General features: G+C 66.7%; 104 protein-coding genes (1 of these 104 running past the window's edge). 22 read left to right on the forward strand and 82 right to left on the reverse strand.

Features of this window, described 5'->3' with window-relative positions; genetic code table 11:
- Positions 1-142: 142 nt before the first annotated feature.
- The gene (locus tag AZSP09_RS10220; protein WP_152089959.1) at positions 143-1,291 is read right to left on the reverse strand and encodes a trans-sulfuration enzyme family protein; all 1,149 of its coding nucleotides are present in this window, start codon (positions 1,289-1,291) and stop codon (positions 143-145) included.
- A 142-nt stretch (positions 1,292-1,433) separates the two neighbouring features.
- Between AZSP09_RS10220 and AZSP09_RS10225 the strand changes: the two genes are divergently transcribed.
- The gene (locus AZSP09_RS10225) at positions 1,434-2,546 is read left to right on the forward strand and encodes an ABC transporter substrate-binding protein (protein ID WP_014235545.1); all 1,113 of its coding nucleotides are present in this window, start codon (positions 1,434-1,436) and stop codon (positions 2,544-2,546) included.
- A gap of 12 nt (positions 2,547-2,558) precedes the next feature.
- Here the strand turns inward: AZSP09_RS10225 and AZSP09_RS10230 are convergent, their stop codons facing one another.
- The 3 genes from AZSP09_RS10230 to trhP form a co-directional block, all read right to left on the reverse strand.
- The gene (locus AZSP09_RS10230; RefSeq protein WP_152089960.1) at positions 2,559-3,395 is read right to left on the reverse strand and encodes a DMT family transporter; all 837 of its coding nucleotides are present in this window, start codon (positions 3,393-3,395) and stop codon (positions 2,559-2,561) included.
- Between the two features lie 57 nt (positions 3,396-3,452).
- Positions 3,453-4,529 (reverse strand): hypothetical protein, encoded by a 1,077-nt coding sequence (locus AZSP09_RS10235; protein WP_152089961.1) that lies wholly within the window; start codon positions 4,527-4,529, stop codon positions 3,453-3,455.
- A 93-nt stretch (positions 4,530-4,622) separates the two neighbouring features.
- Entirely contained in the window at positions 4,623-5,936 is a 1,314-nt protein-coding gene (gene trhP, locus AZSP09_RS10240) for a prephenate-dependent tRNA uridine(34) hydroxylase TrhP (protein WP_014235548.1), read from the reverse strand.
- Positions 5,937-5,987: 51 nt separating this feature from the next.
- Here trhP and rng point away from each other — a divergent pair, with 51 nt between their 5' ends.
- Positions 5,988-7,469 (forward strand): ribonuclease G, encoded by a 1,482-nt coding sequence (rng, locus tag AZSP09_RS10245; protein WP_014235549.1) that lies wholly within the window; start codon positions 5,988-5,990, stop codon positions 7,467-7,469.
- Positions 7,470-7,533: 64 nt separating this feature from the next.
- On the opposite strand, the gene AZSP09_RS10250 is transcribed toward rng, so the two are convergent.
- Positions 7,534-8,121: a tetratricopeptide repeat protein gene (locus AZSP09_RS10250; protein WP_152089962.1), complete on the reverse strand. Its 588-nt coding sequence runs from the start codon at positions 8,119-8,121 to the stop codon at positions 7,534-7,536.
- 227 nt (positions 8,122-8,348) lie between these two features.
- Here AZSP09_RS10250 and AZSP09_RS10255 point away from each other — a divergent pair, with 227 nt between their 5' ends.
- Positions 8,349-9,233 (forward strand): dienelactone hydrolase family protein, encoded by an 885-nt coding sequence (locus AZSP09_RS10255; protein ID WP_152089963.1) that lies wholly within the window; start codon positions 8,349-8,351, stop codon positions 9,231-9,233.
- 105 nt (positions 9,234-9,338) lie between these two features.
- Here the strand turns inward: AZSP09_RS10255 and gabD are convergent, their stop codons facing one another.
- On the reverse strand, positions 9,339-10,790 hold the full coding sequence (gene gabD / locus AZSP09_RS10260) for an NADP-dependent succinate-semialdehyde dehydrogenase (RefSeq protein ID WP_152089964.1): 1,452 nt from the start codon (positions 10,788-10,790) through the stop codon (positions 9,339-9,341).
- Between the two features lie 51 nt (positions 10,791-10,841).
- Between gabD and AZSP09_RS10265 the strand changes: the two genes are divergently transcribed.
- From AZSP09_RS10265 to AZSP09_RS10275, 3 genes are all read left to right on the forward strand, one after another.
- Positions 10,842-11,333, forward strand: coding sequence for a C40 family peptidase (locus AZSP09_RS10265; protein ID WP_152089965.1), 492 nt, complete (start codon positions 10,842-10,844; stop codon positions 11,331-11,333).
- Between the two features lie 45 nt (positions 11,334-11,378).
- Positions 11,379-12,326: an NAD(P)H-dependent flavin oxidoreductase gene (locus tag AZSP09_RS10270; RefSeq protein WP_152089966.1), complete on the forward strand. Its 948-nt coding sequence runs from the start codon at positions 11,379-11,381 to the stop codon at positions 12,324-12,326.
- 76 nt (positions 12,327-12,402) lie between these two features.
- On the forward strand, positions 12,403-13,260 hold the full coding sequence (locus tag AZSP09_RS10275) for an HDOD domain-containing protein (protein ID WP_152089967.1): 858 nt from the start codon (positions 12,403-12,405) through the stop codon (positions 13,258-13,260).
- Positions 13,261-13,342: 82 nt separating this feature from the next.
- On the opposite strand, the gene mgtE is transcribed toward AZSP09_RS10275, so the two are convergent.
- From mgtE to aroE, 3 genes are all read right to left on the reverse strand, one after another.
- The gene (gene mgtE, locus AZSP09_RS10280) at positions 13,343-14,785 is read right to left on the reverse strand and encodes a magnesium transporter (RefSeq protein ID WP_014235556.1); all 1,443 of its coding nucleotides are present in this window, start codon (positions 14,783-14,785) and stop codon (positions 13,343-13,345) included.
- Between the two features lie 159 nt (positions 14,786-14,944).
- Positions 14,945-15,637, reverse strand: a complete 693-nt coding sequence (gene mtgA, locus AZSP09_RS10285; protein ID WP_014235557.1) for a monofunctional biosynthetic peptidoglycan transglycosylase — start codon at positions 15,635-15,637, stop codon at positions 14,945-14,947.
- A gap of 6 nt (positions 15,638-15,643) precedes the next feature.
- Positions 15,644-16,459, reverse strand: coding sequence for a shikimate dehydrogenase (aroE, locus tag AZSP09_RS10290; RefSeq protein WP_152089968.1), 816 nt, complete (start codon positions 16,457-16,459; stop codon positions 15,644-15,646).
- A 176-nt stretch (positions 16,460-16,635) separates the two neighbouring features.
- On the opposite strand from aroE, the gene AZSP09_RS10295 reads away from it, so the two are divergent.
- Positions 16,636-17,094 carry a bacteriohemerythrin gene (locus tag AZSP09_RS10295; RefSeq protein WP_152089969.1) on the forward strand — a complete coding sequence of 153 codons (459 nt, stop codon included), beginning with the start codon at positions 16,636-16,638 and terminating at the stop codon, positions 17,092-17,094.
- Positions 17,095-17,118: 24 nt separating this feature from the next.
- Here AZSP09_RS10295 and AZSP09_RS10300 read toward each other — a convergent pair whose 3' ends face one another.
- From AZSP09_RS10300 to AZSP09_RS10365, 14 genes are all read right to left on the reverse strand, one after another.
- The gene (locus AZSP09_RS10300) at positions 17,119-17,988 is read right to left on the reverse strand and encodes an energy transducer TonB (RefSeq protein ID WP_232058782.1); all 870 of its coding nucleotides are present in this window, start codon (positions 17,986-17,988) and stop codon (positions 17,119-17,121) included.
- A 19-nt stretch (positions 17,989-18,007) separates the two neighbouring features.
- Positions 18,008-19,921 carry a ribonuclease catalytic domain-containing protein gene (locus AZSP09_RS10305; protein ID WP_014235561.1) on the reverse strand — a complete coding sequence of 638 codons (1,914 nt, stop codon included), beginning with the start codon at positions 19,919-19,921 and terminating at the stop codon, positions 18,008-18,010.
- 7 nt (positions 19,922-19,928) lie between these two features.
- Positions 19,929-20,492, reverse strand: a complete 564-nt coding sequence (locus AZSP09_RS10310; RefSeq protein WP_130459865.1) for a YqiA/YcfP family alpha/beta fold hydrolase — start codon at positions 20,490-20,492, stop codon at positions 19,929-19,931.
- 18 nt (positions 20,493-20,510) lie between these two features.
- Positions 20,511-21,416: an alpha/beta hydrolase family protein gene (locus AZSP09_RS20610; protein WP_130459864.1), complete on the reverse strand. Its 906-nt coding sequence runs from the start codon at positions 21,414-21,416 to the stop codon at positions 20,511-20,513.
- Positions 21,417-21,465: 49 nt separating this feature from the next.
- The gene (locus tag AZSP09_RS10320; RefSeq protein ID WP_152089971.1) at positions 21,466-22,290 is read right to left on the reverse strand and encodes an undecaprenyl-diphosphate phosphatase; all 825 of its coding nucleotides are present in this window, start codon (positions 22,288-22,290) and stop codon (positions 21,466-21,468) included.
- A 72-nt stretch (positions 22,291-22,362) separates the two neighbouring features.
- Positions 22,363-22,983, reverse strand: coding sequence for a Maf family protein (locus AZSP09_RS10325; protein WP_014235565.1), 621 nt, complete (start codon positions 22,981-22,983; stop codon positions 22,363-22,365).
- 15 nt (positions 22,984-22,998) lie between these two features.
- Positions 22,999-23,481, reverse strand: coding sequence for a 23S rRNA (pseudouridine(1915)-N(3))-methyltransferase RlmH (gene rlmH / locus AZSP09_RS10330; protein WP_014235566.1), 483 nt, complete (start codon positions 23,479-23,481; stop codon positions 22,999-23,001).
- Between the two features lie 8 nt (positions 23,482-23,489).
- Complete coding sequence (rsfS, locus tag AZSP09_RS10335; protein WP_014235567.1) at positions 23,490-23,861, reverse strand: ribosome silencing factor; 372 nt, start codon at positions 23,859-23,861, stop codon at positions 23,490-23,492.
- Positions 23,862-23,868: 7 nt separating this feature from the next.
- On the reverse strand, positions 23,869-24,543 hold the full coding sequence (nadD, locus tag AZSP09_RS10340; protein WP_152089972.1) for a nicotinate-nucleotide adenylyltransferase: 675 nt from the start codon (positions 24,541-24,543) through the stop codon (positions 23,869-23,871).
- Complete coding sequence (locus tag AZSP09_RS10345) at positions 24,527-25,357, reverse strand: BPSS1780 family membrane protein (RefSeq protein ID WP_014235569.1); 831 nt, start codon at positions 25,355-25,357, stop codon at positions 24,527-24,529. The genes nadD and AZSP09_RS10345 overlap by 17 nt, the downstream gene beginning before the upstream one ends.
- A gap of 3 nt (positions 25,358-25,360) precedes the next feature.
- Positions 25,361-26,119, reverse strand: coding sequence for a BPSS1780 family membrane protein (locus AZSP09_RS10350; RefSeq protein WP_014235570.1), 759 nt, complete (start codon positions 26,117-26,119; stop codon positions 25,361-25,363).
- Between the two features lie 90 nt (positions 26,120-26,209).
- Positions 26,210-27,151: a homoserine kinase gene (locus AZSP09_RS10355; RefSeq protein WP_152089973.1), complete on the reverse strand. Its 942-nt coding sequence runs from the start codon at positions 27,149-27,151 to the stop codon at positions 26,210-26,212.
- 7 nt (positions 27,152-27,158) lie between these two features.
- On the reverse strand, positions 27,159-27,509 hold the full coding sequence (locus AZSP09_RS10360) for a DUF2782 domain-containing protein (RefSeq protein WP_014235572.1): 351 nt from the start codon (positions 27,507-27,509) through the stop codon (positions 27,159-27,161).
- A 44-nt stretch (positions 27,510-27,553) separates the two neighbouring features.
- The gene (locus tag AZSP09_RS10365) at positions 27,554-28,282 is read right to left on the reverse strand and encodes a TIGR00730 family Rossman fold protein (protein WP_014235573.1); all 729 of its coding nucleotides are present in this window, start codon (positions 28,280-28,282) and stop codon (positions 27,554-27,556) included.
- Between the two features lie 26 nt (positions 28,283-28,308).
- Between AZSP09_RS10365 and polA the strand changes: the two genes are divergently transcribed.
- Positions 28,309-31,041: a DNA polymerase I gene (gene polA, locus AZSP09_RS10370; protein WP_152089974.1), complete on the forward strand. Its 2,733-nt coding sequence runs from the start codon at positions 28,309-28,311 to the stop codon at positions 31,039-31,041.
- Between the two features lie 19 nt (positions 31,042-31,060).
- Here polA and AZSP09_RS10375 read toward each other — a convergent pair whose 3' ends face one another.
- Complete coding sequence (locus AZSP09_RS10375) at positions 31,061-32,059, reverse strand: glycosyltransferase family 9 protein (protein ID WP_172974740.1); 999 nt, start codon at positions 32,057-32,059, stop codon at positions 31,061-31,063.
- Between the two features lie 264 nt (positions 32,060-32,323).
- Here AZSP09_RS10375 and AZSP09_RS10380 point away from each other — a divergent pair, with 264 nt between their 5' ends.
- Positions 32,324-33,358 (forward strand): glycosyltransferase family 9 protein, encoded by a 1,035-nt coding sequence (locus AZSP09_RS10380; protein WP_172974741.1) that lies wholly within the window; start codon positions 32,324-32,326, stop codon positions 33,356-33,358.
- On the opposite strand, the gene AZSP09_RS10385 is transcribed toward AZSP09_RS10380, so the two are convergent.
- The 13 genes from AZSP09_RS10385 to cobT form a co-directional block, all read right to left on the reverse strand.
- Positions 33,331-34,653, reverse strand: coding sequence for an O-antigen ligase family protein (locus tag AZSP09_RS10385; protein ID WP_152089977.1), 1,323 nt, complete (start codon positions 34,651-34,653; stop codon positions 33,331-33,333). The two genes, AZSP09_RS10380 and AZSP09_RS10385, sit on opposite strands and share 28 nt — an antisense overlap.
- Positions 34,632-35,699, reverse strand: a complete 1,068-nt coding sequence (locus AZSP09_RS10390) for a glycosyltransferase family 9 protein (RefSeq protein WP_152089978.1) — start codon at positions 35,697-35,699, stop codon at positions 34,632-34,634. The genes AZSP09_RS10385 and AZSP09_RS10390 overlap by 22 nt, the downstream gene beginning before the upstream one ends.
- Positions 35,700-35,761: 62 nt before the next feature.
- Complete coding sequence (locus tag AZSP09_RS10395) at positions 35,762-36,994, reverse strand: glycosyltransferase (RefSeq protein ID WP_152089979.1); 1,233 nt, start codon at positions 36,992-36,994, stop codon at positions 35,762-35,764.
- Positions 36,991-38,130: a glycosyltransferase family 9 protein gene (locus AZSP09_RS10400; protein WP_152089980.1), complete on the reverse strand. Its 1,140-nt coding sequence runs from the start codon at positions 38,128-38,130 to the stop codon at positions 36,991-36,993. Before AZSP09_RS10400 ends, AZSP09_RS10395 begins: the two co-directional genes overlap by 4 nt.
- 4 nt (positions 38,131-38,134) lie before the next feature.
- Positions 38,135-38,989: a class I SAM-dependent methyltransferase gene (locus tag AZSP09_RS10405; protein ID WP_152089981.1), complete on the reverse strand. Its 855-nt coding sequence runs from the start codon at positions 38,987-38,989 to the stop codon at positions 38,135-38,137.
- Positions 38,986-39,807 (reverse strand): polysaccharide deacetylase family protein, encoded by an 822-nt coding sequence (locus AZSP09_RS10410; protein ID WP_152089982.1) that lies wholly within the window; start codon positions 39,805-39,807, stop codon positions 38,986-38,988. The genes AZSP09_RS10405 and AZSP09_RS10410 overlap by 4 nt, the downstream gene beginning before the upstream one ends.
- Positions 39,807-40,910 (reverse strand): glycosyltransferase, encoded by a 1,104-nt coding sequence (locus AZSP09_RS10415; RefSeq protein WP_152089983.1) that lies wholly within the window; start codon positions 40,908-40,910, stop codon positions 39,807-39,809. Before AZSP09_RS10415 ends, AZSP09_RS10410 begins: the two co-directional genes overlap by 1 nt.
- Positions 40,911-42,668 carry a lipid A export permease/ATP-binding protein MsbA gene (gene msbA, locus AZSP09_RS10420; protein ID WP_152089984.1) on the reverse strand — a complete coding sequence of 586 codons (1,758 nt, stop codon included), beginning with the start codon at positions 42,666-42,668 and terminating at the stop codon, positions 40,911-40,913.
- 39 nt (positions 42,669-42,707) lie between these two features.
- On the reverse strand, positions 42,708-43,847 hold the full coding sequence (locus AZSP09_RS10425) for a glycosyltransferase family 4 protein (RefSeq protein ID WP_152089985.1): 1,140 nt from the start codon (positions 43,845-43,847) through the stop codon (positions 42,708-42,710).
- Positions 43,844-44,947: a putative lipopolysaccharide heptosyltransferase III gene (gene rfaQ, locus AZSP09_RS10430; RefSeq protein ID WP_152089986.1), complete on the reverse strand. Its 1,104-nt coding sequence runs from the start codon at positions 44,945-44,947 to the stop codon at positions 43,844-43,846. Before rfaQ ends, AZSP09_RS10425 begins: the two co-directional genes overlap by 4 nt.
- A gap of 31 nt (positions 44,948-44,978) precedes the next feature.
- Complete coding sequence (locus tag AZSP09_RS10435) at positions 44,979-45,548, reverse strand: histidine phosphatase family protein (protein ID WP_172974742.1); 570 nt, start codon at positions 45,546-45,548, stop codon at positions 44,979-44,981.
- Positions 45,533-46,309 (reverse strand): adenosylcobinamide-GDP ribazoletransferase, encoded by a 777-nt coding sequence (locus AZSP09_RS10440; RefSeq protein ID WP_152089988.1) that lies wholly within the window; start codon positions 46,307-46,309, stop codon positions 45,533-45,535. The genes AZSP09_RS10435 and AZSP09_RS10440 overlap by 16 nt, the downstream gene beginning before the upstream one ends.
- A 10-nt stretch (positions 46,310-46,319) precedes the next feature.
- Positions 46,320-47,375 (reverse strand): nicotinate-nucleotide--dimethylbenzimidazole phosphoribosyltransferase, encoded by a 1,056-nt coding sequence (cobT, locus tag AZSP09_RS10445; RefSeq protein WP_152089989.1) that lies wholly within the window; start codon positions 47,373-47,375, stop codon positions 46,320-46,322.
- An 83-nt stretch (positions 47,376-47,458) separates the two neighbouring features.
- Between cobT and cobU the strand changes: the two genes are divergently transcribed.
- Both cobU and AZSP09_RS10455 read left to right on the forward strand, forming a co-directional pair.
- Complete coding sequence (gene cobU, locus AZSP09_RS10450; RefSeq protein ID WP_152089990.1) at positions 47,459-48,037, forward strand: bifunctional adenosylcobinamide kinase/adenosylcobinamide-phosphate guanylyltransferase; 579 nt, start codon at positions 47,459-47,461, stop codon at positions 48,035-48,037.
- 83 nt (positions 48,038-48,120) lie between these two features.
- Positions 48,121-48,573 (forward strand): universal stress protein, encoded by a 453-nt coding sequence (locus tag AZSP09_RS10455; RefSeq protein WP_014235589.1) that lies wholly within the window; start codon positions 48,121-48,123, stop codon positions 48,571-48,573.
- Positions 48,574-48,680: 107 nt separating this feature from the next.
- Here AZSP09_RS10455 and AZSP09_RS10460 read toward each other — a convergent pair whose 3' ends face one another.
- The 12 genes from AZSP09_RS10460 to ruvC all read right to left on the reverse strand — a co-directional run bounded on the left by AZSP09_RS10460 (position 48,681) and on the right by ruvC (position 57,309).
- Complete coding sequence (locus tag AZSP09_RS10460) at positions 48,681-49,052, reverse strand: PilZ domain-containing protein (protein WP_130459843.1); 372 nt, start codon at positions 49,050-49,052, stop codon at positions 48,681-48,683.
- 45 nt (positions 49,053-49,097) lie between these two features.
- The gene (queE, locus tag AZSP09_RS10465) at positions 49,098-49,745 is read right to left on the reverse strand and encodes a 7-carboxy-7-deazaguanine synthase QueE (protein WP_152089991.1); all 648 of its coding nucleotides are present in this window, start codon (positions 49,743-49,745) and stop codon (positions 49,098-49,100) included.
- Between the two features lie 115 nt (positions 49,746-49,860).
- Positions 49,861-50,634: a tol-pal system protein YbgF gene (ybgF, locus tag AZSP09_RS10470; RefSeq protein WP_152089992.1), complete on the reverse strand. Its 774-nt coding sequence runs from the start codon at positions 50,632-50,634 to the stop codon at positions 49,861-49,863.
- Between the two features lie 2 nt (positions 50,635-50,636).
- Positions 50,637-51,152 carry a peptidoglycan-associated lipoprotein Pal gene (gene pal / locus AZSP09_RS10475; RefSeq protein ID WP_152089993.1) on the reverse strand — a complete coding sequence of 172 codons (516 nt, stop codon included), beginning with the start codon at positions 51,150-51,152 and terminating at the stop codon, positions 50,637-50,639.
- Positions 51,153-51,191: 39 nt separating this feature from the next.
- On the reverse strand, positions 51,192-52,475 hold the full coding sequence (gene tolB / locus AZSP09_RS10480) for a Tol-Pal system beta propeller repeat protein TolB (protein ID WP_172974743.1): 1,284 nt from the start codon (positions 52,473-52,475) through the stop codon (positions 51,192-51,194).
- A 94-nt stretch (positions 52,476-52,569) separates the two neighbouring features.
- Positions 52,570-53,370, reverse strand: coding sequence for an energy transducer TonB (locus AZSP09_RS10485; RefSeq protein WP_232058783.1), 801 nt, complete (start codon positions 53,368-53,370; stop codon positions 52,570-52,572).
- Between the two features lie 26 nt (positions 53,371-53,396).
- Positions 53,397-53,795 carry an ExbD/TolR family protein gene (locus tag AZSP09_RS10490; RefSeq protein WP_130459840.1) on the reverse strand — a complete coding sequence of 133 codons (399 nt, stop codon included), beginning with the start codon at positions 53,793-53,795 and terminating at the stop codon, positions 53,397-53,399.
- A gap of 12 nt (positions 53,796-53,807) precedes the next feature.
- Positions 53,808-54,485: a protein TolQ gene (gene tolQ, locus AZSP09_RS10495; RefSeq protein WP_014235597.1), complete on the reverse strand. Its 678-nt coding sequence runs from the start codon at positions 54,483-54,485 to the stop codon at positions 53,808-53,810.
- A complete protein-coding gene (gene ybgC / locus AZSP09_RS10500) occupies positions 54,482-54,907 on the reverse strand; it encodes a tol-pal system-associated acyl-CoA thioesterase (protein ID WP_152089995.1) in 426 nt (141 codons plus the stop codon). Before ybgC ends, tolQ begins: the two co-directional genes overlap by 4 nt.
- Positions 54,908-54,965: 58 nt before the next feature.
- Entirely contained in the window at positions 54,966-56,048 is a 1,083-nt protein-coding gene (gene ruvB, locus AZSP09_RS10505) for a Holliday junction branch migration DNA helicase RuvB (RefSeq protein WP_014235599.1), read from the reverse strand.
- Between the two features lie 74 nt (positions 56,049-56,122).
- The gene (ruvA, locus tag AZSP09_RS10510; protein ID WP_152089996.1) at positions 56,123-56,707 is read right to left on the reverse strand and encodes a Holliday junction branch migration protein RuvA; all 585 of its coding nucleotides are present in this window, start codon (positions 56,705-56,707) and stop codon (positions 56,123-56,125) included.
- Positions 56,704-57,309 carry a crossover junction endodeoxyribonuclease RuvC gene (ruvC, locus tag AZSP09_RS10515; RefSeq protein WP_172974744.1) on the reverse strand — a complete coding sequence of 202 codons (606 nt, stop codon included), beginning with the start codon at positions 57,307-57,309 and terminating at the stop codon, positions 56,704-56,706. Before ruvC ends, ruvA begins: the two co-directional genes overlap by 4 nt.
- A gap of 219 nt (positions 57,310-57,528) precedes the next feature.
- On the opposite strand from ruvC, the gene AZSP09_RS10520 reads away from it, so the two are divergent.
- The gene (locus AZSP09_RS10520; protein WP_172974745.1) at positions 57,529-57,999 is read left to right on the forward strand and encodes a hemerythrin domain-containing protein; all 471 of its coding nucleotides are present in this window, start codon (positions 57,529-57,531) and stop codon (positions 57,997-57,999) included.
- Here AZSP09_RS10520 and AZSP09_RS10525 read toward each other — a convergent pair.
- Entirely contained in the window at positions 57,996-58,853 is an 858-nt protein-coding gene (locus AZSP09_RS10525) for a DMT family transporter (protein ID WP_152089998.1), read from the reverse strand. The genes AZSP09_RS10520 and AZSP09_RS10525 overlap by 4 nt on opposite strands.
- 72 nt (positions 58,854-58,925) lie before the next feature.
- Complete coding sequence (locus tag AZSP09_RS10530; RefSeq protein WP_014235604.1) at positions 58,926-59,651, reverse strand: YebC/PmpR family DNA-binding transcriptional regulator; 726 nt, start codon at positions 59,649-59,651, stop codon at positions 58,926-58,928.
- Between the two features lie 68 nt (positions 59,652-59,719).
- On the opposite strand from AZSP09_RS10530, the gene AZSP09_RS10535 reads away from it, so the two are divergent.
- Complete coding sequence (locus AZSP09_RS10535) at positions 59,720-61,240, forward strand: helicase HerA-like domain-containing protein (protein ID WP_152089999.1); 1,521 nt, start codon at positions 59,720-59,722, stop codon at positions 61,238-61,240.
- 124 nt (positions 61,241-61,364) lie between these two features.
- Here AZSP09_RS10535 and AZSP09_RS10540 read toward each other — a convergent pair whose 3' ends face one another.
- The 4 genes from AZSP09_RS10540 to AZSP09_RS10555 all read right to left on the reverse strand — a co-directional run bounded on the left by AZSP09_RS10540 (position 61,365) and on the right by AZSP09_RS10555 (position 65,646).
- Positions 61,365-61,769 (reverse strand): hypothetical protein, encoded by a 405-nt coding sequence (locus AZSP09_RS10540; RefSeq protein WP_152090000.1) that lies wholly within the window; start codon positions 61,767-61,769, stop codon positions 61,365-61,367.
- 38 nt (positions 61,770-61,807) lie between these two features.
- Positions 61,808-63,136: a malonyl-CoA decarboxylase gene (locus tag AZSP09_RS10545; RefSeq protein ID WP_152090001.1), complete on the reverse strand. Its 1,329-nt coding sequence runs from the start codon at positions 63,134-63,136 to the stop codon at positions 61,808-61,810.
- A gap of 61 nt (positions 63,137-63,197) precedes the next feature.
- Complete coding sequence (gene lgt, locus AZSP09_RS10550) at positions 63,198-63,983, reverse strand: prolipoprotein diacylglyceryl transferase (protein WP_152090002.1); 786 nt, start codon at positions 63,981-63,983, stop codon at positions 63,198-63,200.
- A gap of 49 nt (positions 63,984-64,032) precedes the next feature.
- Positions 64,033-65,646, reverse strand: a complete 1,614-nt coding sequence (locus tag AZSP09_RS10555) for a methyl-accepting chemotaxis protein (RefSeq protein ID WP_014236226.1) — start codon at positions 65,644-65,646, stop codon at positions 64,033-64,035.
- A 150-nt stretch (positions 65,647-65,796) separates the two neighbouring features.
- Between AZSP09_RS10555 and ilvD the strand changes: the two genes are divergently transcribed.
- Together ilvD and rpoH are read left to right on the forward strand one after the other, a co-directional pair.
- Positions 65,797-67,656 carry a dihydroxy-acid dehydratase gene (gene ilvD, locus AZSP09_RS10560; protein ID WP_152090004.1) on the forward strand — a complete coding sequence of 620 codons (1,860 nt, stop codon included), beginning with the start codon at positions 65,797-65,799 and terminating at the stop codon, positions 67,654-67,656.
- 194 nt (positions 67,657-67,850) lie between these two features.
- Entirely contained in the window at positions 67,851-68,708 is an 858-nt protein-coding gene (rpoH, locus tag AZSP09_RS10565; RefSeq protein WP_014236224.1) for an RNA polymerase sigma factor RpoH, read from the forward strand.
- Positions 68,709-68,811: 103 nt separating this feature from the next.
- Here rpoH and AZSP09_RS10570 read toward each other — a convergent pair whose 3' ends face one another.
- From AZSP09_RS10570 to AZSP09_RS10580, 3 genes are read right to left on the reverse strand one after another with little or no spacing between them, the layout of a single operon-like run.
- Positions 68,812-69,396 (reverse strand): SCO family protein, encoded by a 585-nt coding sequence (locus AZSP09_RS10570; protein WP_152090005.1) that lies wholly within the window; start codon positions 69,394-69,396, stop codon positions 68,812-68,814.
- Positions 69,393-69,881 (reverse strand): glutathione peroxidase, encoded by a 489-nt coding sequence (locus AZSP09_RS10575; RefSeq protein ID WP_152090006.1) that lies wholly within the window; start codon positions 69,879-69,881, stop codon positions 69,393-69,395. Before AZSP09_RS10575 ends, AZSP09_RS10570 begins: the two co-directional genes overlap by 4 nt.
- 46 nt (positions 69,882-69,927) lie before the next feature.
- Positions 69,928-70,824, reverse strand: a complete 897-nt coding sequence (locus tag AZSP09_RS10580) for an AEC family transporter (protein ID WP_152090007.1) — start codon at positions 70,822-70,824, stop codon at positions 69,928-69,930.
- 123 nt (positions 70,825-70,947) lie between these two features.
- Here AZSP09_RS10580 and AZSP09_RS10585 point away from each other — a divergent pair, with 123 nt between their 5' ends.
- A complete protein-coding gene (locus AZSP09_RS10585; protein ID WP_014236220.1) occupies positions 70,948-71,364 on the forward strand; it encodes a bacteriohemerythrin in 417 nt (138 codons plus the stop codon).
- A gap of 78 nt (positions 71,365-71,442) precedes the next feature.
- On the opposite strand, the gene AZSP09_RS10590 is transcribed toward AZSP09_RS10585, so the two are convergent.
- The 9 genes from AZSP09_RS10590 to AZSP09_RS10630 all read right to left on the reverse strand — a co-directional run bounded on the left by AZSP09_RS10590 (position 71,443) and on the right by AZSP09_RS10630 (position 82,924).
- Entirely contained in the window at positions 71,443-73,050 is a 1,608-nt protein-coding gene (locus AZSP09_RS10590) for a methyl-accepting chemotaxis protein (RefSeq protein ID WP_152090009.1), read from the reverse strand.
- Positions 73,051-73,181: 131 nt separating this feature from the next.
- On the reverse strand, positions 73,182-74,348 hold the full coding sequence (locus AZSP09_RS10595; RefSeq protein WP_152090010.1) for a CaiB/BaiF CoA transferase family protein: 1,167 nt from the start codon (positions 74,346-74,348) through the stop codon (positions 73,182-73,184).
- 92 nt (positions 74,349-74,440) lie between these two features.
- Complete coding sequence (locus AZSP09_RS10600; protein WP_014236217.1) at positions 74,441-75,673, reverse strand: phenylacetate--CoA ligase family protein; 1,233 nt, start codon at positions 75,671-75,673, stop codon at positions 74,441-74,443.
- A gap of 162 nt (positions 75,674-75,835) precedes the next feature.
- Positions 75,836-76,672 carry an ABC transporter ATP-binding protein gene (locus AZSP09_RS10605; RefSeq protein WP_152090011.1) on the reverse strand — a complete coding sequence of 279 codons (837 nt, stop codon included), beginning with the start codon at positions 76,670-76,672 and terminating at the stop codon, positions 75,836-75,838.
- A gap of 77 nt (positions 76,673-76,749) precedes the next feature.
- Entirely contained in the window at positions 76,750-78,078 is a 1,329-nt protein-coding gene (locus tag AZSP09_RS10610) for an ABC transporter substrate-binding protein (protein WP_152090012.1), read from the reverse strand.
- Between the two features lie 55 nt (positions 78,079-78,133).
- Complete coding sequence (locus AZSP09_RS10615) at positions 78,134-79,201, reverse strand: branched-chain amino acid ABC transporter permease (protein WP_014236214.1); 1,068 nt, start codon at positions 79,199-79,201, stop codon at positions 78,134-78,136.
- Positions 79,202-79,216: 15 nt separating this feature from the next.
- Positions 79,217-80,110, reverse strand: coding sequence for a branched-chain amino acid ABC transporter permease (locus AZSP09_RS10620; RefSeq protein WP_014236213.1), 894 nt, complete (start codon positions 80,108-80,110; stop codon positions 79,217-79,219).
- A 15-nt stretch (positions 80,111-80,125) separates the two neighbouring features.
- A complete protein-coding gene (locus AZSP09_RS10625) occupies positions 80,126-80,926 on the reverse strand; it encodes an ABC transporter ATP-binding protein (protein ID WP_130459446.1) in 801 nt (266 codons plus the stop codon).
- 18 nt (positions 80,927-80,944) lie between these two features.
- A complete protein-coding gene (locus AZSP09_RS10630) occupies positions 80,945-82,924 on the reverse strand; it encodes an AMP-dependent synthetase/ligase (protein WP_152090013.1) in 1,980 nt (659 codons plus the stop codon).
- Between the two features lie 254 nt (positions 82,925-83,178).
- On the opposite strand from AZSP09_RS10630, the gene AZSP09_RS10635 reads away from it, so the two are divergent.
- Together AZSP09_RS10635 and AZSP09_RS10640 are read left to right on the forward strand one after the other, a co-directional pair.
- Positions 83,179-83,853 (forward strand): Crp/Fnr family transcriptional regulator, encoded by a 675-nt coding sequence (locus AZSP09_RS10635; RefSeq protein ID WP_152090014.1) that lies wholly within the window; start codon positions 83,179-83,181, stop codon positions 83,851-83,853.
- Positions 83,854-83,891: 38 nt separating this feature from the next.
- A complete protein-coding gene (locus AZSP09_RS10640) occupies positions 83,892-84,584 on the forward strand; it encodes a nitroreductase (protein WP_130459448.1) in 693 nt (230 codons plus the stop codon).
- A gap of 357 nt (positions 84,585-84,941) precedes the next feature.
- Here the strand turns inward: AZSP09_RS10640 and icmF are convergent, their stop codons facing one another.
- Positions 84,942-88,223, reverse strand: coding sequence for a fused isobutyryl-CoA mutase/GTPase IcmF (icmF, locus tag AZSP09_RS10645; RefSeq protein WP_152090015.1), 3,282 nt, complete (start codon positions 88,221-88,223; stop codon positions 84,942-84,944).
- A gap of 64 nt (positions 88,224-88,287) precedes the next feature.
- Positions 88,288-88,749 (reverse strand): PaaI family thioesterase, encoded by a 462-nt coding sequence (locus tag AZSP09_RS10650; RefSeq protein ID WP_014236207.1) that lies wholly within the window; start codon positions 88,747-88,749, stop codon positions 88,288-88,290.
- A 146-nt stretch (positions 88,750-88,895) separates the two neighbouring features.
- Between AZSP09_RS10650 and AZSP09_RS10655 the strand changes: the two genes are divergently transcribed.
- A complete protein-coding gene (locus AZSP09_RS10655; protein ID WP_152090016.1) occupies positions 88,896-89,981 on the forward strand; it encodes an AraC family transcriptional regulator in 1,086 nt (361 codons plus the stop codon).
- On the opposite strand, the gene AZSP09_RS10660 is transcribed toward AZSP09_RS10655, so the two are convergent.
- The 10 genes from AZSP09_RS10660 to AZSP09_RS10705 all read right to left on the reverse strand — a co-directional run bounded on the left by AZSP09_RS10660 (position 89,972) and on the right by AZSP09_RS10705 (position 103,877).
- Complete coding sequence (locus tag AZSP09_RS10660) at positions 89,972-90,979, reverse strand: hypothetical protein (protein WP_152090017.1); 1,008 nt, start codon at positions 90,977-90,979, stop codon at positions 89,972-89,974. The genes AZSP09_RS10655 and AZSP09_RS10660 overlap by 10 nt on opposite strands.
- 81 nt (positions 90,980-91,060) lie before the next feature.
- Positions 91,061-92,887, reverse strand: a complete 1,827-nt coding sequence (glmS, locus tag AZSP09_RS10665) for a glutamine--fructose-6-phosphate transaminase (isomerizing) (RefSeq protein ID WP_152090018.1) — start codon at positions 92,885-92,887, stop codon at positions 91,061-91,063.
- Positions 92,888-92,890: 3 nt separating this feature from the next.
- The gene (locus tag AZSP09_RS10670) at positions 92,891-93,199 is read right to left on the reverse strand and encodes a hypothetical protein (protein WP_014236203.1); all 309 of its coding nucleotides are present in this window, start codon (positions 93,197-93,199) and stop codon (positions 92,891-92,893) included.
- A gap of 9 nt (positions 93,200-93,208) precedes the next feature.
- Positions 93,209-94,567, reverse strand: coding sequence for a bifunctional UDP-N-acetylglucosamine diphosphorylase/glucosamine-1-phosphate N-acetyltransferase GlmU (gene glmU / locus AZSP09_RS10675; protein ID WP_152090019.1), 1,359 nt, complete (start codon positions 94,565-94,567; stop codon positions 93,209-93,211).
- 53 nt (positions 94,568-94,620) lie between these two features.
- Complete coding sequence (locus tag AZSP09_RS10680) at positions 94,621-95,310, reverse strand: YEATS-associated helix-containing protein (protein WP_232058784.1); 690 nt, start codon at positions 95,308-95,310, stop codon at positions 94,621-94,623.
- Between the two features lie 132 nt (positions 95,311-95,442).
- Entirely contained in the window at positions 95,443-96,909 is a 1,467-nt protein-coding gene (locus AZSP09_RS10685) for a glutamate synthase subunit beta (protein WP_014236200.1), read from the reverse strand.
- Entirely contained in the window at positions 96,910-101,607 is a 4,698-nt protein-coding gene (locus tag AZSP09_RS10690; protein ID WP_152090879.1) for a glutamate synthase-related protein, read from the reverse strand.
- Between the two features lie 265 nt (positions 101,608-101,872).
- Entirely contained in the window at positions 101,873-102,967 is a 1,095-nt protein-coding gene (gene aroB / locus AZSP09_RS10695; protein ID WP_152090021.1) for a 3-dehydroquinate synthase, read from the reverse strand.
- Positions 102,964-103,536: a shikimate kinase gene (locus AZSP09_RS10700; RefSeq protein ID WP_130459458.1), complete on the reverse strand. Its 573-nt coding sequence runs from the start codon at positions 103,534-103,536 to the stop codon at positions 102,964-102,966. The genes aroB and AZSP09_RS10700 overlap by 4 nt, the downstream gene beginning before the upstream one ends.
- A complete protein-coding gene (locus tag AZSP09_RS10705; protein WP_152090022.1) occupies positions 103,533-103,877 on the reverse strand; it encodes a hypothetical protein in 345 nt (114 codons plus the stop codon). The genes AZSP09_RS10700 and AZSP09_RS10705 overlap by 4 nt, the downstream gene beginning before the upstream one ends.
- Positions 103,878-103,992: 115 nt before the next feature.
- Between AZSP09_RS10705 and AZSP09_RS10710 the strand changes: the two genes are divergently transcribed.
- Together AZSP09_RS10710 and AZSP09_RS10715 are read left to right on the forward strand one after the other, a co-directional pair.
- Complete coding sequence (locus AZSP09_RS10710) at positions 103,993-105,150, forward strand: UbiH/UbiF family hydroxylase (RefSeq protein ID WP_152090023.1); 1,158 nt, start codon at positions 103,993-103,995, stop codon at positions 105,148-105,150.
- Positions 105,151-105,172: 22 nt separating this feature from the next.
- Positions 105,173-105,886 carry a DsbC family protein gene (locus AZSP09_RS10715; RefSeq protein ID WP_152090024.1) on the forward strand — a complete coding sequence of 238 codons (714 nt, stop codon included), beginning with the start codon at positions 105,173-105,175 and terminating at the stop codon, positions 105,884-105,886.
- A gap of 68 nt (positions 105,887-105,954) precedes the next feature.
- On the opposite strand, the gene AZSP09_RS10720 is transcribed toward AZSP09_RS10715, so the two are convergent.
- The 3 genes from AZSP09_RS10720 to AZSP09_RS10730 form a co-directional block, all read right to left on the reverse strand.
- A complete protein-coding gene (locus AZSP09_RS10720) occupies positions 105,955-108,096 on the reverse strand; it encodes a methyl-accepting chemotaxis protein (RefSeq protein WP_152090025.1) in 2,142 nt (713 codons plus the stop codon).
- Between the two features lie 172 nt (positions 108,097-108,268).
- Complete coding sequence (locus AZSP09_RS10725) at positions 108,269-109,474, reverse strand: ammonium transporter (RefSeq protein ID WP_152090026.1); 1,206 nt, start codon at positions 109,472-109,474, stop codon at positions 108,269-108,271.
- 182 nt (positions 109,475-109,656) lie between these two features.
- On the reverse strand, positions 109,657-110,895 hold the full coding sequence (locus AZSP09_RS10730; protein WP_152090880.1) for a murein transglycosylase A: 1,239 nt from the start codon (positions 110,893-110,895) through the stop codon (positions 109,657-109,659).
- 60 nt (positions 110,896-110,955) lie between these two features.
- On the opposite strand from AZSP09_RS10730, the gene AZSP09_RS10735 reads away from it, so the two are divergent.
- On the forward strand, positions 110,956-111,656 hold the 5' portion of the coding sequence (locus AZSP09_RS10735; RefSeq protein ID WP_232058785.1) for an ATP-binding protein. 223 nt of this gene lie beyond the right edge of the window; the window shows 701 of its 924 coding nt (coding positions 1-701); its start codon is at positions 110,956-110,958; the stop codon falls past the right edge of the window.

The raw sequence follows: 111,656 nt of genomic DNA on the forward strand, positions 1-111,656 counted from the left end.
CAGGCGGTGCCAGGAAGAAAAGGGAACGCCGCCCGGCGGCGTTTTTGGGGACATTTTGTCCGCCCGCCGGCATGCTTTGGGGGCCGGGGCGGACATTCTGTCCCGCCGCCGCCCTCGGGCGGCGCACGGGACAGGAGCGGACTCAGACCCCGGCCAGGGCCTGCTCCAGGTCGGCGATGAGGTCCGCCGTGCTTTCGATGCCGATGGACAGGCGCAGCAGGTCGTCGGGACAGAAGGTGCCCGGCCCCTCGACGCTGGCCCGGTGCTCCACCAGACTTTCCACCGAACCGAGGGAGGTGGCCCGCTGGAACACCTGCAGACGGGCCGCCACGGTCTTGGCCGCCGCCTCGCCGCCGGCGATGCGCAGGGAGAGCATGGCGCCGAAGCCGCCCTGCATCTGCCGCGCCGCCACCGCGTGGCCGGGATGGGAAGGCAGGCCCGGGTACAGCACCCGGGCCACCTTGGCGTTGCCGTGGAAATGGCTGGCGATGGCGGCGGCGGAAGCGGCGGCGGTGCGCACCCGGGGGAACAGGGTACGCATGCCCCGGGCCAGCAGCCAGGCCTCGAAGGGGCCGAGCACGGCGCCGCCGAGAGCGCGCACGGTCTTGATGCGCTGCCAGAAGTCGTCCACGGCCTTAGTCACCAGGGCCCCGGCCACCACGTCGGAATGGCCGTTGAGATATTTGGTGGCCGAGTGCATGACGAGGTCGGCGCCCAGTTCCAGGGGCCGGGTAAACACCGGCGTCGGCACCGTGGAATCCACCACCAGACGGGCGCCGGCAACGTGGGCCGCCTTGGCGGCAGCGGCGATGTCGGTGATTTCCCAGGTGGGATTGGCCGGCGTTTCCAGCCACACCAGGTCCGCCGGGCGCTGCAGCAGGGCCGCCAGTTCGGCGTCGTCGGCGAAGAAGTCCAGGGTCAGCTGCCAGTTGGCGGCAAACTGGATCATCCAGTTGCGCAGGGCCCAGTACATGGCCCGGGGCGCCACCACCCGGGCCCCGGGCTTGAGGGCCTGCAACACGGCGGAAGCGGCAGCCATGCCGGAAGCGAAGAGGGCTGCGGCGGCGCCGCCTTCCAGCTCCTTCAACAAGGCTTCGGGCCCGTCGTAGGCCGGGCTGCCGTCCCGGGAATAGACCCGGCCGCCGGGGTAGCTGCCGTCGCCGGCCCGCTCGAAGGTGGTGGCCAGATGCAGGGGCGGCACGATGTCTCGATAGGGCGAGTCCACCGGGACGGCGCCGCGGGCGGCCTGGGTTTCGGGAGCAAGGCTGGGGACGGCGGGCGACTGGGACATGGCGGCGGCTTCGGCAACGGGGGCCCACAGCTTAGCGCCAAAGCCCCTGGCGGGGCCACCGCCCTGACCGCGGAAATCCCGTATTTACAGGGCATAGCCCCCTGCCGAGAATCCGCCTCTTTGCCGCCCAGCCGTTCCGACCATGCGCCTTCTCCGCCTGCTGCCCCTGTTCGCCCTGCTGACCGCGCCCCTGGCCGCCCAGGCCAAGGACATCGTGATCGCCCAGATCGCCCCCCTGAGCGGCCCCCAGGCCGTCACCGGCAAGGCCATCGCCGCCGGCGCCCGGCTCTACATCAACCACATCAACGCCCAGGGCGGCATCAACGGCAGCCCCATCCGCCTGGTGCGCAAGGACGACGGCCAGAAGCCGGAGGAAACCCTGCGCCTGGTGAAGGAAAGCCTGAAGGAGGAGGAGCCGCCCGTGGCCTTCCTCGGCACCGTGGGCACCAACAACGTGGAAGCCCTGGTGAAGGACGGCATCCTGGCCCGCAGCAACGTGCCCCTGGTGGGGGCCGTGTCCGGCGCCTCCAGCGTGATCGGCGCCCCCGGCGTGTTCGTGGTCAAGGCCGGTTACCGGGACGAGGTGGAACGCCTCTTCGCCCATCTTTCCCAACTCGGCCAGAAGCAGGTGGGGCTGGTCTTCCAGGACGACGCCCTGGGCGCGGACGTGATCGCCGGGGCCGAGGTGGCCGCCGCCCGCAACGGCATCAGCCTGGTGGCCCAGGCCGGCTACGAGCGCAACACCACCAAGGTGGAAGCCGCCGTCAATGCGGTGCTCAAGGCCAATCCCCAGGCGGTGTTCCTCGGCGCCACCACCGCCGCCGCCATCGAGTTCGTGCGCCAGTACCGGCAGAAGGGCGGCCTGGCCACCCTCTACGGCCTTTCCATCATCGACACCCAGCAGCTGCTGGACAAGCTGGGCCCCGGCCTGGCCCGGGGCTACGCCTTCTCCGTGGTGGTGCCCCTGGAACAGCAGAACACCCTGTCCCTCAACCGGGAATACAGCCGCCTCAAGGCCGCCGCCAACGACCCGGAACTGTCGGCCCGCTCCATGGAAGGCTTCATCGCTGCCAAGGTGCTGGTGAGCGCCCTGCGCCAGGGCGGCGGCAACGGCCCGGCCGTGCTCAAGGCCCTCCAGGCCATGCGCAAGGTGGATCTGGGGGGCTATGCCATCGACTTCAGCCAGCGCAACCGCCCCGGCTCCACCCGGGTGGACTTCGCCATGATCGGCGAGGGCGGTCGGGTCTTCCAGTAAGCCCGGGGCAGCTCAGCCAGCCCGGGCCCGGATCACCAGGGCGATGCCGCCGAGGATGGCGACAGAAGCCAGGATCAGGCGCAGGCTGACAGCCTCGCCCAGAAACAGGGTGCCGCCGACGGCGGTCAGCAGGGGCACGCTCAACTGCACCGTGGCCGCCGTGGTGGCCTGCAGGCCCCGCAGGGCCGCATACCAGAGGGCGTAGCCGAGGCCGGAGGCAATGCCGCCGGAAAGCACTGCGTAGAGCACGCCCCCGGCATTGAAATTGACGCCCGGCAGGGCCAGGAGCCCCAGTCCCAGGGCCAGGGGCACCGCCCGCAGGAAGTTGCCCGCCGTCACCGCCGTGGCATCCCCCGCGCCCCGGCCGCGGATGGAATAGACGCCCCAGGCCACCCCGGCCCCCAGCATCAGCAGGGCCCCGGCCAGGGGCGGCGCCGACAGCCCCGGCAGCAGCAATCCCACCAGTCCTCCCAGGGCCAGGAGCAGCCCCAGGCGCTGGCGCGGCGAGAGCCGTTCCCCCCGCCACAGGCCGTAGCCGATCATGGTCACCTGCACCGCCCCGAACAGCAGCAGGGCGCCGGTACCGGCTGCCAGGGAAACGTAGGCAAAGGAAAAGCCCGCCGCATAGGCAAACAGGGCCAGGGCCGAGCCCCAGCTACCGGGCAGGCCGGAGAAGCCCCGCAGGCGGATGATGGTCCACAGCACCAGGGCGCCGCTGCCCAGGCGCACCAGGGTGAAGGAGGCGGGGTCCATGCCGCCCTGCTGGAGGGCCAGGCGGCAGAGCAGGGAATTGCCGGCAAAGGCCAGCATGGCCACCAGGGTCAGCAGCACCACCTGTTTGCGGGACATGGGCGGAAGCGGAAGTCGGAGAAGCCGGCAGCATAGCCCGGCCATCCTTACAGGAAGCTAACCGCCCAGGGCCTGATGCAGGCAGGCGGCCACCTGGAGGGCGCCCCGGGGCTGGGGCCGGGGCGGCACCGGCTGCTGCCACAGAGCCGCCAGGTCGGCTCCCAGGTCGCCGGCCTGCAAGGCCGACTCTTCCACCTCGCGGCAGACGGCGTGGGCCTGCAGCCAGGGAATCAGGGCCTCCTGCTCGGGCCAGTCGGGGCGGCGGGCGTAGAGCATGGGGGTGCCGTTGCAGGCGGCTTCGGCGAAAGTGCCGTAGCCGGGCTTGCCCACCACCGCATCCACGGAGGCCAAGAGGTCGGCAAAGTCCCAGCCCAGGGGCTCGAAGGCGCTCATGTCGGGACGGTCCACGCCCCAGGCGGCGGGCACCAGCCAGTGCAGGCCCGGCTCCGCCGGCCAGGTCTGGGCCGGCAGCCGGGTGGCGATGCCGCCCAGGGCCGCCAGCACCAGCCGGGTTCCCTGGCCGACGCCCAGTACCTGCCGCAGAAGCCCGTCCTGCCTGGTTCCCAGCCGGGCCACCGGGTCCACGGGACGGCCCTGCGGCAGGTCCGGCATGGCCATGGCCGGCGCCAGGCGGAAGAAGGTGCGGGCGCTGCGGTAGGCCGCCAGCATCTGGGCATGGAGGGACGGCGCCCAGGTTTCGCCGGCGAACTCGTGGGCGAAGAGATCCGCCCAGTTGAGGGAACTCATGGCGTAGGCCGGCAGGCCGAGTTGTGCAGCCGAGGCCAGGGGCAGGTAGGCCACGTTGCTGAGCAGCAGGTCGGCATCAAGGCCCTGGAGAAAATCGGCCTCGGCCGCCACCCGCTCTTCCCAGCCGGCGTGGAAGTCCCGGTAGGCGGCGGCGCTGGCGGCCCGGTCGATGCGGAAGGCATCGCTCATGACGAAGCCGAAATCCGCCGCCCGGGGCACCAGGACGAAGTCGCCACCGATGCGCTGGCGCAGCTTGAACTCGGGGGCGCCGCTCACCACCGTCAGGCGCAACGCCGGTTGCAGCTGCCGCAGGGCATCGAGCACCGGCCCGGTCTGGGCGATGTGGCCGAAACCATGGCCGGAGATATAGACGACGAGATGGGGCATGGAGCCGGCCCTAAAAGGCGTTAGCCATAGAGGGCACAGAGATCACCGAGAAGACTGGGTGGAAAATCATGGCGCCTTCCGCTGCCCCGAGGTCTAGAGCAGGCGGGCGATGTAGGCGCCCTGGCAGTCGGGCGGCAGGGGCAGCCACATGATGTGGCCGTTGCCCGGAGCCACGGCGACCGGCTCGCCGGCCTTGTTTTCCATGCGCTCCAGGGCCACCACCCGGTTGCCGGCGGGATGGATGATTTCCAGCCGGTCGCCGACGGCGAAGCGGTTCTTCACCTCCACCTGCATCAGGCCCCGTTCCGCATCGAAGGCGGTGGCGTCGCCCACGTAGAGGCTGCGTTCGGATTCGGAGTGGCCCTTGAGGTAGTTCTGGTACTCGGCGTCGTGGTGACGCTGGTAGAAGCCGTCGGTGTAGCCCCGGTTGGCCAGGCCTTCCAGATCGGAGAGCAGGGTGGCGTCGAAGGGCCGGCCGGCCACGGCATCGTCGATGGCCCGGCGGTAGGCCTGGCAGGCCCGGGCGGCGTAGTAGGGGGACTTGGTGCGGCCCTCGATCTTCAGGGAATCGACGCCGATCTCCACCAGCCGCTGCACGTGCTCGATGGCCCGCAGGTCCCGGGAGTTCATGATGTAGGTGCCGTGCTCGTCCTCCTCAATGGGCATCAGCTCGCCGGGGCGTTCCTTCTCCTCCAGCAGCCACACCTTGGATTCGGGCCGGCCGTCGGCGGATTCGTTCTCGGGATGGACCTTGTAGTCCCAGCGGCAGGAATTGGTGCAGGTGCCCTGGTTGGGATCGCGCCGGTTGAAGTAGCCGGAGAGCAGGCAGCGGCCTGAGTAGGCGATGCACAGGGCGCCGTGCACGAACACTTCCAGCTCCATGTCCGGACATTCCTGTCGGATCTCCGCCACCTCGTCCAGGGACAGCTCCCGGGAGAGGATGACCCGGGAAATGCCGACGCTCTTCCAGAACTTCACCGCGGCGTAGTTCACCGTGTTGGACTGGACGGAAAGGTGCACCGGCATCTGCGGCCACTTCTCCCGCACCATGGCGATGAGGCCCGGGTCGGCCATGATCAGGGCGTCCGGCGCCATGTCGATCACCGGCTCCATGTCCGCCAGGTAGGTCCGCACCTTGGCGTTGTGGGGAAAGATGTTGCTCACCAGGTAGAACTGCTTGCCCAGTTCCCGGGCGGCCTGGCGGGCCTCGGCCAGCACGCTCATGTTGCCGAAATCGTTATTGCGCACCCGCAGGCTGTAGCGGGGCTGGCCGGCGTAGACTGCGTCGGCACCAAAGGCGAAGGCGCTGTCCATCATGGCCCGGGTGCCGGCGGGGGCCAGCAGTTCGGGGCCGCGGCGAGCGGGCTGGGGGGCCGCGGGGGCGCCGGCGGAGGGGGTAGAAGGCATTGGGGTAGAATGGGCCAAAACCTGAATTTTACCTGTCTTCCCATCCTTCCCATGCCTGAAGAAATCCTCATCAATTTCACCCCCCAGGAAACCCGGGTGGCGGTGATGCACCAGGGCGTCGCCCAGGAACTGCACATCGAGCGCACCGCCTCCCTCGGCATCGTCGGCAACATCTACCTAGGCAAGGTGGTACGCATCCTGCCGGGCATGCAGTCGGCCTTCATCGACGTGGGCCTGGAACGCACCGCCTTCCTCCACGTGGCCGACATCTGGCTGCCGCGCCATAGCGAAAAGAACGGCGAGAAGGGCGACGGCGAAGGCGGCATGCGCCCCATCGAGCGCATCCTCACCGAGGGCCAGAGCCTGGTGGTGCAGGTGATCAAGGACCCCATCGGCACCAAGGGCGCCCGCCTGTCCACCCAGATTTCCATCGCCGGCCGCATGCTGGTCTATCTGCCCCAGGAGAAGCACATCGGCGTCTCCCAGCGCATCGAGGACGAGCAGGAACGGGAGCAGCTGCGGGAACGCCTGACCCGCCTGGTGCCGGAGGACGAGAAGGGCGGCTTCATCGTCCGCACCATGGCCGAGAACGCCTCCGACGAGGAACTGGCCAACGACATCGAATACCTGCGCAAGACCTGGCGCGGCATCAAGGAAAACTCCCTGCGGGTGGCTCCGCCCCACCTGCTGTACCAGGAGCTGTCCCTGTCCCAGCGGGTGCTGCGGGACTTCGTCAATCCGGAGACCTCGCGCATCGTCATCGACTCCCGGGAGAACTTCCAGAAGCTGAAGGAATTCGCCGCCCTGTACACCCCCAAGGTGCTGGAACTGCTCGACCACTACACGGGCGAGCGGCCCCTCTTTGACCTGCACGGGGTGGAGGATGAAATCCAGAAGGCCCTGGCCCGGCGCGTCGATCTGAAATCCGGTGGCTACCTGATCATCGATCAGACCGAAGCCATGACCACCATCGATGTGAACACCGGCGGCTTCGTCGGCGTACGCAACTTCGACGACACCATCTTCAAGACCAACCTGGAAGCGGCCCAGACCATCGCCCGCCAGCTGCGCCTGCGCAACCTGGGCGGCATCATCATCGTGGACTTCATCGACATGGAGAACCCGGAACACCGGGACGCGGTGCTGGCCGAGTTCAACAAGGCCCTGGCCCGGGACCACACCAAGATGACGGTGAACGGCTTCACCGCCCTGGGCCTGGTGGAGATGACGCGCAAGCGCACCCGGGAATCCCTGGCCCACGTGCTGTGCGAGACCTGCCCCACCTGCGGCGGCCGCGGCGAGGTGAAGACCGCCCGTACCGTGTGCTACGAGATCCTGCGGGAGCTGCTGCGGGAGGCGCGCCAGTTCAATGCCCGGGAATACCGCATCCTGGCGGCGCCGTCGGTGATCGACCTGTACCTGGACGAGGAATCCCAGTCCCTGGCCATGCTTTCCGACTTCATCGGCAAGGCCATCTCCCTCCAGGCCGAGGCCAGCTACAACCAGGAGCAGTACGACATCGTGCTGATGTAGGCCGGTCCTGCGTCAACGACGAAGGGGCGCCCGCGGGCGCCCCTTCGTTTTTTCGCTCCGGCGTCTAGCGCGCCAGGGTGTCTCCTGTCACCGCCGCGGTCTGCACCCGGGGTGCATCGCCCTGGCGCAGGCGTTCCTGCAGGCGGGCCAGCACCTGCTGGCCGTCGTCCCGGGAACGGGCCAGGGATTCCTGCATGTCCCGCTGCCACAGCAGGGCGGAAGCCTGCCGGCGCCACTGCTCCAGCTGGGGATTGTGGGCCAGGTGGTGGTAGTGGTACTGGCGGTTCATGGTAAACCAGCGGTGGGCCTCGGCCTGGTCGGCGGCCACGCCCACCCCTTCCTGGTACATCAGCCCCACTTCGTACTGGGACTGCAGGTCGCCCTGTTCCGCCGCCCGCTTGTACCACTTCATGGCGGCGGCCAGGTCCTGGGGCACGCCGTCGGCGTAGCGATACATCAGGCCCAGGTTGTACTGGGCGTCCCGCTGCCCCTGCTCGGCCAGCTGTTGCCACAGTTGCAGGGCCTGGCGGTAGTCGCCCTGGCGGTGGGCCTGGGCGGCCTGCGCGAAGCGCTCGCCGGCGGCGGGTTCAGCATGGACGGCGGTGCAGCCCAGGGCCAGGAGGATGGCGCAGCTAAGGTGACGGAGCCCCATGGAATGTCCTTTCTTGAACGATCAATCGCCCGGCGGCGGCCGGGGAAAACCATTCTATGGATAGGGACATTGGGGCGGAATGAGGCAAATGGTCGCGCGGCAGACTGTCGCACCGGGCCGCCGGGGTTGCCCGAGCGGCGGCCAGATGAAGACCTGAGCCGGGCAATTTGCGCCAGCCCGGCCGGCTGCCTATGCTGACGTTTCCCCAACCCGAAACGGAGCCCGCCATGAGCGTCAGCACCTCCCCGGAATTCGACAGCCTGGTGCCCAATAACAACATGGACCGCCGCACCTTCGTCGCCACCGCCGTCGGCGCCGCGATTGGCACTGGATTCGCCCTGGCCGTGCAGCCGGTGTGCGCCCAGACCCAGATCAAGACCGACAGCAGCGGCCTCAGGACCGCCGCCATCCAGGTGCCGGTGGGCAGCGAAAGCGTTGCCGCCTACTGCGCCCGGCCGGAGCAGGGCGAGCGCCTGCCCACGGTGCTGGTGGTGTCGGAAATCTTCGGCGTCCACGAATACATCCAGGACATCTGCCGCCGCCTGGCCAGACAGGGCTACCTGGCCATCGCGCCCCAGCTGTTTGCCCGCCAGGGCGACCCGGCCACGGTGGACAGCATTCCCAAGCTCATGGAGACCATCATCGCCAAGGTGCCCGACGCCCAGGTGCTGGCCGACCTGGACGGCTGCGCCGCCTGGGCCGCGAAGAACGGCGGCGATCCGGAGCGCCTGGCCATCACCGGCTTCTGCTGGGGCGGCCGCATCACCTGGCTGTACAGCGCCCACAATCCGGCGGTGCGGGCCGGGGTGGCCTGGTACGGCCGCCTGGTGGGCAACGCCAGCGACCTGACGCCGAAACACCCGCTGGACGTAGCCTCCAGCCTGAAGACGCCGGTCCTCGGCCTCTACGGCGGCCAGGACCAGGGCATTCCCCTGGAGACGGTGGACAAGATGCGGGCCGCCCTCAAGGCTGCCGGCAATCCCTCCGAGATCGTGGTCTATCCGGAGGCGCCCCACGCCTTCCACGCCGACTACCGGCCCAGCTACCGCCCCGAACCCGCGGCCGACGGCTGGCGGCGGCTGCTGGCCTGGCTGCAGCAGCACGGCGTCTAGACGACCGGGCCCGTAAGCCGGACCACCCCAGAAGGCAGAAGGGACGGGCTTCCCCGGCATGACACGCCGGAGAAGTCCGTCCCTTCCAGCTTGCAGAGCAGGGGCTTAGAGCCCCAGGCACAGGTACTTCACTTCCAGGTATTCCTCCAGGCCGTACTTGGAGCCTTCCCGGCCCAGGCCCGACTGCTTGATGCCGCCGAAGGGGGCCACCTCATTGGAGATGAGGCCCGTATTCACTCCCACCATGCCGTATTCCAGAGCCTCGCCGACACGGAAGATGCGGCCGATGTCCCGGGAGTAGAAGTAGGAGGCCAGGCCGAACTCGGTGGCGTTGGCCAGGGCGATGGCCTCTTCCTCGGTCTTGAAGCGAAACAGGGGCGCCACCGGGCCGAAGGTCTCCTCCCGGGCCACCCGCATCTGGGGCGTCACGTCCGCCAGCACCGTGGGCTGGAAGAAGGCGCCGCCCTCCCTGTAGCGCTCGTGGCGCCGGCCGCCGGCCAAGACCCGGGCGCCGTGGGCCACGGCGTCGGCGATGTGGGCCTCCACCTTGGCCAGGGCGTCGGCATCGATCAGGGGCCCCTGGGTGACGCCGCCCTCCGTGCCTTCGCCCACCTTGAGCGTGGCCACCTTTGCCGCCAGCCTGGCGGCGAAGGCCTCATAGATGCCGTCCTGCACCAGCAGCCGGTTGGCGCAGACACAGGTCTGGCCGGTGTTGCGGTACTTGGAAATCATGGCCCCTTCCACCGCCGCATCCAGGTCGGCGTCGTCGAAGACGATGAAGGGGGCGTTGCCCCCCAGTTCCAGGGACAGCTTCTTGATGCTCGGCGCGCACTGGCCCATGAGCAGGCGGCCCACTTCGGTGGAGCCGGTGAAGGAGAGCTTGCGCACCGTCGGGTTGGACGTCAGTTCGCCGCCGATGGCCACCGGATCGCCGGTGATGACGTTGAAGACGCCGGCAGGAAAACCTGCCCGGTGGGCCAGTTCGGCCAGGGCCAGGGCGGTCAGGGGCGTCTGTTCCGCCGGCTTGACCACCACCGTGCAGCCGGCCGCCAGGGCCGGCGCCACCTTGCGCGTGATCATGGCGGCGGGGAAATTCCACGGCGTGATGGCGGCGCAGACGCCGATGGGCTGCTTGATCACCAGCATGCGCTTGTCCGCCGCCACGGCGGGAATGGTCTCGCCGTAGGCCCGCTTGCCCTCTTCGGCGAACCATTCGACGAAGGAGGCGGCATACAGCACTTCCCCCCTGGCCTCGCTCAGGGGCTTGCCCTGTTCGCTGGTCATGAGCAGGGCCAGGTCGTCGGCATGCTGGTTGATCAGCTCGAACCAGCGGCGCAGCACCGCCGCCCGCTCCTTCGCCGTCCTGCCGCGCCAGGCCGGCCAGGCGGCATCGGCGGCGGCAATGGCGGCACGGGTCTCGGCGGCACCGAGGCGGGGCACCCGGGCCAGTTCGGCACCGCTGGCCGGATTGCGCACCGGGAAATCGCTCTCGCCGCCCACCCACTGGCCGTTGAGATAGCACTGCTGGCGCAACAGATTGGAATCCTCAAGTTTCATCTTTGTCTCGTCGTTGGAGTTTTATAAAAACCGTCGTTTATACTTGGGGTTATGACTAAAAAGCTCATCCATTGCCTGAGCTTGGCCGCCGCCCTCGCCGGCTGCGGCAGCTTACCGCCATCGCCCCCGGAAAAGCCAGCGGAGCGCGCCGCCGCGCCCCTCTCGGCCAAGGCCCAGGACGTGGTGCTGTACGCCTTTTCCCTGATCGACACCGGCTACCGCTTCGGCGGCAAGAACCCGGAAGCGGGCCTGGACTGCAGCGGCATGGTCAGCTACATCTATGGCCAGGCGGCGGGCCTGAAAGTTTCCGGCAGCGCCGCCGACATCGCCCGCAACGGCCGCCCCGTGCCGCGCCAGGGCCTCAAGCCGGGCGACCTGGTGTTCTTCAACACCATGAACCGCTCCTACTCCCACGTGGGCATCTACATCGGCGACGACCGCTTCGTGCACGCGCCGGCAACTAATGGCAGAATCCGAATCGACAGTCTGGGGGCCCGCTACTATGCGGAACGCTTCGAGGCTGCCCGGTCCTACTTCGACTAAGCCGTCGGGCCGTAAAAAAACCACAATCTTAGGAGATAGTTTCACATGCCCGTTCCCGCTCTGTTCCAGGGCCGGATGGCGGTTCCCGCCATTGCTGCGCCCATGTTTCTCGTATCCGGCCCCGACCTGGTCATCAACGCCTGCAAGGCCGGCATCGCCGCCAGCTTCCCCTCCCTCAACGCCCGTCCCGCCACCCAGCTGGATGAATGGCTGACCCGCATGAATAAGGAGCTGGGCCCGAAGGATGCGCCCTTCGGCATCAACCTGATCCTGCATCACTCCAACACCCGCCTGGAAGAGGACGTGGCCCTGGTGGTCAAGCACAAGGTGCCCTTCGTCATCACCAGCCTGGGCAACCCCAGCAAGCTGGTGGAGGTGGTGCATGGCTACGGCGGCCTGGTGTTCTCCGACGTCATCCACGCCTACCACGCCAGGAAGGCCATCGAGGCGGGCGTGGACGGCATCATCGCCGTTTCTTCCGGCGCCGGTGGCCATGCCGGGACCCAGAACCCCTTCGCCCTGTTGCGGGAAATCCGGGAGTTCTGGGACGGCGTGCTGATCCTGGGCGGCGCCATTTCCGACGGCGCCACCATCCGCGCCGCCGAAATCGCCGGCGCCGACTTCGCCTACATGGGCACCCGCCTCATCGCCACCCAGGAATCCATGGCCCAGCAGGCCTACAAGGACATGCTGGTGAGCGCCGGCCCGCGGGACATCGTGTATACGGACGCCGTCTCCGGCACCAACGCCAACTTCATCTGGCAAAGCCTGGAGAAGGCCGGCTACACCAAGGAGAGCCTGGCGGCCAGCGGCCAGGCCAACCACAACTACGGCGGCGACGAGGCCAAGGCCTGGCGCGACGTGTGGAGCGCCGGCCACGGCGTCGCCAACATCCACGACGTGCCGACGGTGGCCGAACTGGCCGCGCGGCTGGCCGCGGAATACCGTCAGGCCTGCGAACGCCAGCCGTCCCAAGCCTTGCGGCCGGTATAACCAAAGCCATATTTTTCGGCGCCGCCGTTGATGCTAGGGTTAGGCCCTAAATAACAATATTCGAGAGCCTTTCCCCATGCGCACCATCGACGAAACCGAAGTCAGCAAACTGCTCCGCGGGGTGGAAATTCCCCCCTGCCCCGCGGTGCTCGCTGCCCTGGCCCAGGAGATGCATCGCCCGGATGCCAGTTCGACCAAGGTGGCCCGGCTCATCAGCCAGGACGTAGGCCTGGCCGCCGGCGTCATCAAGTGCGCCAATTCCCCCCTCTTTTCCACCGGCAGCAAGGTCGGCTCCATCGGCGAAGCCCTGGGCCGCCTGGGCTTCAACAACGTGCTCAACCTGGTGGTGAACGAACTGCTGCGCAAGAACCTTTCCCAGAGCAACCATGCCATGGACCGCTTCTGGGACAGCGCCACCTACTGCGCCGGCGTTTGCGCCAAGCTAGCCGAGATCCTGCCCGGCACCAGCCGCGACACGGCCTACACCTTCGGCCTCTTCCACGATTGCGGCATCCCCATCCTGATGCGCCGCTATCCGGACTACAAGAAGACCCTGGGCGAAGCCAACCGCCGCATCGACCTGCCCTTCACGGCCATCGAGGACGAAATCCACGGCACCAACCATGCCGTCATCGGCTACCTCATGGCGCGCAACTGGGGCCTGCCGGAGACGGTCAGCTCCGCCATCCTCTCCCACCACGATTTCTCCGTCTTCAACGACGGCAGTGGCCTTTCCGACGAGTCGTGCACCCTGATCGCCCTGGCCCTGCTCTCCGAGCGCATCGTCGGCACCTTCCTGCGTCTCAACGAGGACGGCGAGTGGGAAAAGGGCAAGGGCGCCGTGGCCGGCTTCTTCGGTCTCACCGAGACGGACCTCAACGACATCGTGGACGACCTGCTGTTCAAGCTGGACTCTGCCCGCAAGGCCGCCTGACCGCAGACGCCGCCTGGTGGCGTCGCCACCATGAAAAAAGCCGCTCCAGGAGCGGCTTTTTAATTTTCGGGAACGACAAACCTCAGAGCAGGAACAGGGTGGCCAGGCCGAGGAAGATGAAGAAGCCGCCGGAGTCGGTAACGGCGGTGATCAGCACTGAGGAGCCCAGGGCCGGGTCCCGGCCGAACTTCTGCATGGTCATGGGAATGACCACGCCGACGGTGGCCGCCAGCAGCAGGTTGAGGGTCATGGCCCCAGTCATCACCAGGCCCAGCTGGAAGGAGTGGTACAGCCACCAGGAGACCACGCCGAGCAGCCCGCCCCACACCAGGCCGTTGATCAGGGCCACGCCCAGTTCCTTGTGCAGCAGGCGCCGCGCCGATTCGGGCTGGATCTGGCCGAGGGCGATGGCGCGCACGATCATGGTGATGGTCTGGTTGCCCGAGTTGCCGCCGATGCCGGCGACGATGGGCATGAGGGCGGCCAGGGCCACCAGCTTTTCGATGGAGCCTTCGAAGGCTCCGATCACCCGGGAGGCGATGAAGGCCGTCACCAGGTTGATGGCCAGCCAGGTCCAGCGGTTTTTCACCGAGTTCCACACCGAGGCGAAGATGTCTTCCTCTTCCCGCAGACCGGCCTGGGCCAGCAGTTCGCTTTCCGATTCTTCCCGGATGAAGTCCACCACCGCATTGACGGTGACGCGACCCACCAGGCGGTCGTCCCGGTCCACCACCGGGGCGCTCACCAGGTCGTAGCGCTCGAAGGCCTGGGCCGCTTCCTCGGCGTCGTCGTCCGGTTCCAGATGGACGAAGTCGCTGATCATGACGTCCGCCACTTCGGACTCGGGATCGTTGATGAGCAGCTTGTTGAGGGGCAGCACGCCCTTCAGGCGCTCGTCCCGGTCCAGCACGAAGAGCTGGTCGGTGTGGTCGGGCAGTTCGTCGAAGCGGCGCAGGTAGCGCAGCACCACTTCCAGGGTCACGTCTTCCCGCACCGTGACCATTTCGAAATCCATGATGGAGCCGACCGAGTCCTCGGGGTAGGACATGGCGGCGCGCAGCTGCTCCCGCTCTTCCACGGAGAGGGACTGGAAGACGTCCTGGATCACCTCGTGGGGCAGGTCCGGCGCCAGGTCGGCCAGTTCGTCGGCATCCAGGGATTCGGCGGCGGCCACCAGCTCGTCCGAATCCATGTTGGCGATCAGGGTTTCCCGGACCGCATCCGACACTTCCAGCAGGATTTCCCCGTCCCGCTCCGCCTTGACCAGGTCCCACACCATGAGACGCTCATCCAGGGGCAGGGCCTCCAGGATGTAGGCCACGTCGGCCGGGTGCATCTTGTCCAGCTTGTGGCGCAGCTCGTTCAGGTGCTGCTTGTGCACCAGGGATTCCACCAGCTCGTGGCGGGGCATCTCCTGCTTGTGCACCAGGTCCTCCACCAGGTGATGCCGGGCGAGCAGGGTCTGCACCTCGGAGAGGCGCGCCTGCAGCTCATCGGCGTCAGCGTGCTGGATTTCTTCGCTCATGGTGGCAAACCGGGGAATGGTGCGATGCCGCAAAAAGATGGCGCATTCTAGCACCGCACCGGGTCAGGACTTTGACAAAAATCACGGGAATCCACCGGGCTACGGGATATCCCCAAGCGGCGCCCCGACGGCCCGCCCATGGGTATGGGCAAGCCGGTCTCAGGGGAGTTCCGCCGCCCCCATCCGGCCCAGGATGATGCCGGTCTTTTTCAGCAGCCCCGGGGCGCTGCGGTTGCGGTCGTAGAAGCGGGGATTGGGCAGCATGGCGGCCAGCTTCGCCGCCTGTTCCGGGCCCAGCTGGGCGGCGGAGACATTGAAGTAATGGCGGGCCGCCGCCTCGGCGCCGAAGACGCCGTTGCCCCACTCCACCACATTGAGATAGACCTCGAAGATGCGCCGCTTGGACCAGGCGGTTTCCAGCATCAGGGTGATGGCGGCCTCCTCGGCCTTGCGCCAGGGCGTCTTGCTCGGGGAAAGGAACAGGTTCTTCGCCAGTTGCTGGGAGATGGTGGAGCCGCCGGCCACCACCTTGCCGCGGCGCTGGTTCTTTTCCACGGCTTTCTGGATGCCGTCCCAGTCGAAGCCTTCATGATCGACGAACTTGGCGTCTTCGGCGGCGATGATGGCCCGCTTCAGGTGGGGCGAGATGCGCTCGTAATCCACCCACTGCTTCTGCAGGCTGGCCCCCGGCGTCTTCAGCCACAGTTCTTCCTGGCGGATTTCCATGAAGCGGGTCATGTGGGGATTGACGTTGGCCCACCACAGCACCCAGGCGAACAGCCACAACTGGTAGGCCAGCAGGAGGCCGACGCCCCAGGCCGCCGCCAGCTTCAGCCAATGCAGGATGCGCACGGCGCTTCAGCCCTGCCGCAGACGGTCGAGGACCGGCGCGGTGACGGGCCGCACGCCGCGCCACAGCTGGAAGGCTTCCGCCGCCTGCTCCACCAGCATGCCCAGGCCGTCCACCAGGTGGGTGGCGCCTTCCAGCCGGGCAAAGGCCAGGAAGGGCGTCTCGCCCCGGCCGTACATCATGTCGTAGGCCAGGGCGCCGCCGTTGAAGATGCCAGGAGGCAGGGGCGGCAGTTCGCCGGCCAGGCTGGCGGAGGTGGCATTGATCACCACATCGAAGCCCTGACCGGCCAGCTCGCCATAGCCGCCGCCGCTGACGGGGCCCAGGTCGGCGAAATCCCGGGCCAGGTCGGCGGCCTTGGCGGCAGTGCGGTTGGCAATGTGCAGGCGGCAAGGACCGGCGGCCAGCAGGGGTGCCAGGGCGCCCCGGGAGGCACCGCCGGCGCCGAGCAGGAGAATGGCCTTGCCCGCCAGGGGCAGGGCCTGGTTGACCTGCAGGTCCTGCACCAGGCCGGCGCCGTCCGTGTTGTCGCCGAGGATGTGCCCGTCCTCCAGCACCAGGGTATTCACCGCTCCGGCCCGGGCGGCCCGGGGCGTCAGGCTGTCGGCCAGGCGAAAGGCCTCTTCCTTGAAGGGCACGGTGACGTTGGCGCCCCGCCCGCCGCCCTCGGCAAAGGCCCGCAGCGCCGCGGCGAAGCCGTCCAGGGGCGCCAGCAGGGCTTCGTAGCTCATGTCCTGGGCGCAGGCGGCGGCAAACAGGGAGTGGATCAGGGGCGACTTGCTGTGGCCGATGGGGTTGCCGAAAACGGCATAGCGGTCAGTCATGGCGGCAAAAAGAAGGCAGCGGTGGAGGAAAGGGCGCCAGTTTATCCCTTTTGGCGGACGGCAACCTGAACGCTCCCTTACGTAGTGCAGAGAACAAAATCGCCGCAGGAAACGGCTTACGCATGGCGGAATTGCCTATAATCCGGATGTTGCACTTTTCAGGGAGCTAACAACAAATGAGCGCAAAAGACGCCGTTATCGTGACATGGGACGACCGCTACAGTGTGGGCATGAGTGAAATCGACGCCCAGCACCAGGCCCTCTTCGAGACCATCAACCGGCTGTGGTCCGCCATCGTCGGCAAGGGCAGCCGGGAGCAGATCCTGGTGCTGATCGACGAACTGGAACGCTACACCGTGGCCCACTTCTCCGCCGAGGAGAAGTTCATGGAATCCACCGCCTACCCGGACCTGGCCGCCCACCGGCAACTGCACGAGACCTTCGTGCAGCGCATCGCCGCCGAACGCCAGGGTGTCAGCGCCGGCAAATCCATCAGCCTGGACCTGCTGCACTTCCTCAAGGACTGGCTGGTGCAGCACATCCAGGTGGAAGACCAGCGCTACGCCGCCCACTGCCGCCAGGACCCGCAACGGGGCAGCGGCCTGTCGGGCTTCTTCAAGCGCTTCTGGGCCTAGACCCCGGCACCGGGCCGGGCCGCCTTACTGGGCCTGGACCCGGTCACCGCTGGTGAAGAACCAGGTGCGGGTGATCACCAGCTGATCCACGTCCCGCCGGATGTCCTCGGGGAAGGCCGCATAGGGGCCGGCCATGCGCACGATGCGCAGGGCCGCCTCATCCAGCACCTTGTGGCCGGAGGTACGCTCCAGCTCCACCTTGTCCACGGAACCGTTGGCATTGATGGTGACGGACAGCACCAGGGTGCCGTAGAGCCGGCCCCGGGCGGCCTCGGGATAGTTGAGGGTGCCCACCCGCTCCACCTTCAGGCGCCAGTCTTCCACATAGCGGGCGAAGCGGTATTCGTCGGCCCGGGTGCCGATGTTCTTCTTGCGCGGACGCTGGTTGTACTCGTCCACGCTCTTGCTGATCTCGGCCTCCATGCGCGCCATGGCCATGGCGCTGCTGGCCAGGTCCCGGCCCGAGAGGGTCGGCGCATTCTGGGGCTGGGACTCCCGGGAATCCTGGCGCGGCGCCCGGGTCTTGCTCTTCACTTCGGCCAGCAGGCGCTGCTGCTGGGCCTCCATGTCCCGCACCCGCTGCCGCGACTGTTCCAGGTCGCTGCCGGCCTGCTGCCGCGCCGAGGGCGGCAGGGGCGTGGCGGCGCGGCGGTTCTCTTCGACGTTGCCGCCGCCGTCCAGGTTGGCCTGGGCCAGGGCCTGGGCGTGGGTCGGGCGGCGCGCCGACTTGCTGTTCACCAGGATGATGTCCAGAGCCTTGTCCTGCAGGGCCCGGGAGGCATCGGGGAACTTGAAGTGGAGGGACAGCAGCAGACCGTGCACCAGCACGGAGAAGCCGATGGCCAGGGTCAGGTTGCGGCTGGAGGCATCCATCCGGGCCAGGAATCCGGGCATCAACCGGGCCGCCGCCATATCAGGCTCCCGCCTCCTCGTCGTCACCCACATCGGCCACCGCATCGGCGCTCTCGATGACGGCGACGAAGCGCAGGTTCAGCTCCAGGGACAGGGTGTCCCAGGACTCCACGCTCAACTTGACCCGCTGGCCCATGGACAGCTCGGGCAGGGACGGCACCCGTTGCATCAGGGGCAGGGGATCGAGCTTGACCAGGTTTTCCTTGCGCACCGTGCCTTCGATTTCCGTCACGCCCTTCTGCTCCAGCCAGCGCAGGCACCAGTAGCGCTCCATGTGGCGCTGGAATTCGGCGTAGGCGGCGTAGGTCAGGTCGAAGTCGCGCATGGCGGCAAAGAGCGCATCGCTCTTGGCGCCGAAGTGGGGCGCCCGGTCCTGCAGCAGGGTGATCAGCTGCCACTGGTTCACCAGGTCCACATAGCGCCGCAGGGGCGAGGAGGACCAGGCGTACTGGGGCACGCCGAGCCCCTCGTGGGGCAGGGGCGAGGTGGTCATGCGCACCTTGCCGGCGGTCTGGGCGCGGTAGATGCAGGCCACCTTCTTCTCGGCCAGGAGGCCGCCCCAGGTGGCGTTGGCGACGATCATCAGTTCCGCCACCAGCTTGTCCAGGGGACTGCCCCGCTTGCGGGCGCTGATCTCGATGCGGTCGGCAGCGCCAGTCGGATCGCTGGCGTCGGGGAAAACGTCGAAGTTGTAGTCGAAGATGCCCTGGGTGGCGGACGGCTTGCCGCGGCGCCCTTCGCAGGCACAGGCCAGCTGCCACAGCAGCTTCAGTTCCTGGGCGAAGCGGAAGTCGCCCAGACCGGCGGCCAGGGTTGCCTCGTTGAAGAGGGGCTCGATTTCGTGGTGGCGCAGGTTGGCCGCCACATGGACCCGCTCCAGGCGGGATTCGTGGCCGACGATCTCCAGGCCCTCATTCACCGTCAGGTACAGGGAGACGGCCGGCCGCGGCTTGCCTTCGGCCAGGGTGTAGGCCTCCACCACGGCATCGGGCAGCATGGTGATCTTGTTGCCGGGCATGTACACGGTGGACAGGCGATCCCGGGCGATCTGGTCGAGGGCCTCGCCCGGCCCGAAACCGAGGCCGGGGGCGGCGATGTGGATGCCGACGCGCCAGCCGATGCCGGGCAGGGCTTCCAGGGAAAAGGCGTCGTCGATTTCGGTGGTGGCCGCATCGTCGATGGAAAAGGCTTGCACCGAGGCCAGGGGCAGGTCGGCCGGCGCCGTGGGCACGTCCACAGCGGGGAAGCCGGTGCCCTTGGGGAAGTACTCCCGCAGGAAGCGGTTGAAGTGGTAGTCGCGGTGGGACTTGATGGCACCGCATCGGGCCAGCAGGTGCGGCGCCGAGGTGTGCAGTTCCTCGCAGGCCGCCTCCAGGGCCTTGGTCTCCGGCTTGTTGCGGTCCGGGGCGTAGAGCAGCTGGTCGAGCAGGGGGGCGAACTCGGGCGGCAGGGAACCGGCCTTCAGTTCCGCCACCATGCGCTCTATGGCCAGCGCTTGCTGACGCTTCTTTTCAAGACCGGCCAGAGCAGCCTGGAGAATGTCGGGAGGGGCCTTGCGGAAGCGACCCTTACCCTTGCGGTGGAAATAGACAGGCGCTGCGTGTAGGGCAAGCAGGACCGATGCCGCCTCGACCGGAGAGGGGTCTTTGCCGACGTAGTCCTTGGCAATATCCAGAAAAGAAAATTCGCCATCCGCACAGCACTCCCAGAGGAATTCGGGTTCGATGTCGTGGGCCAGGGGTTCGGCAGCCTCCAGCAGGGCCCCGGGGGCGGGACTCTGGAAACGCAGCAGGATGGCGGCAGCCTTGACCTTGGTTCGCTTGCCCGACGCGCTTTCCACCTGCAGGGTGGCATCGTTGTCGGCCAGCACGGTGCCCGTCTTGAAGGCGCCGTCTTCTTCAAATAGAACATTCATCGGCGGATTATAACCCGGCGAATTCAAGGATTTGCGGCACAAAGTCGACAAATCGCGTGAAGCTGTGGTCGCCGCCGGCCAGCACCGTCTGGCGGGCATCCCGGTAGCGGGCCACGGCCTGGCGGTAATCCAGCACCTCGTCCCCCTCCTCCACCAGCAGCCAGTAGCGCTCGGGCCGCAGATCGGCCACTTCCATGGCCTGCAGCTGGGCCACGTGCTCCCGGGTGAACTGGAATTCCTCGCCGGTATAGAGGTTGGTCTGGGGGCCGACGTAATCCGCCAGGGAAAGATGGGCCAGCACCGCCGGATTGACCAGCACGGCCCGCAGGCCGTGGCGTTCCGCCAGCCAGGTGGCGTAGAAGCCGCCGAGGGAACTGCCCACCAGGGTCAGGGGACCTTCGGCGGCCAAGATAGCCTCGGCCTGGGCCATTGCCTGGCGCGGCTCGTGGGACAGGGCCGGGCAGAAGAAGCGCTCCTGCAGGCCCCGGGCCGCCATGGCCTCGGCCACGGCGCGGGCCTTGAAGGAGGCGGGGGAGGAACGGAAACCGTGGAGATAGAGAATGCCGCTCATGGTGCTGGCCTCACTGGCTTACTTGCATTCCCAGGTGTCGCCGGGAACGAGGGTGGAAGGAAAGTCCCGGCAGAGCCAGGTGCGGGCTGCCTGGCTCCCGCCCAGGGCGGCCTCCCAGAAGGCCAGGCTGGCGCCCTGGATGGCCGTCGCGGCCCGGGGCGGCAGGACGTGGCGGCTGCCCGGATTGCCCGCCAGGGGCATGTGGGCGGCGCCGTCCAGCACCAGCAGGAACTTGTCGCCGCCGGGCATGTGGCGGAAGGGCACGGTGCGGTCGGCGGCGCTGATGTCGTGCAGGCCGATGCCGTCGTCCCGGGTGCCCGTGATGCAGAAGAAGGGGCGCCGGATGCCGGCGAAGCGGGCGTTGAGGGGCGCCTCCTCGCCCCGGGCGGAGGGCGACAGGCCGAGGAAGGCCCGCAGGCGCGGCTCCGCCACCGGCGGCCCATAAGCGCGCCGTTCCCCGGCCATGGCCTGGGTCGTCACCGCGCCATAGGAATGGCCGGCCAGGCCGACACGCTCCAGGTCCACCCCGGCCCAGGCCGGGTCCGTGGCCTGGCGGCGCCAGACTTCGTCGAGAACGAAGCCCAGGTCGGCCAGGCGGGCCAGGGACTGCTCCGGCGTGGTGGCCGCCGTCAGGGCCCGGCGCAGGGCCATGGGACTACCGGCCATGACCGCGGCGTCGCTGCCGGCGTGCTGCAGGGCCAGGCCCCGGTAACCGTGGGAGGCCCAGTGGCGCAGCCAGCGTTCGCCGTTGTCCCGGTCGCCGCCGAGGCCGTGGGAGAAGAGGATCAGGGGCGTACGGGCGACGCCCTGGGGCAGGTAGTGGCGGCAGGGAATGGGACGCTGGCGGCGCTCGTCGTGCCACACCTCCAGTTCCTCCCGCACCCGGCAGGGGCCGCTGGCGGCGTAGTTGTGGGGGGCTGACATGGGGCAGGTTCGCCGGGGCGGCAGCGCCGCCCCGAAAGGGTTGTCCGACCTAGCCTGCAGACCAGCTGACAGTGCCGCTCCAGGCGGTCCACAGGACGATGCCGCCGAAGACGATGCGGTACCAGGCGAAGGCGGTGAAATCGTGGCTGCTGATGTAGCGCAGCAGGCCGCGCACGGCGATGAAGGCGGAGACGAAGGCGGCGACGAAGCCCACCGCCCACATGCCGATATCGTCGAAGGAGAGCAGCTCCCGCTCCTTGTACAACTGGTAGAGGGTGGCGATACCCAGGGTGGGGATGGCGAGGAAGAAGGAGAACTCGGTGGCGGCCTTGCGCGACAGGCCGAAGAGCAGGCCGCCGATGATGGTGGCGCCGGAGCGGGAGGTGCCGGGAATGAGGGCGAAGGCCTGGGCGATGCCCAGCTTGAAGGCGTCGATCACATCCAGTTCCTCCACCGTCTCCACCCGGATGCGGTGCTTGCGCCGCTCGGCCCAGAGGATGAAGAGACCGCCGACGATGAAGGTGGTGGCCACCACGTAGGCGTTGAACAGGTGGGCCTTGATGGCCTTGCCGAAGAGCAGGCCGAGGACGGCCAGGGGGATGAAGGCAATGATCAGGTTGATGACGAAGCGCTGGGCTTCCCGCTCCCGGGGCAGGCCCAGCAGCACCCGGGCGATGCGGGCCCGGTATTCCCAGCAGACGGCCAGGATGGCGCCGGACTGGATGACGATCTCGAACAGCTTGCCCCGGGCATCGTTGAAGTCGAGCAGGTCCCCCGCCAGGATCAGGTGGCCGGTGGAGGAGATGGGAAGGAATTCGGTGAGGCCCTCGACGATGCCGAGAATGAGGGCCTTGAGCAGCAGCAGGGGATCCATGGGGAGCCGGGGCGGAAGGAAAGAGGGGGGGATTATACCCGCCCCCTCCGCCGGCCCCGACCGGAAGCGACCTTACAGGGGATACCCGGCCATCTTCAGCAGGGCGCCGGTCTCGCACAGGGGCAGACCCATGACCCCGGTGTAGCTGCCTTCCAGGCGTTCGACGAACATCCCGGCCTTGCCCTGGATGCCGTAGGCGCCGGCCTTGTCCATGGGTTCGCCGCTGGCGATGTACTTGCTGATCTCGGCTTCTTCCAGCTCGCGGAACTGGACGATGCTCTCCGACAGCACGGTCTCGATATGGCCGCTCCAGGCCAGGGAGACGGCGGTCAGAACCCGGTGCCGCTGGCCCGAGAGCAGCTCCAGCATGCGCCGGGCGTCGGCCTCGTCGGTCGGCTTGCCGAGAATCTCGCCCCGGCATTCGACGGTGGTGTCCGCCGCCAGGATCGGCTGGGTCGCCTGGCGCCGCCACACCACCAGCTTGAGGCCGTGCTCGGCCTTGGCCCGGGCCACCCGTTTGACGTAGGCCACCGGGTCCTCGCCCGCCAGGGGCGTCTCGTCCACGGCGCCGTCGGCCCGGGGCGGGTTGCGAAAGAGCAGGGTTTCGAACTGCACGCCCATGAGGGACAGCAGTTCCCGCCGCCGGGGGCTGCGGGAGGCAAGGTAGATGCGGGGGCCGAGGGGGATGGTCATGGCAGTGGGGGAAGGTCAGCCTTCCCGGTGGTAAGGATGGTTACGAATGACGCTGACGGCACGGTAGAGCTGTTCGCACAGGATCAGCCGGGCCATGGCGTGGGGCAGGGTGAGGCTGGACAGGCGCAGCATGGCGCCGCCATTTTGCTGGGCCTCGGCCTTCAGTTCCGGGTCGAGGCCGTCGGCGCCGCCGATGAGCAGGGCGATGTCGCGCCCCTCGCCCATCCAGCCTTCAAGGCGGGCCGCCAGTTTGACGGTGCTCAGATCCTCGCCCCGCTCGTCCAGGGCGACGATGCGACAGCCCCCGGGCAGGGCCGCCCGGATGCGGGCCTTCTCCGCACTCAGCAGCTGCTCCCGGGTTTTCGAGCCCCGGGGCTCGGGCTTGATCTCGACCACGCTCACCGCCATTTCCCGGGGCATGCGCTTGATGTACTCGGCGCAGCCCTCGGCCACCCAGTCCGGCATGCGGTGGCCCACGGCGATGATGCACAGTTTCATGGCTGCCTTCAGGCGGCGGAGGAGCCGCCCTGGCTGCCGGCCTGGCGCCGCACCGGGGCCTTGGCGCCCCACAGCTCTTCCAGGTTGTAGTAGTTGCGCACGGCCGGCTGCATGACATGGACCACGATGTCGCCCAGGTCCACCAGCACCCACTCGCCGGTCTGCTCGCCTTCAATGGAGAGCACCTCGCCGCCGGCTTCCCGCACCTTTTCCTGGACGTTGCGGGCAAGGGACTTGACCTGACGGTTGGAGTCGCCGCTGGCGACCACCACCCGGTCGAACAGGGAGGTGAGCTTGGTGGTGTCGATCACCTCGATATCCTTGCCCTTGATGTCCTCAAGGGCGTCCACGACGATTGCTTGCAGTTTTTGCAGTTCCATCAGGTGCCTAATTGCTGGGGGTTGAAAGATATAGTTGCTGCGCCTGAATATAAGCGATCACCGCTTCAGGCAGCAAATAACGGGGGCTGCGGCCGGCGGCCAGCAGCTGGCGGATCTGGGTGGCGGCGATGGCCAGGGGCGTCATGGGGAAGGTGGCGATGCCGCCGGCGGGGGCAGCCTGCAGCTCCCGGGGGCTGCAGCGGCGGGCCTGGAACTCCCGGGCCAACTCGCCCGGCACGGCCGCCGGATCGATGGAAAAGCCGGGCCGGTACACCACCGCCACGTGGGCCAGGGCCAGGATGTCCTGCCAGCGGTGCCAGGTGGGCAGGCCGGCGAAGGCGTCGGCGCCGGTGAGCAGCACCAGGGGCTGGGCCGGGCCGCACTCCCGGCGCAGGCGCTCCAGGGTGAGCACCGTGTAGCTGGGGTCGGCGCTGGCCACCTCGGCGCCGTCCACGACGAAGGCCGGATTGTCCTGCACCGCCAGGCGCACCATCTGCAGCCGCTGCTGGGGCGTGGCCCGGGGCTCGGCCCGATGGGGCGGCCGGCCGGCGGGAATCCAGCGCACCTGGGCCAGGTCGAGATTCTCCAGCGCCTCCTGGGCCAGGCGCAGATGGCCGTGGTGAATGGGGTCGAAGGTGCCGCCGAAGACGCCGATGGGGCGCTGCTCAGGCATGGTCGCCATCGCCGCCGCCCTCTTCCGGCCCTTCCTCGTCGCCCACCGTGGTGGCGAAGGCCGGCGCGCCTTCGACAAAGACTTCCCGGTAGCTGACGTAGAAGCTGGCCACCAGGCTCGGCGCCAGGATCAGGATCAGGGGCACCATGACGATGGCTGCCGCCATGCCGGGCCCCAGGATCATGCCCAGCAGCCCCATGGCCAGGGCCGGCACCAGACCGCTCCACAGCAGGATGGAGAGGCTGTAGGTGAGGAACGGCCGCCAGTTGCGCAGGCAGGCGAAGAAGGAGAAGAAGAGGGCCTTGCCGGCGCCCTGCCGGTGCCAGGCGGCCAGCATGGGGGCGAACCAGAAGGCCATCACCAGGGGCACCACCAGCAGCAGGGCCAGCTGGGTGGCGAGGAGGAATTCAGGATTGTCCGCCGGCAGGTCGCCGTGGTCGCCGCCGATGAACATGAGGCGGAACAGGTCGCCCCCGTCCACCAGGGAGGCCAGGCCCAGGATCAGCAGGGTGCCGCACAGATAGAGCCCGCCCAGACCCACCAGCACCGGCGCCTGGGGACGGATGCCGGTGCTCAGGGACTGGGGCGTGACGGCCAGGCCCCGGTCGAGCACGCGGCAGGCGTTCATCAGCACCAGGGACAGGGCCGGCATGGCCAGATAGGTGATGAGGCTGCCGATGAACGGCAGGCTGCCCACCAGGGCCAGCAGCATCCAGTAGGTCAGCAGGAGCAGGCTGAGGATGGCCGGATTGCGCCGGAACAGGGCGTAGCCGGCGCCCAGCCAGCGCCAGCCGCGGGCGGCGGGAAGGTTCAGTGCCTGCATGGATCAAGCGGTGGGGAAAATATCCCGGTAGGAGGCATAGAGGACGGCGAAGGACACCGGCAGCAGGACGAGGAAACCGAGGCCCATGGGCAGGGCGGCGACGAAGAAGAGCACACCCATGATGAGGCCGAGGACGGTGAAGGGCAGGATGTTCTTCAGGCAGGCGCTGAAGCTGGCCTTGAGGGCGGGCACCGGCTGCATGTGGTTGAAGTAGACCAGGGCCGGGGCGAACCAGAAGGCCATGAACAGGGGGACGGCCAGGGCCAGGCTGATCATCACCGCCAGCAGGACGCCGGCGATGGCCACGCCAAAGCCGCCGGTGGCAGCGCCGCCCACGAGGGAACCGCCGCCGATGAGCATGCCCACCGCCAGGATGCCGAACCAGCCCAGCATGTAGCACAGGCCCACCACCACCAGCCCGGTGGTTTCCCGGGAGAAGCCGGCGAAGAGGTCGTTCAGTTCCACCTTGCCGCCCTCCTCCTGGCGCCGCACCGCCTGCAGCACGCCGGCGGCCAGCAGGGGCAGCAGCAGGTGGGAGGCCAGGGCGCCGGCTAGGGGCACCATGGCCACCGCCAGAGTCAGCACCAGGAAGACCAGGGCCAGCACCACCCAGGCGCCGGGGGCGCGGGTGAACAGGTCCCAGCCGAAACGCAGCCATTCGATGGCGGCACCGGCCGGCACCACCCGGCAGCTGCCGTCGAAGGGCGGCGGCGCCATGGGAAAGGTGGGCGTGGAATCCGGGGAGCTGGCGTCGGCAGACATGGTAAAAACCGTTGAAAAATCAGGAATGGCGCCATGCTAACGACACGGCGGGGGGTTGGCAATTGGCACCGCCGCGGCGGTGACCGGAAATCAGTCGATCCAGGGGGCCGCCGGATGGCAGCGACGGGCCAGCAGGAGGTCCCGGAAATGCCGGGGATCCTTCACCAGCACCTGGCGGCCGGCCCGGGGCGCATGGAAGTCCTGCAGGCGCGACAGCCAGAAACGTAGCGCCGCCCGGCGCAGGAGCCGGGGCCAGGCCCGGGCCTCCGCCGCCTGCAGGGGGCGCCGCCGGTGGTAGGCCTGCAACAGGGCCCGGGTGCGGCCGGGTTCCAGGTTGCCGGCCCCATCCAGGCACCAGTCGTTGGCGGCCACCGCCAGGTCGAACAGCAGCTGGTCCCGGGCGGCAAAATAGAAATCCAGCAGGCCGGACAGGCGTTCCCCCTGGAACAGCACATTGTCGCGGAACAGGTCGGCATGGACGATGCCTTCGGGCAAGGCCTCGGCCGGCCCGGCCTGGTAGGCCAGTTCATCCTGCAGCAGGGCCCCATCCTCGTCGCTGAGCAGGGGCAGCACCTGGGCGGCGGCCTGACGGCGCCACGCCTCGCCCCGGGGGTTGTCCTGCACGCCGTCGTAGGTGGCGGCGGCCAGATGCAGCCGGGCCAGGGCATCGCCCACGGCAGCGCAGTGGGCCGGGCCCGGCGCCTCCACTTCCTGCCCCGTCAGGCGGGACACCAGCACCGCCGGCTTGCCGGCCAGGGGGCGCAGAATGCGCCCGGCGTCATCGGCCACCGGTGCCGGACAGGGCAGGCCCTGGCGGGCCAGGTGGGCCATCAGGCCCAGGTAGAAGTCCAGCTCCGCCGCCCCCAGGGTCTCGAACAGGGTGAGGACCCAGGTGCCGCGGTCGGTGGTGACGAAATAGTTGGTGTTCTGGACGCCGGCGGCGATCCCGGCGAAATCCGCCAGGGCGCCGACGTCGCAGCCGGAAAGCCAGTCCTGCAGCTGCTCCCGGGTGACGGGAGTGAAGACCGACACGGCCGGATCAGAAGGTGCCGATCACCCACATGGGGACGCGCACGCCGCTGTCCACCGGGTCCTTGCGGGAGAAGGTGCCGTCGCCCTGGTCGTCCACCAGGTAGTAGGGAACGCCATGGCTGGGGGTGACCTTGAGCATGTAGAGCTTGCCGTTGACCCGGTATTCCTCCACGGTCTCGTTCTCCCGCTTCTTGATGGTCACCTGGGGTTCCATGGCGGCATCGAAGGGCACCATCTCGGGCGGCGGCGGCGGCACCGCCGGCAGGGGCTGCAGGTCGGTACGGCCGGCCTGGGCAAAAGCCGCGCCGGTGCAGACCAGCAGGGAGAGGGAAGCGGCAAGGAGGGAAAGACGACGCATGGGATGGCCTTTGCAAGATAGCCCGATTCGGATGCCCGATTTTATTACAAATTGAGCAGCATCTCCCGCTCGTCGGGCAGGGGGGCAAAGCCGCGGGTCTCGTAGTGCTTGAAAATGGCCTCGACGATCTGGTCCGGCTCGTCGATCACCTGGATCAGGTCCAGGTCGTCCGGCGATACCATGCCCTCGCCCACCAGGCGGTCCTTGAACCATTCCAGAAGGCCGCGCCAGAAGGGCTCGTGCACCAGGATCAGGGGGATCTTGCGGCTCTTGCCGGTCTGGATCAGGGTCAGGGCCTCCAGCACCTCGTCCAGGGTGCCGAAGCCCCCAGGCATGACCACGTAGGCGCTGGCGAACTTGACGAACATGAACTTGCGCGCAAAGAAGTGGCGGAAGGACTGGGAGATGTCCTGGTAAGGATTGGCCATCTGCTCGTGGGGCAGCTGGATGTTGAGACCGATGGAGGGGCTCTTGCCATGGTAGGCGCCCTTGTTGGCCGCTTCCATGATGCCGGGGCCGCCGCCGGAGATGACCGAGAAGCCGGCATCGGAGAGCTTGCGGGCGATTTCCTCGGTCAGCTGGTAATAGGGCGACTCGGGCTTGATGCGGGCGCTGCCGAAGATGGAGACGGCCGGGCGGATGGCCGCCAGCCGTTCGGTGGCCTCCACGAACTCTGCCATAATGCCGAAAATCCGCCAGGATTCCCGGGCCGACATGGCGCTGGTGATGGTGTCGGGGTCCGCCAGGGGCGGGAGTTTGGTTCTTTCGCTCATTTTTTTGTCTTCTGGATTTTGTTCTTATGCCGATGCTGCTGCTGGTGGACGGATCGTCCTACCTTTACCGCGCCTTCCACGCCCTGCCGGATCTGCGCAACAAGGCAGGAGAGCCTACTGGCGCCATTTACGGCGTGTTGAACATGCTACGCCGGCTGGAAAGCGACTACAAGGCAGAAGGCGTCACCTACAAGGCCGTGGTCTTCGACGCCAAGGGCAAGACCTTCCGCGACGACTGGTACCCGGAATACAAGGCCCAGCGCCCGCCCATGCCCACCGACCTGGTGGCCCAGATCGAACCCCTGCACGCCGCCATCAAGGCTTCCGGCTGGCCGTTGCTGATGGAGGAGGGAGTGGAGGCGGACGACGTCATCGGCACCCTGGCCCGCCAGGCCGAAGCCGCCGGCATGGACGTGGTCATCTCCACCGGCGACAAGGACCTGACCCAGCTGGTCAGCCCCCGGGTGCGCTGGGTCAACACCATGAGCAACGAGGTGCTGGACGAGGCCGGCGTCACCGCCAAGTTCGGCGTCGAGCCGGGCCGCATCGTGGACTACCTGGCCCTCATCGGCGACACGGTGGACAACGTCCCCGGCGTCGCCAAGGTGGGGCCCAAGACCGCTCTCAAGTGGCTGGAACAGTACGGCACCCTGGACAACATCATGGCCAACGCCGAGGCCATCGGCGGCGTGGTGGGCAACAACCTGCGCCAGGCCCTGGACTTCCTGCCCCTGGGCAAAAAACTGGTGACCGTGGTGTGCGACCTGCCGCTGCCGGAAACGCCAGCCAGCCTGGCGCCCCGCCCCCTGGACAAAGCCGCCCTGGAAGAAATCTTCAGCCGCTACGAATTCAAGACCTGGCTGCGGGAACTGCAGGGCGAAGGCGCGGCCGCCGGCGATGCCGAAGCCGCCGGCGACGCCACGACCGCCCCCGCTGCCCCGGCTGGCGCCCACCGCCAGCATTACGAAACCATCCTCACCTGGGAGGCCTTCGAGCGCTGGCTGGCCAAGATCCTGGCCGCCCCCCTGGTGGCCCTGGATACGGAAACCACCAGCCTGGACCCGCTCTCGGCCCGCATCGTCGGCATTTCCTTCGCCCTGACGCCGGGGGAGGCCGCCTACATCCCGGTGGCCCACAACTACCCGGGCGCCCCCGACCAGCTGCCCCGGGAGCAAGTCCTGGCGCGGCTCAAGCCCTGGCTGGAAGCCAGCAACCACGCCAAGCTCGGGCAGAACCTGAAATACGACCAGCACGTCTTCGCCAACCACGACATCGCCCTGAAAGGCATCGTGCACGACACCCTGCTGCAGTCCTACGTGCTGGAGAGCGACAAGGGCCACGACCTAGAACAGCTGGCCCGCCGCCACCTGGGACTGGAGACCATTCCCTACACCGCCCTGTGCGGCAAGGGCGCCAACCAGATCGGCTTCGACCAGGTGGCCATCGACCAGGCTGCCGAATATTCGGCGGAGGATTCGGACCTGACTCTGCGGGTCCATCAAAACCTGTTCCCCGCCATCGCCGCCGATGCCAAGCTCAACTGCATCTACAGCGACATCGAAATGCCGGCCCGGGAAGTGCTGTTCGCCATGGAGCGCCACGGCGTGCTCATCGACAGCGGCCTGCTGCAGACCCAGAGCAACGAGCTGGGGCGCAAGCTGGTGGAGCTGGAAGCCAAGGCCGTGGAGATCGCCGGCCAGCCCTTCAACCTCAATTCACCCAAGCAGCTGGCGGAGATCCTGTTCACCCAACTGGGCCTGCCGGTGGTGAAGAAGACTCCGGGCGGCGCCCCCTCCACCGACGAGGAAGTGCTCTCCGAACTGGCCCTGGACTACCCCCTGCCCAAAGCCCTGCTCGAATACCGGGGCCTGGCCAAGCTGAAGAGCACCTACACCGACAAGTTGCCGCGCATGGTCAATCCCCATACCGGCCGGGTGCACACCAGCTTCTCCCAGGCCGTGGCCGTCACCGGCCGCCTGGCCTCAAGCGACCCCAATCTGCAGAACATCCCCGTACGCACCGCCGAAGGCCGCCGCATCCGCGCCGCCTTCATCGCCCCGCCGGGCTGCAAGATCGTTTCCGCCGACTATTCCCAGATCGAGCTGCGCATCATGGCCCACCTTTCGGGCGACCATGGCCTGCTCGACGCCTTCGCCAAGGGTGAGGACGTGCACCGCGCCACGGCGGCGGAAATCTTCGGCATCATGCCCCTGGAAGTCACCGCGGAGCAGCGGCGCTACGCCAAGACCATCAACTTCGGCCTCATCTACGGCATGAGCGCCTTCGGCCTGGCCCGCTCCCTGGAAATCGAGCGCAGCGCCGCCCAGACCTATATCGAACGCTACTTTGCCCGCTACCCCGGCGTCGCCCGCTACATGGAAGAAACCCGGGAACTGGCCAAGCGCCAGGGCTATGTGGAAACCGTCTTCGGCCGCCGCCTGTGGCTGCCGGACATCCGCGCCAGCCAGGCCGGCCGCCGCCAGGGCGCCGAGCGGGCCGCCATCAATGCGCCCATGCAGGGCACGGCGGCGGACATCGTCAAACTGGCCATGACCGCCACCGCCCGCTGGCTCGCCGACAGCGGCCTGCAGAGCAGCCTGGTGCTGCAGGTGCACGACGAACTGGTGCTGGAAGTGCCGGAAGGGGAACTGGCCCGGGTCAGGGCCGAGCTGCCCGCCATCATGGGCCAGGTGGCCAAACTGGCCGTGCCCCTGGTGGTGGATGTGGGCGTCGGCAACAACTGGGACGAGGCCCACTAAGCCATCGATGGTACCGCGCCTAGGCTAGAGAGTCGTCCATTAGCCGGGTGAACGCTGCAACTGCGGCGTTCACGCCGACGTCCCCAACGTCCAGGCTATCCGGCTGCAGCAACTGGTAGGAAACACCCCAGGGATGCCAGCGTTCGGCCGAGGACTTACCGAAGAAACACACCATTGGTTTCCCCAGACCAGCGGCAAGATGCATGGCACCGCCGTCACTGCACACCACCCGGTCAGCGAGGGAGAGACCGGCAATAAGCTCCTCCAGGTGAGAAGTGGGAATGGGATGGATGGGCAGATCGCGGGTTAGTGCCAGAACCTCCGCCGCCTTGTCGTCATCCCCGGGATGCCGCGGATCGTCTGTTGCCCCGGGAGACCAGAACAGGAGGAAACGTGCCTGCCAACGGTCATGCAGTTGCCGTGCCAGTTCGGCGAAACGAGAGGCGGGCCAGCGCTGGCTGGGCTTGCGGGCACTGATGTGCAGCGCCACCAGTGGACCGGCCCCATTGTCCAACGCTGGCGGCAGTGCCGTAGTCAAGCGCTGAATCTGCTGCGGCTCAGGTACCACACGGCAGGGGAAAGTCACGGGAAGCGCCTCCACGCAGGAAGACAGGCAGCTCATAATCCGCTCCACTTCGTGCCCGCCCTGATCCGGGTCGGCCCGCAGTATCCGATGGGGGGCCACCCATCGGGCGAAGCGCTCCGCGCTCGCTTGGCTGCCAGGTGCCGCCAGAATTACTGTATGGATTTTACGGCGGCGCAGTGTCAGGATCATGCCGAGCCGCTCCACAACGCTGTCCAGCCAACTTTGCTCTAGCGCTCGGTGTTTTAGTTTGGTATAGGAAAAAACCTGGTCCACATCCGGATTTCCCGAAAGCACCGGGGCGTTGTAGCTATTAACCAAGGCGCCGATCCAAGCCTGAGGATAGCGCTGGCGCATGGCTGAGATGAGGGGGGTAGTACAGACCAGATCTCCAATGTTGTCGCGGCGGACAACCAAAAAGGATGCGGGCGACACGGGGGAATCCATACGGAATCGGACAACGGAAGTTGGTAGAGGCGCTACGCTAAAGGAAGCGGGGACGGGACGCAAGCATGCGCCTCGCATCGACGCTACCGGAGGATTCGGTTATCCTTCACCCCTGATGCTCCCTCTATGTTCCTGCGGCCACTGCGCCCCTTTCCCTCTCCGATGCCAAACCGTAGAGCTTCCCAACGTTTTCTCATCATCCGGCGCGACAACATCGGCGACATGCTAGCCACAACGCCTTTGATACGAGGCATGCGTCAACGTTACCCGCAAGCCTACATTGCGGTCCTAGCCAGCAGCTACAACGTGGACGCGATTCGTAACAATCCTGATGTAGATGAGATTTTCATTTTCCTCAAACGCCAGCAGAAGGATACCGGCTATGGAATACTAGCCACCCTGTGGCGGCGCTGGCAACTGTTGCTCACCTTGCGCCAAATTGGCTTTGACACCGTGGTGCTAGCCAATGGCGGCTGGCGTTACGCCCGGCAATTGGGTAGCCGTATGGTAGGTTTTCGGGAACGGGACAATCCAGATCACCGCCAGCCCCAAGTGATCGTTCCCCTAGCCGATCCCCGAGGCACCCACGAGGTGCGGAAGATGGCAGCCCTGGGAGCGGCCCTGGATGTGACGGACGCACTAGGGCCACAGGTGCTAGTTCCTGACCAGGAATTGCAGGAGCGGACCCGGGCAGCGCTGTCAGCCGGCGGCTGGCGGGCCGACAAGCCCACCCTGGCTGTCCACATCAGTTCCCGACGTCCCCAGCAGCGCTGGCCGGAAGCACAGTTCTCCGCCTTCCTGGCTCTGCTACACGCGGCAGAGCCGGAATTTCAGTTTCTCCTGCTGTGGTCCCCTGGCTCTGCCAACGACCCTATGCATCCCGGTGACGACGACAAGGCAACGGCCATTCAGGTTAACTGCCGGGCCCAAGGCATTCCCCTATTCCCCATGCCAACCCGGAGAGTGGCCGAACTGGTGGCAGCCTGCTCCTGCGCCCAGCGCTTTATCGGCAGCGATGGCGGCGCCATGCACGTGGCCGCCGCCCTGGGCTTACCGATGGTGTGTTTTTTCGGCGACAGCAGCGCCGCCGAGTGGCACCCCTGGGGAGTCCCCTATGTAATGCTGCAGCCCAAATCACAACGGGTAGACAGCCTGACTGTTGAGGAGGCACTGTCAGCCTGGGCTCGCCTCAACACTTCCCTGATGCAAGGGACCATATCCCAGGGGAAGCCCCCTCTTCGATTCCAGGAACTGCCGGGTCAGTTGCCGTCCAACTGGCCGGTGTGATTGGCGAGAACCAGCAACACCCCGGACAGAAAGAAAAATATCTGCAGCATATGGTCCCGGTTCACACTGTCCAGGACCATGCGCCCGGAAAAGCCGGAAGCCAGAAAAATCAGCAGCAGACCGATCAGGCAGTGCCGATGCGAGAAGCTACGCCAACCCAGCCACACTAGGCTGGCAACGAAGGCCAGCCATGAGATGGTGGCCGGAATCCCGCCACCCACACCCAAATCGACGAAGCCACTATGTGCATGCCCTAACTGCACTGGATAATGGGGCCGCAGGGCATGGGCGAAGGCGTTGCGGCCGTAGCCCACGCCCAGGGGGTTTTCACTGATCAAGCGGGCACCGACCCGCAGCCAGGAAATACGCAGATAAGCTGAAGCATCGGCCGGCGAACCATCGACCAGGAGCGGCATGGGACGCCCCCCCTGCCAGGCATCGTGGCCATCGATGTCCCAGGCCAGCCGGGCCGTTTCAGAAAAATGCTGCCAGCGCGGATCGGCCTTGATGCTGATAAAGGCAAAGATGGCGACCAGGGCCGTAATACTCAGGGCAATGCCGCCGGCCCGGAGCAGCCCCACGCGCTGGCGCTGGTCGTAGAGGAAGAGGTAGGTCGCCGAGGTGAAGAGAAACACCAGTCCGATGAGGCCGTTGCGGGCGCCGGCCAGGAATAGGGAAATCAGGGCCGTGACGAGTAGGGCCAAGGTCACGACCAGCGGCACCGGCAACAGCCGCCCCCGGCTGGAGGCACGGCCGAAGAGGTCCACCGCGAGGAAGGCCAAGAGAATGTTGAGGATGAAGCTCATCTCCAGCTTCCCGCCGGTCAGGGGAACCACCTGCACCAGCAAGGCACCAGTCTGGAACCAGTAGACAACGGCATGGACTATGGTGATCAGGGCCTGACTGGCCAGGACCAGGACGATACCCAGGGGCAGCCAGGCAGCCCCCCAGGGCTCCATATCCTGCACTTCCCGGCGCACCGAGGCCCGGCCCAGGAGCAGGCCGAGTCCAAGGGCGAGCAGACCCGGAAGCCATTGGCCGGTCAGCTCTCCCCGCACCCAGGCGGGTTCCGGTGCGATGAAGACAGCTTGGTACAGCAACCAGGCCGTCAGCAGTCCCAGGGAGGCCAGCGGAGCGATCAGACTGCGCCAGTGGCGCCAGGGCAGCCACGCCAGTTCCGGCAGCAAACAGCACAGGCCACCCAGCAGCAGGAGATAGCGCAGGGCGGTAACCCCTGGCAGGGACCAGACGAAAAGTAGGGCCAGGGAAAATATCAGTGCAATTCGGTAGGGCATGGGGGCAGGAGGGCTATGGCCGCCGTTGCGATGCGGGCGGCGTCGATCTGGTGGATGCACGCCCGGGTACCGACCCGGCAGCTGTAGGGGGCGCGAAAAATGTGGGCGCAGGGCAGGCAGGGCAGTTGTTCCTGGAGGATCACCGCCCGGGCGCCCACCGGCCGGGTCTCGGCCATATTGCAGGGACCGGCAATGGAGACCAGAGGGACACCCAGGGCATCTGCCAGGTAAGTGAGGCCCGAATCCACACCGATGAAAAGGTCCAGGCGGGATACCAGGGCCGGCAGGTCCCCCAGGTCCAGGCGGCCGCAGGCATCCAGCAGCCGAGGAGCCAGGCCGGAAGGCAGCAGGCTGCGGAGGTGCTCTGCCTGGGGGCCGTCCCCGGGGCCGCCGAGAAACACCACCCGGACCTCGGGGCGTGCATCCAGGACAAGGCGGGCTACGGCGGCCAGCTTCTCCTCCCCCAGTTCCTTGAGCTTGTTGGCAGCACTGACCGCCAGGCCGACGGTCGGGCCTCCTGCCGGAAGCAGTGCAGCCACCCGGGCTACGGCCCCCGGGGCAGAGAAGACCTCCTTGTCCCGGTCGATGGGGGCCAGCCCCAGGACCGCCAGCATCTCGAAGTAGGTTTCCACGATGAGCCGCTGGCCCTGGTGGGCAATGCCGTGGGTCCACAGCTTGCAGGCCGCTTCCATGCTGCGGCCGCGGAAATTGGGAACCACCCCGATACGCAGCGGGATGCCCGCCCAGGCCAGCACGCTGGGCCAGAGGGCACCGCCATTACAGCAGAGCACGGTATCGAAGCGCTGGTGGCGGATTTCCCGGGCTAGGCGCCATTTGGCCACCAGCCCCTTGTATTGGCGCGAATCCAACACCTGCAGGGCATCGATGCGAGGACTGGCCTGCAGCAGGGGCGCGGCGGCGGGACCGGCGTAAAGGGTGATGTGGGCTTGCGGAAAGCCCAGCCGCAATTCCCGCAGCAGCGGAGAGGTGCAGATGGCGTCGCCTATCTTAGCAGCCTGGATCACCAGAATGCGCTGGGGCGGCATCTGCCGCGGCCGAGCGAAGAAAGCCAAAAAGGGTAGCAGTAGGCGGGTAAGGAGTATCTGGATCACCGCTGCCCCTTCCCGCCAAGCCCGCCTTCCAGCGCACCACCCCCAGCAGTTGCAGCCTCCAGTTCAGCCGCCACCCCTGCCACATACTGTGCGATGGAAAAATCCTGTAGAACCCGCTCCCGTCCGGCTGCCCCCAGGCGCTGGCGCAGGGCCGGATCTCCGGCAAGGGTTTCCAAGCAGCGGGTCAGGGCCGGAATGTCACCGTAGGGATAAAGCAAGCCGGTGCTGCCATGGCGTACCAGTTCCTGGGTACCGACGACATCGCTGCCCAGTACCGGCTTTTGCAGCAGCATGGCTTCCAGGACTACCCGGGGCAATCCTTCCCGGGGAGAGGTCTGCACAAGGATGTCCATGGTAGCGATCCAGGCCAGGGGCGCCTGCTGGAAACCGGCAAAGGTGATGCGGCCGCCCAGGCCTAGCTGGTGAGCGAGACGCTCCAGATTGCCGCGTTCTGGACCGTCCCCGACCACCACCAGATGGAGGGGAGGCATAGCGGGCGCCACCACCGCCACGGCCCGCAGGAAATGGTCCACGGATTTTCGGGGAAGAAGGGAACCGACACAGCCGACGACCACGGCTCCCGGTGCCTTGCCGGGAATATCCAGAGGCGCAGGCAAAACCTGGTGGACGTCGATGGCATTGTGGACCACCCGGCACAGCTCCGGGCGAATACCGGCAGCCAGCAAGGCATTGCGTACGCCGGTGGAGACGCAGACGATACGGCAAGCCACCCGATTGACCACCTGGGCCTCCGCAGGAGAAAGGGCAGCGACGCTACGGCAATGCTGCACCGCCGGCACGCCCGCCGCCTCCGCCGCCAGATAACCTTCCAGATTGGAAGAAGGCTGGTTGTTCATGTACAGCAGGTCGTAGCCCCCCGCCCGGAGGCGGGCAGCCAGTTGCCGGGCCAGGGGATCGATGCGCCACCAGCGCTCTACGCCGTGGAGCGCCCGCTGGCGCAGACCGGGCCAGGGACGCAGGAAGCCGCGGATAAACTCCTTGGCCAGTTTGGCGGCCAGGGGCTGGCGGGGGGGGGGTAGTATTTCCAGTGGCACACCGATGCCCGCCAGCTCCCTGCGCAGGTCGGAATCCCCCTTGAGATAGTTGCAGTAGAACAGGGCGGTGACCTGAAAACGCTGGCGGTCCAGGCGCTTCAACAGCTCGATCATGCTGTTGGTGCCGCCGCCCCACTCCTTGCCGGAGTCCACAAGCAGGATGCGCAGGGTCATACCTGGCCTCCCTCGACGCCCTGGGCCGGGGAACCCAGACGCCGCTCCACGGCACTCAGCACCTCCTCCACCGGGATAAGGGCGATCCAGGTGGAATCGTCAGATTTGGTGCGAACCCGAGGATCGGGGCAGGGATAATGGATGACCTGGTGGCGCTCCGGGTCCTGGGCGGGGCCAGAGGCCGCCGGATGGGAGACGGCGAACAGTCCCACCACCGGGGTTCCCACCGCCACCGCCACATGCATGGTGCCGGTATCGCCGCTCACCAGGACGGCCAGACGCCGCACCAGCTCCGGCAGAGCGGTCAGGGAAAGGCCGCCAGCGGCAACGGCAACGGCCCCGCCCATGTCCCGGGCGATGCCCTGCAGGTAGAGCACTTCGTCCGGGGCACCAGTGAGCACGATGCCCAGTTCCGGATGGCGTTCCTGCAGCTGCCGACCCAAGGCGGCGAAAGCGGCGGCCGGCCACATGCGGCTGCGGCTCGAAGCGCTGCACTGCAGCCCCACCAGGCAGCGACCAGCCAGCCCGACATGCCCGAGGAAATCCTCCGCTTCCCGGGCGGCGGCGGGTATCCGGGGCAAGGCCATGCGGGCACCCGCGGTGTCAGCGCCGAACAGACGGGCCACTGCCAGGCGCTGTTCCATGCCGTGGCCGAGCTGACTCCAGCCCAGTACCTTGTCCCGGTTGGCGAGCAGGAAGCGGAAACGGCTGGTATTGGGCAGCTTGGCAATCCAGCGGGCACCGGCCAGATACGCAAGGGGCGTGGCCTGGGGTTCGTTACCGTGGAGGATGCAGGCCACCTCCGGCCGCTCCCGGCGCAGGACGCAGACGGTAGACAGAAAACGGCGCCAGCCGCCGTGGTAGGGCACGACCCGGTCCAACTCCAGGCAATGGCTGAAAAGATCAAGGTAGCGCCCATGTACCAGCCCGACTAGGCGGGCCTGGGGAAAGCGCCGGCGCAGGGGGGCCAAAGCGGCGGAGGACAGCACCGTGTCCCCCAGGGCCGTGGACGAAATCACCAGCACGCAGCGGACCGCCGCCGGGTCCAGGGCGTCCAGGCGGTCGTCGCGCCGGTCCAGGCCCTTGGCCAGGCGCAGGGTCCAGTAAACGAGGGATTCCAGCGGGCGCAGGCGCATGGACTCAAGCCCCCTCAGGGGGCCGGCACAGCACCAGGTAGCCGTAGTCGGCGATCAGCAGATCGGCCAGGCTCAGGTAGGACGGCTTGGTCAGCAGGGTGCGCAGGCAGGCCAGGGGCTGGCGGAACAGCAGGCGCAGGCGGGTCTTGCCGCTGTGGGAGCCCCGAGCAAAGATGCGGGTGCCCCGGTCCACTTCCACTAGGTCGTGGTTGCGGGTCAGACGGGCCAGGGCGGCCAGGGAATAAAGGGTAAGGTGCTCGTGGTTCCACAGATTCCAGTCATAGCCCTGTTCCTGGAAGGAACGGCCGCTATGGAGGGGAACCTCCAGGTAGAGCAGGTCGCCAGGGCCCATGGCGCGGACGATTTCCCCCAGCAGGGCATTGGGGTCCGACAAATGCTCGAGGACGTGGGACAGGGAGAATACCTTGGGCAGCGCCGCCAGTTGTTCCGGCAGTGCCTCGGCATGAAAAGGCTTGCCCCGGACGTCGAGACCGTAGTGCTCCCGGATGTGGCGGATGAGGGGCAGGTTGGTGTCGAACCCCAGCCGCTGGGGCAGCAGGGGTGCCGCCGCCAGGAGCATTTCCCCGGAACCGCAGCCGATGTCCACTAGGCCCCGGTGCCCCTTCAGGTGGGGCGCGATGATGGCCAGGCGACGCTTGGCGTTTTCCAGCCGCCAGGCCATCTTGCCGGCGTCGGGGACAGCCTGGCCGCCACCCTCGGCGTAATCCAGGGGAGCGGTATCCCGGTTCAGCAGCAAGTCGCAATCTGGGCAGCGCGAGGCGCGGAGGTCCACTTCCTCCAAGGTTGCGTTGCCGCACACCGGACAATGGTCGAAATGGCGCGAAGGAGAGGGACTCATTCGGGATGCACCGCAGTATAGAGTCGGGCCAGCAGGGGATGTCCGTAGACCCACAGACGGCTACCCAGCCACCGGGCAGGCTTGTCCTTAACCACCACCCGGCGGATGTGCTGCGGATCAGTACGGCGGGCATTGGTGCCCCGGCGCACGGTATACAGATGGGTAAAGCCGGTTTCCCGCGCCACCTGCCGATATTGGTCGTCGTAATAGCCCTGGGGCCAGCACAGGTGGGGGCTGTTACTGCCCAGGCGACCTGCCAGAGTAGCCCGGGACGTTTCCAGGTCCTGACGCAGCAGTTCCCGGCGCCGCTCGGGATTGGCTTCCACCTGGTCCCAGCGAGTATGGCTGTGGGTATGGGAATGAAATTCGAAGGTACCCGCCGCCGCCATGCATTCCACTTCGCTCCAGCGCAGCATGACCTCGTCCGCCCTACCCTCCGCCCAGCAGGTCATGCACTGGCGGTGGGCCGGGGTGGGTGGCAGGGGCTCTCCCTCGCCCTGACAAGGCCGCGGCGGCCCGTCGCCGATGCGGCCGGTGATGAGAAAGAGTACGGCCTGGAAACCGAACTCCGCCAGGGCCGGATGGGCGTACACATAGTTATCCAGGTAGCCATCGTCGAAGCTGATCATCACGCTCCTGGGAGTCAGGGGCCGACCTGCCAGGAAGGCAGCCAGGTCGGCAGCGCCGACGCTGCGGTAACCCTGGGCCTTGAGCCAGGCCAGGTGGTCGCGGAAGGTTTCCGGGGAGACGGTCACCAGCCCCGGGCTGGGGCTGACGTGGTGGTACATGAGCACGGGCAGGGCGGCGGAATTTTTCATCAGGCGAAAACCAGGAGCCGGTTGTAAACATCCACCATGCCGGCAGCCATGGCACGGCGGGAAAAATGCTGCCGTGCCCGCTCCCGGGCAGCGTCACCCATGGCGCGGCGGCGCTCGGGAGCGGCCAACAGGTCGCCGATGGCGGACCTCAGGGCGGCCCCATCTGCCGGAGGAACGAGAAGGCCCGTTTGACCGTCCACCACTGCCTCGGGCACCCCGTCCACCGCCGTCGCCACCGCCGGCACGCCCATGGCCGCCGCCTCGATGAAGGCAGTACCGAGGGCTTCTTGGTGGGTCGGCAGGACAAACAGATCGAGGGCCTGGAGCACATTGACCACATCCCGGCGCAGGCCCAGGAGGTGGACCCGGGCTCCCAGTCCCAGTTCGGCGACGCGCCGCTCCAGGTTCTCCTTCTGGGGGCCGTCGCCGGCAAAGACAAAATGGGCCTGGGGATGCCGGGCAAGGATGTGGGGCACTTCCTCCAGCAGTTCGGCATGCCCTTTCTTGCGCCGCAGGATCGCCACCGTCCCCACCAGGGGCGTGTCCGCCGCCAGCCCCAACTCGCTGCGCAGGGTGCTGCCGGTGGGGTCTGGCTGGTAGCGCTCCAGGTCAATACCGGTGGGTACGGTGGTGATGTGGCTGGCGGGCACCCCGGTCTGGACCAGGTAGCCGGCAACGAAGTCGCTGACGGTCACCACATGGTCGGGCAGGATGCTGTAGGTGAAGCGGGAAGTGATGGGCATCGCCAGGTGGCGGGTACGCACCACCCGGGGCCGGCGGGCAAGCAGGCTGCGGGCCGCCATGCCGGCCAGCTGGGTATCGCGGCCACTGTGGGTATTGACGATATGGGTGCCGGTGCGCCGCATCAGTGAGCGCAGGTGCAGCACGGCGGCAAGGTCCAGGGCATTGCGCATCGGCACCTCGAAAGCCTGGAAACCGGCCTCCCGGGCCCGCTCCGCCAGCCTAGCCCCGGGCCGGCAGACCACCAGGGAATGGTGGCCCAGTTCTCGGAGCCCGATCATCTCGTTGAGGATGCGGTTTTCCTGCCCCCCCCATCCCAGGGAGGACTCGCTGTGCAGGACGGTGAGGACGTCTCCGCTCATCTAGCGCCCCTCTTCCACCCGCTGCATGCGGTACAGGTTGGCATAGGTGCCGTTCCGGGCCAGCAACTCCCCATGGGTGCCCATTTCGGCGACGCGGCCGTGGCTGAGGACCACGATCTTGTCCGCATTCTCCACGGTGCTCAGGCGATGGGCAATCACTAGGGTGGTGCGCCCCTTCATGAGGGTGTCCAGGGCCGCCTGGACCGCACGTTCAGACTCGTTGTCCAGGGCCGAGGTGGCTTCGTCGAGGATGAGGATGGGGGCATTCTTCAGCAGGGCCCGGGCAATGGCTAGGCGCTGCCGCTGTCCCCCGGACAGCCGGGTGCCGTGCTCACCGATGGGGGTATCGAAACCCTGGGGCAGCGCTTCGATGAACTCCAGTGCATGGGCGGCATGGGCGGCGGCTCGGATGTCTTCCCGGGAAGCCTGCCGCATGGCCCCGTAGGCGATATTGCCGGCGACCGTATCGTTGAACAGCAACACGTCCTGGCTGACGTAGCCGATGTGGCGACGCAAGCCCGCCAGGGAATACTGCTGAAGGTCAATGCCGTCCAACAGGATGCGCCCCCTATCGGGTGCATAGAAGCGCGGCACTAGGGTCGCCAGAGTACTCTTGCCCCCGCCGGACTGACCGACCAGAGCCACGGTCTGGCCCGGAGCCACGGACAGACTGACGTCGGCAAGAGCATCCCGCTCCGCTCCGACATAGCGAAAACCGACACCCTCAAAGTCGATACGACCTTCCACCCGCTCCGGGACGACTGTTCCCTGGTCTGCCTCGAGTCTCTCGTCCAGCAGATGGAAAACGCTTTCCGCCGCCGCCAGCCCCCGCTGCAGGGGAGCGTTGATATCGGCCAGGCGCCGCAGGGGCGCCAGCAGCATGAGCAGAGCGGTGATGAAGGAAACGAAATCCCCCACCGAGGCCTGTCCCGACTTGGACTGGATCAGGGCCACGTAGACCACCGCGGCCAGGGCGATGGAAGCGAAGACGTGGGTGATGGGACTGGTGGCAGCCGCCGCCACCGCTTGGCGCATGTTCTGGCGGCGCACCTGGTAGTTAATGCGGGAGAAGCGCTGGGCCTCCTGCTCCTCCCCGCCAAAGACCTTGATCACCCGGGCGCAGTGGGAGGTTTCCTGCAGGGACTCCACCATCAGTGCAGTAGCTTCTTGGGCACCGCGACTGGCAAGGCGCAGGCGCCAGGAAAAGGTGCGCATGGCCCAGGCGACGGCTGGAATCAGTGCGAAGCACACCAGAGTCAGCTGCCAGTTGAGCCACAGCAGCCACAGCAGCAGACCTACCACACCCAGGCCATCCCGCAACACGGTCACCACTACATTGGTGGCTGCGCTGGAAACCCCGTTCACATCGTAGGCGATCTTAGTCAGGGGCACACTAGAGGCGTTGGCCTGGAAGTAACTAAGGGGCAGACGCACCATGCGACGGTACATTTCCTCCCGGATGTCGGTCACTACCTGGTTGGATATCCAAGAAAAACCGTAGGAGGAAAAAAAACTGAAAATACTGCGCAGAATGAAGACACCGACAATGCCAAGTGGAATCAGCAAGGGATGGCCAAAACCGCTCTCGGGAACAAATCCTTTGTCCAGCAGGGGCTTCATCAGGGCCGGGAATAGGGGTTCCGTGGCTGCCAGGACCACCGTGGCCACCAGGGAGAGCAGGGCGACTTTCCAATACGGGCGCAGATAGCCCAACAGGCGGAAATAGAGTGCGCGACTGCTAACGTCTTTTCGACACATGATGAGGAAAATGAGGAAACCTCGATTATAGCCGTTCGGCTAGGCCAGGCTGCGGTAAAGTGCCACCAGCCGCTCGGCCATGGCGGCGAGGGAGAGGTCCGCCACCGAGGCCCGGGCCGCATCCCGCATGGCGGCGGCCCGGCCCGGTGCGGCCAGGGCTTCCAGGTGGCGGGTGAGCAGGGGCAGGTCGAGGGCGTCGCCCACGTAGCCGTTCTCCCCCTCCCGGATACGGGTGGCGATGCCGCAGCTGGTGCTGGTGATGGTGGGCAGGCCGCAGGCCAGGGCCTCCAGGGCGGCGTTGGGCATGGGGTCGTAGAGGGTGGGCAGGACGAAGGCGTCGGCGGCACCGTAATAGGGCCGCACGTCCTTCTGGGGACCAGTAAAGACGACCCTTTCGCCGATGCCAAGGCTGTCAGCCAGGCGGGACATGGCTTTCAGGCTGCGGTCCCCGCCGACGACCAGCAGGTGCGCCTCCTGGCTGGCCATGGCGGCGAAGGCCCGCAGCAGGCGGGGGACGCCCTTGCGCTCGAAACCGCCGCCGACGTAGAGAAACAGGGGCGCCTCCGCCGCAATGCCGAGGCGGCCCCGCAGCTCCACCCGGTGGGCGGCGGCCAGGCGGGGGTGGAAATGCTCCAGGTCCACCCCGTTTTCGATCAGCACCAGCTTTTCTTCCGGCACCCCGTAGTAGCGCTGCATCTCCTCTGCCACCAGGCGGGAATTGCAGATCACCCGGGCCAGGGCCGGGTGGGTCAGCATGGCCCGCTCCTGGGCCAGGATGTAGCGGTGGAAGCCGGAGAGCCGGTCCAGCCAGCGGGTCAGGCCGCCCCGGGCCCGGGCCCGGTGCTCCAGCCAGGCGGCATGGACCCCGTCGCCGGCGCGGAAAATGCGGCAGCCGGGAATGCGTTCGTGGCTCTGGGTGATGTCGAAGCCGCCCTCGGCCATGGCCTGCTGGGCGCAGCGGGCGAAGGAGGCATCCCGGGCGGCACGGCCGCCCCACAGGCGCGAATAGGGCGGATCGCAGGTGATCTGGGCGAAGCCGGCAGCAGGGGCGCCATCCCAGGAGCGGGTGATGAGGGTGACCTGGGCCCCCTCCTGCACCAGGGCCCCCAGGGCCCGCTCGACGAAGCGCTCGGCGCCGCCGTAGGGGTTGTAGCGCTGACGGACGATGGCGATTTTCAAACGGCAGGCTCCGCCAGCAGTTCCCGGGCGGCGGCCAGCACCATGGCCGGCGGCAGGGAGACCAGGCAGTCGCTGACCTTGCCGCCGCCGCAGCCGTCGATGCCGCAGGGGCGGCAGGGATGGTCCTGGCTGACGATGACCCGGGAGGGCACGCCCCAGGGGCCCCACTCCTTGTCGCCGGAAGGGCCGAAGAGGGCCACCACGGGCGTGCCCATGGCGGCGGCGATGTGCATGGGGGCCGAGTCCACGCCGATGAAGAGGCGGGCCCGGCCGGCCAGGGCCGCCAGTTCCTTCAGGCTCAGCTGGCCGGAGAGGTCCACCGCGGAACGGGCCAGGCCGGCCTGGATGGCGGCCACCATCTCCCGCTCGGCCGGGTCCGGCGCGGCGGAGATCACCACCGGCCAGCCCTCGGCCTGGAGGCCGTTGATGACGGCGGCCATGGCCTCCGCGGTCCAGCACTTGAAACGCCAGCGGGAGGCGGGATGCAGATGCACGAAGGGCTTGCCGCCCAGGCCCTGGTCCGCCAGCAGCTGGCCCACCCGGCGCTCCGCTTCCATGCCGGGCACCAGGGACAGGCGCCGCTGATCCGGCGCCGGATAGAGGCCGATGCGGCGCAGGGCGTCCAGGTTGCGTTCCACCGTGTGGCGCAGGGCATTGCCCGGAGCGCCGACGAAATGGGTGAAGCTGTTCTGCCAGAAACCGCCCCGGCCCCTGACCTTGGGCCCCACGGCCCAGCGGGCGCCGACGGCCCGGGCCAGCCAGGCGCCCCGGGGATGGTCGGTGAGGTGGATCACCAGGTCGTAACCGGGATGGCGCAGGCTCTGCAACAGCTGCCATTCGGCCCGCAGGTGGCCCCAGGGGCCAAGCTTCTTCCATTGCCGGTCGATGCAGTGCACGGTGTCGATGGCCGGATGCTGGCTCAGCATCTCCGCCGTGTCCCGGTACACCAGGGCGTCGATGTGGGCCTGGGGCGCCGCCGCCTTGAGGGCGGCGAACACCGGCGCTGACAGCAGCACGTCGCCGTGGTGGCGCAGCTTGATCACCAGGGCGCGGCGTACCTGGTCGAGGGGAACGGCATCGGGAAGATAGGTTTCGGCCATGGCTCGGGATTTTACCGGCTTCGCAGCCCTTTTAGTGGTTGAGGAAGCGCACCCGGGCGCCCTGGGCATCCAGCTGCACCCGGCTGACGCCGGCATAGTCGAAATGCAGGCGGAACCAGTCGGCCGGGGCCAGACCCAGCCAGTGGCCGAAGAGGGCCTTGAGCACGCCGCTGTGGGTCACCACCACCAGGGCCCGCTCCCCATCCCCGGCCGCGGCCTGTTCCGCCACCCAGGCCAGGGCCCGGGCCTGCAACTGGGCTGCCGTCTCGCCGCCGTGGGGCGCGGCGTTCGCCGTGTCCGCCGCCCAGCGGTCCAGCACGCCCGGGTCCTGGCGGTGGATGTCGTCCCAGGCCCGTCCTTCCCAGTGGCCGAAGTGCAGCTCCTGGAGACGGGCGTCCGTCGCTGCTTCCGGGCCGATGGCCCGGGCCAGTTCGAGGCAGCGCCGCAGGGGGCTGGAATGGAGGGGCGCATCCGTCGGCAGCAGGGGCCGCAGGCGGGCCGCCGCGACAGCCGCAGGTTCGGCCAGGGCCAGGTCGGTGCTGCCGTAGCAGATGCCCTCGGCCACCAGGGGCCGGGGATGGCGGATCAGAAAAAGGTCCACAGCAGCCCCAGGTAGAAGGCCAGTTCGCTGCCCTGCTGGGTGGCGCCCAGGCAGTCGCCGGTATAGCCCCCCAGGCGCCGCCGCATCAGGCGGCCCAGCCACAGGGTGCAGGCGGCGGCCAGCAGCAGGGCCATGGCCAGGTTGGCCGGAGGCAGATAGAGCGCAAGCAGGGCGACGCCGGCCAGGGCGAAGCACAGGGCCAGGGCCAGCTCGCCGGCGCCCATGCGGGTGGCCAGGGGCTTGGCCTTGGCCAGCTGGTCCTCGCGCACGTAATCCAGGCTTTTCAGCAGCACCGTGGCGCACCCCCGGGAGACGGCATGACCGGCCACCAGAGCCGCCGGCAGGGCCGCGCCAGGCAGGGCGAAAAGGGCCAGGAACTTGCCCAGGAGCACCAGGACGATGGCGACGACGCCGTAGCTGCCGACCCGGGAGTCCTTCATGATGGTCAGCACCTGCTCCCGGGCCCAGCCGCCGCCGAAGCCGTCCACCATGTCCGACAGGCCATCCTCGTGGAAGGCGCCGGTGACGTAGATGGTGGCGGCCATGGCGGCCAGCACGGCAACAGCCTTGGGCCACACCAGGGCGGCCAGGGCAAAGGCCAGGGCAGCGATGGCGCCCACCAGCAGGCCCACCGCCGGGAAATAGCGGGCCGCCCGGTTGAGACCCTCGCTGGAATGGCCGACCCAGGCCGGCACCGGCAGGCGGGTGAAGAAACGCAGGGCACCGAAGAAGTATTCCAGCTCCCGGCGCAGGCAGCCCATGGCCACGATCTCAGACGCCCTTGTCGCTGACGCCGGCCGACTCGAAGCTGGCCATTTCGTTGAGGAAGGCCACGGCGGCCCGCACCAGGGGCAGGGCCAGGGCGGCGCCGGTGCCTTCGCCCAGGCGCAGGCCCAGGTCCAGCAGGGCGGTGGCGCCGAAGTGCTCGAGCTGGGCGCGATGGCCGGGCTCGGCCGAGTTGTGGCAGAAGACGCAGTAGCCCAGCACCTCCGGCTGCAGGCGGGCCGCCACCAGCAGGGCCGAGGTGACGATGAAGCCGTCCACCAGGATCAGCATTTTGGCTTCGGCGGCGGCCAGGAAGGCCCCCACCATCTGGGCGATCTCGAAGCCGCCGAACTGGGCCAGCACCTCCAGGGCGTCGTCGCCGCCGCCGGCCTGGCGATAGCGGGTCATGGCCTGGGCCAGCAGGTTGCGCTTGCGGGAGAGGCCGGCGTCGTCCAGCCCGGTGCCGCGGCCGACGCATTCGGGCAGGCTGGCGCCGGTCAGGCAGTGGGTCATGAGGGAGGCGGCGGCGGTGTTGCCGATGCCCATCTCGCCGAAGCCGATGACGTTGCAGCCCCGGGCAGCGGCGGCCCGCACCGCAGCGGCGCCGGCGGCGATGGCCTCATCCCGCTGGGCGGCGCTCATGGCGGCCCCTTCCAGGTAGTTGGCGGTGCCGGGGCCGATCTTGGCCGACAGCAGCCCTTCCCGGGGAGCGAAATCGTGGGCCACGCCCGCATCCACCACGGTCAGGGCGACACCGTTGAGGCGGGCGAAGACGTTGATGCCGGCGCCGCCAGCGAGGAAGTTCTCCACCATCTGCCAGGTCACGTCCTGGGGATAGGCGGAAACGCCGGCCTTGGCGGCGCCGTGGTCGCCGGCGAAGACGATCACTTCCGGCTGCCGCACCGCCGGCGTCAGGCTCTGCTGGATCAGGCCGATCAGCAGGGCCAGGTTTTCCAGCTGGCCCAGGGCGCCCACGGGCTTGGTCTTGGTATCGATCTTGTGGCGCAGGGCCGGCAGGATGTCGACAGAGGGAGCGGCAATCTGGAAGTCGGGCAGGGACATGGGGCGGCACGCGAGGGGAAGTGAAGCCGGCCATTATACCCGCCGCCCCGAAGCCGCCCCGCCCCTGTGCTACCCTCTCGCCCATGGAAAAAGCCCTGCGCGAACTGATCATCGGCGGCGCCCGCTCCGGCAAGAGCGCCCTGGCCGAACAACGGGCCGCCGCCAGCGGCCTGGAAGTGGTCTACGTGGCCACGGCCCAGTCCCGGGACGGGGAAATGGCCCGCCGCATCGCCCACCACCGGGAGCGCCGTCCCGCCTACTGGGGCCTGCGCGAGGAGCCACTGGAACTGGCCGCCCTGCTGGCCCGGGAAGCCTCGCCCCAGCGCTGCCTGCTGGTGGATTGCCTGACCCTGTGGCTGTCCAACCTGCTCTTTGCCGGCGACGCGGCGCGCCAGGCCGAAGCCGGCGAGGCGGTGCACTGCCCCCTGCTGCAGGGCCAGACCCAGGCCCTGGTGGAGCTCCTGCCGACCCTGCCCGGCCGCATCATCCTGGTCTCCAACGAGGTGGGCTGGGGCATCGTGCCCATGCATCCGGTCTCCCGCCTCTTCGGCGACGAGCAGGGGCGCCTCAATCAGCGGGTCGGCGCCGCCTGCGAGCGGGTCACCCTGGTGGCCGCCGGCCTGCCCCTGAGCCTCAAGAGCCCTGGCGGCAGCGCCGCCTGATTAGGGAAAATCCCCGTTTCGCCGCCCCCCGGGGCCGGTGTATCTTGGCGCCCAACAATCCAACGTCCCGGGGAGATTCACCCATGTACAAGCGCATCCTGGTCGCCATCGACGACAGCTTCATGACCCAGCGGGTCCTGGCCGAGGCGGCCTCCCTGGCCAAGGCCCACGGTGCCGCCCTCTGCATCGCCCACGCCATCGACGAAACCATCCTGGCCCGCTCCAATGTGGAGAGCCTGGCCCCCACCCCCATCGGCGAAGTGGAATCCCAACTGCGCACCGCCGCCCGGGCCTTCCTGGAGAAGGCCGCCGCCACCGCCCGGGCCGCCGGCATCGAGCCCGAACTGAAGGTGGTGGATTCGGAGAAGAAGCACGTTTCCGACATCCTGGCGGACACCGCCGAAGCCTGGAAGGCCGATCTGCTGATCCTGGGCACCCACGGCCGCCGCGGCCTGGAACGCTATTTCGTCGGCAGCGTGGCCGAGCGCGTGGTGCGCCGCGCCTCCTGCTCCATCCTGCTGGTACGGGGCGAGTAAGCGCTCACCCAAGAACTGCCGCAAAACAAAAAGGCCGGATACCCGAAAGGGCATCCGGCCTTTTTTCTTGGCAGGGAAATCTTGGCTGGGAAGAACTCGGGCGGGGATCAGTCGTGGCTGACCAGGGCCGATAGTTCCCGGTTGAGCAGCTCCGGGTCGCCCAGGTTCAGTTCCACCAGGCGGCGCAGGTGGCTGATGCTGTCCAGGTCGATGGATTCGCAGCGGATGCCCACCGTGTTGTTGTCGCCCACGTGGGCCAGGTGGCCTTCCATGATCACTACCGCATCGCTGTGGTTGAGGGGAATCTCCAGCTTGCAGCCTTCGCCGGAGCGGCCCTGCCAGCCCGAGGCCATGGCCACCAGCGCCCCTTTGAGGGAGAGGTCGCGGATTTCGCCGATGTGGCGGCCGCCGCTGGCGGTGGTCAGGTAGGCGTTGCTGAGGAAATGGATGCGGCTGAAATGACGGCGTTCCTGGCTCATGGGAGTCTCCTCGCTGGGGCGCCGCCAGGGGTTGGCCGGGCGCCCTTATTTCCCTCGCATGTTACCCCAAAGCAGCTTGTGCAACTGCACCTGCAGGCGCACCGGCAGGCCGTCGGCGAGAATCCAGTCGGCCAGGGTGCCCGGCTCCAGGCTGCCCTGTACCGGCGCCATGAGGATGGGACAGCGGCCAATCAGGCCATGCTGGCGCAACTGGGCCACGGCCCAGTCGTAGTCGGCCCGGTCGGCCAGCACCAGCTTCAGCTCGTCGTGGGGCGTCAGGTACTCCAGGTTGGACCACAGGTTGCGCTCCACCTCGCCGGAGCCCGGCGCCTTCAGGTCCACGATTTTCGACACCCGGGGATCGACGCCAGAGACATCCAGGGCGCCGCTGGTTTCCAGGGAAACGTCACAGCCCGCATCGCACAGGGCGGTAAGCAGGGGCAGGCAGTTCTTCTGGGCCAGGGGTTCGCCGCCGCTGACGCAGACCCGCTTGGTGGGGTGACGCGCCACTTCGGCCAGGATCGCCGGCAGGCTCATCAGGGTGCCGCCGGAGAAGGAATAGGCGGTGTCGCACCAGACGCAGCGCAGGGGGCAGCCGGTGAGACGCACGAAGACCGTGGGCAGGCCGGTACGGGAGGTTTCCCCCTGCAGGGAGTAGAAAATTTCGCTGATTTTCAGCGTCGGAGCGGTCATGGGCGGCGGCGGGAAAAGGGCTATCGATTGGGCCGGTTCGGCAAAAGGGGCGCTGCAAAAGACAACGGGGAACGTCAGCCGTTCCCCGCATGACCTGCGCCGATGCTGCCGGCGCCTACTTCTTCTTCAGCCGCTGGCGGGCCGATTCGGCGGCCTGGCTGCTGGGGTACTTGGCCACCAGGGTTTCCAGGGTCTTGCGCGCGCCCTTGGCGTCGCCCAGTTCCTGCTGGCAGGTGGCGGCGTTGAGCAGAGCGTCGGAAGCCTTGGGGCTTTCCGGCCACTTGGCCACCAGGGCATTCTGCACCTCGATGGCCTTCTTGCAGTCGCGCTGGGCGAAATGGCTGTTGCCCAGCCAGTACTGGGCCGACGGCGCCAGGGTACTGGCGGGATGATTCTTGACGAAGGCCTCCAGGGCGCCGGCGGCTTCCTTGTACTTGCCGGCCTTGAACTGGTTGAGGGCCGCTTCGTATTCCTTCGCTTCCTGGGCCGGGTCCGACTTGGCGGGCGCCGGAGCTGCCGCGGCGGCGGGAGCGCCCTCTTCCCCGGCCGGCGGATTGGCGGCGCCGGGAGCGGAGGGACCTTCCAGCTTGCGCAGGCGGGTGTCCAGGTCGATGTAGAAATCCTTCTGGCGTTTTTGCGCTGCCTCCAGTTCGTAGGTCAGCACTTCCACCTGGCCGCGCAGCTTGGCCATTTCGGAGCGCATGGACTCGATCTGGTTGGACAGTTCGATCTGGGCCCTGGACGCCGTGTCCAGACGCTCGGTGGTCTGGGCCTTGAGATCGTTGATCTGGCGCCGGGCCTCTTCGTCGTCGAAGAGGCCGGCGTGTGCCGGCCCGGCCACCCAGAGGGCTGCCAGAAGCGCCGCCGAGGGAACGAGCCGGCGCATCATGCTTAGAACTCGCCGCTGTAGAGGATGTCGGCGCGACGGTTTTCGGCGTAAGCAGCCTCGTCGTTGCCTTCAGCCTTCGGCTTTTCTTCGCCCAGGCTCACGGATTCCAGCTGATCTTCACGCACGCCCAGCAGGGAGAGGGCCTTCTTCACGGCGTCGGAACGCTTCTGACCCAGGGCCAGGTTGTACTCGCGGGAGCCGCGTTCGTCGGTGTTGCCCTGGATCAGGATCTTGGTGCCCTTGTTGGCGGCCAGATACTTGGCGTGGGCGGCGACCAGTTCCTTGTACTCGGGCTTGATGTCGAACTTGTCGTAGTCGAAGTACACGCTGCGCTTGTAGAGGACGTTCTTCGGATCGTTGTAGGGCTTCATGCCCACATCGCCGCCGCCGACGCCGGTGGCAGTGGCGCTACGGTTTTCGACGCCGGCGCCGGACTGTTCCGGGGCGGCGGGCTGGCTGCCGCAGCCGGCCAGCACGAAGAGGGAAGCGATGAGAGCGGGAAGAGCCAGTTTGCGCATGTTTCGGTACTCCTAGGGGTAAATGGGTGCTGCGTCGCGTTACTTCAGGTAAGGGCCCCACGCCGGTTCGCGAACATCGCCGGCGGAGACGGAAAGGCGCTGCTTGACCCGACCATCGGACGAAACAGCGGAAAGGACGCCCCGCCCGCCCATTTCCGTGGCGAACAGGATCATGCGGCCATTGGAAGCGAAACTGGGGGATTCATCCTTGTGGGAATCGGTGAGGATCTGCACCTGCTTGCTCGCCAGGTCCATGATGGCCAGCTGGAAGCGGCCACCGTTGCGGGAGATGAAGGCCATGCTGCGGCCATCCGGCGAGAGGCGGGGGGAAACGTTGTAGGAGCCGTCGAAGGTGACGCGCTGGGCCGCACCGCCGCCGACGGAAACCCGGTAGATCTGGGGGGCGCCGCCCCGGTCGGAGGTGAAGTAGATGCTTTCGCCATCGGGCGAGAACTGGGGTTCGGTATCGATGGAGGAGGAACTCATCAGGCGCTGGGCACCGGAGCCGTCCGCATTGACCAGATAAATCTGGGAGCCGCCGTCCTTGGACAGGGTCACCGCCAGGCGGCGGCCGTCCGGGGCCCAGGCGGGCGCCGAGTTGGAGCCCTTGAAGTTGGCCACCACGGTACGCCGGCCGGTGGCCAGGGTATGCACGTACACCACCGGCTTCTTGTTCTCGAAGGAGACGTAGGCCAGACGGCCGCCATCGGGCGACCAGGCGGGGGAAATGATGGGCTCCTTGGAAACCAGGGCCGGCTGGGCATTCTGGCCGTCGGCATCGGCGATCTGCAGTTCGTAGCGGCCGGTCTGCTTGACCACGTAGGCGATGCGGGTGGAGAAGTAGCCCTTTTCGCCGATCAGTTTCTCGTAGATGTAGTCGGCGATGCGGTGGCCGGCGGCGCGCAGCATGTTGGGGGTGGTGACGAAGGCGACGCCGCCCAGGGAGGCCTGCTTGGAAACGTCGTAGAGGCGGAAACGGGCTTCGAACTTGCCGCCGGCATCGGCCACCAGGCTGCCGCCGACGAAGGCGTCGGCGCCCTTGTTCTTCCAGGCGCCGAAATCCACGTTGTCGTTTTCGCTGATGGGGGTCGGCCCCGGCTCCACCAGACGGAACAGGCCGGAACGCTCCAGATCGGCGCGGATGACCGAGGTCAGGGCCCGGGAGTAGCCCGGTTCGCCGGCAAAGTCGGCGATGGCGATGGGCAGGCGATGGGCGCCGGCACCGGTGATTTCAATGGCTAGCTGGGCGTGGGCGCCCCCCAGGGCGGCAAGCAGGGACAAGCCGAGCAGAACCCGGGAAAAATAGCGCGCAATCACGGTCATTGAAGAAACCTGGGCCGGAAAAAGGTCCGATTATACCCAAAGCCCCCGACGCTGCCGCGTAACGAAAGGTAACGTAAGGGGGAATGACAAAGAATCAGGGGGAGCAGCCGGAAGTCCCTTCCTGGGGACAGAAGGTCAGCTCCAGTTCCCGGTGGAAAGCCGACTTGTCGTCGGGCAGGGGCAGGGGCGAGGACTTCATGATGGCCCGTTCGACGGCGCTGTCGTAGGCCGGCACGCCGCTGGAACGTGTCATGCGGGCGCTGATGATCTCGCCGCTGGGCAGCTGGGTCACCAGGAACTTGGCCGTGGGATTGCCGCTGACGCTGACGAAGCCCAGGTTGCCCCGCACCTTGGCGCGGATCTTGTCCACGTAGGAAGCCAAGCCCTTGCTGCGGGAAGAGGCGGCGGCAGCCTCCTTGCCGGCAGCCTGCTGCATGTTCATTTCCCGGCTCAGCTGCTCCTTCAGGGCCTGCTCACGCTGGCGCTGCTTGAGGTCCCGCTGGTCCCGTTCCAGTTCCTTCTGCCAGTCGGGAGTCTCGGGCTTCTTCTCCTCCTTCTTGGGTTCGGGTTTCGGCTCTTCCTTTTTCGGCTCCGGCTTTTTCTTCTCTTCCTTGAGCACGATGTCGGGCTTGGGCGCCGGCTTCGGGTCCGGTTTCACCTCGGGCTTGGGTTCGGGCTTCGGCTCCGGTTTGGGCACGGGCTTCGGTTCCGGCGGCGGCGGGGGCGGCTTGTAGGCGCCCTGGGGCACGTCGCTCCACAGCTCGACCTCCACCGCCTCGTGCTTGGTCTGCCAGCGGATGCCGAAGAAGAGGAAGATGGCCAGCAGCAGGTGCACCAGGATCGCCAGGATCAGGGCCTTGCGCTTGCCCGGCTCCGCCCGCCGTTCGAAGGGCATGTCCGTTCCGGCTTTCATCGGGGAACTCACTTGCGCACGGTCTCCAGGCCGACCCGCTTGATGTTCTGCAGCTTGATCTGGTCCAGGACCTCAAGCACGGCGTCGTAGCGGGCGGCCTTGTCGCCCACCACCAGCACCGGCAGTTCCGGGTTGGCCTCCAGCTCGGTGGCCAGCAGGTCGTTGAGCTGGCGGCGGTCGATGGATTTTTCCTTGCCCCGGGCATCCTGCACGGCAATGCTGCCGTCGGCCTTGACCATGACCCGGTAGGGATTTTCCGGCACGGCGGAGGACTTGCCGGTGGAGGGCAGGTCCACCGAGCCGGTCTGCATCATGGGCGTGGCCACCATGAAGATGACCAGCAGCACCAGCATGACGTCGATGTAGGGAACGACGTTGATTTCGTTTTTAAGGCGACGCGGACGCATGGCTCCGGCCCCTTAACGCATCTGCCGCTGCAGGATGTTGGAGAACTCTTCCATGAAGCTCTCGAAGCGGGTGGAGAGGCGGTCGATGTCGTGAGCGAAGCGGTTGTAGGCCAGCACCGCGGGGATGGCGGCAAAGAGGCCGATGGCCGTGGCCACCAGGGCTTCGGCAATACCGGGAGCGACGGAAGCCAGGGTCGCCTGGCCCACGTTGGAGAGGCCGCGGAAGGCATGCATGATGCCCCACACGGTGCCGAAGAGGCCGATGTAGGGAGAGACGGAGCCGACGGAGGCGAGGAAGGCCAGGTGGGATTCCAGGTCGTCGATCTCCCGCTGGTAGGTGGCGCGCATGGCGCGGCGGGAGCCGTCCACCACGTCCTTGGCTTCCAAGTTCTTCTGGTTGCGCAGCTTGGTGAATTCCCGGAAGCCGGCCTCGAACACCCGCTCCATGGCGCCGGTGTCGTGGCGCTGCTCGACGGCGTTCTGGTAGAGGCGGTTGAGGTCGCCGCCGCTCCAGAAGTCCCGCTCGAACTGCTCGGTCTGGTTGCGCGCATTCTTCACCGCGTAGAGCTTGCGGAAGATGTAGTACCAGGACATGAAGGAGACGCCGGCCAGCAGGGCCATGACGACCTGGACGACGGCGCTGGCCTGGGTGATGAGGGAAAGGATGGAGAGGTCTTGGGTGACGTTCATTGCAGGGCTTCCAGTTTCTCGCGCAGGAATTCGGGAATGGGGGTGGTTTTCATGGCGTCCAGCTTGACACAAACGATCTGGACGGTACCGCTCACCAGGTCGTCGTCGCTGCCGTGGCGACGGGCGAACTGGCGGAAGGTGATCTGGGCACGGCCGAGCTTTTCCACGGTCAGGCCGATAGTCAGCAGGTCGTCGAGCCGGGCCGGCCGCAGGTAGTCGCAACTGACGGAACGGACGACGAAGGCGACGCCCTGCTCCGCCAGCAGGTCCACCTGGTGATGGCCGATGCTGCGCAGCCATTCGGTGCGGCAGCGCTCGAAAAAGCGCAGGTAGTTGGCGTAGTAGACCACGCCGCCCGCATCCGTGTCCTCGTAATAGACGCGGACCGGAATGGTGAAGGCGTGGTCGGCAGGATGGCTCATGGGCGTAATTCTAGGCGGCTCGGGGCCTGGGGACGATGACAGTCTGTAACAGCCGTCCTCATTGCTCCTTGGGGGACCACAGGTCGGGCGTGGCGGCCGGGGTGCCGGGCGCCTCCAGCCCCAGGTGGCGGTAGATGGCCGGGGTGGCGATGCGGCCCCGGGGGGTGCGCTGCAGGTAGCCCTGCTGGATCAGGTAGGGTTCCAGCACGTCCTCGATGGTGTCCCGGGCCTCGCCGATGGCGGCGGCCAGGTTGTCCACCCCCACCGGACCGCCGGCGAACTTGTCGATCACGGCAGAGAGCAGCTTGCGGTCCATCAGGTCCAGGCCGCCGTGGTCCACGTCCAGCATGGAAAGGGCGGCGTCGGCCACCTCCCGGGTGATGATGCCGTCGGCCTTGACCTCGGCGTAGTCCCGCACCCGGCGCAGCAGGCGGTTGGCGATGCGGGGCGTGCCGCGGGAGCGGCGGGCGATCTCCAGGGCCCCTTCCGGCTCGATGGCCACGTTGAGCAGCTGGGCCGAGCGGGTGACGATGTGGGTCAGTTCCTGGGCGTTGTAGAACTCCAGCCGGGCGACGATGCCGAAACGGTCCCGCAGGGGGTTGGTCAGCATGCCGGCCCGGGTGGTGGCGCCCACCAGGGTGAAGGGCGGCAGGTCCAGCTTCACCGAGCGGGCCGCCGGACCCTCGCCGATCATGATGTCGATCTGGAAATCCTCCAGGGCCGGGTAGAGGATTTCCTCCACCACCGGACTGAGACGGTGGATTTCGTCGATGAACAGCACGTCGTGCGGTTCCAGGTTGGTCAGGATGGCGGCCAGGTCGCCGGCCCGCTCCAGCACCGGCCCCGAGGTCTGGCGCAGATTGACGCCCATCTCGGCGGCCACGATGTGGGCCAGGGTGGTCTTGCCCAGGCCCGGCGGGCCAAACAGCAGGACGTGGTCGAGGGCCTCGCTGCGTCGCTTGGCGGCGTGGATGAAGATGGAGAGCTGCTCCCGAATCTTGGCCTGACCGACGTAATCCGCCAGGCGCTTGGGCCGCAGGGCGCGCTCGATGGCTTCCTCCTGGGCCGACTTGCTCTCGGCGCCGATGAGACGGCCGGCGTCGGCGTCGAAGGAGGAATCAAAGGAATCGGTTTCGATCATGGAAAGCCTGGAGTGAGCCTGGAAAGTGCGGCGGGCGAGGCCCGGTAAGCCGCCATTTTACTCCCGCCGCCCCCTCAGGGCTTGGCCAGCAGTTTGAGGGCCTGGCGGATGCCGTCCGAAACGCCGCTGCCGGCGGGCAACTGCTTGAGGGCGGCGGCGGCTTCCCGCTCGTTGTAGCCCAGGGCCAGCAGCGCATTGAGGATGTCCGACTGGTCGTCGTGCACCACCAGGGCCGCAGCGGCCCCGCCGCCCACCACCGGGGCCAGCTTGTCCTTCAGTTCCAGCAGCAGGCGCTCGGCAGTCTTCTTGCCGATGCCCGGCACCTTGGTCAGGCGGCCGGCCTCCTGGCGGGAGATGGCCGCCGCCAGATCGCTGACGGAAAGGCCGGAAAGAATGGCCAGGGCCATGCGCGGGCCGACGCCGGAAATCTTGATCAGCTGGCGGAAGGCGAAACGCTCCGCCTCGGTGAGAAAGCCGAAAAGGAAATGGCCGTCCTCCCGCACCACGAAGTGGGTCAGCAGGGTCACCTTGTCGCCGTTGCCCGGCAGGTTGTAGAAGGTGCTCATGGGCACATCCACCTCGTAGCCGACGCCCTGCACGTCCAGGACCACCTGGGGGGGATTCTTTTCGGCCAGGAGGCCGGTGAGTCTTCCGATCATGTTCTCTTCCTTGGATTGGGGGCTTCCATCAGGCGGCCGCCGCGCACCCGCAGGCCGGCGGTGGCGATGTGGCCCAGCCCCTGGCCGCCGTGGGCGTGGGCGATGGCACAGGCCAGGGCATCGGCGGCGTCGGCGGACGGATCACCGGGCAGGCTGAGGAGGCGCTTGACCATGTGCTGCACCTGTTCCTTGGCCGCCTTGCCGTTGCCCACCACCGCCTGCTTCACCTGCAGGGCGGTGTACTCGCCCACCGGCAGGCCGGTGGACACCAGGGCGGTGATGGCGGCGCCGCGGGCCTGGCCCAGCAGCAGGGTGGACTGGGGATTGACGTTCACAAAGACCTTTTCCACCGCCGCCTGGGCCGGGCCGTGGGCGGCGACGATTTCCCGGATGCCTTGGTAGATCACCTCCAGGCGCTCCGGCAGGGTGCGGGTGTCGTCGGTGCGGATGCAGCCGCTGCTGACGTAGGCCAGCTTGTTGCCCAGCTTGTCGATGAGGCCGAAGCCGGTGCAACGCAGCCCCGGGTCGATGCCGAGGATGCGCACCGGCACGGGTGCGGCGGCGGCATTCGGCTTGGCGGAGACGGGGGGGATGGCGGACATGGCAGCATTCTAAGGGGGCGGACGCCGCCTGTCGCGCCCGACGGGAGCGCAGGCCCGAAATTTGACACGGGTTAAGGATTCGTCATGGACTCCCGCCCAAATTGGCAGGCATAAAAACCAATTCCCTGTGTCCACACCGTCGCAGGAGGGAGAACCATGTCACTGTTACGCAAAATCTTTGGCGATTCACCGCCGCCCCCCGCCCCCGAGGCCCCGCCCATGCCCGAGCCGGTTCCGGCCGCCCGCAGCGGCCCGGCGCCGGGAACCCAGATTCACTACCATCCGGCTCTGGTGCACCAGCTCACCGACGAGCACCTGGTGCTGCTGCAGGCCTTCGGCGCCATCCAGAGCGCCGCCGCCCAGGGCAACCTGACGGAGGCCGCCTCGCTGCTGGAAAAATTCCGGGTACGGCTGCAGGGCCATCTGCTGACCGAGAATGTGCGCCTCTACATCTACCTGGAGCACCAGCTGGCCGGCGATCCCTCCAGCTTCGCCCTGATCCACGAGTTCCGCCAGGAGATGGACGGCATCGGCAAGGCCCTGGCCGCCTTCCTGCGCAAGTACCAGAACCTGGCCGCCGAGCCGGGGCTGGCCCCGGCCTTCGTCGATGAACTGGCCGGCGTCGGCAAGGTGCTGGTGGAGCGCATCCAGCGCGAGGAAGCGACCCTCTACCCCCTGTACACCGCCTAGGCCCGCCGCGCCAGGTACACGCCCGCCACGGCCAGCCCCATGCCCGCCAGGGCCGGGCCGGAGAGGGTTTCGCCAAAGGCGGCCCAGGCGATGAGGGCGGTGGTGGGCGGCGTCAGGTAGAACAGGCTGGCCACATTGACGGCGCTGCCGCTGCGGATGAGCACGTTGAGCAGGCTGATGGCGCCCACCGACAGCACCAGCACCAGCCACAGCAGGGCGAAGACGAAGGTGCCGCTCCAGGCGATTTCCTGGCTCTCGCTGGCGCCGGCCACCAGCAGGGTCAGCACCGCTGTCGGCAGGAACTGGATGACGGCGCCGGAACGCAGGTCGAAGGCAGGGCAGAAGCGCTTCTGGTACAGGGTGCCCAGGGTGATGCCGAGCAGGGCCACCAGGGCCGGAACGATGGCCGGTAGCAGCTCGGCCAGGGGCTGGCTGCCGAATTTGCCGGAAACCACCAGCGCCACGCCGCTCAGGCCCAGCACCAGACCCAGCCACTGACGCCGGCTGACCGCCTCCCCCAGCAGCCAGCCGGCCCCCAGGGCGGTCAGCAGGGGCTGCATGCCCACCACCAGGGCGGTGATGCCGGCCGGCAGACCGCGCTGGATGGCCATGAAGACGCCGCCGAGATAGACCGCGTGCAGCAGCACCCCGGAGAAGCCGATGTGCAGCCATTCCTGGCGGGTGGCAGGCCAGGAGGCGCGAAATACAAGGGCCACCGGCAGCATCAGTCCGAGCACCAGGAGATAGCGGGCGCTGAGGAAGGTCAGGGGCTCCGCATAGGGCAGGCCGTACTTGGCGCCGATGAAGCCGGTGCTCCACAGCAGCACGAAGAGAAAGGGCAGGAACTTGCGCACGAGGCCTCGCGACAAAAGAAAAAGCGGCGCCAGGCGCCGCTTTCTCGGGGGAACAAAAGCAGACCGGGCTGATTATTCGTCCATCACGGCGGAGGTGTAAACCTCCTGCACGTCGTCCAGGGACTCCAGGGCGTCGATCAGCTTCTGCATGCGCTGGGCGTCTTCCCCGGTCAGTTCGGATTCGTTCAGGGCCTTCATGGTCACTTCCGCCATCTCGGGCTTGAAGCCGGCCTTTTCCAGGGCTTCCTGCACGTTCAGCAGGTCGTTGGGCGGGGTCAGCACTTCGATGGAGCCGTCGTCGTTGGTGATGATGTCGTCGGCACCGGCCTCAATGGCCGCATCCATGATGGCGGCCTCGTCGGCGCCCGGGGCGAACAGCATCTGGCCACAGTGCTTGAACTGGAAGGAAACGCAGCCTTCGGTGCCCATGTTGCCGCCGTACTTGTTGAAGGCGTGGCGCACATCGGCCACGGTGCGCACCCGGTTGTCGGTGAGGCAGTCCACCATCACCGCGGCGCCGCCGATGCCGTAGCCTTCGTAGCGGATTTCCTCATAGCTGACGCCTTCCAGCTGGCCGGTGCCGCGCTTGATGGCGTTGTCGATGTTGTCCTTGGGCATGGATTCGCCCTTGGCCTTTTCCATGGCCAGGCGCAGGCGCGGATTCATGGCCGGATCGCCCCCGCCCATCTTGGCGGCGACGGTGATTTCCTTGATCAGCTTGGTGAAGACCTTGCCCCGCTTGGCGTCCTGACGGCCCTTGCGGTGCTGGATATTGGCCCATTTGGAGTGTCCGGCCATGGCTAACCTCGTAGCGAAAAACTGTTGATAGAATCGGACAATTCTAGCATAGCCACCGGACCCCACTCATGGCCCAGCCCCTAGTCATCGCCCGCCACGCCGCCACCGACCTGGCTCTCCTGCCCGCCCTGGCCAACCGCCACGGCCTCATCACCGGCGCCACCGGCACCGGCAAGACCATCACCCTGCAGGTGCTGGCGGAGCGTTTCTCCAGCATCGGCGTGCCCGTCTTCCTGGCCGACGCCAAGGGCGACCTCTCGGGCCTGGCCGCCGCCGGCAAGACCTCGCCCAAGCTGGAGGAGCGGCTGCACCACCTGGGCGTCACCGACTGGACCCCGACGTCCTTCCCCACCGTCTTCTGGGACGTCTTCGGACAGCAGGGCCACCCGGTGCGGGCCACCATTTCCGACATGGGCCCCCTGCTGCTGGCCCGCCTGCTCAACCTCAACGACACCCAGAGCGGGGTGCTGCAGCTGGTGTTCAAGATCGCCGACGACCAGGGCCTGATGCTGCTGGACCTGAAGGACCTGCGGGCCATGGTGCAGCACGTGGGCGAGCACGCCAAGGAATTCACCAGCGAGTACGGCAACGTCTCCGCCGCCTCCATCGGCGCCATCCAGCGCGCCCTCCTGACCCTGGGCGAACAGGGCGGCGACAGCTTCTTCGGCGAGCCCATGCTGGACATCGCCGACCTCATGCAGACCGACAATGGCAAGGGCGTGGTGAACATCCTGGCAGCGGACAAGCTGATGGGCGCGCCCCGCCTCTATGCCACCTTCCTGCTATGGCTGCTGGCCGAACTGTTCGAGCACCTGCCGGAAGTGGGGGACCTGGAAAAGCCCAAGCTGGTGTTCTTCTTCGACGAGGCCCACCTGCTCTTCAACGAAGCCCCACCGGCCCTGCTGGAAAAGGTGGAACAGGTGGTGCGCCTGATCCGCTCCAAGGGCGTCGGCGTGTACTTCGTCACCCAGAACCCCCTGGACATTCCCGACACCGTCCTCGGCCAGCTCGGCAACCGGGTGCAGCACGCCCTGCGCGCCTTCACCCCGCGGGACCAGAAGGCCGTCAAATCCGCCGCCCAGACCCTGCGCGCCAACCCGGCCTTCGACGCCGAGGCAGCCATCACCGAACTGGGTGTCGGCGAAGCCCTGGTCTCCTGCCTGGACGAAAAAGGCCGGCCCAACGTGGTGGAACGGGCCTTCATCCTGCCCCCCGCCTCCCGCATCGGCCCCTTGAGCGCCGAGGAGCGCCAGCAGGCCGTCCGCGATTCCGTTCTGTACGGCCACTACGAACAGGCGGTGGATCGGGAATCGGCCTACGAAATCCTCAAGGGCCGCACCGCACCGCCCGCCCAGGCCCAACCGGCGCCCTCCTCCCCTGCCCCGCAAGCCAATGGCGGCGGCCTTTTCGGCGGCGTGCTGGGGGATGTGCTGGGCGGCGGCCAAAGCACCCGCGGCCGCCAGAGCGACTCCGTCCTCACCACCGTCGCCAAGAGCGCCGCCCGCGCCATCGGCTCCCAGATCGGCCGGGAGATCATCCGCGGGGTGCTGGGGTCGATTCTGGGGGGGAGTGGGAGCCGGCGACGTTGAGCTGCGGGTTAGCCACAAAAGACACAGAGAAAAGCCCCGCGTAGGAAACGACGAGGGGCCTTTCTCCTTCTCCCCACCGCCTTCGCTAAAACCAGGCGGGGCTTAAATTTTCGACTTCAAGTTTTTAGTGGTGTTGTTGCCGGTACAACTCGACCACCTCTTCCGAAAGCAACTCCATTCTCTGCAGCTGAACTGCAATTGCGAGAGGGGAGCGCTCAAAGCGGGAGGACAGTGCTCCTATATCGGCAAGACTCTTAAAATCATTAGCTAATTTAGCTTTTTCCTCTTCTTCCCACGGAAAGTGGGATTTGGGTGGCCGACCTTCTTCGATATTTTTCTCACGGCGCTCGTCTAAAGTCAGCTTAGGCTTCTTGGTCTTAGGTTTCTCATCAACCAAAAGTTCTTCAGCCAGAGCAAACAGCATGCGTATTGCCTCAGGTTTATGCACCAGTGACTCACGTTCCAAAACCTCGCCTGTCTCCGGATTAATCCCGTTTGCAAGCAACTTAAGTTGGGCACTCAAATTCACCAAGAACCTCTGCTTTTTGTTTAGTTAGCGAAAAATCTCTACCCCTTCGCCGCATGCCTCACTGCCGCCACCGCCGCCAGGCGGCCTTCGCGGACGAAGGCGTCCACGTTGGCTTCCAGGTCGTCTGGTTCGTACAGGTAGTTCACCATCATGCCGTAGGACTGTTTGAAGCCCTTGGCGGCGGTGTCAGCGAGGAAGTTGAGGCGCTCCACCCGGGCGCCGTTGCCCAGGTGGAAACGGGCCACCGGGTCGAAGGGCTTGTCGCCGGACTTGCCGGTGAGCAGGTAGCGGGCGGCCAGGCGCACCAGGCCCGGCTCGATAAGGCGCGCCAGACGGGCATCTGCAGCCCATTCTCCCTTGGGTAGCAGGGCCCGCAGGGCGTCGGCATCGGGTTCGATGCCGGCCTGCTTGGCGATCTTGGCCAGGTCGGGCGCGAAGCAGGCGGAGAACGCTTCCGGGTTGCGGTCGGCCCACAGGCGCAGGGTCGGCAGGGGTGAAAGGGTGGCGAAGGTCTTGAGGCGGGGGAAGTCCCGCTTGAGGTCGTCGATCACCCGCTTCAAGAGGAAGTTGCCGAAGGAGACACCGCGCAGGCCGACCTGGGTGTTGGAGATGGAATAGAAGATGGCGGTGTCGGCCCGGTGCGGGTCGGCGGTGGGGGCGTCCTCGTCCAGCAGGTGCTGCACCGAGTCGGAGAGCTTATTGACCAGGGCCACTTCGACGAAAATGAGGGGCTCCACCGGCATGCGCGGGTGGAAGAAGGCGTAGCAGCGCCGGTCCGAGTCGAGGCGGTTCTTCAGGTCCTTCCAGGAGCGGATCTCGTGCACCGCTTCGTACTGGATCAGCTTTTCCAGCAGGGCCGCCGGGGCCTGCCAGGTGAGGCGGGAAATTTCCAGGAAGCCGACGTCGAACCAGGAGGTGAGACGGTTCTCCAGCTCCCGGTCCAGGGCCTTCAGTTCCGGGTCTTTGTCCAGGAAGCGCAGCAGGTCGGCCCGCAGGTCCACCAGGAATTTCACGCCCTGGGGAATGGCATTGAACTGGGTCAGGATGCGGATGCGGGAAGAGCGCATGGCGGCCCGCAGGGCGGCTTCCGCATCCCACTGGGCGGGGCTGCCGACGGCCTGCTGGTAGGCGCTGTGGGCGGTGGCGACGCGCTTGGGATCGGGGCCGAACTCCAGGGCGATGAGGCGCAGGAATTCGTGGCGGCCCCCATCGTCCAGACCGAGGTAGGTTTCCGCCAATTGGGCGGCCCGGGCCCGGGCGGAGACTTCGCCGCCCAGGCTGGCGGCGCATTCCTTCAGTTGTTCGCGGATGCGGGCCAGCTGTTTGGCTGGCAGGGCGGCAGCGGTTTTGCTGGGGGCGGTGGCCATGGGGCTTCTCCTTGTTCTTCCGGCGGGGGTGTCCCCGATGGTAGAGAAGCCCCGCGGCAAGTCAAGGCTGGCGCCGGGCCCGCAGCAGGATGAAGACGCCGATGGCAACCATGGGCAGGGACAGCCACTGGCCCATGCTGATGGCGTAGCTGTGGCCGAAGATGCCGGCATCGGGCTCGCGGAAGTATTCGGCGATGAAGCGGAAGGCGCCGTAGCCGATGAGGAAGACGCCGGAGACGGCACCCGTGGGCCGCGGCCTGGCGGAGTAGAGCCACAACAGGACGAACAGGCACAGCCCTTCCAGCCCGGCCTGGTAGAGCTGGGAGGGGTGGCGCGGCTGGCTGTCCACCTGGGGGAAGATCATGGCCCAGGGCAGGCTGGCGTCGGCCACCCGGCCCCACAGTTCGCCGTTGATGAAATTGCCGATGCGCCCGGCAGCAAGACCCAAGGGCACCAGGGGGGCGATGAAGTCGGTGACGGTGAAGAAGGACTTGCCGTGCTTGCGCCCCCACCAGGCCATGGCCACCAGCACGCCGAGGAAGCCGCCGTGGAAGGACATGCCGCCCTTCCACACCGCCAGGATTTCCGCCGGATTGGCGAAGTAGTAGCCCGGCTCGTAGAACAGCACCTGGCCCAGACGCCCGCCCAGGACCACGCCGAGGACGCCCCAGAAGAGCAGGTCGTCGAGCTGTTCCAGGCTCCAGCCGCCGTCGGGCCGGCGCCGGATGCGCTGACGCCCGAGGAAATAGAAGGCGGCGAAGGCCACCAGGTACATGAGACCGTACCAGCGCACGGCCAGGGGGCCGAGGGATACGGCGACGGGATCGAACTGGGGATGGATGAGCATGGAAAGACCGGGAGGCGAGGCGTAAGGCCGCAAGCCTAGCAGTATCGGCTCAAACCTTGAAGCGTTCCGCCGTCTGCCGCATCTCCTGGGCCAGGGCCGCCAGATTGCCGGACAGCTGGGCGGTGTTCTCCGCGCCCCGGTTGTTTTCCTCGCTCATCTGGGCGATCTGCTCCACGTGGCCGGCGATCTGGTTGCTGGCTTCCCCCTGCTCCCGCAGGGCGCCGGAGATGGCATTCACCTCCTGCTCCACTTCCGCCGCCCCGGCGGTGATGCGGGTCACCGCGCCCCCGGCCGTGTCGGCCAGGGTCACACCCTGCTCCACCAGGCCCACGGCCTGCTCCATGCCGGAGGAGGCATGGTCCACGCCGGACTGGATGGCGGCGATCTTGGCGGCGATGTCCTGGGTCGCCAGGGCGGTGCGCTCGGCCAGCTTGCGCACTTCGTCGGCCACCACGGCGAAACCCCGGCCCTGCTCCCCGGCCCGGGCGGCTTCGATGGCGGCGTTGAGGGCCAGCAGATTGGTCTGGTCCGCCACCTCCTTGATCACCTGGACGATGCCGGAAATTTCCTGGGAGGCCACGCCCAGTTCCCGGATGGCAGCGGCCGTCTCCTCGATGCGGCGGGCGATGCCGCCCATGGAGTCCACCGCATTGGCGATGACGCCGCCTCCTTCCCGGGAGGCCTGGCCGGAGGCCTGGGCCAGCTCGAAGGCCCGGCTGGCGTTGTCCGCCACCTGGTTGATGCTCACCGTCAGCTGTTCCACCGTGGCCGCCATGGAGGATGCGGCCTCGGACTGGGCACCGGAGCCGGCGGAGACCTGGCGCGAGGCCTCGGCCAGGCTGTCGGCGGCAGACGCCACCTGGGCAATGCCGGCCAGCATGGATTGCAGGGCGGCGCGCACCGAGGCGGTAAGGTGGTTCACCGACTGGGCCGTTTCGCCGATTTCATCGTGGCCATGGGCATCGAGCTGGCGGGTAAAGTCGGCGCTCTGTTCGATGCCCAGCACTTCCTCGCGGATTTTCTGCAGGGGCCGGACGATGGAACCGTAGAGCCAGAAAGCCAGCACCGCACCGAGGGCCAGGGCCACCAGATTGATGCCGATGATCCACATCTGGCCGACCCGGGAAATGGTGCGGGCCTCCTGCTGGGCCTTTTCGGCGCCCTTCACGGTGTAGTCCACGATGGCGTCGATGGTGGGCCGCAGGGCGCGGATGGCCTTGCGCGAATCGCCCTCGAAATAGGCGATGCTCTCGTCCCGCCGCCCTTCCCGGGCCAGGGCCACCATCCGCTCGTGGGTCGCCAGGTAGGCCTCCAGCTTCTCCCGGTAGGCGGCATAAAGGGCTTTTTCTTCGTCGCCATGGATCAGGGACTGGAATGCCTGGTCAAACTTGCGCAAGGCCTCGAGATTCTGGTTGCCGCGCTTTACCGCATCGTCGATTTCCGCGCTGTTGCGGGCGATCAGCAGCTGGGTCTCCCGGTTGCGGAAGTCCAGGGACTCGGCATTGATGCCGGATGCGGCCCGGATGCTGGGCTGCCAGACATCGGAAATCTCGGCCAGGGACTGCTCCAGCCGGTCAAAACGATTCAGGCCGACCACCCCGACCAGGGTGATCAGGACCTGCATGGCGACAAGGGAAAACACCAGTTTTCGGGAAATGCGCATGGTTTTTAACTCCGTCTTTTGCAGCAAAAACCGTAGAACGCCGCCGTTTTCGTCAAGCGGGCGTCCGATCATAACATGCTAGTATTTAGGCCCTGATTTTCAGCCGCCCGGACCGGTTCCGGGCAGCCTACGTTGTCTGGAGACCCGACTATGCCCGCCTATCGTTCCCGCACCTCCACCCACGGCCGCAACATGGCCGGCGCCCGCGCCCTGTGGCGCGCCACCGGCATGAAGGACGGCGATTTCGGCAAGCCCATCATTGCCGTGGTGAACTCCTTCACCCAGTTCGTGCCCGGCCACGTGCACCTGAAGGACCTGGGCCAGCTGGTGGCCCGGGAGATCGAGGCGGCCGGCGGCATCGCCAAGGAATTCAACACCATCGCCATCGACGACGGCATCGCCATGGGCCACGACGGCATGCTCTACAGCCTGCCCTCCCGCGACCTCATCGCCGACTCCGTGGAATACATGGTGAACGCCCACTGCGCCGACGCCATGGTGTGTATCTCCAACTGCGACAAGATCACCCCGGGCATGCTGATGGCCGCCATGCGGGTCAACATCCCCACCATCTTCGTCTCCGGCGGCCCCATGGAAGCCGGCAAGGTGAAGTGGGAAGGCAAGACCATCGCCGTCGATCTGATCGACGCCATGATCAAGGCCGGCGACAGCAACTGCTCCGACGCGGAAGTCGAGGAGTTCGAGCGCTCCGCCTGCCCCACCTGCGGCTCCTGTTCCGGCATGTTCACCGCCAACTCCATGAACTGCCTGACCGAAGCCCTGGGCCTGTCCCTGCCCGGCAACGGCACCCTGGTGGCCACCCACGCCGACCGCAAGGGCCTCTTCCTCGAAGCCGGCCGCCGCATCGTGCGTCTGGCCCAGCGCTGGTACGAAGAGAACGACGCCTCCGTGTTGCCCCGCTCCATCGCCAACCAGAAGGCCTTCGAGAACGCCTTCGCCCTGGACGTGGCCATGGGCGGCTCCACCAACACCGTGCTGCACCTCCTGGCTACCGCCCAGGAAGCCGGTGTCACCTTCACCATGGCAGACATCGACGCCATCTCCCGCAAGGTGCCCTGCCTGTGCAAGGTGGCCCCGGCCACCCAGGATTACCACATTGAGGACGTGCACCGGGCCGGCGGCATCATGGCCATCCTGGGCGAACTCTCCCGCGGCGGCCTGATCCACCGCGACACCCCCACCGTGCACTGCCACACCCTGGGCGAAGCCATCGACACCTACGATGTGCAGCGCGCCGGCTCCCAGCGCACCCTGGAATTCTTCCGCGCCGCCCCCGGCGGCATCCCCACCCAGACCGCCTTCAGCCAGGACCGCCGCTATACCGAGCTGGACCAGGACCGCAGCAACGGCTGCATCCGCAACGTGGCCCACGCCTACAGCAAGGAAGGCGGCCTGGCCGTCCTGCACGGCAACATCGCCCTCGACGGCTGCATCGTGAAGACCGCCGGCGTCGATGAATCCATCTGGAAATTCACTGGCAAGGCCAAGGTCTACGAGAGCCAGGATTCCGCCGTCACCGCCATCCTGGGCGGCGAAGTGGTGGCCGGCGACGTGGTGGTGATCCGCTACGAAGGCCCCAAGGGCGGCCCCGGCATGCAGGAAATGCTCTACCCCACCAGCTATCTCAAGTCCCGCGGCCTGGGCAAGGAATGCGCCCTGCTCACCGACGGCCGCTTCTCCGGCGGCACCTCCGGCCTCTCCATCGGCCACGCTTCCCCGGAAGCGGCCGAGGGCGGCGCCATCGGCCTGGTGCGCAGCGGCGACACCATCGAGATCGACATCCCCGGCCGCCGCATCCACCTGGCCATTTCCGATACCGAACTGGAAGCCCGCCGCGCCGAGGAAAACGCCAAGGGCGACAAGGCCTGGAAGCCCACCGAAGAACGGGGCCGCGTCGTTTCCAAGGCTCTGCAGGCCTACGCCCTGATGGCCACCTCCGCCGACAAGGGCGCCGTGCGCGACCTGGGCCAGCTGACCAAGTCCAAGTAAGCCGCCCGTAGCGAGGCCACCGGAACCCGGCTCCAGGCACATGCCCGGGGCCGGGTTTTTCTTTGCCGGTCCCAGGCCGGCAAGACGCCCAACACCTTGATTCTTATAATGGTTGGCTGAACTTTTCGCCCTGTTAGCACTCTACTGACGTGAGTGCTAAACTGTGCACAAGAAGTTCAAGGAGGACCCACCCTATGACCCAAGCTTTGACCCTGTCTCATGGCCTGCCCTCTGCGGTAGGCAACCTGGATGCCTACATCCAGGCGGCTCGGCGCTTCCCGATGCTGAGCGAGGCTGAGGAATTCGCCCTGGCCCGCCGTCTCCGCGAGGAAGACGACGTGGATGCTGCACGTCAATTGGTGCTCTCCCATCTGCGTCTGGTCATCGCCATCGCCCGGGGCTACCTGGGTTACGGCCTGCCCCATGCGGACCTGATCCAGGAAGGCAACATCGGCCTGATGAAGGCGGTGAAGCGCTTCGACCCCAGCCGCGGCGTGCGTCTGGTGTCTTTCGCCATGCACTGGATCAAGGCTGAAATCCACGAATACATCCTGAAGAACTGGCGCCTGGTCAAAGTGGCCACCACCAAGGCCCAGCGCAAGCTGTTCTTCAACCTGCGCAGCCTCAAGGCCAGCAGCGACACCCTGACCCCGGCCGAAGTGGACGAGATCGCCTACAAGCTGGGGGTCAAGGCCGAGGAAGTGGTGGAAATGGAAACCCGCATGGGTGGCCGCGACCTGGCCCTGGACGGCTCGCCGGATGACGAGGACGACAACCGGGTGGCGCCCATCGCCTACCTGGCCGACAGCGCCGCCGAGCCGACCCAGGTGCTGGAAGCCCGGGAATACGACCGGCTGCAGAGCGACGGCCTGCAACAGGCCCTGGCCGGCCTGGACGAGCGCAGCCGGCGCATTGTCGAAGCCCGCTGGCTGGACGAGGAAAACCCGGCCACCCTGCACGACCTGGCAGCCGAATTCGGGGTTTCCGCCGAGCGCATCCGCCAGATCGAGGTCAAGGCCCTGCAGAAGATGAAGGGCCTGCTGGCAGCCTGAACCGCCCGGCACCCCACGGCAAAAAGGCCGGCTCCCGTCACGGGCCGGCCTTTTTCTTTGCCCGATCCTTTGCCCCCGATCCTTTGTCCGATCCGGCGCCGGCTCAGTCCTCACGCAGCAGCCGGCGCAGGTCCGCCACCACGGCGGGCACCTGGGCGTTATCCGGAATGAGGAGCCGCAGCCGTCCCCGGAGATCGTAGACGTAGGCGCCGGCCGTGTGATCCAGGGTGTAGCCCAGGCCGCCGCCCACCTCCTGGCGCACCGCGGTGATGCGGAACTCGGCCACGGTCCGGGCCAGGGTTTCCCGGTCACTCCACAGGCCGAGGAAGGACGGATCGAACCAGGTGACGTACTCGCCCAGGCGGGCCGGGCTGTCCCGCTCCGGATCCAGGGTGACGAACAGCACCTGCAGCCGCTGCCGCTCCTCCCCCAGGGCCTCCCGCACCGCGGCGAAGCGGGCCAGGGCGGTGGGGCAGATATCGGGGCAGGAGGTGTAGCCGAAGAAGAGGATCACCACCCGGCCGCGGAAGTCCGCCAGACGCCGGGGCTGGCCGCCCTGGTCCGCCAGGGCACGCGGGAACTCGGCGGCGAAGGTGGCACCGCTGAGATCGGTATGGTGAAAGGGCTGGGGCGGCGAGCAGGCTGTCAGGCCCCAGCACAGCGCCACCCAGAGGAGGAGGTGCTTCACGGCAGCGCCAGCCGGGCCTCAATGGCCCGGGCCAGGGCTTCCGGCTTGGTCATGGGCCCATAGCGCCCCACCGCCCGGCCCTGCCGGTCCACCAGGAACTTGGTGAAATTCCACTTGATCGCGGCCGTGCCGAGCCAGCCGGGCTGCTCCTGCTTGAGCCAGCGGAAGAGCGGATCGGCCTGGGGACCGTTGACCTCGAGACGGGCGAAGACGGGAAAGCTGACGTCGTAGTTGAGGGAGCAGAAGCTGGCGATCTCCTCGGCGCTGCCCGGCTCCTGGGCACCGAACTGGTTGCAGGGAAAGGCCAGCACCGTCAGGCCCTGCTCCCGGTAGCGCCGGTAAAGGGCCTCCAGACCTGCGTACTGGGGCGTGAAGCCGCAACGGCTGGCCGTATTGACGATGAGCAGCACCTGCCCCCGGTAATCGGCCAGGGACTGCTGGCTGCCGTCGGCACGGCGGACGGAAAAATCGAAGACGGTCGTCATGGCGCAAACCCCGGTGGAGAAGCCGCCACTTTACTCCAGCCGCCGCTCAGCCCAGGAAGCGGCTCATCCAGAGGGGCATGGTCAGCATGGAGGCCAGGGTGGAGGCGGAGATGAGCCAGGCCACGCTCTGCCCGTCGCCCCCCATGCGCATGGCCAGGATGTAGGCCGAGGAGGCCGTGGGCAGGGCGGCGAAAAGGATGGCCACGTGGTAGTAGAGGCCGGACAGCCCCAGCAGGGGGCCGGCGAAGATGGCCACCAGGGGCAGCAGCAGGAGCTTCACCCCCAGGATGTAGAAGGAGGCGGAACGCACCTCGGCCTGGCCCCGCAGGCGCAGGGCAGCCCCCACGGCCAGCAGGCCCAGGGCGATGGAGGCGTCTCCCAGGCGGGAGAGGAACATCTGCAGGGGCGCCGGCGGCACAAAGCCGGCCAGGTTGAGCAGGAAGCCGGAGGCAGTGGCCCAGATCAGGGGATTGCGGGCCACCTCCCGCAGGGCGCCGGCCTCGCCGTGGCGGGCCAGCATCCACACCGCCGACAGGTTGGCCAGGGGCACGGCGGCGCCGACGATGAGGCCCATGGTGGCGATGCCCGGGGTGCCGAAGAGCAGCCCCGCCGCCGCCAGGGCGATGTAGGAATTGAAGCGATAGCCGCACTGGAACAGGGAGGCCAGCACCAGGGGTTTGAGGCGGAAACACTTGAGGCCGGCCCAGCTCAGCACCATGCCCGCGCCCATGGAGAGCAGGGCAGTGGCCAGCAAGGGTGCCGCCGCCGCCAGATCCAGGCGGGTCTTCAGTACCGCATTGACCAGCAGGGCGGGGAAGAGGATGAAATAGACCAGCTTCTCGATGCCGGCCCAGAAATGATCCCCCAGGTGCATGTAGCGACGCAGCAGCAATCCCAGGAGGATGAGGCAGAAATCGGGCAGGAGCAGGAGGGCGGTGGTCATGGCGCCATTCTACCGAGGCCGGTGCCAACGCCCCTTGGCCTTTGCCGCATAGTGAATTCGGTCACGCCGAAGGCTGCTGTCGCCGTGGGAGAATGGCGCCAAACAACATTCAGGGAATCGATCATGCGCGACAACGCCATTGTCCAGTTTGGCCCCCAGTACCACGTGGGCATCCCCCAGGTGGACCAGGAGCACCAGCAGCTGTTCGCCATCGTCGCCCGCATCCAGCAGGCCCTGGAGCAGGACGGCGACACGGCCCAGAACGAAGCCCGCCGGGCGGTGGCCGAGCTGCTGGAATACACCCGCACCCACTTCGCCAGCGAGGAGGCCCTGATGGAGGCGGCCGCCTACCCGGCCCTGCCGGCCCACCGGGAACTGCACCGGGAACTGCTGCTGCAGGTGGGGGAAATGGAACTGCGGGTGGAAGTGGGCGAGCCTTCGGCCAGCCTGGATCTTTCCCGCTTCCTGGCCAAGTGGCTGATCAACCACATCCAGGTGGCCGACCAGCGCTTTGGCGCCTTTGTCGCAGAACGCAGCTAGGCCCCGGCCTGGCCGCTGTGGCGGCTACCCAGGAAAAAAGGCGCCCGCGGGCGCCTTTTTTGTCGCAGCAGTTCCGGCTTAGAGGCGGTACTGGGCCACCACCTGCTGCATCTCCTGGGCCAGGTGGGCCAGTTCGCCGGCGGTGTCGGAGGTGGATTGGGCCGCGGCGCTGTTCTCCTCGGACATCTGGGCGATCTTCTCCACCTGCTGGGCGATGGCGGTGCTGGCCATGCTCTGCTCCCGGATGGCATCGGAAATGTCGCCCACCATGTCCACCGTCTTGCGCGAACCTTCGCCGATTTCCTGGATCGCCTCGTTGGCCTGCTCGGCCCGGGAGACGCCCTCGTCCACCTTTTCCACCACGGCGTGGATGCCATGGACGGCAGCCTGGGCGCCGGCCTGCATTTCCAGGATGGTGCTGGCGATTTCCTGGGTGGACTGAGTGGTGCGCTCGGCCAGCTTGCGCACTTCGTCGGCCACCACGGCAAAGCCCCGGCCCTGCTCGCCGGCCCGGGCTGCCTCGATGGCGGCGTTGAGGGCCAGCAGGTTGGTCTGGTCGGCCACTTCCTTGATCACTGCCACCACGTTGTTGATGCGCTCGCTCTGCTGTTCCAGGCGGGCGATCTGCTCGGAGGCGTTGCGCACCGTTTCGGCAATGCCGTTGATGCCCTGCACCGTATCGCCGATGATGCCCTCGCCCTTGTGCGCCAGTGCGCCGGAAGCGGAGGAAAGCTGGTTGGCCTCGCCGGCCCGGTCGGCCACATGGGTGATGCTGACGGTCATCTCCTCCACCGTGGCGGCCATGCTGGAAGCGGCTTCGCTCTGGTGGCCGGAGGCGATGGACATCTGGTGGGAAGCGGTGGCCACCCGGTTGGCGGCATTGTTCACCGCATCGGTATGGTTGCTGATTTCCCGGAAGCTGGCCTGCAGATGGTCCAGCAGGCGGTTGAAGGCGGAAGAGGCCTGGGCCACTTCATCGGTGCCGCGGACCTCCAGGCGGCCGGTGAAATCCAGCTCCTTCTCGATGCGGGAGAACATGGAGACCATGTTGCCGAGGGAGCTGTCCACGTGGCGGTAGACCATGAAACCGAGCCCGGCGACGCCGGCGGTACACAGCAGGATCACCACGATGGAGATCACCTTGCCGGTTTGATAGGCCTCGCCGGCCTTGCGCACTTCCTCTTCGGCCAGATGCTCGTTGTACTTGCTGTGGGCTTCGACGTTCTCTGCCAGGCGCTTGGACACCTCGCCGGCCTGGCCCATACCGTTCCTGGCTTTTTCCCCATGCCCGGCCTTGGTATCGGCGATGGCCGGGTCGATCAGGGCGTAGTACTCCTTCACCAGGGCCTTGCTGGTTTCCAGGTACTGGCGATCCTTGTCGTCGCTGATCAGCTTCTCGTAATCCTGCAGGGCCTGGAGCAGATCCTTCTTGGCGCCTTCGATGCGCTGTTCCACCGCCGGCCGCTGCTCTTCCGTGCTGAGGAGAAACACCAGCATCTGGGTGCGCAGGCGCAGGAAATTGGATTCCATGCTGGCCACCTTGCGGATGCTGGGGATGGAGTTCTCGTGGGCATACTCCAGGTTGGCATTGATGGCCCCCATTTCCTTCAGGCCGAAACCGCCGACCACGATGAGGCCGGCCACCGCCAGCAGGATGAGGAGGGCGAGGCGTTTGGCGATCGTCATTTTTATCCCTTTTCCAATCAAACCATGCAATATGGCTATAACTTATCGCATATTACCTGCGATGAGGATAGGGATTATGTCCGCTTTTTGCCTGACCGCACCCTGACATTTCCTGTCATGCCGCCATCTCCTCAAACCACCCCCAGGTTCTGCAGGCGCTGCCATTCCTCCGCCGTCACCCCGAACTCGGCCAGGATGGCCTGGCCATGCTCCCCGGGCGCCGGCGCCGGCCGCACCGGCTCGGCCGGCATGTCGGAGAGGCGCACCGGCGGCCCGTACTGGGTGATGCCGTCAGCCTGGAAGCCCATGCCCCGGGCCTGGAAGTGGGGATGGGCCAGGGCCTCGGCCACGGTCAGCACCGGCGTGACGCAGCAATCGACCCGGGCGAACTTTTCCGTCCAGTAGGACTGGGGCTGGCTGGCGAACAGGGTCTCCAGCTCTGCCCGCATGGCCCTGGCCTCGGCCCCGGTGGCGCCATGGCGGGCCTTCCACCGGGGCTGGCCGAGGGTGTCGCAGAAGAGGTCCCAGAACTTGCGCTCCAGGGGCGCCACCGCCATGTAGCGGCCATCCGCCGTGGCGTAGACGCCGTAGCCCGCATCGCCGCCGCTGAGCATGTCCCGGCCCCGCTCCGGCACGCTCCCGCTGCCCTGCAGGGCGAACAGGGGAAAGAGGTTGTGGGCCAGGGCCGCGTCGCTCATGGAGACGTCCACGAAACGCCCCTGGCCGCTGCGCCGGGCATCGAAGAGGGCCGCCAGGATACCCATCACGGCACTCATGGCGCCGCCCAGCAGATCGCCGATCTGCAGGTTGGGAATGGCCGGCTGGCCACCATCCACGCCGATCTGGTCGAGGATGCCGGCGTAGCCGATGTAGTTGAGGTCGTGGCCCGCCGCCAGGGCCAGGGGACCGCTCTGGCCGTAGCCGGTGATGGCGCAGAACACCAGGCGCGGATTGAGGCTGCGCAGAGCCTCGTAGCCCACGCCCAGCTTGTCCATGACGCCGGGGCGGAAGCTCTCGATGACCACGTCGGCCTCCGCCGCCAGGCGCCGGAACAGGGCCGCCCCTTCGGAATTTTTCAGGTCCAGGCGCAGGCCCCGCTTGTTGCGGTTCACCGCCCGATAGAAGACGCTGACCCCCTCGGGGCCGTCGCCCATGGTGCGGGCGTAATCGCCGGCGCCGTGGTCTTCGATCTTGATCACGTCGGCCCCCAGGTCGGCCAGATGCAGGGTGGCCACCGGGCCGGGCAGGAGGCGGGTCAGGTCGAGGATGCGGACACCTTGCAGGGGCTTGCTGGCCATGTTTGCTCGCTGGGATTGAAGACAATAAAACGGGGTGGCGCCGATCGGACGCCACCCCGTCGTTTTCCCGTGGGGTCGGGGTGGGTTTGTATTTATTCGTAGGTGCGGATGTCCTCGATGACCTTGCCATCGTTGGGCAGGTCGCCGGGGCTGACGAATCTGACTTCGCCGCGCAGCTTGGTGACGTCCCGGATGCTGGCGACCACCGCGTCGCCGAGCACGTCGTCGCCCCGCCCGCTCTCGCAGTGCAGAACCATGCGGTCCTGGCCGAGGGCATTGTCCACCACCAGGCGGGCCTTGCCGATTTCCGGATGGCGCTTGACCACCGCCGCCACCTGGTGCGGATGGACGAACATGCCTTTGACCTTGGTGGTCTGGTCGGCCCGTCCCAGCCAGCCCTTGATGCGCACGTTGGTGCGGCCGCAGGGGGAGATGCCGGGCAGCACGGCGGAGAGGTCACCGGTGGCAAAGCGAAGCAGGGGATAGTCCAGGTTGAAGGTGGTGATGAGCACCTCCCCCACCTCGCCGTCGGCCACCGGGTCGCCGGTGCCGGGACGGACGATTTCCATCAGCACGTCCTCGTCCAGGGTCAGCCCCTGCTGGGCCTCGGATTCGTAGGCGATCATGCCCAGGTCCGCCGTGGCGTAGCACTGGCGCACCGTGATGCCGCGGGCGTTGAGAGCCTGGCGCAGGGAGGGCGGCAGGGCCTCGCCGGAAACCAGGGCCTTGGTCAGGGACGTGGCGTCGGCCTTCAGCTCGTCCGCCTTCTCCAGGATGATCTTGAGGAAGGAGGGCGTGCCGACGTAGGCCGCCGGCTTCAGGTCGTTGATGGCCTGCACCTGCATCTCGGTCTGGCCGATGCCGGCGGGAAATACCGGGCAGCCCAGCTTGTGGGCAGCCCCTTCCAGCATGAAGCCGGCCGGGGTGAAGTGGTAGGAGAAGGTGTTGTGGATCAGCTCCCCGGCGCGGAAGCCGGCGCCGTGCAGAGCCCGGGCGAAACGCCACCAGTCCTGGCCCCGCCCTTCCGGATCGTAGATGGGCCCGGGGGAGGCATAGACCCGGGAGAGCCCGGAGAGAGGCGTCGCATTGATGCCGCCGAAGGGCGCCTGCTCCCGCTGCAGATGCACCAGGTCGCTCTTGCGCGTCACCGGCAGGCGAGCCAGGGCGGCACGGTTGTGGATGTCGTTGGGATTAACCTCCGCCAGCAGCCGCGCGAAGTACGGCGAATGCAGCTTGGCGTGGGCCACCTGCCGCGGCAGCCGCTCCATCAGTGACCGCTCCCGTTCCTCAGGATCGCGGGTTTCCAGGGAGTCGTAGTATTTCATCTGGCGTTCCTTAATCGACGCTCATCAATTCTGTTTTTGTTCCGACGCGAGACAGGTCCTGAGAAGGCCAAGTAGCGCTGCAAGACTAGGCGCGCATCCGCGCCGTGTGCACCGGGCACACAAGCGGATAAGCAACGACGTATTGCAGCGCGCACGGCCTTCTCACGAAAGCCAGCGTTTGCGGCGACGGTAGTGTTTTACGTCCTTGAAGCTCTTGCGCCCCGCCGACGACAGCCCCAGGTAGAACTCCTTCACGTCCTCGTTGGAGGCCAGTTCCTTGGCGTCCCCTTCCATCACCACCCGGCCGTTTTCCAGGATGTAGCCCAGGTCGGCGTAGCGCAGGGCCACCATGGTGTTCTGCTCGGCCAGGAGGAAGCTGACGTTTTCCTTGCTGTTCAAATCCTTCACGATCTCGAAGATTTCCTCGACGATCTGGGGGGCCAGGCCCATGGAGGGTTCATCCAGCAGGATCATTTCCGGCTTGGCCATGAGGGCGCGGCCGATGGCGCACATCTGCTGCTCGCCGCCGGAGGTGTAGCCGGCCTGGGAAGTGCGCCGGGTCTTCAGGCGCGGGAAATAGTGGTAGACCATCTCCAGGTTCTGCTTCAGCTCACTGCGGGAAATGCCCCGGGTGTAGGCACCGGTGAGCAGGTTTTCCTCGATGGAGAGATGGGCGAAACAGTGGCGTCCTTCCATGACCTGGATGACGCCCCGCTTGACGAGTTCATTGGGGGTCAGCTGATCCACCCGGGTGCCCTTGAACTCCACGCTGCCCTTGGTGACGTCGCCCCGTTCGGCGTGCAGCAGGTTGGAGATGGCTTTCAGGGTGGTGCTCTTGCCGGCGCCGTTGGCGCCCAGGAGGGCCACGATCTTGCCCTTGGGCACCATCAGGGAGACACCCTTGAGCACCAGGATCACGTGGTCGTAGATGACCTCGATGTTGTTGATGCTGAGGTAGTTCTCCGGGGCAGCCGGGCTGGCTTGAGTCGTCGTGTTCATAGGCTTAGATTCCCTTTTCTTGGGGCGGGGGGACGGGGCCTGCCGGCCCCGTCCCGGGCTCAGGTCGCTAGGGCGCCTCAGCCTTCCTTGCTGCAGTCACGCGGGGTGATGCCCTTTTCCTTGGCGTACTTGCCGGCGGACTCCTCAATCATCGGCCGGACCATTTCCTTGTCCGGATCGATCCAGTCGGAAACGACCTTCCAGGCCTTGCCATCCCACTGCTGGAATTTCACCTTGCCGGATCCTTCGTGGTCGGCGCAGGTGATCGCCATATCAGGCATAATGCCCTCGGCTCCCAACTCCTTCAGGCGCTTGGCATCGATCTTCAGATGTTCCAGACCCCAACGCATCTGCTCGCCCGTGATGGGCTTACCCTTGCCGAACTTCTCCTGGGCGACGCGGATGGCCTCCACGGTGATGATGCCGTGCACCACGCCCCGGTTGTAGTAGATGGAGCCAACCCGGGACTTGTCTTCCATGTTGCCCTTGTTCTTCTTGTAGACGTTGTCCTGGATCGCCTTCACCACCGGGTAGTTGGTACCGGCCATGTTGAAGCCGGCTGCAGTGAAGCCCTTGGCAGCATCGCCGGCGGGCACGGTATCTTCCTCGGCACCGGACCACGACACGCCGACCATCTTCTCCCGCGGGAAGCCGGTCTTGGCGGCGGCCTTGAGGGCGGTCGGGTTCATCACGCCCCAGCCCCACAAGATCACCCAGTCAGGCTTTTCCTGGCGGATGGTCAGCCACTGGGACTGCTGCTCGTTGCCGGGGTGGGCGACGGGAATGGTCTTCAGGTTGAAGCCATGCTTGGCGGCCTGCTTCTCCAGCACGGGAATGCCTTCCTTGCCGAAGGCGGAATCGTGGTAGAGATAAACAATCTTCTTACCCTTGAGCTTGTCGAGACCGCCTTCCTTCTGGCCAATGTACTTGACCATGGTGGTGGCCTGGGACCAGTAGGTGGTGATCATGGGGAAGACCCAGGGGAAAACCCGGCCATCCGCCGCATCGGTACGGCCGTAGCCGATGGTGACCATGGGAATCTTGTCCTGGGCCACCTTGTCCAGCACCGAATAGGTGATGCCGGTGGAGACCGGCTGGAATACGGTGTTACCCGTATTTCCTTTCTTCTTCAGACGCTCGTAGCACTCCACCCCACGGGCGTTGTTGTATTCGGTCTCGCATTCTTCCCAGGTCAGCTTGACACCATTGACGCCGCCGTCCCGATCATTGACCAGGTTCATGTAATCGATCCAGCCACCATACACGCCGGAACCGCCGGCCGCATAGGGGCCGACACGGAACGAGGGCAGGCCGATGAACTGTTCCTTGGCCTGGGCCAGGACGGAACCGGAAACCGCTGCGGAAGCTACCGCGGCAGCGAACAGGGCGATGGTTTTCACTTTCATTGTCTTGTCTCCTCTACTGATTATGTGGGTGCTGCTTTGACTTCCAATGCCTGGGTTAGTGGGGGAAAGGCCACAGACGCAGCTTTTCCTTGCCGATCTGCCACAGTCTCGCCAGGCCGTGGGGCTCGACGATGAGGAAGAAGATGATGAGCCCGCCGAAAACCATCAGCTGCAGGTTGGAGCTGATGCTGGGGGGCAGGAGGCCGGTGAGAAAATCCTGGATCAGCACGTCCAGGAAAATCGGCAGCAGCACGATGAAGGCCGCGCCGAGGAAGGAGCCCATGATGGAGCCCACCCCACCGATGATGATCATGAACAGGATCTTGAAGGACAGGTCCAGGTTGAAGCCTTCCGGCTCCACCGTGCCCAGGTAGGCATAGGCGTAGAGGGCGCCGGCGACACCGCAGTAGAAGGAGCTGATGGCGAAGGCCAGGAGCTTGGTGTGCATGATGCGGATGCCGATCACCTCGGCCGCCACGTCCATGTCCCGCACCGCCATCCAGGCCCGGCCGACGGAGCTGCGCACCATGTTCTTGGCCGCCAGTGCCATCACCGCCACGATGGTCAGAACCAGCAGGTAGAGGGAAATGGGCGTGTCGAAGCGGTAGCCGAGGATCTGGATCTCCTGGGCGGTGATGACGCCGGAGGAGGAGTCCATGGAGAACCAGCCGAACTTGGTCAGGGCCCAGACGATGAAGAACTGGGCCGCCAGGGTCGCTACCGCCAGGTAGAAGCCCTTGATGCGCAGGGACGGCAGGCCGAAGAGAATGCCCACGGCCGCCGCCGAGAGGCCGCCGCCGACGAAGGCCAGCAGCACCGGCATGCCCTCGATGCGGCCCATGAAGTTGTAGGCGGCGAAGGCCCCCACCGCCATGAAGGCGGCGGAGCCCAGGGACAGCTGGCCGGCGTAGCCGGTGAGGATGTTGAGGCCCAGGGCCGCCAGGGAAAAGATGAGGAAGGGGATCAGGATGGCCTTGATCCAGTATTCGCTCGCCACCATGGGCACCACCAGGGCCGCCACCACCAGGATCAGGCCGATGGCGATACGGTCCTGGCGGATGGGGAAAATCTGCTGGTCGGCAGCGTAGCTGGTCTTGAATTGTCCGGCTTCACGGTAAAGCATGGTTTTGTCCTCTCCTTACACGCGATCGATGTGCTTCTCGCCGAACAGGCCTTCGGGCCGGATCAGCAGGAAGGCGAGGGCCATCACATAGGGGAACCAGGAGTCGATGCCGCCGCCCACATAGCCCCCCAGATACACTTCCGCCAGCTTCTCGGTGGAACCGATGATGAGGCCGCCGACGATGGCGCCGGGGACCGAGGTGAAGCCGCCGAGAATCAATACCGGCAAGGCTTTCAGGGCGGTGAAGGTGAGCGCGAACTGGACCCCGTTGCGGGCGCCCCAGAGCAGGCCGGCCACCAGGGCGACGAAGCCGGCCACGGCCCAGACGATGCGCCAGATGTTCTGCAGCGGGATGCCGATGGAGAGGGCCGCCTGGTGGTCATCCGCCACGGCCCGCAGGGCGCGGCCCACCCGGGTGTATTGGAAGAACAGGGCCAGCAGGGTGACCAGGGCCGCGGCAACGCCGGCGGCGAAGAGGTCGAAGCTGGAAACCAGGATGCCCGCCTTGTCCATGATCCACTCGATGGGCTCGTCCTGGATGCCCAGGTCCAGGCCGCGCACGGTGGAGCCCCAGATGCCCTGGGCCAGGCCTTCGACGAAGAAGGTGAGGCCGATGGTGGCCATGAACAGGGTAATGTGGGGCTGGTTCACCAGGGGCCGCAGGACGATGCGCTCGGTGGCGATGCCCAGCAGCACCATGGCGCCGAAGGCCAGGATCAGGGCCAGCCAGAAGGGCGCCCCCATTTCCTGGAAGCCGACGAAAGTCAGGGCGGCAAAGAAGACCATGGCGCCCTGGGCGAAATTGAAGACGCCGGAGGCCTTGTAGATCATGACGAAGCCCAGGGCCACGAAGGAATACATCACCCCCGAGAGCAGGCCGCCGATCAGCACTTCGAAAAAGAATTGCATGTTCCGTTCCTCCTTTTAGTGGGCCACGCCCAGGTAGGCGGAAATCACCTCCTGGTTGTTGCGCACATCGTCAGGCGTGCCGTCGCCGATCTTCTTGCCGTAATCCAGGACCACCACCCGGTCGGAGATGTCCATCACCACGCCCATGTCGTGCTCGATGAGGACGATGGTGGTGCCGAACTGGTCGTTCACATCCAGGATGAAGCGGCACATGTCCTGTTTCTCTTCCACGTTCATGCCGGCCATGGGCTCGTCCAGCAGCAGCAGGGAAGGCTCGGCGGCCAGGGCCCGGCCCAGCTCCACCCGCTTCTGCAGGCCGTAGGGCAGGCGCCCCACCGGGGTCTTGCGGATGTGCTGGATTTCCAGGAAGTCGATGACCTCCTCCACCTTCTCCCGGTGGGCCAGCTCTTCCTTCTGGGCCCGCCCCAGGTACAGGGCCTGCTCCAGAAAGCCGCACTTCATCTTGGTGATGCGCCCGGTCATGATGTTGTCGAGCACGCTCATGCCCTTGAACAGGGCGATGTTCTGGAAGGTGCGGGCGATGCCCTGGGTGGCTGCCATGTGGGGCTCCATCTTCTTGCGCTCTTCGCCGTGGAAGACGATGCGGCCTTCCTGGGGGTGGTACACCCCGTTGATGACGTTGAGCATGGAGCTCTTGCCGGCGCCGTTGGGGCCGATGATGGCGCGGATCTCGTGTTCCTTCACGTTGAAGGAAATGTCGGTGAGGGCCTTCACCCCGCCGAAGCGCAGGGAGATGTTCTGCAGGTCGAGGATCACCTCGCCGACCCGGCGCCCATTCTGGTTTTGTTCGCTCATGAAACGCTCCGTTCGGGATTAGGCGGCCTGGCGCACCACGGGGAAGGTCTTGGCATCGCGGATCACCAGATCCGCCGCCACCTTGCCGACGCGGCCGTCTTCGAATTTCACCTGGGTCTCGATGAACTGGGATGTCTTGCCTGCATAGAAGGCGTCGATCAGCACCGCGTACTTTTCCGAGACGAAGTTGCGCCGCACCTTGCGGGTCCGGGTCAGTTCGTCGTCGTCCGGGTCCAGTTCCTTGTGCAGGATGAGGAAGCGGTGGATCTGGGAGTCGGCCAGCATGCCGTCGTGCACCAGCTGGGCATTGACCTCCTCGACGCACTCCTGGATCAGGTTGTACACGTCGGGCTTGGCAGCCAGGTCGGTGTAGCCGGAGTAGGAGATGCCGCGGCGCTCGGCCCAGTTGCCGACAGCGCCCATGTCGATGTTGATGAAGGCGCACACCTGCTCGCGGCCGTTGCCGAAGGCCACCGCCTCCTTCACGTACTGGAAGAACTTGAGCTTGTTCTCGATGTAGTTGGGGGCGAACATGGCGCCGTTGGCCATCTTGCCCACGTCCTTGGCCCGGTCGATGATCTTCAGGTGGCCGTCCTCGTCGAAGAAGCCCGCATCGCCGGTCATGAAGTAGCCCTCGCCGTTGATGGCCTCGGCGGTGGCATCGGGACGCTGGTAGTACTCCTTGAGCAGCATGGGCCCCTTGACCAGGATCTCGCCGTTGTCGGCGATCTTCACCTCCACCCCGGGAGCCGGCTTGCCGACGGAATCCAGCTTGATCTGGCCGTCGGGCTGCAGGCAGACGTAGGCGCAGGTCTCGGTCTGGCCGTAGAGCTGCTTCAGGTTCACGCCGATGGAGCGGTAGAAACGGAACAGGTCCGGACCGATGGCAGCGCCGGCGGTGTAGGCGACGCGGATGCGGCTCATGCCCAGGACGTTCTTGAGGGGCCCGATCACCAGCAGGTTGGCCACGGCGTAGGCCAGCCGGTCGCTGCCGGAAACGGGCTTGCCGTCCAGGATCTCGGCTCCGCAGCGCTTGGCCACGTCCATGGCCCAGGCGAACAGCTTGCGCTTGATGGCGCCGGCGTCCTCCATGCGGATCATCACCTGGGTCAGCAGGTTCTCGAACACCCGGGGCGGGGCGAAGTAGTAGGTGGGGCCGATCTCCCGCAGGTCGGTCATCACCGTGTCGCCGGACTCGGGACAGTTGATGGTGAAGCCGGCCACCAGGGCCTGGGCGAAGGAGAACAGGTAGTCGCCGACCCAGGCCATGGGCAGGTAGGAGAGGATGTCCTCGTCCTGCGTCAGCTGGTCGAACTGGCAACCGCCCTTGGCGGCGGCAATGAAGGCTTCATGGGCCAGGCAGACGCCCTTGGGCTTGCCGGTGGTACCCGAGGTGTAGAGCATGACGCCGGTGTCGGTGGTGACGCCCTGCTCGATTTCCCGTTCGAGGAAATCGGGATGGTTCTGGTGGTGGATGCGGCCCATGGCCATGACGGCTTCGATGTCATGGATGAAGGGCTGGTTGTAGTGACGCATGCCCCGGGGATCGTCGTAGATGATGTGGTCCAGCTGGGGCAGCTGCTCCCGCACTTCGAGCAGCTTGTCCACCTGTTCCTGGTCCTCGACGATGGCGAAGCGGATGCCCGCATCCTGCAGCACGAACAGCATCTCGTTGGCCACCGCGTCCTGGTACAGGGGCACCGGCACGCCGCCGAGGCTCTGCACCGCCGCCATGGTCATGTACAGGCGCGGACGGTTGTCGCCGATGATGGCCAGGTTGTCGCCGCGCTTGAAGCCCAGCTCGGCCAGGCCGCAGGCCAGGGCCCGGACGTTCTCGGCCACCTCGGCCCAGGTCCAGGTCTGCCAGATGCCGAGATGTTTCTCGCGCATGGCGGGGTGCTGGCCCCGCACCTGGGCATGGTGAAAGAGCAGGCGCGGGAAGGTCTCACCCGTCAGATTACGGGTGTGCGCCGCCTGGGAAGAAGCCACTTCCGGCATAACATCTCCTCCATTGTTATCCCCGCATAACCGATGCCGGCTTGCGGTTTTGTCCGGCCCTTCCCTGATGGGAAATTCCGGGTTCTGCTTCGGTGTTGGAACGGGGCTCCGGTCTTCCCGGTAACCCTGCTCCGGCTTGTCTCCTCCACCCTGGTCGAACACCTCATCGAGGAGGGTCGCCGGCTGGCATTTGGTCTCAATTTAGCGACGCGTCATGGCTATAATTGTCGTCGACCTGACAATTGGCTAAATAAATGCTGACGCTCTCCGAGTTGTTGCACCGCACCACCTGGGGCAGGGAACTGACTGGCGAGGAATTCGCCCGAATCGAGGCCGGCACTTTTGTGCGCCGCATTCCGGCGGGGGGATTCGTCTGTTACAAGGGTGAGCCCGTGGATTACTGGCTCGGGGTCATCGACGGCCTGGTGAAAATCGCCAGCCACGGGGTCACCGGCAAGACCGCCACCTTCACCGGGGTGCACGCCGGCGGCTGGTTCGGCGAGGGCTCCATGCTCAAGAACGAGCCCCGCCGCTACGACGTGGTGGCCCTGCGCGACTCCCAGGTGGCCTGCATGAGCCGCACCACCTTCCAGTGGCTGCTGGACCACAGCATTCCCTTCAACCGCTTCCTGCTCAACCAGCTCAACGAGCGTCTCGGCCAATTCATCGGCCGGGTGGAAATGGACCGGCTGCTGGAAACCGACGCCCGCATCGCCCGCTGCGTCGCCTCCCTTTTCAATCCCGTGCTCTACCCGGGCATCGGGCCCCAGTTGCAGATTTCCCAGGAGGAAATCGGCTACCTGGCCGGGGTCTCCCGGCAGCGGGCCAACCAGGCCCTCAAGCTGCTGGAGGAGCACGGCCTGCTGCGGGTCGAGTATGGCGGCGTCACCGTCATCGACCTGGAAGGACTGCGCCGCTTCGGCGCCTGATTCGCTTCACCCCACACTGAGAGAGACAAGGAAAATCCATGACTACCGATCGCCAACGCCTCGTCGATGAAACCATCGATTCCCGTCGTTCCGTGCGGGCCTTCCTGCCCACGCCGGTGCCCCGGGAGACCTTGGAGGAGATCCTGCGCATCGCCTCCCGCGCCCCTTCCGGCACCAATGTGCAGCCGTGGAAGGTGTACGTGCTGACCGGCAACGCCAAGGACCAGCTGTCCCAGAAAATCCTCGCCGCCTACAACGATCCGGAAGAGGCCCAGACCCATACCGAGGAATATCCCTACTACCCGGCCAAGTGGGTCTCCCCCTACATCGACCGCCGGCGCAAGGTGGGCCTGGATCTCTACGGCCTGCTCGACATCAAGAAGGGCGACGCCGCCCGCATGCACGCCCAGCACGGCCGCAACTACACCTTCTTCGATGCGCCGGTGGGCCTCATCTTCACCATCGACCGCATCATGCAGCAGGGCAGCTGGTTCGATTACGGCATGTTCGTGCAGACCATCATGCTGGCCGCCCGGGCCCGGGGCCTGGACACCTGCCCCCAGGCCGCCTTCACCCAGTTCCACCGCATCATCGGCGAACAGCTGAACCTGCCGGAAAACGAGATGGTGGTGTGCGGCATGGCCCTGGGCTATGCGGACGAAAGCAAGCCGGAGAACAAGCTGCGCACCGAGCGCGCGCCCCTGGAAGAGTGGGTGCGTTTCTGCGACTAAGGCAGAGCGCGGCGGCGGACTGACATCCCCGCCACAAGAAAGAAAGGACGCCGACCTGCAGGGCCCATGGCCCAGGGCCGGCGTTTTTGTTGCCACCTGGCAATGGCACCGCCATAGCCCAGTATCCGCCTGACTCTCAGGCCAGACAGGCTCAGAAATGCCGTCCCTTCTGCCTCCCGGCAGGGGCGAAAAAAAACCGGGCACCAGGCCCGGTTCGCAAACACAGCAGAGGTTCTTCTTGGAGCCGGCCTGCCCTGGGGCAATGCCGGCGCTGTCTCCTTTTTCTCCTTTGGTTTATTCCTTGGACGAGGCCGGTACAGGCGGCCCGCCCGGGCCGCGGCTGCCCCGGCCGGGGCCTTACATGCTGCGCCGGTACTGGCCGCCCACCTCGTAGAGGGCACCGGTGATCTGGCCCAGGGAGCAGACCCGCACCGCCTCCACCAGCACGGCGAAGACGTTGCCGTTCTCGATCACCGTCTGCTTCAGCTTGGCCAGCATGGCCGGCGCCTTGTCGGCATTGCGCTGGTGGAAGTCCTTCAGGCGGGCGATCTGGGACTGCTTCTCCTCTTCGGTGGAGCGGGCCAGCTCGATCTCCACCTGGGCGCTGCCCTTGGGATTCAAGAAGGTGTTCACGCCGATGATGGGGTAGGAGCCGTCGTGCTTCTTGTGCTCGTAGTAGAGGGACTCTTCCTGGATCTTGCCGCGCTGGTAGCCGGTTTCCATGGCACCGAGGACGCCGCCGCGGGAGGCGATGGCCTCGAACTCCTTGAGCACGGCCTCTTCCACCAGATCGGTCAGCTCGTCGATGATGAAGGCGCCCTGGTTGGGGTTCTCGTTCTTGGCCACGCCCCATTCCCGGTTGATGATGAGCTGGATGGCCATGGCGCGGCGCACCGACTCTTCGGTCGGGGTGGTGATGGCCTCGTCGTAGGCGTTGGTGTGCAGGGAGTTGCAGTTGTCGTAGATGGCGATGAGAGCCTGCAGCGTGGTGCGGATGTCGTTGAAGTCCATCTCCTGGGCGTGCAGGGAACGGCCGGACGTCTGGATGTGGTACTTCAGCTTCTGGCTGCGCTCGTTGGCGCCGTACTTGTTCTTCATGGCCACGGCCCAGATGCGGCGCGCCACCCGGCCGATGACGGAGTATTCCGGGTCCATGCCGTTGGAGAAGAAGAAGGACAGATTGGGCGCGAAGTCATCGATGTGCATGCCCCGGGCCAGGTAGGACTCTACGTAGGTGAAGCCGTTGGCCAGGGTGAAGGCCAGCTGGGAGATGGGGTTCGCGCCGGCTTCGGCGATGTGGTAGCCGGAGATGGAGACCGAGTAGAAGTTCTGCACCTGGTTGTGCACGAAGAACTCCTGGATGTCGCCCATCATCTTCAGGGCGAACTCGGTTGAGAAGATGCAGGTGTTCTGGCCCTGGTCTTCCTTGAGGATGTCGGCCTGCACCGTGCCGCGCACGGAGGCCAGCACCCACTCGCGGATCTTCTCGGCTTCGTCTTCCGTGGGCTCGCGGCCGTTGTCGGCGCGGAACTTGTCCAGCTGCTGGTCGATGGCGGTGTTGAAGAAGCAGGCCAGGATGATCGGTGCCGGACCGTTGATGGTCATGGAGACGGAGGTGGTGGGGCAGACCAGGTCGAAGCCCGAGTACAGCACCTTCATGTCGTCCAGGGTGGCGATGGAAACGCCGGAGTTGCCGATCTTGCCGTAGATGTCGGGACGCACATCCGGGTCGCAGCCGTACAGGGTGACGGAGTCGAAGGCGGTGGACAGGCGGTGGGCCGGCATGCCTTCGGAGACCTTCTTGAAGCGGCGGTTGGTGCGGAAGGCATCGCCCTCGCCGGCAAACATGCGGGTGGGGTCCTCACCCTCGCGCTTGAAGGCAAAGACGCCGGCGGTGTAGGGGAAGGAGCCGGGGACGTTTTCCTTCATCAGGAAACGCAGGGTCTCGCCGTCGTCGGTGAAGCGGGGCAGCACCACCTTCTTGATCTTGGTGCCGGAGAGGGACTCGGAGACCAGCTTGGTGCGGATTTCCTTGTCGCGGATTTTCACCACGTACTCGTCGCCGGAGTAGGCCTTGACCGTGTCGGGCCACATGTCGAGCAGTTTCTTGGCGCGGGCGTCCAGCTCGCTTTCCTTGCAGGCGATGAGCTCGTCGAACTTGGGCAGGGCGGCCTTGGCAGCCTCGTCGTAGCTGTTGAAGAGGTCCTTGGAAATGCGCAGGGACTGGCGCTCCCGGGCGATCTTCACCTGCTCTTCGGTATGCTTGTGGTAGGCGCGCAGGGTGTCGGCGATCTCGGCCAGGTAACGGGTGCGCTCCACCGGCACGATGGCGCGGCCGCGGGAGGATTCCTTGACCGTCACCACGGGCAGCTTGCCGGCCTTGGCCTTGAGGCCGAACTCCACCAGCTTGGGCAGGATGGCCTGGTACAGGGCGGTAACGCCGTCGTCGTTGAAGCGGGCGGCCATGGTGCCGAACACGGGCATTTCGTCGGGGGACTGGGTGAACAGCTCCCGGTTTCGCTGGTACTGCTTGCGCACGTCGCGCAGGGCATCTTCGGCGCCCTTGCGGTCGAACTTGTTGATGGCGACGAAGTCGGCGAAGTCCAGCATGTCGATCTTCTCGAGCTGGGAGGCAGCGCCGAACTCGGGGGTCATGACGTAGAGGGAAGCATCCACCAGGGGCACGATGGCGGCGTCGCCCTGGCCGATGCCGGAGGTCTCGACGATGATCAGGTCGAAGCCGGAAAGCTTGCAGGCGGCGATGACCTCGGGCAGGGCGGCGGAAATCTCGGAACCGGTCTCCCGGGTGGCCAGGGAGCGCATGAAGATGTTGGGATGCTCGATGGCATTCATGCGAATGCGGTCGCCCAGCAGGGCGCCGCCGGTGCGCTTGCGCGAGGGGTCGATGGAGATGATGGCCAGCTTGAGGCCGTCTTCCTGGTCCAGGCGGAAGCGGCGCACCAGCTCGTCGGTGAGGGAGGACTTGCCGGCACCGCCGGTGCCGGTGATGCCCAGGGTCGGGGTGGTGGCCACCAGGGCGGCGGCTTCGACGATCTGCTTGCGCAGGCCTTCGGGGTAGGCGCCGTTTTCCAGGGCGGAGACGATGCGGGCCAGGGCGCGGCGGTTGCCGGACTGCAGGGCCGCCATGACTTCCTCGGGCTTCTGGGGCGCCAGGGTGGTGAGGTTGTAGTCGGACTGCTCCACCACGTCGTTGATCATGCCCTGCAGGCCCAGGTGCTGGCCGTCTTCCGGCGAATAGATGCGGGTCACGCCGTATTCGTGCAGTTCCTTGATCTCGGAGGGCACGATGACGCCGCCGCCGCCGCCGAAGACCTTGATGTTCTCGCCGCCGTTTTCCTTCAGCAGGTCGATCATGTACTTGAAGAACTCGACGTGACCGCCCTGGTAGGAGGTGATGGCAATGCCCTGCACGTCTTCCTGCAGGGCCGCATTGACGATGTCGCCGACGGAACGGTTGTGGCCCAGGTGGATCACCTCGGAGCCGGTGGACTGCAGGATGCGCCGCATGATGTTGATGGAGGCGTCATGGCCGTCGAAGAGGGAGGCGGCGGTGATGAAGCGCACCTTGTTCTTCGGCTTGTAGGGGACGATTTTCTTGGCGATGGAGAGGTCGGTCATGATGTCGCTCCAATAGGCGGATGGGATGGAGCCGGCGCGGCGGCCGGCGCAGGGTTCGGAAGTATCAGGCGCCGAAGTCGTCGGGCATCTGCAGGGCCACCACTTCGCCGCTGGCCGTGGCCACGCCTTCAGCATAGACGGTGGATTCGATCACCACCTTGCGGCCCTTGATTTCCTTGACGCGGCCGCGGATTTCCAGGGTCACGCCCAGGGGGGTGGGTTTCAGGTACTTGACCAGCAGGGAGCCGGTGACGAAGCGGAACGGGGGCAGGCTGTCCATTTCCCGGCCTTCGGCCCGGTACATGGCGGCCGCGGCGGTGCCGGTGCTGTGGCAGTCGATCAGGGAAGCCAGCAGGCCGCCATAGACGAAGCCGGGCACGGCGGTGTGGTAAGGCTCGGGGGTGTAGCGGGTGACGCTCTCCTCCCCTTCCCAGAAAGTCTTGATGCGGTGGCCGTGGTCGTTGCGGCTGCCGCAGCCGTAGCAGTGGGCCACGCTCTCCGGGTAGTAATCCTGAAAGGCTTTCATGGGCAGACCGGGTTTCTCGACGTTTTCCTAAGAATGGCGACATCTTAAAAAGTCCGCCGGCCCAGGGCCATTGCCCGCCATGCCGTAAATCGTGCAAAATCCGCCAATATGGAATTTCAACCAATTCACGGTGTTGCAGGGCAGCAATGAGCAACCCTGACAAAATCGCCAGTCCCCTGCCCCGCCCCCGGGCCACCGTGGCCATGGGCTTCGTCCAGGGCATGCTGGCCGGGGTCACGGCCCGCGGCGGCGATGCCGGCCCCCTGCTGGAGCGGGCCGGCATCGGCCGGGAGGTGCTGCACCGGCCGGATGTGCGGGTGCCGGTGGAGCGTTACGCCGCCCTCTACAACCTGCTCATCGCCGAACTCGGCGACGAGGGTTTTGCCCTTTTTTCCACGCCCTTGCCGCCGGGCACCTTCGAATTCCTCTGCCGCAGCGTCATCAGCGCACCGACCCTGGGCGAGGCCCTGCAACGCAGCACCCGCTTCCTGGGGCTGGTGCTGCATGATCTGTCGGTGCATCTGGAAAGCGGGAGCGCCGGTCAGGCCCTGCTGCGCATCCGGGAGGAGCGCCCCCTGGCTGTCGGCCGGGTCTTTGCCTTTGAATGGCTGCTGCGCCTGCTGCACGGCCTGGCCTCCTGGCTGGCGGGGCGCAGCATCGTCCTGGAGCGGGTCCAGTTCCCCTACCCGCGCCCGGCCCATGCGGACGACTATGCCCTGATCTACACCGCCCAGTCGGACTTTGCCGCCGATTCCCTGGCCGCCAGTTTCTCCGCCACCCTGCTGGACCTGCCCATCCGCCGCGACGAGGCGGCCCTGGCCAGCTTTCTTGAAGGCTCCCCGGGCAAGATCACCACCCTCTACCGGCGGGACCGGGAAATGGTGCTGCGGGTGCGCGACATCCTGCGCGCGGCCCTGCCGGAACTGCCCGATCTGGACGGCGTCGCCCGCCAGCTCAACCTGTCGCCCCGCACCCTGCACCGGCGCCTGGAGGAGGAGGGCTCCAGCTTCCGCGCCATCAAGGACGCCCTGCGCCGGGACCTGGCCCTGTCGCGCCTGACCAAGACCAGCCAGCCTCTGGGCCAGATTGCCGCCGACCTGGGCTTTGCCGACCCCTCAGCCTTCTTCCGCGCCTTCGTCTCCTGGACCGGCACCTCACCCAGCCAGTACCGCAAGCGCCTGCGGGCCCAGAAGGAGCGCCCCAGCAGCGGCCAGGAACCGTCTCAGGCCTGAGTATTCACCGTGGCGCCGGCCACGGCGGCAACTGCGGCACCGGCATCGCCCATGCCACCCACGTCGATATAGACCTGGGGCACACTGGCGACGCCGTCGCCCCCCTGCCCCATCAACTGGTCCAGCTTGGCCATGCTTTCCTGGATGCTGCGCACATCCTTGTCCTGCTGTCCGAGTTTCTGCTTGAGCAGGGCGACAACAGCCTTGAGCACCTTGCGCGCCTCTTCCAGGGCCTTGCGCAAAGCCTTGTCCGCATCGGACTGGCCGCCGCTCCTGACCCCCTCCGTGGCGCCCCGGCTTTCGCCGGCCCTCTTGTCTTCGGCCTTTTCCTCCGGATCGGCAGCTACCGCGGCCGCAGCTTCCGCTTCGGCTTCTGCACCGGCTCCGCTGGCTGCCGCGGCCGACGCATCGGCCGCCCCAGCCTCTGCGCTGTCGGCCTCGTCACCGCCCGTATCGGCCTGGGCCTCTGCCGCAGTCGCCTGGGCCACGGCGCTCTGGGCCGATCCATCTGCCGTCCCCTGGGCCGCATCGCTGCCAACACTGGTGGTTTGACTGGCGGAACTGTCCGAACTGCTCACGGACAGATTGGCCGACGCACCCGAGCCGCCGCTGTTGCCGCCCAGATTGCCGGCCAGGGAAGCCAGTTCCTTGGCGATGCTGCGGACCTGCCGGGCCAGCGCCTTGGCCTGCTCCGGCGTCGCCCCGACCAGCATGGACTTGAGCATTTCCAGACGCTTCTTCAGCATCTCGGCCTTGTCGGCCGCCGCCTGCTTGCGGGTCGCCTGGGCCGACGGCATGGAGCGCAGCTGTTGCAGCAAACTGTTCATCTGCTGCGCCCGCTCTGATTGTCGCTTGGCCTGCTCGTCTTCCTTGGGCGAGAGGATGGACTGGGCCAGGGCTTTGGCACTTTCCCTCGCCTCGTCCGCCCCTCCCTGTCGTTCGCTGCGCTTGGCGGAAGCGGCAGACGCGGTCGTCCTGCTAAGAGAAGTGATTTTCATGGGATATCGCCGGCGAAGAACACATGGCTTGTTAACGGCAATATGCCGGCCGACTTGACCCAAGCCGGCCGGCGGTGGGAATTACTCCACCGTCACCGACTTGGCCAGGTTGCGCGGCTTGTCCACATCGGTCCCCTTGACCAGGGCTGCGTGGTAGGACAGCAGTTGCAGAGGAACGACGTGGAGGATGGGGGAGAGGCGGCCGTAGTGTTCCGGCAGGCGCAGGATATGCACCCCTTCCGACTCGGCGATTTCCGAATCCGCATCGGCGAAAACGTACAGCTCGCCGCCCCGTGCCTTCACTTCCTGCAGGTTGGACTTGAGCTTCTCCAGCAGCACGTCATTGGGCGCCACGGCGATGACCGGCATGTCCTTGTCCACCAGGGCCAGGGGCCCGTGCTTCAACTCGCCGGCCGGATAGGCCTCGGCGTGGATGTAGGAAATTTCCTTGAGCTTGAGGGCCCCTTCCAAGGCGATGGGGTAATGGATGCCGCGACCGAGGAAAAGGGCATGCTGCTTCAAGGCGAAGCGCTCGGCCCAGGACTTGATCTGGGACTCCAGCTCCAGGGCCCTGCCGACAGCGGCGGGCAGGTGGCGCAGGGCCTGCAGCTGGATAGCCTCCTCGGTATCGGAGAGACGACCCTTGAGCTTGGCCAGCACCAGGGTCAGCAGGAACAGGGCTGCCAGCTGGGTGGTGAAGGCCTTGGTGGAAGCCACGCCGATTTCCGGACCGGCACGGGTGATGAAGCGCAAGGCGCATTCGCGCACGATGGCCGACTCGGGCACGTTGCACAGGGCCAGGGTGCGGTGGTGACCCAGGGCCTTGGCATGGCGCAGGGCGGCCAGGGTGTCCGCGGTCTCGCCGGACTGGGAAATGGCGATGACCAGCTGGTCCGCCTGGGGCACGGATTCCCGGTAGCGGTATTCGCTGGCCGTTTCCACGGTGCAGGGAATGCCGGCCACGGCTTCGAGCCAGTAGCGGGCCGCCATGCCGGCGTGGCTGGAAGTGCCGCAGGCCAGGATCAGCACCGAGGTGGCACCGCCCAGCAGGGTTTCCGCTTCGGCCCCGAAGAGGCCGGCCTGCAGGCTCTTGGCGCCGCCCACCATTTCCAGGGTGTTGGCCAGGGCGTCGGGCTGCTCGAAGATTTCCTTCTGCATGTAGTGACGGAAGCGGCCCAGTTCCACCGCGTCCGCCGACAGGCTGGAGAGGGCCACCGGCCGCTCCACCGGCGCGCCGTCGGCCCGGGCAACGCGCCAGCTTTCGGGACGCAGTTCGGCCACGTCGCCGTTTTCCAGATAGACGATGCGACGGGTCACCTGCAGCAGGGCGGAGGCATCCGAGGCCGCATAGTTGCCCTGCTCGCCGACGCCCAGAAGCAGGGGCGAACCTTCCCGGGCGACGATGACCCGGCCCGGTTCGTCTTCCTTGACCACGGCGATGGCGTAGGCGCCCTGGAGGCGCTGCACCGTGCGGCAGACGGCTCGGAACAAATCAGGCTCGCTCTTCAGGGTGTGGTGGATCAGGTGGGCGATGGTTTCCGTATCGGTCTCGGAGGAGAAGCTATAACCCAGGGCCGACAGTTCGGCGCGCAGGGACTCGTAGTTCTCGATGATGCCGTTGTGCACCACCGCCAGACCTTCGGAGATGTGGGGATGGGCGTTGCGCTCGGAAGGCACGCCATGGGTGGCCCAGCGGGTGTGGGCGATGCCGGTCTCGCTGGTGGCTCCGGTGCTGTCGGCCTGGGCCGCCAGTTCGGCCACCCGGCCGACGCTGCGCAGGCGTTGCAGGCCGCCGTTGAGGATGGCCAGGCCGGCGGAGTCGTAACCCCGGTACTCCAGCTTGCGCAGGCCTTCCAGCAGGACAGGAACAATGTTGTTGCGTGCTGCCGCCGCGACGATGCCGCACATGGCTCAGCTCCCCGCCATTTCCAGGGCCCGCTTGGCGAACCAGGGACCCAGGCCGTAGAGGCCGCCCATGGCCAGGGCCATCAGCACGGTGCCGGCCACCAGCTGCTTGCCGGCCTTGGCGCAATCCGCCCAGTGCTTCCAGCAGAAATAGAGGGGCCCCAGCACCGGCACCAGCAGGGCACAGGCGCCCCAGCGCCAGCCGTGGGCGAAGGAGGCGGGAATGGTGTCGATGTAGCCCACCAGGAGCAGCATGCCGCCGCCGGCCACGGCCAGGGCGACGGTCAGTACGTAAAGGGTGAAATAGGCGTCCATGGAACTTCCTTACTTTTTGACTTTTTCGGGGCGCTTCCAGCCGGCCAGGCTGACCTGGCGGGCGCGGGAAACGGTGAGGGAATCGGCGGGGGCATCCTTGGTCAGGGTGGTGCCGGCCCCCAGGGTGGCACCGCGGCCCACGGTGACCGGGGCCACCAGCTGGGAGTCGGAACCGATGAAGGCATCGTCCTCGATGACGGTGCGGTGCTTGTTGGCGCCGTCGTAGTTGCAGGTGATGGTGCCGGCACCGATGTTGACCCGCTGGCCCACGGTGGCATCGCCCACGTAGGCCAGGTGGTTGGCCTTGGAACCGGGGCCGAGAATGCTGTTCTTCAGTTCGACGAAATTGCCCACATGGGCCTCGGCCCCCAGCTCGGTACCCGGCCGCAGGCGGGCGTAGGGACCGACGATGGCATCGGGTCCGACGACGGCCCCTTCCAGGTGGCTGAAGGCGGCGATGCGGGCGCCGGCCTTGACCGTGACGTTCTTCAGGACGCAATAGGGACCGATGTCCACGGCTTCCTCCAGCACCACCTCGCCTTCGAAGACGCAGCCCACGTCGATGGCCACGTCACGGCCGCAGCGGAGCTGGCCGCGCACGTCGAGCCGGGCCGGGTCGGCCAGGCGCACGCCCTGCTCCAGCAGGCCGTGCGCCAGGCGCAACTGATAGACCCGCTCCAGCTCAGCCAACTGCACCTTGCTATTGACCCCGGCCACCTCCCATTCGCCTTCCGGCTGGGCCGTATGCACCGGCACCCCGTCCGCCACCGCCAGGGCCACCACGTCGGTCAGGTAGTACTCGCCCTGGGCATTGTCGTTGGAGAGGCGGGACAGCCAGTCCTTAAGGCGGGCCGTGGGCAAAGCCATGATGCCCGTGTTGGTTTCCCTTACCAGGCGCTCGGCCGGGGTAGCGTCCTTTTCCTCGACGATGCGCTGCACCCGGCCGGCGCTGTCGCGGATGATGCGCCCGTAGCCCTTGGGATTTTCCAGATCCACCGTCAATACCGCCAAGCCGTCGCCGGCGGCCTGGACCAGCCGCTGCAGGGTGGCGGCCTGGATCAGGGGCACATCGCCGTAAAGCACCAGGGTCATGCCCTCGCCATCCAGCAGGGGCAGGGCCTGCATCACCGCGTGGCCGGTGCCCAGTTGGGGTTCCTGCACGGCACAGGCCACATCGGCTGCAGCCAGGGCGCTGCGCACCACTTCGCCGCCGTGGCCCACTACCAGGCAGATACGGGACTGGCCTAGATGGCGGGCGGTATCCAGGACATGGGCAGCCAGGGCCTTGCCGGCAATGGGATGAAGCACCTTGGGCAGATGGGAATGCATACGCTTTCCCTGGCCGGCGGCGAGGATGACGATATTCATGGGATTTTTCCGTAATACAGAAGCGACATGGCCGCCGGGGCGGCTATGGGGGATCAGGCGCTCTTCTTCTCTTCCTGGCCGGAGAGGATGTCGCCGAGGAGCTGTTTGCCCTTGTTGGAAACAAACCAGTGCAGCACGTTCTTTTCGTTGATGCGGGTTTCGATGATGCCGAGGTTCTTCAGCACGGACAGACGCTGGCTGATCAGCTCCCGGCCCAGACCGGTCTTTTCGGCCAGGCCGGCCAGATTGCCGTACACGTAGTTCTCTTCGGCAATGGCGCGCACCAGTTCGACGTCGTTGTAGGACAGGGCTTCCTTCGGCAGTTCCTTGACCACGGCTTCCTGGGCTTCCGGGACCGCCTCCGGCTTGCGCTCCTGCAACTGGCGCACGTCGTCCTTGACCAGGTCGAGCTGGGACAGCAGCTTGTTGGCCATGTTTTCGAACAGGCGGCGGGAAACCACCACATAGAGCAGGCAGAAGCCGGCCAGGACGAAGAAATCCACCGGACGGGTGCGGGCCCCCTCGAGCAGATTGCTGGAAATCATGTTGAGGAAAAGAGGCACGGTCAGGGCCGCCACCATGCCCAGCACCGGATACTTCAGCCACTCGCGCACCTCGGGCTCCACCAGCCGGTCACGCAGGAAAAAGTTGGCGATGCCACCGAGAATGCCGGCGACGACGAGGATGCCGAGAATGATCAGGAGATGCCCGTCGAGGGCACCGAAAGTTTGGCTTACTTGCATCGCTTTTTGCAGTTCCATGTCCATGGGGCCTCCCGTCCCGCGCAGACCGTAATATGCCACAGGGGAAGACCCCTGCAAAACAAAACCCCGCCACGGGGGCGGGGTTTTCTGTCGTGCCGTTTTCCGGATGCCTCAGCGGGGCAGTTCGGAAGCGCCGGTCAGGAAGGCATCGACCTCCCGCGCGGCCTGACGGCCTTCGCGGATGGCCCACACCACCAGGGACTGGCCGCGGCGCACGTCGCCGGCAGCGAAGACCTTGGGCACGTTGGTGGCGTAGCAGCCGGCACCGTCGGTGGTCGCCTTGGCGTTGCCGCGGGCATCCTTGTCCACACCGAAGGCTTCCAGCAGGCCGGCCACCGGATTGGTGAAGCCCATGGCCAGCAGCACCAGGTCGGCGGGAATCTCGAACTCGGAACCGGCCACTTCCACCATCTTGCCGTCCTTCCATTCCACGCGCACGGCCTTCAGGGCCTTGACGTTGCCGTTGCCGTCACCAATCAGCTCCTTGGTGGACACGGCGAAGTCCCGGGTGCAGCCTTCGTCGTGGGAGGAGGAGGTACGCAGCTTGAGCGGCCAGTAGGGCCAGGTCAGGGCCTTGTTCTCTTCCACCGGGGGCTTGGGCATCACTTCGAACTGGGTGATGGAAGCCGCACCGTGGCGGTTGGAGGTACCGACGCAGTCGGAGCCGGTGTCGCCGCCACCGATGACGACGACGTGCTTGCCGTCGGCGCGGATGGGGTTCTTGCCGTCGCCGGCCACTTCCTTGTTCTGCGGGATGAGGAACTCCAGGGCGTAATGCACGCCCTTCAGTTCCCGGCCCGGCACGGGCAGGTCGCGCGGGACTTCGGAACCGCCGGTCAGCACCACGGCGTCGAATTCCTTGCTCAGCTGCTCGGCAGAAACCACGGTGGTGGCGTCATTGACGATGCCGGCCGGCAGGGTCTTGGTGCCGACGATGGTCTTGGTGCGGAAGGTCACACCCTCGGCCTGCATCTGTTCCATGCGGCGGTCGATCAGGCCCTTCTCCAGCTTGAAGTCGGGGATGCCGTAACGCAGCAGGCCGCCGACCCGGTCGTTCTTCTCGAACACGGTCACGTCGTGACCGGCACGGGCCAGCTGCTGGGCAGCAGCCAGGCCGGCGGGACCGCCGCCGACGATGGCAACCTTCTTGCCGGTCTTGACCTTGGCGGGCTGGGGCTTGACCCAACCGTTTTCCCAGGCCTTGTCGATGATGGCGTGCTCGATGGACTTGATGCCCACGGGCGCCTCGTTGATGCCCAGGGTGCAGGCAGCTTCGCAGGGCGCCGGGCAGATGCGGCCGGTGAACTCGGGGAAGTTGTTGGTCGAGTGCAGGACGGCGATGGCCTCTTCCCAGTTGCCGCGGTAAACCAGGTCATTCCAGTCGGGAATGATGTTGTTCACCGGGCAGCCGTTGTTGCAGAAGGGAATGCCGCAATCCATGCAGCGCGCCCCCTGGGTCTTGGCATCGGCGTCGGACAGGTGACCGACGAATTCCTTGTAGTGCTTGAGCCGCGCCTCGACAGGCTCGTAAGCCTCGGACAGACGCTGGAACTCCATGAAACCAGTAGGCTTGCCCATTTATGCGGCCTCCTTCTGCTTGCTGTTCTTGGCGGCGAGTTCCGCCAGTGCGCGGCGGTACTCGTTCGGCATGACCTTGACGAACTTGGCGCGGTAGGTGCTCCAGCCGTCCAGGATCTGCTTGGCCCGGGAGGAGCCGGTCATTTCCAGGTGGCGTTCGACCAGACCCTTGAGCAGGGCTTCGTCGGCCATGGCCAGGTGGCGGATGTCCACCTTGCCGTGGCTGGTGACGTCGCCGAACTCGCCCAGTTTCTCGGCAGCTTCCTCTTCTTCCGGCACCGGCTCCAGGGCGACCTGGGCCAGATTGCAGCGGGATTCGAAAGTGCCGTCCTCGTCCAGGACGTAGGCCACGCCGCCGGACATGCCGGCAGCGAAGTTGCGGCCGGTCTGGCCCAGCACGACGACGGTGCCGCCGGTCATGTATTCGCAACCGTGGTCACCCACGCCTTCCACCACCGCGGTGGCGCCGGAGTTGCGCACGCAGAAGCGTTCGCCGCCGACACCGTTGAAGAACACTTCACCTTCGATGGCACCGTACAGAACGGTGTTGCCGACGATGATGTTCTCGGCGGTGTTGCCGCGGAAGGCCTTGGGGGCCTTGATGACGATGCGGCCACCGGAGAGGCCCTTGCCCACGTAGTCGTTGCCTTCGCCAGTCAGCTCGAAGGTCACGCCCTTGGCCAGGAAGGCGCCAAAGCTCTGGCCGGCGGTACCGGTCAGGTTCACGTGGATGGTGTCATCCGGCAGACCGGCGTGGCCGTAACGCTTGGCCACCTCACCGGCCAGCATGGCGCCGGCGGTGCGGTTCACGTTGATGATCTCGGTGTTGATCACCACCTTCTCGCCCTTTTCCAGGGCGGGCTTGGCCTGCTCGATCAGCTTGTGGTCGAGGGCCTTGCCCAGATTGTGATCCTGGGTCTCGCAGTGCAGACGGGCCACGTCGGCACCCACGGGCGGCATGTAGAAGATCTTGGAGTAATCCAGGCCACGGGCCTTCCAGTGCTCCACACCGGCGCGCATGTCGAGCAGGTCGGCACGGCCGATCAGGTCGTCCAGCTTGCGGATGCCCATGGAGGCCATGATCTCGCGCACTTCTTCGGCAACGAAGAAGAAGTAGTTCACCACGTGCTCCGGCTGGCCGGAGAACTTGGCGCGCAGGGTCGGGTCCTGGGTGGCCACGCCCACCGGGCAGGTGTTGAGGTGGCACTTGCGCATCATGATGCAGCCTTCCACCACCAGGGGAGCGGTGGCGAAGCCGAACTCGTCGGCACCCAGCAGGGCGCCGATGACCACGTCGCGGCCGGTCTTCATCTGACCGTCCACCTGGACGCGGATGCGGCCGCGCAGGCGGTTCAGCACCAGGGTCTGCTGGGTTTCGGCCAGGCCGAGCTCCCAGGGAGTGCCGGCGTGCTTGATGGAGGACAGGGGGGAAGCACCGGTACCGCCGTCATGGCCGGCGATCACCAGGTGATCGGCCTTGGCCTTGGAGACGCCGGCAGCCACGGTACCCACGCCCACTTCGGATACCAGCTTCACCGAGATGGAGGACACCGGATTCACGTTCTTCAGATCGTGGATCAGCTGGGCCAAGTCTTCGATGGAGTAGATGTCGTGGTGCGGCGGGGGGGAAATCAGGCCGACGCCGGGCACGGAGTGACGCAGGGCACCGATGTACTCGGAAACCTTGTGACCGGGCAGCTGGCCGCCTTCACCGGGCTTGGCGCCCTGGGCCATCTTGATCTGGATCTGGTCCGCATTGGCCAGGTACTCGGCGGTAACGCCGAAGCGGCCGGAAGCCACCTGCTTGATGGCGGAACGCAGGGAGTCGCCTTCCTTCAGCTCCAGATCGCGGGCGATACGGCCGGCACCGATGATCTCGGACAGCTTCTGGCCAGCCTTCACCGGCTTGAAGCGGTTGGCATCCTCGCCACCTTCACCGGTGTTGGACTTGCCGCCGATGCGGTTCATGGCCACGGAAAGGGTGGTGTGGGCCTCGGTGGAGATGGAGCCCAGGGACATGGCGCCAGTCGCGAAGCGCTTGACGATTTCCTTGGCGGGTTCCACTTCTTCCAGGGGCACCGGAGCGCCGGCCGACTTGATCTCGAACAGACCGCGCAGCGTCAGGTGACGCTTGGACTGGTCGTTGATGATCTTGGCGTACTCCTTGTAGGTGTCCATCTTGCCGGAGCGGGTGGAGTGCTGCAGCTTGGCGATGGCATCCGGGGTCCACATGTGGTCTTCGCCGCGGATACGGAAGGCGTATTCGCCGCCGGTCTCCAGGCTCTCGGCCAGCACGGGGTCGCTGCTGAAAGCGGCACGGTGCACGCGCAGGGCCTCTTCGGCCACCTGCAGGATGCCGATACCTTCCACCTGGGTGGCCGTGCCGGCGAAGTACTTCTTCACCAGTTCGGAGGAAAGGCCGATGGCTTCGAAGATCTGGGCGCCACAGTAGGACTGGTAGGTGGAAATGCCCATCTTGGACATGACCTTGTTCAACCCCTTGTTGACGGCCTTGATAAAGCGCTTCTGGGCGTCGTAGGCGGTGACGTTGCCCGGCAGGTTGCCGGCGATCTCGGCCAGGGTGTCCATGGTCAGCCAGGGACAGACGGCTTCGGCGCCATAACCGGCGAGCAGGGCGAAGTGGTGGGTTTCCCGGGCGGAACCGGTATCCACCACCAGGCCGGTGGAAGTGCGCAGACCCTTCTTCACCAGGTGGTGATGCACGGCGGAAGTGGCCAGCAGGGCGGGGATCGGCGCCTTCTCGGCACAGACGCTGCGATCGGACAGGATCAGCACGTTGTAGCCGTCGGCCACGCTCTTCTCGGCGGCGGCGCAGACAGCCTCCAGGGCCTTCTCGCAACCGGCGGCGCCTTCGGCGGCAGGCCAGGTGATGTCCAGCACCAGGGACTTGTAACGGCCCGAGGTGGAACGATCGATGGCGCGCAGCTTGGCCAGGTCGGCGTTGGTCAGCACCGGCTGGTGCACTTCCAGACGCAGGGGCGGATTGGTTTCATCCACGCCCAGCAGGTTCGGCTTGGGACCGATGAAGCTGGTCAGGGACATGACGATCTCTTCCCGGATGGGGTCGATCGGCGGGTTGGTCACCTGGGCGAACAGCTGCTTGAAGTAGTTGTAGAGCGGCTTTTCCTTGTTGGAAAGCACGGTCAGGGGGCTGTCGTTACCCATGGAGCCGGTGGCTTCCTCACCCTGGGCAGCCATGGGCTGCAGGATGAACTTCACGTCTTCCTGGGTAAAGCCGAAGGCCTGCTGCTGGTCGAGCAGAGGCACGTCGGCCTTGGGCGCCTCGCTGCCGGCTTCCGGCAGGTCGCCGAGGAAGTAGCGGGATTCTTCAATCCACTTGCGGTAGGGCTTGGCGCCGGAAAGGGACTTCTTCAGCTCGGAGTCGTCGATGATGCGGCCCTGTTCCATGTCGATCAGGAACATCTTGCCGGGCTGCAGGCGCCACTTCTTGACGATCTTCTCTTGCGGGAAGGTCAGCACGCCCATTTCGGAGGCCATCAGCACCAGATCGTCCTCGGTCACCAGATAGCGGGCGGGACGCAGGCCGTTGCGATCCAGGGTGGCGCCGATCTGGCGGCCGTCGGTGAAAGCCACGGCGGCGGGGCCGTCCCACGGTTCCATCAGGGCGGCGTGGTACTCGTAGAAGGCGCGACGCTCTTCGTCCATGAGGGGATTGCCGGCCCAGGCTTCGGGGATCAGCATCATCATGGCCTGGGCCATGGAGTAACCACCCATGACCAGCAGTTCCAACGCGTTGTCGAAACAGGCGGAGTCGGACTGGCCGTCCACGATCAGGGGCCACAGCTTGTCCAGGTCTTCCTTCAGCCACTTGGAGGACATGGCCTTCTGGCGGGCCTTCATCCAGTTCACGTTGCCGCGCACGGTGTTGATTTCACCGTTGTGGGCAATCATGCGGAAGGGGTGGGCCAGATCCCAGGTGGGGAAGGTGTTGGTGGAGAAGCGCTGGTGCACCAGGGCCAGGGCGGAGACGAGGCGCTCGTCCTGCAGGTCCAGGTAGTACTCGCCCACCTGATGGGCCAGCAGCATGCCCTTGTAGTTGATGGTACGGGAGGACAGGGACGGGATGTAGAACTGCTTGCCGTCGTCCAGCTTCAGCTTGCGCACGGCATGCTCGACCCGCTTGCGGATGACGAACAGCTTGCGTTCGAAGGCGTCCTGGTCGCCGACGTTCTCGCCCTTGGCGATGAACACCTGGCGCATGACCGGCTCGATCTCGCGGGCAGCGGCAGCCAGGCCGGCATTGTCCCGGGGCACGTCGCGCCAGCCGAGGAAGGTCTGGCCTTCTTCGTGCACGATGCGGGCCACGGCGGATTCGGCGGCGGCACGACCGTTGGAGGACTGGGGCAGGAACACGATACCGCAGGCGTACTCGCCTTCCTTGGGCAGGTTGATGCCCAGTTTGGCGGCTTCGGCACGCAGGAAGGCATCGGGCATCTGAATCAGGATGCCGGCGCCATCACCCAGCAGCGGGTCATAACCGGTAGCGCCGCGGTGGTCGAGGTTTTTCAGGATCAACAGACCCTGTTCAACGATACCGTGGCTCTTCTTGTTCTTGATATGGGCAACGAAACCGACGCCGCAGGCATCCTTTTCGTTGGCCGGGTCGTACAGGCCCTGCCGCCCGGGAACGGCCCCACCAGGGACAACACTATCCATCACGCTAGAGTCCTTTTTATGAATTAAGACTGCCGCCTGGATAAACCGAACGGCGTCAAAAAAGCCGGTGCGGACGGCACCGGCCTTTTCTGTGCAAAAAGCAACACTATAGTGTAGCCCGAAAACCGTGAGCCATCAAGGCTTTGCCCAACAATGCCCCGATCGCCCGCCAGTGCTCAAACCCGACCGGCACTCCTGGGAAGTCACACTAAAGTGATAGCCAGCTTTTGACCAACGCACCAAGCCCCATTTGGTGCACCGGATTTCAGGCGGCAGACACCCGGGCGGCAATGGCGGCAGCTATCTGCTCGTCGCTGGCCACATCGCTCACCACCGCATCACCGATGCCGCGGAACAGCACCAGGCGCAGCTTCCCCGCTTCCACCTTCTTGTCGTGGCGCATCAATTCCAGGTAACGCTCCACCCCCAGGTCCGGACCGCTGACGGGCAAGCCGGCCAGACGGAAGACGGACTCCACCCGGGCCACCTCGGCCGGACCGATCCAGCCGAGACAGGCCGACAGTTCCGCCGCCATCACCGTACCGGCCGCCACGGCCTCGCCATGGAGCCAGACGCCGTAGCCCAGGCCGGTCTCGATGGCATGGCCGAAGGTATGCCCCAGGTTGAGCAGGGCCCGCTCACCCGTTTCCCGCTCGTCCCGGGCCACCACTTCGGCCTTGTGGGCGCAGGAGCGATACACGGCCTCGGCCAGCAGGGCCTTGTCCCTGGCCAGCAGGCCGGGCAGGCTGGACTCGATCCAGCCCAGGAACTGGGGATCCCGGATCAGGCCGTACTTGATCACCTCGGCCAGGCCGGCCTTCAGCTCCCGTTCCGGCAGGGTGTCCAGGGTGTCGATGTCGGCCAGCACCAGCTTGGGCTGATAGAAGGCGCCGATCATGTTCTTGCCCAGAGGATGATTGATGGCCGTCTTGCCGCCCACCGACGAGTCCACCTGGGACAGCAGGGTGGTGGGCACCTGGATGAAGGGCATGCCGCGCTGGTAGCAGGCGGCGGCAAAACCGGTGGTGTCGCCGATGACCCCGCCGCCCAGGGCGATCAGGGTGGTGGAACGTTCGGCCCGGCTTTCCAGCAGGGCGTCGAAAATCCGGTTGAGGGTCGGCCAGTCCTTGAACTCCTCCCCATCGGGCAGCACCACCTGGGAAACGGCCACGCCATTGGCCCGCAGCAGGGCCGCCAGGGGCTCCAGATAAAGGGGCGCCACGGTCTCGTTGCTGACGATGACCGCCTTCTTGCGCCCCAGGTGGGGCAGGATCAGGTCGGCGCGCTGCAGCAGGCCGCTGCCGATGTGGATGGGATAGGAGCGGTCGCCCAGGGCGACCTGCAGGGTTTGCTGAGTCATGGCGTGGAAGGCGTTGGCGGTGCGGGAGCCGGCTCGACGCCCACCAGGGGCGCCGACTGGGCGACGCGCAGCAGGAGCTGCACCGAGGCGTTGGCGGAGTGGGAAGAGGCGTCGATGACCATGTCCGCCACCTCCCGGTAGAGGGGGTCCCGTTGCACATAGAGCTGGCGCAGCCGCCCCAGGGGATCGGCCACCTGCAGCAGGGGACGGTTGCGGTCGTTGCGGGTGCGGGCGTAGAGCAGCTCGGGGGGGGCGCAGAGATAGACGACGAAGCCGCCGGCCTTGATGGCCTCCCGGTTCTCGGGGCTGAGCACGACGCCGCCGCCGGTGGCCATGACCAGGCCGCTTTCCCGGGACAGGTCCTCGATCACCATGGACTCCCGCTTGCGGAAGCCGGCCTCGCCCTCGATCTCGAAAATCACCGGAATGGAAACGCCGGTACGGCTTTCCACCTCATGGTCGGAGTCGACAAAACGCTTCCCCAGGCGCTTGGCCAGGAGACGTCCGATGGTGGTCTTGCCGGCCCCCATGAGGCCCACCAGAATTATGTTGTCTTGCTTGGTTTTCACCCGGCCATTGTACCAGCAGGCGCCCCGGCCCAAACGCCCACCAGGGCCCGCCGGCCGCGCTTGGCCAACTTGCCGGCCCGTCGCAGGGCTTCCTTCGGCTCCCGGCAGGATTGTTCGACAAAGGCATTGCAGGCAGCCCAGCGTCCCTCCGCCAGGGGCAGCACCGCCACCGCCCGGCCGCCGTCCACCCAGGCCAGGAGACTGAGTTCCGGACGGCCCCAGGAGGCAGCCACCAGTTCCATGCACTCCTCCCGGGGCAGGCCCAGGGCCACCAGGGCATCGATGGGGGAATCGTGCTCGGAACGGAGCACGGCGGGAAAATACTGCAGTTCGCTATCCATGGGCCGCTTCTAACATGGGCTTGCCGCCCGTGGCAACGAGAGGACCGTAAGGGCAGCCGTTCTTGTGCTGCCCCGGTGGGGCAGGCACAATCCGGGGCTTCTGGAGTCTCGTCCCATGAAATACGACATCGTTATCGTCGGCGGCGGCCTGGCCGGCCTGGCCTTCGCCTGCGCCCTCAAGGAATCCCGCCTGAAGATCGCCCTGGTGGAAGGCCGCGCGCCGAACCGGCCCGAAGGCTGGGATGCGCGCATCTACGCCATCAGCCCGGCCAATGCCCGCTTCCTCGCCGACATCGGCGTGTGGAAGCACCTGGACGCCGGCCGCATGGCGCCGGTGCGGGCCATGGAAGTGTATGGCGACGGCGACAGCCGCCTCGACTTCTCCGCCTACCAGAGCGGCGTGCCAGAACTGGCCTGGATTCTCGAGTCCTCCCTGATGGCCCAGGAGCTGTGGGAGAACGTCAAGCGCCAGGGCAATGTGGACATCCTCTGCCCGGCCACGCCCCGGGAACTGGAATTCCGCGCCGACGCCACCCTGCTGCACCTGGAAGACGGCAGCAGCCTCTCCGCCCGTCTGCTGGTGGGGGCCGACGGCCGCGAATCCTGGGTGCGCAACCGGGCCGGCCTCGCCGCCCACTACAGCCCCTACGGCGAAAAGGGCCTGGTGGCCAACTTCAGCACCGAAAAGCCCCACGGCGACATCGCCTATCAGTGGTTCCGCGACGACGGCGTGCTGGCCTACCTGCCCCTGCCGGGCAACCGCATCTCCATCGTCTGGTCCACCCCGGACACCCACGCCGACGCCCTCGCCGCCCTGCCCGCCGAGGAGCTGTGCGCCCGGGTGGCCGCCGCCGGCAACCACACCCTGGGCCAGCTGGAACTGCTGACGCCGGCCGCCGCCTTCGCCCTCAAGCTGATGCGGGTGCCCGAACCGACGGCGCCACGCCTGGCCCTGATCGGCGACGCGGCCCACGGTATCCACCCCCTTTCCGGCCACGGCATCAACCTGGGCTACCGGGACGCCAAGACCCTGGCCGAGATCATTGCCGCTGCCGCGCCCTGGCAGGACATCGGCGACGCCCGCCTGCTGGCCCGCTACCGCCGCGCCCGCAAGGAGGAGGTGATGCTGCTGCAGACCACCACCGACGGCCTGCGCCGCCTCTTCCGCGAAGACCTGCCCGGCTTGAAGCCCCTGCGCAATCTGGGCCTCAACCTGGTGAACCGCCTCGGCCCCGTGAAAAGCGCCCTGATGCGTTACGCCCTCGAATCCTGAAGTTTCCCCACCGGAGTCCTCCATGCGACAACTCAAATTCCTGGCCGCCCTGTTCTGCGCCGGCGCCCTCCTCTCCCTGCCTGCCGCCGCCGACGAAGCCTCGGTGAAAAAGGCCGTGGAAGACAAGATCAACGGCAAGGTGCAGAGCGTCACCAAGTCCGGCTATCTGGGCCTCTACGAGGTCTTCGCCGACGGCCAGGTGCTGTACACCGACGAGAAGGTCAGCGTGCTGCTGATCGGCACCCTGGTGGACGGCAAGACCATGCAGAACGTCACTGCCGAACGCCTGAAGAAACTGACCGCCGTGAAGTTCTCCGAACTGCCCCTGGAGCTGGCGGTGAAGCAGGTCAAGGGCAACGGCAAGCGCGTCCTGGTGACCTTCGAGGACCCCAACTGCGGCTACTGCAAGCGCCTCATCAAGGATCTGCAGAAGCTGGACAACATCACCATCTACACCTTCCTCTATCCCATCCTCTCGGCCGACTCCCTGGAGAAGTCCAAGCAGGTGTGGTGCGCCAGCGACCGGGCTGCCGCCTGGAGCACCATGATGACTTCCGCCAAGCCCTTCACCGGCCGCACCGACTGCGACACCAGCCCGGTGCAGAAGTCCTTTGAACTGGGTCGCCGCCTCAACATCACCGGCACCCCGACCCTGTTCTTCGCCGACGGCGAACGCATTCCCGGCGCCGTACCCCTGGACGTCATCGAGAAAAAACTGAACAGCCTGGGCCACTGAGCCCACCGGCCAACGCCGGAAAGCACAAGGGCCGCTGATGCGGCCCTTGTCGTTTGCAGCCGCCGCCTTCAGGCGGCCGAGACCTTGAACTGCCCCACCAGCTGATCCAGGGTGCGTACCGCACCGCTGGTGAGGGCGGTGCTGCGGCTGGATTCATCCACCGACTGGCGCACCGCCTCGGCCGCCACGGCGATGGTCTCGATGCGGCCGCCGGTGGCGCGGGTGGCCGCCTCCAGCTCGTCGATGGTGGCGAAGAGGTGCTCCAGGATGTCCTGCACCTCCTGCTTTTCCGAGGCCGCATCCGCCGCCAGGCGCAGCCCCTCTTCCAGTTCGCTCATGCCGGTGTCCATGCTCACCACCGCATCCTCGGCCCGGGACTGGACGCCGCCGATCATGGCGGCAATCTCCTTGGTGGCGTCGGCAGTGCGCTCGGCCAGCTTGCGCACCTCGTCGGCCACCACGGCGAAGCCCCGGCCCGCCTCGCCGGCCCGGGCCGCCTCGATGGCGGCATTTAGAGCCAGCAGGTTGGTCTGGCTGGCGATCTCGTGGATCACCGTGCCGATGCGGCCGATCTCCGCCGTGCTGCTTTCCAGGTCCCGGATGGTGCGGGTGGCACCGCCCACGGACTCCAGGATGCCGGCGCTGCGGGACTGCACCAGCTCCATCTGCCGCCGGGCCTCGGCCGTCACCTGAGCCACCGCCTCGCGCATGGCCTCCACCTTCTGGCTGGCGGCGTTGATGTCCTCCACCTGGCCCCGGATGGATTCCTCGGTTTCCCGCATCTCCGCCGCCATCTGGGCCGAGGCCAGGGCCGTGGCCCGGCTCTTTTCCTGCAAGGTGCCGTTGGTGCCGTCGATCTCGCCGGAGGTCTGGATCACCCGGCGGATGATCTGTTCCAGGTTGTCGATGAAGCTGTTGATCCACTGGGACATGACCGTGGTTTCGTCGCTGCCTCCCTCGCTGGTGGGCAGACGCTGGCTGAGGTCGCCGCCGCCCTCGGCGATGGAGCGCAGCACGCTGCTGCTCTTGCGCAGGCGCTGGCTCAGGGGCTTCATGCCGAACAGGTTGAAGAAGAAGCCGCCGCCGATGACCAGGCCCAGCTCCAGCAGGCGGGCCGGCAGGCCGGACAGGCCCAACAGCTCCTGCACCTCGACGCCCAGGCCCCAGGCCAGGATCACCACCAGCCAGTACAGCTTCTGCAGCTTGTAGGCGATGCTGCGGTAGCGATAGACTTCCTCCAGGTCGGCCTCGCACATCATGCCCCAGCGGTCCGGCGAGCCGGGCAGGCTGAAGGTGACGCCCTTGCCGATCACCGGCACGTGGCGGTAGTCGGAATAGCCCGGATAGGTGACGAACAGGTTCTGCCCCTTGCGGATGGTTTCCCGCACGCCGGGGTGCAGCTGGCCCGTGGCCGGGTCGTTGAACACCAGTTCCAGTTCCGTGTGCTCCCGCACCCGCACGGTGCCGTAGTCGGTGCGCACCCCCTGCTTCAGGTTGTCTCCCAGGGAGAAGGTGGCGTCCTCGAAACGGGAACGGGAGAGGGCCGTGCCCGGCTGGATGGACGGGTCGAACTCGGCCTTGACCATGAACAGGTAGTTGTCCCCCGAATCCCGGAAGATGTGCCCCGCCTCCCGCTGGATCAGGTCTCCCACCACGTCGTTGGGCACCCGGCCGCAGACCGCCCCGGCAAATTCCCCGGCCACGTTGATGGGCAGGTAGAACATCAGGGTCACTGCATCGTGGAAACGGGAAGAGGACGGCCCCAGGACCTTGGTCACCGGGTCCACATAGGGGCCGTGCAGGAAGCGTCCCTGGAGGCCGGCGGCGACGGCCCGGGCGGGCAAGTCCCGGGCGCCGACCCGGCTGCCCTGGGTGGATTCCAGCACCACCCCGTTGCTGTCGATGAGGAACAGTTCGGAGAAGTCCCGGGCGAAGCTCTTCTTCTCCTGGAACAGGCTGCGGGGCCGCTGGGGATGCAGGGCCTGGAGGTCCCCGGCCAGGGTTTCCAGGTGGTGCCAGCACTGCTCGGCCCAGCTTTGCAGGATGCGCACCCGAGTCGAGGCGAAGCCCTCGAAGGCCTGTTCCAGCACGGGGTAGCGGTCCCGGTTGAGGTAGGTGGCCCAGCCCATGGCGATCTTGCCGGTCTTGCCCCCCAGAGGCAGCCAGCCTTTCTCGCGGCTGGACAGGGACATGGAAGGACTCTGCAGCATCTGTTCTCTCCGCATTTTTGTGTATTAGTTCACATTCTTTAGCAAGGGCGATGCCAACCCCGTACGGCGAAACGGGAAAATTCCTGCAGCCACGTCCGCCGGCCCCCGCAGGGGAAAAGGCCCCAAATGAAAAGGGGAGCCCGAGGCTCCCCTGCTGCACCGAAAGCGTGAATTACCAGAGAGTTTCCCGCTCGGCGGAGGCGGTGATCTTGTGGATGGAAAGGTCGGCGCCGTTGTATTCATCCTCCTGGTCCAGGCGGATGCCCACCAGCTGCTTGATGACGCCATAGACCAGGCCGCCGCCCACCAGGGCGATAACGATGGCCAGGCCGGTCATGAGCAACTGGGACAGGAAGGACACGCCACCGGCGCCACCCAGGGCCTCCAGCCCGAAGATGCCGGCAGCGATGCCGCCCCAGGCGCCGCACAGGCCGTGCAGGGGCCAGACGCCGAGAACGTCGTCGATCTTCCAGCGGTTCTGGGTCAGGGTGAACATGACCACGAAAAGGGCACCGGCAACGCCGCCGGTGACCAGGGCACCAAGGGGGTGCATCAGGTCGGAGCCGGCGCAGACGGCCACCAGGCCGGCCAGGGGGCCGTTATGCACGAAGCCCGGGTCGTTCTTGCCCAGCACCAGGGCCGCCAGGGTGCCGCCCACCATGGCCATGAGGGAGTTGAGGGCCACCAGGCCGGAAATCTTGTCCAGGCTCTGGGCGCTCATGACGTTGAAGCCGAACCAGCCGACGATGAGGATCCAGGCGCCCAGGGCCAGGAAGGGAATGGAGGACGGCGGATGGGCGCCGGCGATGCCGCCATCCTTGTGGTAGCGGCCGCGGCGGGCGCCGAGCAGGAGTACGGCGGGCAGAGCGATCCAGCCGCCCATGGCATGCACCACCACGGAGCCGGCGAAATCGTGGAACTCGGCGCCGAAGCTGGCCAGCAGCCATTCCTGGATGCCGAAGGCGTGGTTCCAGGCGATGCCTTCGAAGAAGGGATAGACGAAGCCCACCAGGCAGAAGGTGGCGGCCAGCTGGGGATTGAAGCGGGCCCGCTCGGCGATGCCGCCGGAGATGATGGCCGGGATGGCGGCGGCGAAAGTGAGCAGGAAGAAGAACTTGGTCAGGTCGTGGCCGCTGTTCTGCATCAGCGCCTGGGCGCCCTGGAAGAAATGCACGCCGTAGGCGATGCCGTAGCCGACGAAGAAGTAGGCCAGGGTGGACACGGCGAAGTCGGAAAGGATCTTCACCAGGGCATTGACCTGGTTCTTGCGGCGCACGGTGCCCAGTTCGAGGAAGGCAAAACCGGCGTGCATGGCGAGCACCATAATGGCGCCCAAGAGAACGAAAAGGGTGTCCGAGGCGGACTTGTAAGCTTCCATGGTGCCTCCAGCAAAAAGTTGGCACCACAAAAGCAAGCCCCGTTCCAGGGGCTTAGCACTGTTAAATCACTACCTTAGCCATAGGCGCCCGGCAGGTACGCACCGGCATTGTGCGTATTGCACCGGACATGCTGCCTATTGGTGCATTTTGCACCGTGCCGGGGCGCCCGCCGTCCGGCCCCTTAGCGGGGTCCCAGACCGGGTGGCAGCAGCACCCACATCTGGCCAGTCTGTTTCATCCGCCCGGCCAGGGCGCCGGCCTCGGCGCCGTAACCCCAGAAGTAGTCGGCCCGCACCACGCCCTTGATGGCGCCGCCCGTGTCCTGGGCCAGCACCAGGCGGCGCAGGGGCTTGCTGCTGTTGGGATGGCTCGCCGCCAAGAACACCGGCGCCCCCAGGGGCGTGCTGCGGGGATCGATGGCGATGCTGCGCTCCGGCGTCAGGGGCACACCCAGGGCGCCGATGGGGCCTTCGCTGGCGGGCAGGTCCAGCTCCCGGAAAAAGACGTAGCTGGGATTGGCGTTGAGCAGGTCGTTGACCTTGGCCGGATTGGCCCGGGCCCAGGCCTGGATGCCCTGCATGGAAGCCTGCTCCGGTTTCAGCTCGCCCCGCTCGATCAGCACCCGGCCGATGGACTGGTAGGGGTGGCCGTTCTGGTCGGCGTAACCGAGGCGGACGATGCTGCCGTCGGGCAGCCGGACCCGACCGGAGCCCTGGATCTGCAGGAAGAACAGCTCGATGGGGTCGTCCACCCACAGCAGGGTGCGGGCCTTGAGGCTGTCCTCCCTGGCCATCAGCTCGGCCCGGGACCAGTAGGGCACCACCTTGTTGCCCAGCAGGCGGCCCCGCAGGCGGTAGTTCTTGAGGTCCGGATACAACTCGGAGAGGTCGATGGTGAGCAGGTCGTCCGGCACCCCCAACACGGCATAGCGGCCGGGACCGGTGGGCTTGCGGCTGCCTTTGAGCAGGGGCTCGTAATAGCCGGTGATCATGCCCTCGACGGTGCCTTCCGGATTGGTCAGCAGATAGGGCTGGAAGCGGGATTCGAAGAAGCGCCGCAGGCTGCCGTTGTCCGGCTTGCTCCCCAGGGTCTGGGCCTCATCGCAGGCGGGACGCCACAGGGGCCATTCCTTCTTGCCCACCAGGCCCTTGCAGGATTGCAGGAAGGCCGGCCAGGCAGCTCCCAGGTCGTCCTCGCCCCAGCCGGGCAGGTCTTCCCAGCGGGCCGACTGCAACGGCTTGGCGGCGGGAAGCGGCGGCAACTGGGCGCCGGCGGGCGGACACACCGGGGCGACGCCGGGCGCCGGGCAAACGGGACAGGCCGGGCAGGCGCCGGCGGTGGTGGCCGCCGGCCGGGGCGCCGTGGCGCAGCCGGCCAGGAGGGCCAGGCTGGCGGCAAGCAGGAGCAGGCGGCGGGGCATTTGGCTTATGGGCATGATTGGGCTAAGGTCCGGACTTTTCCCCAGTATACCGGTAGCCCCATGCCCTCACCTGCCAAGACGCCCCGTACGGCAGCCGCCGTGGCCGATCCCCTGGAACGCCTGGTGCGCTTCCTCGACACGGCCGAAGCCCTGCTCGCCCGCCTCGAGCCCCTGCTGCCCGAAGCCCTGCCCCAGCCCGACTGGAAAGCCCCGGCCTACCGCTGGCGGCGCAAGAACGGCCGCGGCTTTCTGCAGGCCGTGGCCAAGCCCCATCCGATCCGCCTCAAGGACCTGCAGGACATCGACGACCAGAAGCAGCGCATCGTCGCCAACACCCGTCAGTTCCTCGCCGGCCGCCCGGCCAACAACGTGCTGCTGACCGGCACCCGGGGCTGCGGCAAGTCCTCCCTGGTGAAGGCCCTGCTCAACGAATACCAGAGGAAGGGCCTGCGCCTGATCGAGGTGGACAAGTCGGACCTGGTGGACCTGCCGGACATCGTGGATATGGTGGCGGGCCGCCCCGAGCATTTCATCATCTTCAGCGACGACCTCTCCTTCGAGGCCGGCGAGGACGGCTACAAGGCCCTGAAGTCGGTGCTGGACGGCTCCGTCACCAGCGTCCCGGACAACGTGCTGATCTACGCCACCTCCAACCGCCGCCACCTGATGCCCGAGTACCACGCGGAGAACCTGGAGACGAGCAAGGTGGGCGACGAAATCCACCCGGGGGAGGCCATCGAGGAAAAGATCTCCCTCTCCGA

Origin of the sequence: Azospira sp. I09 (genome assembly GCF_009177135.1) — a bacterium.
Taxonomy (GTDB): domain Bacteria; phylum Pseudomonadota; class Gammaproteobacteria; order Burkholderiales; family Rhodocyclaceae; genus Azospira; species Azospira oryzae.

Bases quoted from the DNA above. Each gene is read 5' to 3' on its own strand.
- AZSP09_RS10640 (WP_130459448.1), top strand. From the start codon at position 83,892: ATGACTACCGATCGCCAACGCCTCGTCGATGAAACCATCGATTCCCGT.
- AZSP09_RS10555 (WP_014236226.1), bottom strand. From the start codon at position 65,646: ATGCGCATTTCCCGAAAACTGGTGTTTTCCCTTGTCGCCATGCAGGTC.
- rlmH (WP_014235566.1), bottom strand. From the start codon at position 23,481: ATGAAACTGTGCATCATCGCCGTGGGCCACCGCATGCCGGACTGGGTG.
- AZSP09_RS10585 (WP_014236220.1), top strand. From the start codon at position 70,948: ATGCGCGACAACGCCATTGTCCAGTTTGGCCCCCAGTACCACGTGGGC.
- AZSP09_RS10255 (WP_152089963.1), top strand. From the start codon at position 8,349: ATGAGCGTCAGCACCTCCCCGGAATTCGACAGCCTGGTGCCCAATAAC.
- AZSP09_RS10415 (WP_152089983.1), bottom strand. From the start codon at position 40,910: ATGAGCGGAGACGTCCTCACCGTCCTGCACAGCGAGTCCTCCCTGGGA.
- queE (WP_152089991.1), bottom strand. From the start codon at position 49,745: ATGACCGCTCCGACGCTGAAAATCAGCGAAATTTTCTACTCCCTGCAG.
- AZSP09_RS10325 (WP_014235565.1), bottom strand. From the start codon at position 22,983: ATGACCATCCCCCTCGGCCCCCGCATCTACCTTGCCTCCCGCAGCCCC.
- AZSP09_RS10660 (WP_152090017.1), bottom strand. From the start codon at position 90,979: ATGAAAATCACTTCTCTTAGCAGGACGACCGCGTCTGCCGCTTCCGCC.
- AZSP09_RS10630 (WP_152090013.1), bottom strand. From the start codon at position 82,924: ATGCCGGAAGTGGCTTCTTCCCAGGCGGCGCACACCCGTAATCTGACG.
- AZSP09_RS10615 (WP_014236214.1), bottom strand. From the start codon at position 79,201: ATGCTTTACCGTGAAGCCGGACAATTCAAGACCAGCTACGCTGCCGAC.
- AZSP09_RS10580 (WP_152090007.1), bottom strand. From the start codon at position 70,824: ATGACCACCGCCCTCCTGCTCCTGCCCGATTTCTGCCTCATCCTCCTG.
- rng (WP_014235549.1), top strand. From the start codon at position 5,988: ATGCCTGAAGAAATCCTCATCAATTTCACCCCCCAGGAAACCCGGGTG.
- AZSP09_RS10705 (WP_152090022.1), bottom strand. From the start codon at position 103,877: ATGGATAGCGAACTGCAGTATTTTCCCGCCGTGCTCCGTTCCGAGCAC.
- msbA (WP_152089984.1), bottom strand. From the start codon at position 42,668: ATGTGTCGAAAAGACGTTAGCAGTCGCGCACTCTATTTCCGCCTGTTG.
- rfaQ (WP_152089986.1), bottom strand. From the start codon at position 44,947: ATGGCCGAAACCTATCTTCCCGATGCCGTTCCCCTCGACCAGGTACGC.
- AZSP09_RS10715 (WP_152090024.1), top strand. From the start codon at position 105,173: ATGCGACAACTCAAATTCCTGGCCGCCCTGTTCTGCGCCGGCGCCCTC.
- AZSP09_RS10320 (WP_152089971.1), bottom strand. From the start codon at position 22,290: ATGGATCCCCTGCTGCTGCTCAAGGCCCTCATTCTCGGCATCGTCGAG.
- AZSP09_RS10605 (WP_152090011.1), bottom strand. From the start codon at position 76,672: ATGAACACGACGACTCAAGCCAGCCCGGCTGCCCCGGAGAACTACCTC.
- tolB (WP_172974743.1), bottom strand. From the start codon at position 52,475: ATGACCGTGATTGCGCGCTATTTTTCCCGGGTTCTGCTCGGCTTGTCC.
- ruvC (WP_172974744.1), bottom strand. From the start codon at position 57,309: ATGTCCGCCATCCCCCCCGTCTCCGCCAAGCCGAATGCCGCCGCCGCA.
- ruvB (WP_014235599.1), bottom strand. From the start codon at position 56,048: ATGATCGAAACCGATTCCTTTGATTCCTCCTTCGACGCCGACGCCGGC.
- AZSP09_RS10575 (WP_152090006.1), bottom strand. From the start codon at position 69,881: ATGACGACCGTCTTCGATTTTTCCGTCCGCCGTGCCGACGGCAGCCAG.
- polA (WP_152089974.1), top strand. From the start codon at position 28,309: ATGCCGATGCTGCTGCTGGTGGACGGATCGTCCTACCTTTACCGCGCC.
- AZSP09_RS10690 (WP_152090879.1), bottom strand. From the start codon at position 101,607: ATGGATAGTGTTGTCCCTGGTGGGGCCGTTCCCGGGCGGCAGGGCCTG.
- AZSP09_RS10220 (WP_152089959.1), bottom strand. From the start codon at position 1,291: ATGTCCCAGTCGCCCGCCGTCCCCAGCCTTGCTCCCGAAACCCAGGCC.
- AZSP09_RS10345 (WP_014235569.1), bottom strand. From the start codon at position 25,357: ATGCAGGCACTGAACCTTCCCGCCGCCCGCGGCTGGCGCTGGCTGGGC.
- AZSP09_RS10670 (WP_014236203.1), bottom strand. From the start codon at position 93,199: ATGGACGCCTATTTCACCCTTTACGTACTGACCGTCGCCCTGGCCGTG.
- AZSP09_RS10620 (WP_014236213.1), bottom strand. From the start codon at position 80,110: ATGCAATTCTTTTTCGAAGTGCTGATCGGCGGCCTGCTCTCGGGGGTG.
- AZSP09_RS10655 (WP_152090016.1), top strand. From the start codon at position 88,896: ATGAGCAACCCTGACAAAATCGCCAGTCCCCTGCCCCGCCCCCGGGCC.
- AZSP09_RS10395 (WP_152089979.1), bottom strand. From the start codon at position 36,994: ATGACCCTGCGCATCCTGCTTGTGGACTCCGGCAAGGAGTGGGGCGGC.
- aroE (WP_152089968.1), bottom strand. From the start codon at position 16,459: ATGACTGACCGCTATGCCGTTTTCGGCAACCCCATCGGCCACAGCAAG.
- mgtE (WP_014235556.1), bottom strand. From the start codon at position 14,785: ATGAGCGAAGAAATCCAGCACGCTGACGCCGATGAGCTGCAGGCGCGC.
- rpoH (WP_014236224.1), top strand. From the start codon at position 67,851: ATGACCCAAGCTTTGACCCTGTCTCATGGCCTGCCCTCTGCGGTAGGC.
- AZSP09_RS10635 (WP_152090014.1), top strand. From the start codon at position 83,179: ATGCTGACGCTCTCCGAGTTGTTGCACCGCACCACCTGGGGCAGGGAA.
- AZSP09_RS10360 (WP_014235572.1), bottom strand. From the start codon at position 27,509: ATGCGTCGTCTTTCCCTCCTTGCCGCTTCCCTCTCCCTGCTGGTCTGC.
- AZSP09_RS10610 (WP_152090012.1), bottom strand. From the start codon at position 78,078: ATGAAAGTGAAAACCATCGCCCTGTTCGCTGCCGCGGTAGCTTCCGCA.
- AZSP09_RS10230 (WP_152089960.1), bottom strand. From the start codon at position 3,395: ATGTCCCGCAAACAGGTGGTGCTGCTGACCCTGGTGGCCATGCTGGCC.
- AZSP09_RS10485 (WP_232058783.1), bottom strand. From the start codon at position 53,370: ATGCCCTTCGAACGGCGGGCGGAGCCGGGCAAGCGCAAGGCCCTGATC.
- AZSP09_RS10305 (WP_014235561.1), bottom strand. From the start codon at position 19,921: ATGAATGTTCTATTTGAAGAAGACGGCGCCTTCAAGACGGGCACCGTG.
- lgt (WP_152090002.1), bottom strand. From the start codon at position 63,983: ATGCTCATCCATCCCCAGTTCGATCCCGTCGCCGTATCCCTCGGCCCC.
- AZSP09_RS10455 (WP_014235589.1), top strand. From the start codon at position 48,121: ATGTACAAGCGCATCCTGGTCGCCATCGACGACAGCTTCATGACCCAG.
- ruvA (WP_152089996.1), bottom strand. From the start codon at position 56,707: ATGATCGGAAGACTCACCGGCCTCCTGGCCGAAAAGAATCCCCCCCAG.
- AZSP09_RS10720 (WP_152090025.1), bottom strand. From the start codon at position 108,096: ATGCTGCAGAGTCCTTCCATGTCCCTGTCCAGCCGCGAGAAAGGCTGG.
- AZSP09_RS10460 (WP_130459843.1), bottom strand. From the start codon at position 49,052: ATGAGCCAGGAACGCCGTCATTTCAGCCGCATCCATTTCCTCAGCAAC.
- tolQ (WP_014235597.1), bottom strand. From the start codon at position 54,485: ATGAACGTCACCCAAGACCTCTCCATCCTTTCCCTCATCACCCAGGCC.
- AZSP09_RS10390 (WP_152089978.1), bottom strand. From the start codon at position 35,699: ATGCCGCCCCAGCGCATTCTGGTGATCCAGGCTGCTAAGATAGGCGAC.
- AZSP09_RS10680 (WP_232058784.1), bottom strand. From the start codon at position 95,310: ATGCAAGTAAGCCAAACTTTCGGTGCCCTCGACGGGCATCTCCTGATC.
- AZSP09_RS10350 (WP_014235570.1), bottom strand. From the start codon at position 26,119: ATGTCTGCCGACGCCAGCTCCCCGGATTCCACGCCCACCTTTCCCATG.
- AZSP09_RS20610 (WP_130459864.1), bottom strand. From the start codon at position 21,416: ATGTCAGCCCCCCACAACTACGCCGCCAGCGGCCCCTGCCGGGTGCGG.
- AZSP09_RS10405 (WP_152089981.1), bottom strand. From the start codon at position 38,989: ATGAGTCCCTCTCCTTCGCGCCATTTCGACCATTGTCCGGTGTGCGGC.
- ybgC (WP_152089995.1), bottom strand. From the start codon at position 54,907: ATGAGCCATCCTGCCGACCACGCCTTCACCATTCCGGTCCGCGTCTAT.
- AZSP09_RS10730 (WP_152090880.1), bottom strand. From the start codon at position 110,895: ATGCCCCGCCGCCTGCTCCTGCTTGCCGCCAGCCTGGCCCTCCTGGCC.
- AZSP09_RS10530 (WP_014235604.1), bottom strand. From the start codon at position 59,651: ATGGCCGGACACTCCAAATGGGCCAATATCCAGCACCGCAAGGGCCGT.
- gabD (WP_152089964.1), bottom strand. From the start codon at position 10,790: ATGAAACTTGAGGATTCCAATCTGTTGCGCCAGCAGTGCTATCTCAAC.
- trhP (WP_014235548.1), bottom strand. From the start codon at position 5,936: ATGCCTTCTACCCCCTCCGCCGGCGCCCCCGCGGCCCCCCAGCCCGCT.
- cobU (WP_152089990.1), top strand. From the start codon at position 47,459: ATGGAAAAAGCCCTGCGCGAACTGATCATCGGCGGCGCCCGCTCCGGC.
- rsfS (WP_014235567.1), bottom strand. From the start codon at position 23,861: ATGGAACTGCAAAAACTGCAAGCAATCGTCGTGGACGCCCTTGAGGAC.
- icmF (WP_152090015.1), bottom strand. From the start codon at position 88,223: ATGACCGACCTCTCCATCGCCAAGAAAATCGTCCCCTACAAGCCGAAG.
- AZSP09_RS10235 (WP_152089961.1), bottom strand. From the start codon at position 4,529: ATGCCCCATCTCGTCGTCTATATCTCCGGCCATGGTTTCGGCCACATC.
- aroB (WP_152090021.1), bottom strand. From the start codon at position 102,967: ATGACTCAGCAAACCCTGCAGGTCGCCCTGGGCGACCGCTCCTATCCC.
- cobT (WP_152089989.1), bottom strand. From the start codon at position 47,375: ATGTCCCTGCCCGACTTCCAGATTGCCGCTCCCTCTGTCGACATCCTG.
- AZSP09_RS10440 (WP_152089988.1), bottom strand. From the start codon at position 46,309: ATGGGCTGCCTGCGCCGGGAGCTGGAATACTTCTTCGGTGCCCTGCGT.
- AZSP09_RS10590 (WP_152090009.1), bottom strand. From the start codon at position 73,050: ATGACGATCGCCAAACGCCTCGCCCTCCTCATCCTGCTGGCGGTGGCC.
- ilvD (WP_152090004.1), top strand. From the start codon at position 65,797: ATGCCCGCCTATCGTTCCCGCACCTCCACCCACGGCCGCAACATGGCC.
- AZSP09_RS10265 (WP_152089965.1), top strand. From the start codon at position 10,842: ATGACTAAAAAGCTCATCCATTGCCTGAGCTTGGCCGCCGCCCTCGCC.
- AZSP09_RS10295 (WP_152089969.1), top strand. From the start codon at position 16,636: ATGAGCGCAAAAGACGCCGTTATCGTGACATGGGACGACCGCTACAGT.
- AZSP09_RS10520 (WP_172974745.1), top strand. From the start codon at position 57,529: ATGCCCGAGCCGGTTCCGGCCGCCCGCAGCGGCCCGGCGCCGGGAACC.
- pal (WP_152089993.1), bottom strand. From the start codon at position 51,152: ATGCGCAAACTGGCTCTTCCCGCTCTCATCGCTTCCCTCTTCGTGCTG.
- AZSP09_RS10275 (WP_152089967.1), top strand. From the start codon at position 12,403: ATGCGCACCATCGACGAAACCGAAGTCAGCAAACTGCTCCGCGGGGTG.
- AZSP09_RS10410 (WP_152089982.1), bottom strand. From the start codon at position 39,807: ATGAAAAATTCCGCCGCCCTGCCCGTGCTCATGTACCACCACGTCAGC.
- ybgF (WP_152089992.1), bottom strand. From the start codon at position 50,634: ATGATGCGCCGGCTCGTTCCCTCGGCGGCGCTTCTGGCAGCCCTCTGG.
- AZSP09_RS10710 (WP_152090023.1), top strand. From the start codon at position 103,993: ATGAAATACGACATCGTTATCGTCGGCGGCGGCCTGGCCGGCCTGGCC.
- nadD (WP_152089972.1), bottom strand. From the start codon at position 24,543: ATGGCGACCATGCCTGAGCAGCGCCCCATCGGCGTCTTCGGCGGCACC.
- AZSP09_RS10270 (WP_152089966.1), top strand. From the start codon at position 11,379: ATGCCCGTTCCCGCTCTGTTCCAGGGCCGGATGGCGGTTCCCGCCATT.
- AZSP09_RS10595 (WP_152090010.1), bottom strand. From the start codon at position 74,348: ATGGCCAGCAAGCCCCTGCAAGGTGTCCGCATCCTCGACCTGACCCGC.
- glmS (WP_152090018.1), bottom strand. From the start codon at position 92,887: ATGTGCGGCATCGTCGCGGCGGCAGCACGCAACAACATTGTTCCTGTC.
- AZSP09_RS10385 (WP_152089977.1), bottom strand. From the start codon at position 34,653: ATGCCCTACCGAATTGCACTGATATTTTCCCTGGCCCTACTTTTCGTC.
- AZSP09_RS10535 (WP_152089999.1), top strand. From the start codon at position 59,720: ATGGCCCAGCCCCTAGTCATCGCCCGCCACGCCGCCACCGACCTGGCT.
- AZSP09_RS10685 (WP_014236200.1), bottom strand. From the start codon at position 96,909: ATGGGCAAGCCTACTGGTTTCATGGAGTTCCAGCGTCTGTCCGAGGCT.
- AZSP09_RS10725 (WP_152090026.1), bottom strand. From the start codon at position 109,474: ATGGAAGCTTACAAGTCCGCCTCGGACACCCTTTTCGTTCTCTTGGGC.
- AZSP09_RS10490 (WP_130459840.1), bottom strand. From the start codon at position 53,795: ATGCGTCCGCGTCGCCTTAAAAACGAAATCAACGTCGTTCCCTACATC.
- AZSP09_RS10380 (WP_172974741.1), top strand. From the start codon at position 32,324: ATGCGTCAACGTTACCCGCAAGCCTACATTGCGGTCCTAGCCAGCAGC.
- AZSP09_RS10310 (WP_130459865.1), bottom strand. From the start codon at position 20,492: ATGAGCGGCATTCTCTATCTCCACGGTTTCCGTTCCTCCCCCGCCTCC.
- AZSP09_RS10250 (WP_152089962.1), bottom strand. From the start codon at position 8,121: ATGGGGCTCCGTCACCTTAGCTGCGCCATCCTCCTGGCCCTGGGCTGC.
- AZSP09_RS10225 (WP_014235545.1), top strand. From the start codon at position 1,434: ATGCGCCTTCTCCGCCTGCTGCCCCTGTTCGCCCTGCTGACCGCGCCC.
- AZSP09_RS10600 (WP_014236217.1), bottom strand. From the start codon at position 75,673: ATGAAATACTACGACTCCCTGGAAACCCGCGATCCTGAGGAACGGGAG.
- AZSP09_RS10650 (WP_014236207.1), bottom strand. From the start codon at position 88,749: ATGAAAGCCTTTCAGGATTACTACCCGGAGAGCGTGGCCCACTGCTAC.
- AZSP09_RS10300 (WP_232058782.1), bottom strand. From the start codon at position 17,988: ATGCCCGGATTCCTGGCCCGGATGGATGCCTCCAGCCGCAACCTGACC.
- AZSP09_RS10625 (WP_130459446.1), bottom strand. From the start codon at position 80,926: ATGAGCGAACAAAACCAGAATGGGCGCCGGGTCGGCGAGGTGATCCTC.
- AZSP09_RS10365 (WP_014235573.1), bottom strand. From the start codon at position 28,282: ATGAGCGAAAGAACCAAACTCCCGCCCCTGGCGGACCCCGACACCATC.
- AZSP09_RS10400 (WP_152089980.1), bottom strand. From the start codon at position 38,130: ATGCGCCTGCGCCCGCTGGAATCCCTCGTTTACTGGACCCTGCGCCTG.
- AZSP09_RS10545 (WP_152090001.1), bottom strand. From the start codon at position 63,136: ATGGCCACCGCCCCCAGCAAAACCGCTGCCGCCCTGCCAGCCAAACAG.
- glmU (WP_152090019.1), bottom strand. From the start codon at position 94,567: ATGAATATCGTCATCCTCGCCGCCGGCCAGGGAAAGCGTATGCATTCC.